The sequence below is a fragment of the Natronolimnobius baerhuensis genome, assembly GCF_002177135.1.
Lineage (GTDB): Archaea > Halobacteriota > Halobacteria > Halobacteriales > Natrialbaceae > Natronolimnobius > Natronolimnobius baerhuensis.
In genome coordinates this window covers 452,659-564,006 of sequence record NZ_MWPH01000001.1, presented here as the reverse complement: position 1 = coordinate 564,006, position 111,348 = coordinate 452,659, and the positions used below count along the sequence as shown (strand labels likewise).

General features: G+C 61.8%; 112 protein-coding genes, 1 rRNA gene and 1 pseudogene (2 of these 114 cut by a window edge). 44 read left to right on the top strand and 70 right to left on the bottom strand.

All coding sequences use genetic code 11. The annotated features are described in order from the left end of the window. A protein-coding gene (locus tag B2G88_RS02820; protein ID WP_087713908.1) for a hypothetical protein crosses the window boundary here: on the top strand, positions 1 to 184 show its 3' portion. 137 nt of this gene lie to the left of the window's left edge; 184 of the gene's 321 nt are visible here — the last part of the coding sequence; its start codon lies off the left edge, out of view; it ends in the stop codon at positions 182 to 184. 19 nt (positions 185 to 203) lie between these two features. Here the strand turns inward: B2G88_RS02820 and B2G88_RS02815 are convergent, their stop codons facing one another. The 4 genes from B2G88_RS02815 to B2G88_RS02800 form a co-directional block, all read right to left on the bottom strand. Then, positions 204 to 1,394 (bottom strand): threonine synthase, encoded by a 1,191-nt coding sequence (locus tag B2G88_RS02815; RefSeq protein ID WP_087714282.1) that lies wholly within the window; start codon positions 1,392 to 1,394, stop codon positions 204 to 206. 144 nt (positions 1,395 to 1,538) lie between these two features. Continuing rightward, positions 1,539 to 2,237 (bottom strand): DUF4013 domain-containing protein, encoded by a 699-nt coding sequence (locus B2G88_RS02810; protein WP_087713907.1) that lies wholly within the window; start codon positions 2,235 to 2,237, stop codon positions 1,539 to 1,541. A 201-nt stretch (positions 2,238 to 2,438) separates the two neighbouring features. Then, positions 2,439 to 2,615 (bottom strand): 50S ribosomal protein L37e, encoded by a 177-nt coding sequence (locus B2G88_RS02805; RefSeq protein WP_087713906.1) that lies wholly within the window; start codon positions 2,613 to 2,615, stop codon positions 2,439 to 2,441. Continuing rightward, positions 2,612 to 2,857 carry an LSM domain-containing protein gene (locus B2G88_RS02800; protein WP_054863879.1) on the bottom strand — a complete coding sequence of 82 codons (246 nt, stop codon included), beginning with the start codon at positions 2,855 to 2,857 and terminating at the stop codon, positions 2,612 to 2,614. The genes B2G88_RS02805 and B2G88_RS02800 overlap by 4 nt, the downstream gene beginning before the upstream one ends. 151 nt (positions 2,858 to 3,008) lie before the next feature. Here B2G88_RS02800 and B2G88_RS02795 point away from each other — a divergent pair, with 151 nt between their 5' ends. Together B2G88_RS02795 and B2G88_RS02790 are read left to right on the top strand one after the other, a co-directional pair. Beyond that, a complete protein-coding gene (locus B2G88_RS02795; protein ID WP_054863880.1) occupies positions 3,009 to 3,344 on the top strand; it encodes a hypothetical protein in 336 nt (111 codons plus the stop codon). Between the two features lie 140 nt (positions 3,345 to 3,484). After that, positions 3,485 to 4,447, top strand: a complete 963-nt coding sequence (locus B2G88_RS02790) for a zinc-dependent metalloprotease (RefSeq protein ID WP_087713905.1) — start codon at positions 3,485 to 3,487, stop codon at positions 4,445 to 4,447. 16 nt (positions 4,448 to 4,463) lie between these two features. On the opposite strand, the gene B2G88_RS02785 is transcribed toward B2G88_RS02790, so the two are convergent. The 3 genes from B2G88_RS02785 to B2G88_RS02775 form a co-directional block, all read right to left on the bottom strand. Further along, positions 4,464 to 4,763, bottom strand: a complete 300-nt coding sequence (locus B2G88_RS02785) for a hypothetical protein (protein ID WP_054863881.1) — start codon at positions 4,761 to 4,763, stop codon at positions 4,464 to 4,466. Next, the gene (locus tag B2G88_RS02780; RefSeq protein WP_054863882.1) at positions 4,760 to 5,173 is read right to left on the bottom strand and encodes a nuclear transport factor 2 family protein; all 414 of its coding nucleotides are present in this window, start codon (positions 5,171 to 5,173) and stop codon (positions 4,760 to 4,762) included. The genes B2G88_RS02785 and B2G88_RS02780 overlap by 4 nt, the downstream gene beginning before the upstream one ends. Before the next feature lie 74 nt (positions 5,174 to 5,247). Further along, positions 5,248 to 5,802 (bottom strand): helix-hairpin-helix domain-containing protein, encoded by a 555-nt coding sequence (locus B2G88_RS02775; protein ID WP_054863883.1) that lies wholly within the window; start codon positions 5,800 to 5,802, stop codon positions 5,248 to 5,250. A 127-nt stretch (positions 5,803 to 5,929) separates the two neighbouring features. Here B2G88_RS02775 and B2G88_RS02770 point away from each other — a divergent pair, with 127 nt between their 5' ends. Continuing rightward, positions 5,930 to 6,169, top strand: a complete 240-nt coding sequence (locus B2G88_RS02770; RefSeq protein ID WP_054863884.1) for a hypothetical protein — start codon at positions 5,930 to 5,932, stop codon at positions 6,167 to 6,169. Positions 6,170 to 6,180: 11 nt separating this feature from the next. Here the strand turns inward: B2G88_RS02770 and B2G88_RS02765 are convergent, their stop codons facing one another. Then, positions 6,181 to 6,756: an SPW repeat protein gene (locus tag B2G88_RS02765; RefSeq protein ID WP_054863885.1), complete on the bottom strand. Its 576-nt coding sequence runs from the start codon at positions 6,754 to 6,756 to the stop codon at positions 6,181 to 6,183. 205 nt (positions 6,757 to 6,961) lie between these two features. On the opposite strand from B2G88_RS02765, the gene B2G88_RS02760 reads away from it, so the two are divergent. Further along, entirely contained in the window at positions 6,962 to 9,688 is a 2,727-nt protein-coding gene (locus B2G88_RS02760) for an AAA domain-containing protein (RefSeq protein ID WP_087713904.1), read from the top strand. A gap of 124 nt (positions 9,689 to 9,812) precedes the next feature. On the opposite strand, the gene B2G88_RS02755 is transcribed toward B2G88_RS02760, so the two are convergent. From B2G88_RS02755 to B2G88_RS02735, 5 genes are all read right to left on the bottom strand, one after another. Beyond that, positions 9,813 to 10,289 (bottom strand): hypothetical protein, encoded by a 477-nt coding sequence (locus B2G88_RS02755; RefSeq protein ID WP_140408811.1) that lies wholly within the window; start codon positions 10,287 to 10,289, stop codon positions 9,813 to 9,815. A gap of 342 nt (positions 10,290 to 10,631) precedes the next feature. Then, entirely contained in the window at positions 10,632 to 11,618 is a 987-nt protein-coding gene (locus B2G88_RS02750) for an AIR synthase family protein (RefSeq protein WP_087713903.1), read from the bottom strand. 194 nt (positions 11,619 to 11,812) lie between these two features. Beyond that, positions 11,813 to 12,460: a class I SAM-dependent methyltransferase gene (locus B2G88_RS02745; RefSeq protein WP_054863887.1), complete on the bottom strand. Its 648-nt coding sequence runs from the start codon at positions 12,458 to 12,460 to the stop codon at positions 11,813 to 11,815. Further along, entirely contained in the window at positions 12,457 to 12,639 is a 183-nt protein-coding gene (locus B2G88_RS02740; protein ID WP_054863888.1) for a hypothetical protein, read from the bottom strand. Before B2G88_RS02740 ends, B2G88_RS02745 begins: the two co-directional genes overlap by 4 nt. Before the next feature lie 69 nt (positions 12,640 to 12,708). Continuing rightward, the gene (locus B2G88_RS02735; protein ID WP_087713902.1) at positions 12,709 to 15,495 is read right to left on the bottom strand and encodes an ATP-dependent helicase; all 2,787 of its coding nucleotides are present in this window, start codon (positions 15,493 to 15,495) and stop codon (positions 12,709 to 12,711) included. A gap of 123 nt (positions 15,496 to 15,618) precedes the next feature. On the opposite strand from B2G88_RS02735, the gene B2G88_RS02730 reads away from it, so the two are divergent. Continuing rightward, positions 15,619 to 16,353, top strand: coding sequence for an MBL fold metallo-hydrolase (locus tag B2G88_RS02730; RefSeq protein WP_054863889.1), 735 nt, complete (start codon positions 15,619 to 15,621; stop codon positions 16,351 to 16,353). 30 nt (positions 16,354 to 16,383) lie between these two features. Here the strand turns inward: B2G88_RS02730 and B2G88_RS02725 are convergent, their stop codons facing one another. Next, positions 16,384 to 17,340, bottom strand: a complete 957-nt coding sequence (locus tag B2G88_RS02725; protein ID WP_054863890.1) for a formyltransferase family protein — start codon at positions 17,338 to 17,340, stop codon at positions 16,384 to 16,386. A 278-nt stretch (positions 17,341 to 17,618) separates the two neighbouring features. On the opposite strand from B2G88_RS02725, the gene B2G88_RS02720 reads away from it, so the two are divergent. Together B2G88_RS02720 and B2G88_RS02715 are read left to right on the top strand one after the other, a co-directional pair. Further along, positions 17,619 to 20,858: an efflux RND transporter permease subunit gene (locus B2G88_RS02720; protein WP_087713901.1), complete on the top strand. Its 3,240-nt coding sequence runs from the start codon at positions 17,619 to 17,621 to the stop codon at positions 20,856 to 20,858. After that, positions 20,855 to 21,619 (top strand): TrmB family transcriptional regulator, encoded by a 765-nt coding sequence (locus tag B2G88_RS02715; RefSeq protein WP_054863891.1) that lies wholly within the window; start codon positions 20,855 to 20,857, stop codon positions 21,617 to 21,619. Before B2G88_RS02720 ends, B2G88_RS02715 begins: the two co-directional genes overlap by 4 nt. Before the next feature lie 8 nt (positions 21,620 to 21,627). Here B2G88_RS02715 and B2G88_RS02710 read toward each other — a convergent pair whose 3' ends face one another. Continuing rightward, the gene (locus B2G88_RS02710; protein ID WP_087713900.1) at positions 21,628 to 21,936 is read right to left on the bottom strand and encodes a hypothetical protein; all 309 of its coding nucleotides are present in this window, start codon (positions 21,934 to 21,936) and stop codon (positions 21,628 to 21,630) included. Between the two features lie 74 nt (positions 21,937 to 22,010). Further along, positions 22,011 to 22,415, bottom strand: coding sequence for a cytidine deaminase (cdd, locus tag B2G88_RS02705; protein ID WP_054863892.1), 405 nt, complete (start codon positions 22,413 to 22,415; stop codon positions 22,011 to 22,013). A 92-nt stretch (positions 22,416 to 22,507) separates the two neighbouring features. Between cdd and arsN2 the strand changes: the two genes are divergently transcribed. Then, on the top strand, positions 22,508 to 22,951 hold the full coding sequence (gene arsN2 / locus B2G88_RS02700; RefSeq protein WP_054863893.1) for an arsenic resistance N-acetyltransferase ArsN2: 444 nt from the start codon (positions 22,508 to 22,510) through the stop codon (positions 22,949 to 22,951). Positions 22,952 to 22,956: 5 nt separating this feature from the next. Here the strand turns inward: arsN2 and B2G88_RS02695 are convergent, their stop codons facing one another. From B2G88_RS02695 to B2G88_RS02685, 3 genes are all read right to left on the bottom strand, one after another. After that, the gene (locus B2G88_RS02695) at positions 22,957 to 24,369 is read right to left on the bottom strand and encodes a phosphohexomutase domain-containing protein (protein WP_087713899.1); all 1,413 of its coding nucleotides are present in this window, start codon (positions 24,367 to 24,369) and stop codon (positions 22,957 to 22,959) included. Positions 24,370 to 24,456: 87 nt separating this feature from the next. Then, positions 24,457 to 24,996 (bottom strand): cyclic pyranopterin monophosphate synthase MoaC, encoded by a 540-nt coding sequence (gene moaC, locus B2G88_RS02690; RefSeq protein ID WP_087713898.1) that lies wholly within the window; start codon positions 24,994 to 24,996, stop codon positions 24,457 to 24,459. Then, positions 24,989 to 26,422 (bottom strand): NAD(P)H-hydrate dehydratase, encoded by a 1,434-nt coding sequence (locus B2G88_RS02685; RefSeq protein ID WP_087713897.1) that lies wholly within the window; start codon positions 26,420 to 26,422, stop codon positions 24,989 to 24,991. Before B2G88_RS02685 ends, moaC begins: the two co-directional genes overlap by 8 nt. 74 nt (positions 26,423 to 26,496) lie before the next feature. Between B2G88_RS02685 and B2G88_RS02680 the strand changes: the two genes are divergently transcribed. Beyond that, positions 26,497 to 26,994: a hypothetical protein gene (locus B2G88_RS02680; RefSeq protein WP_087713896.1), complete on the top strand. Its 498-nt coding sequence runs from the start codon at positions 26,497 to 26,499 to the stop codon at positions 26,992 to 26,994. Positions 26,995 to 27,033: 39 nt separating this feature from the next. Here the strand turns inward: B2G88_RS02680 and B2G88_RS02675 are convergent, their stop codons facing one another. Further along, positions 27,034 to 27,312, bottom strand: a complete 279-nt coding sequence (locus tag B2G88_RS02675; RefSeq protein ID WP_087713895.1) for an acylphosphatase — start codon at positions 27,310 to 27,312, stop codon at positions 27,034 to 27,036. A 96-nt stretch (positions 27,313 to 27,408) separates the two neighbouring features. On the opposite strand from B2G88_RS02675, the gene B2G88_RS02670 reads away from it, so the two are divergent. Beyond that, positions 27,409 to 27,654: a hypothetical protein gene (locus B2G88_RS02670; protein WP_054864029.1), complete on the top strand. Its 246-nt coding sequence runs from the start codon at positions 27,409 to 27,411 to the stop codon at positions 27,652 to 27,654. A gap of 46 nt (positions 27,655 to 27,700) precedes the next feature. Here the strand turns inward: B2G88_RS02670 and B2G88_RS02665 are convergent, their stop codons facing one another. From B2G88_RS02665 to B2G88_RS02655, 3 genes are all read right to left on the bottom strand, one after another. Continuing rightward, positions 27,701 to 28,090 carry an SHOCT domain-containing protein gene (locus tag B2G88_RS02665; protein ID WP_054864030.1) on the bottom strand — a complete coding sequence of 130 codons (390 nt, stop codon included), beginning with the start codon at positions 28,088 to 28,090 and terminating at the stop codon, positions 27,701 to 27,703. A gap of 94 nt (positions 28,091 to 28,184) precedes the next feature. Then, positions 28,185 to 28,514, bottom strand: coding sequence for a hypothetical protein (locus tag B2G88_RS02660; protein WP_054864031.1), 330 nt, complete (start codon positions 28,512 to 28,514; stop codon positions 28,185 to 28,187). Between the two features lie 69 nt (positions 28,515 to 28,583). Next, positions 28,584 to 29,471 (bottom strand): DNA-3-methyladenine glycosylase family protein, encoded by an 888-nt coding sequence (locus tag B2G88_RS02655; RefSeq protein WP_087713894.1) that lies wholly within the window; start codon positions 29,469 to 29,471, stop codon positions 28,584 to 28,586. Between the two features lie 192 nt (positions 29,472 to 29,663). Between B2G88_RS02655 and B2G88_RS02650 the strand changes: the two genes are divergently transcribed. Next, complete coding sequence (locus tag B2G88_RS02650; RefSeq protein ID WP_054864032.1) at positions 29,664 to 30,164, top strand: DUF555 domain-containing protein; 501 nt, start codon at positions 29,664 to 29,666, stop codon at positions 30,162 to 30,164. 167 nt (positions 30,165 to 30,331) lie between these two features. Here the strand turns inward: B2G88_RS02650 and B2G88_RS02645 are convergent, their stop codons facing one another. The 3 genes from B2G88_RS02645 to B2G88_RS02635 form a co-directional block, all read right to left on the bottom strand. Continuing rightward, positions 30,332 to 30,568 (bottom strand): UPF0058 family protein, encoded by a 237-nt coding sequence (locus B2G88_RS02645; RefSeq protein WP_054864036.1) that lies wholly within the window; start codon positions 30,566 to 30,568, stop codon positions 30,332 to 30,334. Positions 30,569 to 30,895: 327 nt separating this feature from the next. Next, positions 30,896 to 31,075 (bottom strand): DUF7836 family putative zinc-binding protein, encoded by a 180-nt coding sequence (locus B2G88_RS19850; RefSeq protein ID WP_054864033.1) that lies wholly within the window; start codon positions 31,073 to 31,075, stop codon positions 30,896 to 30,898. Between the two features lie 110 nt (positions 31,076 to 31,185). Then, on the bottom strand, positions 31,186 to 32,172 hold the full coding sequence (locus tag B2G88_RS02635; protein ID WP_087713893.1) for a transcription initiation factor IIB: 987 nt from the start codon (positions 32,170 to 32,172) through the stop codon (positions 31,186 to 31,188). A gap of 370 nt (positions 32,173 to 32,542) precedes the next feature. On the opposite strand from B2G88_RS02635, the gene B2G88_RS02630 reads away from it, so the two are divergent. Both B2G88_RS02630 and B2G88_RS02625 read left to right on the top strand, forming a co-directional pair. Continuing rightward, on the top strand, positions 32,543 to 33,247 hold the full coding sequence (locus B2G88_RS02630; RefSeq protein WP_087713892.1) for an MBL fold metallo-hydrolase: 705 nt from the start codon (positions 32,543 to 32,545) through the stop codon (positions 33,245 to 33,247). Between the two features lie 75 nt (positions 33,248 to 33,322). Next, positions 33,323 to 34,285 (top strand): MFS transporter, encoded by a 963-nt coding sequence (locus tag B2G88_RS02625; protein WP_054864034.1) that lies wholly within the window; start codon positions 33,323 to 33,325, stop codon positions 34,283 to 34,285. A gap of 62 nt (positions 34,286 to 34,347) precedes the next feature. On the opposite strand, the gene B2G88_RS02620 is transcribed toward B2G88_RS02625, so the two are convergent. After that, positions 34,348 to 35,439 carry a DNA topoisomerase IV subunit A gene (locus tag B2G88_RS02620; protein WP_087713891.1) on the bottom strand — a complete coding sequence of 364 codons (1,092 nt, stop codon included), beginning with the start codon at positions 35,437 to 35,439 and terminating at the stop codon, positions 34,348 to 34,350. After that, positions 35,436 to 37,898 (bottom strand): DNA topoisomerase VI subunit B, encoded by a 2,463-nt coding sequence (locus B2G88_RS02615; RefSeq protein ID WP_087713890.1) that lies wholly within the window; start codon positions 37,896 to 37,898, stop codon positions 35,436 to 35,438. The genes B2G88_RS02620 and B2G88_RS02615 overlap by 4 nt, the downstream gene beginning before the upstream one ends. A gap of 240 nt (positions 37,899 to 38,138) precedes the next feature. On the opposite strand from B2G88_RS02615, the gene B2G88_RS02610 reads away from it, so the two are divergent. After that, on the top strand, positions 38,139 to 38,747 hold the full coding sequence (locus B2G88_RS02610) for a helix-turn-helix domain-containing protein (RefSeq protein WP_054864035.1): 609 nt from the start codon (positions 38,139 to 38,141) through the stop codon (positions 38,745 to 38,747). A 64-nt stretch (positions 38,748 to 38,811) separates the two neighbouring features. Here B2G88_RS02610 and B2G88_RS02605 read toward each other — a convergent pair whose 3' ends face one another. Continuing rightward, positions 38,812 to 39,981 carry a M24 family metallopeptidase gene (locus B2G88_RS02605; protein WP_394335699.1) on the bottom strand — a complete coding sequence of 390 codons (1,170 nt, stop codon included), beginning with the start codon at positions 39,979 to 39,981 and terminating at the stop codon, positions 38,812 to 38,814. Between the two features lie 127 nt (positions 39,982 to 40,108). On the opposite strand from B2G88_RS02605, the gene B2G88_RS02600 reads away from it, so the two are divergent. The 4 genes from B2G88_RS02600 to B2G88_RS02585 all read left to right on the top strand — a co-directional run bounded on the left by B2G88_RS02600 (position 40,109) and on the right by B2G88_RS02585 (position 43,182). Further along, entirely contained in the window at positions 40,109 to 40,987 is an 879-nt protein-coding gene (locus B2G88_RS02600; protein ID WP_087713888.1) for a COX15/CtaA family protein, read from the top strand. A gap of 123 nt (positions 40,988 to 41,110) precedes the next feature. Continuing rightward, entirely contained in the window at positions 41,111 to 41,554 is a 444-nt protein-coding gene (locus tag B2G88_RS02595; RefSeq protein WP_087714281.1) for a CopG family ribbon-helix-helix protein, read from the top strand. Positions 41,555 to 41,734: 180 nt separating this feature from the next. After that, positions 41,735 to 42,475, top strand: coding sequence for a helix-turn-helix domain-containing protein (locus tag B2G88_RS02590; protein ID WP_054864162.1), 741 nt, complete (start codon positions 41,735 to 41,737; stop codon positions 42,473 to 42,475). 74 nt (positions 42,476 to 42,549) lie between these two features. Next, entirely contained in the window at positions 42,550 to 43,182 is a 633-nt protein-coding gene (locus B2G88_RS02585) for a uracil-DNA glycosylase family protein (RefSeq protein ID WP_087714280.1), read from the top strand. 1 nt (position 43,183) lies between these two features. Here the strand turns inward: B2G88_RS02585 and B2G88_RS02580 are convergent, their stop codons facing one another. Both B2G88_RS02580 and B2G88_RS02575 read right to left on the bottom strand, forming a co-directional pair. After that, entirely contained in the window at positions 43,184 to 44,605 is a 1,422-nt protein-coding gene (locus tag B2G88_RS02580) for a J domain-containing protein (RefSeq protein ID WP_087713887.1), read from the bottom strand. 133 nt (positions 44,606 to 44,738) lie between these two features. Then, complete coding sequence (locus B2G88_RS02575; RefSeq protein WP_087713886.1) at positions 44,739 to 46,085, bottom strand: DNA polymerase Y family protein; 1,347 nt, start codon at positions 46,083 to 46,085, stop codon at positions 44,739 to 44,741. 104 nt (positions 46,086 to 46,189) lie between these two features. On the opposite strand from B2G88_RS02575, the gene B2G88_RS02570 reads away from it, so the two are divergent. Both B2G88_RS02570 and B2G88_RS02565 read left to right on the top strand, forming a co-directional pair. Next, positions 46,190 to 46,579 (top strand): DUF5518 domain-containing protein, encoded by a 390-nt coding sequence (locus tag B2G88_RS02570; RefSeq protein WP_054864157.1) that lies wholly within the window; start codon positions 46,190 to 46,192, stop codon positions 46,577 to 46,579. 386 nt (positions 46,580 to 46,965) lie between these two features. Next, positions 46,966 to 47,502, top strand: coding sequence for a hypothetical protein (locus B2G88_RS02565; protein WP_054864156.1), 537 nt, complete (start codon positions 46,966 to 46,968; stop codon positions 47,500 to 47,502). A 77-nt stretch (positions 47,503 to 47,579) separates the two neighbouring features. On the opposite strand, the gene B2G88_RS02560 is transcribed toward B2G88_RS02565, so the two are convergent. The 8 genes from B2G88_RS02560 to B2G88_RS02525 form a co-directional block, all read right to left on the bottom strand. Next, the gene (locus tag B2G88_RS02560) at positions 47,580 to 47,909 is read right to left on the bottom strand and encodes a transcription factor S (RefSeq protein WP_054864155.1); all 330 of its coding nucleotides are present in this window, start codon (positions 47,907 to 47,909) and stop codon (positions 47,580 to 47,582) included. Between the two features lie 129 nt (positions 47,910 to 48,038). Then, complete coding sequence (locus B2G88_RS02555) at positions 48,039 to 48,596, bottom strand: hypothetical protein (RefSeq protein ID WP_087713885.1); 558 nt, start codon at positions 48,594 to 48,596, stop codon at positions 48,039 to 48,041. After that, complete coding sequence (locus tag B2G88_RS02550) at positions 48,589 to 49,449, bottom strand: hypothetical protein (RefSeq protein WP_054864153.1); 861 nt, start codon at positions 49,447 to 49,449, stop codon at positions 48,589 to 48,591. Before B2G88_RS02550 ends, B2G88_RS02555 begins: the two co-directional genes overlap by 8 nt. Before the next feature lie 88 nt (positions 49,450 to 49,537). Further along, positions 49,538 to 50,374 carry an RAD55 family ATPase gene (locus tag B2G88_RS02545; RefSeq protein ID WP_087713884.1) on the bottom strand — a complete coding sequence of 279 codons (837 nt, stop codon included), beginning with the start codon at positions 50,372 to 50,374 and terminating at the stop codon, positions 49,538 to 49,540. A gap of 78 nt (positions 50,375 to 50,452) precedes the next feature. Next, on the bottom strand, positions 50,453 to 51,439 hold the full coding sequence (locus tag B2G88_RS02540) for a beta-ribofuranosylaminobenzene 5'-phosphate synthase family protein (RefSeq protein ID WP_087713883.1): 987 nt from the start codon (positions 51,437 to 51,439) through the stop codon (positions 50,453 to 50,455). A gap of 77 nt (positions 51,440 to 51,516) precedes the next feature. Further along, positions 51,517 to 54,195, bottom strand: coding sequence for a leucine--tRNA ligase (gene leuS / locus B2G88_RS02535; RefSeq protein ID WP_087713882.1), 2,679 nt, complete (start codon positions 54,193 to 54,195; stop codon positions 51,517 to 51,519). Between the two features lie 96 nt (positions 54,196 to 54,291). After that, entirely contained in the window at positions 54,292 to 55,803 is a 1,512-nt protein-coding gene (locus tag B2G88_RS02530; protein ID WP_087713881.1) for an LVIVD repeat-containing protein, read from the bottom strand. A gap of 73 nt (positions 55,804 to 55,876) precedes the next feature. Next, positions 55,877 to 56,854, bottom strand: a complete 978-nt coding sequence (locus B2G88_RS02525; RefSeq protein ID WP_054863646.1) for an ROK family protein — start codon at positions 56,852 to 56,854, stop codon at positions 55,877 to 55,879. 222 nt (positions 56,855 to 57,076) lie between these two features. Between B2G88_RS02525 and B2G88_RS02520 the strand changes: the two genes are divergently transcribed. Continuing rightward, complete coding sequence (locus B2G88_RS02520; RefSeq protein ID WP_087713880.1) at positions 57,077 to 57,688, top strand: hypothetical protein; 612 nt, start codon at positions 57,077 to 57,079, stop codon at positions 57,686 to 57,688. A 39-nt stretch (positions 57,689 to 57,727) separates the two neighbouring features. Here B2G88_RS02520 and B2G88_RS02515 read toward each other — a convergent pair whose 3' ends face one another. Further along, positions 57,728 to 58,285 carry a metal-dependent hydrolase gene (locus B2G88_RS02515; RefSeq protein WP_087713879.1) on the bottom strand — a complete coding sequence of 186 codons (558 nt, stop codon included), beginning with the start codon at positions 58,283 to 58,285 and terminating at the stop codon, positions 57,728 to 57,730. A gap of 285 nt (positions 58,286 to 58,570) precedes the next feature. Between B2G88_RS02515 and aglF the strand changes: the two genes are divergently transcribed. Both aglF and B2G88_RS02505 read left to right on the top strand, forming a co-directional pair. Beyond that, a complete protein-coding gene (gene aglF, locus B2G88_RS02510) occupies positions 58,571 to 59,320 on the top strand; it encodes a UTP--glucose-1-phosphate uridylyltransferase AglF (RefSeq protein ID WP_054863648.1) in 750 nt (249 codons plus the stop codon). 79 nt (positions 59,321 to 59,399) lie between these two features. Next, positions 59,400 to 60,584 (top strand): MFS transporter, encoded by a 1,185-nt coding sequence (locus tag B2G88_RS02505; protein WP_087713878.1) that lies wholly within the window; start codon positions 59,400 to 59,402, stop codon positions 60,582 to 60,584. Between the two features lie 140 nt (positions 60,585 to 60,724). Here the strand turns inward: B2G88_RS02505 and glmS are convergent, their stop codons facing one another. Further along, entirely contained in the window at positions 60,725 to 62,512 is a 1,788-nt protein-coding gene (gene glmS, locus B2G88_RS02500) for a glutamine--fructose-6-phosphate transaminase (isomerizing) (protein ID WP_054863650.1), read from the bottom strand. Next, on the bottom strand, positions 62,512 to 63,699 hold the full coding sequence (locus tag B2G88_RS02495; RefSeq protein ID WP_087713877.1) for a sugar phosphate nucleotidyltransferase: 1,188 nt from the start codon (positions 63,697 to 63,699) through the stop codon (positions 62,512 to 62,514). Before B2G88_RS02495 ends, glmS begins: the two co-directional genes overlap by 1 nt. 224 nt (positions 63,700 to 63,923) lie before the next feature. Between B2G88_RS02495 and B2G88_RS02490 the strand changes: the two genes are divergently transcribed. Then, on the top strand, positions 63,924 to 64,421 hold the full coding sequence (locus B2G88_RS02490; protein ID WP_087713876.1) for a hypothetical protein: 498 nt from the start codon (positions 63,924 to 63,926) through the stop codon (positions 64,419 to 64,421). Positions 64,422 to 64,432: 11 nt separating this feature from the next. On the opposite strand, the gene nikR is transcribed toward B2G88_RS02490, so the two are convergent. Further along, the gene (gene nikR / locus B2G88_RS02485; RefSeq protein ID WP_054863652.1) at positions 64,433 to 64,864 is read right to left on the bottom strand and encodes a nickel-responsive transcriptional regulator NikR; all 432 of its coding nucleotides are present in this window, start codon (positions 64,862 to 64,864) and stop codon (positions 64,433 to 64,435) included. A 181-nt stretch (positions 64,865 to 65,045) separates the two neighbouring features. Between nikR and B2G88_RS02480 the strand changes: the two genes are divergently transcribed. The 3 genes from B2G88_RS02480 (at position 65,046) to B2G88_RS02470 (ending at position 69,276) form a co-directional block, all read left to right on the top strand. Then, positions 65,046 to 65,840 carry a creatininase family protein gene (locus tag B2G88_RS02480; protein WP_054863667.1) on the top strand — a complete coding sequence of 265 codons (795 nt, stop codon included), beginning with the start codon at positions 65,046 to 65,048 and terminating at the stop codon, positions 65,838 to 65,840. Between the two features lie 108 nt (positions 65,841 to 65,948). Beyond that, complete coding sequence (locus tag B2G88_RS02475; protein ID WP_087713875.1) at positions 65,949 to 68,753, top strand: PAS domain-containing protein; 2,805 nt, start codon at positions 65,949 to 65,951, stop codon at positions 68,751 to 68,753. 61 nt (positions 68,754 to 68,814) lie between these two features. Then, positions 68,815 to 69,276: a hypothetical protein gene (locus tag B2G88_RS02470; protein WP_087713874.1), complete on the top strand. Its 462-nt coding sequence runs from the start codon at positions 68,815 to 68,817 to the stop codon at positions 69,274 to 69,276. Here B2G88_RS02470 and B2G88_RS02465 read toward each other — a convergent pair. Beyond that, complete coding sequence (locus tag B2G88_RS02465; RefSeq protein WP_054863668.1) at positions 69,261 to 69,935, bottom strand: O-methyltransferase; 675 nt, start codon at positions 69,933 to 69,935, stop codon at positions 69,261 to 69,263. The genes B2G88_RS02470 and B2G88_RS02465 overlap by 16 nt on opposite strands. A gap of 90 nt (positions 69,936 to 70,025) precedes the next feature. On the opposite strand from B2G88_RS02465, the gene B2G88_RS02460 reads away from it, so the two are divergent. Further along, positions 70,026 to 70,493, top strand: a complete 468-nt coding sequence (locus B2G88_RS02460) for a dCTP deaminase/dUTPase family protein (protein WP_087713873.1) — start codon at positions 70,026 to 70,028, stop codon at positions 70,491 to 70,493. Between the two features lie 240 nt (positions 70,494 to 70,733). Here the strand turns inward: B2G88_RS02460 and B2G88_RS02455 are convergent, their stop codons facing one another. The 8 genes from B2G88_RS02455 to B2G88_RS02415 form a co-directional block, all read right to left on the bottom strand. Next, positions 70,734 to 71,588 (bottom strand): carbon-nitrogen family hydrolase, encoded by an 855-nt coding sequence (locus B2G88_RS02455; RefSeq protein WP_087714279.1) that lies wholly within the window; start codon positions 71,586 to 71,588, stop codon positions 70,734 to 70,736. Between the two features lie 9 nt (positions 71,589 to 71,597). Further along, positions 71,598 to 72,029, bottom strand: a complete 432-nt coding sequence (locus B2G88_RS02450) for an SRPBCC family protein (RefSeq protein WP_087713872.1) — start codon at positions 72,027 to 72,029, stop codon at positions 71,598 to 71,600. Between the two features lie 60 nt (positions 72,030 to 72,089). After that, a complete protein-coding gene (locus tag B2G88_RS02445; protein WP_054863657.1) occupies positions 72,090 to 72,314 on the bottom strand; it encodes a DUF7123 family protein in 225 nt (74 codons plus the stop codon). Between the two features lie 108 nt (positions 72,315 to 72,422). Beyond that, positions 72,423 to 72,608 (bottom strand): DUF7525 family protein, encoded by a 186-nt coding sequence (locus B2G88_RS02440; protein ID WP_054863658.1) that lies wholly within the window; start codon positions 72,606 to 72,608, stop codon positions 72,423 to 72,425. A gap of 75 nt (positions 72,609 to 72,683) precedes the next feature. Continuing rightward, complete coding sequence (locus tag B2G88_RS02435) at positions 72,684 to 73,715, bottom strand: phosphate signaling complex PhoU family protein (RefSeq protein WP_054863659.1); 1,032 nt, start codon at positions 73,713 to 73,715, stop codon at positions 72,684 to 72,686. Between the two features lie 146 nt (positions 73,716 to 73,861). After that, positions 73,862 to 75,007: an ATP-NAD kinase family protein gene (locus tag B2G88_RS02430; RefSeq protein WP_087713871.1), complete on the bottom strand. Its 1,146-nt coding sequence runs from the start codon at positions 75,005 to 75,007 to the stop codon at positions 73,862 to 73,864. Between the two features lie 275 nt (positions 75,008 to 75,282). Continuing rightward, complete coding sequence (locus B2G88_RS02425; protein WP_054863660.1) at positions 75,283 to 76,563, bottom strand: RNA-guided endonuclease InsQ/TnpB family protein; 1,281 nt, start codon at positions 76,561 to 76,563, stop codon at positions 75,283 to 75,285. Between the two features lie 177 nt (positions 76,564 to 76,740). Next, on the bottom strand, positions 76,741 to 77,424 hold the full coding sequence (locus B2G88_RS02415; protein WP_087713870.1) for a competence/damage-inducible protein A: 684 nt from the start codon (positions 77,422 to 77,424) through the stop codon (positions 76,741 to 76,743). 103 nt (positions 77,425 to 77,527) lie between these two features. Here B2G88_RS02415 and B2G88_RS02410 point away from each other — a divergent pair, with 103 nt between their 5' ends. Continuing rightward, a complete protein-coding gene (locus tag B2G88_RS02410) occupies positions 77,528 to 78,664 on the top strand; it encodes an NAD-binding protein (protein WP_054863661.1) in 1,137 nt (378 codons plus the stop codon). Here B2G88_RS02410 and B2G88_RS02405 read toward each other — a convergent pair. Then, positions 78,661 to 79,257, bottom strand: coding sequence for an HdeD family acid-resistance protein (locus B2G88_RS02405; RefSeq protein WP_054863662.1), 597 nt, complete (start codon positions 79,255 to 79,257; stop codon positions 78,661 to 78,663). The two genes, B2G88_RS02410 and B2G88_RS02405, sit on opposite strands and share 4 nt — an antisense overlap. Positions 79,258 to 79,561: 304 nt before the next feature. On the opposite strand from B2G88_RS02405, the gene B2G88_RS02400 reads away from it, so the two are divergent. From B2G88_RS02400 to queC, 4 genes are all read left to right on the top strand, one after another. After that, entirely contained in the window at positions 79,562 to 79,918 is a 357-nt protein-coding gene (locus B2G88_RS02400; RefSeq protein ID WP_054863663.1) for a winged helix-turn-helix domain-containing protein, read from the top strand. Between the two features lie 298 nt (positions 79,919 to 80,216). Then, positions 80,217 to 80,699: a 6-pyruvoyl trahydropterin synthase family protein gene (locus B2G88_RS02395; RefSeq protein WP_054863664.1), complete on the top strand. Its 483-nt coding sequence runs from the start codon at positions 80,217 to 80,219 to the stop codon at positions 80,697 to 80,699. Continuing rightward, entirely contained in the window at positions 80,700 to 81,518 is an 819-nt protein-coding gene (locus B2G88_RS02390) for a 7-carboxy-7-deazaguanine synthase QueE (protein WP_054863665.1), read from the top strand. It begins immediately after the preceding gene. 31 nt (positions 81,519 to 81,549) lie between these two features. Then, the gene (gene queC / locus B2G88_RS02385) at positions 81,550 to 82,293 is read left to right on the top strand and encodes a 7-cyano-7-deazaguanine synthase QueC (protein WP_054863666.1); all 744 of its coding nucleotides are present in this window, start codon (positions 81,550 to 81,552) and stop codon (positions 82,291 to 82,293) included. 9 nt (positions 82,294 to 82,302) lie between these two features. On the opposite strand, the gene B2G88_RS02380 is transcribed toward queC, so the two are convergent. Next, positions 82,303 to 83,307, bottom strand: a complete 1,005-nt coding sequence (locus tag B2G88_RS02380) for a zinc-binding dehydrogenase (protein ID WP_087713869.1) — start codon at positions 83,305 to 83,307, stop codon at positions 82,303 to 82,305. Positions 83,308 to 83,462: 155 nt separating this feature from the next. On the opposite strand from B2G88_RS02380, the gene B2G88_RS02375 reads away from it, so the two are divergent. Continuing rightward, the gene (locus tag B2G88_RS02375; RefSeq protein ID WP_054864195.1) at positions 83,463 to 83,933 is read left to right on the top strand and encodes a hypothetical protein; all 471 of its coding nucleotides are present in this window, start codon (positions 83,463 to 83,465) and stop codon (positions 83,931 to 83,933) included. A gap of 6 nt (positions 83,934 to 83,939) precedes the next feature. Here B2G88_RS02375 and B2G88_RS02370 read toward each other — a convergent pair whose 3' ends face one another. Both B2G88_RS02370 and B2G88_RS02365 read right to left on the bottom strand, forming a co-directional pair. Next, entirely contained in the window at positions 83,940 to 85,166 is a 1,227-nt protein-coding gene (locus B2G88_RS02370) for an iron-containing alcohol dehydrogenase family protein (RefSeq protein ID WP_087713868.1), read from the bottom strand. A 70-nt stretch (positions 85,167 to 85,236) separates the two neighbouring features. Beyond that, positions 85,237 to 85,755, bottom strand: a complete 519-nt coding sequence (locus B2G88_RS02365; RefSeq protein ID WP_054864194.1) for a GNAT family N-acetyltransferase — start codon at positions 85,753 to 85,755, stop codon at positions 85,237 to 85,239. 138 nt (positions 85,756 to 85,893) lie between these two features. Between B2G88_RS02365 and B2G88_RS02360 the strand changes: the two genes are divergently transcribed. The 3 genes from B2G88_RS02360 to B2G88_RS02350 are packed head-to-tail and all read left to right on the top strand — an operon-like array spanning position 85,894 to position 89,840. Continuing rightward, positions 85,894 to 87,198, top strand: a complete 1,305-nt coding sequence (locus tag B2G88_RS02360; protein ID WP_087713867.1) for a Single-stranded DNA binding protein — start codon at positions 85,894 to 85,896, stop codon at positions 87,196 to 87,198. Next, a complete protein-coding gene (locus B2G88_RS02355; RefSeq protein ID WP_087713866.1) occupies positions 87,195 to 89,006 on the top strand; it encodes a hypothetical protein in 1,812 nt (603 codons plus the stop codon). The genes B2G88_RS02360 and B2G88_RS02355 overlap by 4 nt, the downstream gene beginning before the upstream one ends. Positions 89,007 to 89,015: 9 nt before the next feature. Then, positions 89,016 to 89,840, top strand: coding sequence for a metallophosphoesterase (locus B2G88_RS02350; RefSeq protein WP_087713865.1), 825 nt, complete (start codon positions 89,016 to 89,018; stop codon positions 89,838 to 89,840). A gap of 169 nt (positions 89,841 to 90,009) precedes the next feature. On the opposite strand, the gene B2G88_RS02345 is transcribed toward B2G88_RS02350, so the two are convergent. Continuing rightward, complete coding sequence (locus B2G88_RS02345; protein WP_054864133.1) at positions 90,010 to 91,404, bottom strand: sodium-dependent transporter; 1,395 nt, start codon at positions 91,402 to 91,404, stop codon at positions 90,010 to 90,012. Between the two features lie 160 nt (positions 91,405 to 91,564). Between B2G88_RS02345 and B2G88_RS02340 the strand changes: the two genes are divergently transcribed. Continuing rightward, entirely contained in the window at positions 91,565 to 93,109 is a 1,545-nt protein-coding gene (locus B2G88_RS02340) for an acyl-CoA carboxylase subunit beta (RefSeq protein WP_087713864.1), read from the top strand. Positions 93,110 to 93,118: 9 nt separating this feature from the next. Then, the gene (locus B2G88_RS02335) at positions 93,119 to 93,460 is read left to right on the top strand and encodes a hypothetical protein (RefSeq protein ID WP_054864134.1); all 342 of its coding nucleotides are present in this window, start codon (positions 93,119 to 93,121) and stop codon (positions 93,458 to 93,460) included. Positions 93,461 to 93,544: 84 nt separating this feature from the next. Here the strand turns inward: B2G88_RS02335 and rrf are convergent. Then, positions 93,545 to 93,666, bottom strand: a 5S ribosomal RNA gene (gene rrf, locus B2G88_RS02330). A gap of 241 nt (positions 93,667 to 93,907) precedes the next feature. Here rrf and B2G88_RS02325 point away from each other — a divergent pair. Further along, positions 93,908 to 95,740, top strand: a complete 1,833-nt coding sequence (locus tag B2G88_RS02325; protein ID WP_054864135.1) for an acetyl-CoA carboxylase biotin carboxylase subunit — start codon at positions 93,908 to 93,910, stop codon at positions 95,738 to 95,740. A gap of 269 nt (positions 95,741 to 96,009) precedes the next feature. Here B2G88_RS02325 and B2G88_RS02320 read toward each other — a convergent pair whose 3' ends face one another. Continuing rightward, a complete protein-coding gene (locus tag B2G88_RS02320; RefSeq protein WP_087713863.1) occupies positions 96,010 to 97,122 on the bottom strand; it encodes a TIGR04053 family radical SAM/SPASM domain-containing protein in 1,113 nt (370 codons plus the stop codon). 214 nt (positions 97,123 to 97,336) lie between these two features. Here B2G88_RS02320 and B2G88_RS02315 point away from each other — a divergent pair, with 214 nt between their 5' ends. After that, positions 97,337 to 97,801, top strand: coding sequence for a type IV pilin (locus B2G88_RS02315; RefSeq protein ID WP_087713862.1), 465 nt, complete (start codon positions 97,337 to 97,339; stop codon positions 97,799 to 97,801). Positions 97,802 to 97,842: 41 nt separating this feature from the next. Here B2G88_RS02315 and B2G88_RS02310 read toward each other — a convergent pair. The 6 genes and pseudogenes from B2G88_RS02310 to B2G88_RS02285 form a co-directional block, all read right to left on the bottom strand. Next, positions 97,843 to 98,103 (bottom strand): annotated as a pseudogene (locus tag B2G88_RS02310) (pterin cluster protein); the annotation flags it as partial. Between the two features lie 83 nt (positions 98,104 to 98,186). Next, the gene (locus B2G88_RS02305) at positions 98,187 to 99,200 is read right to left on the bottom strand and encodes an ABC transporter permease (protein WP_087713861.1); all 1,014 of its coding nucleotides are present in this window, start codon (positions 99,198 to 99,200) and stop codon (positions 98,187 to 98,189) included. After that, a complete protein-coding gene (locus B2G88_RS02300; protein WP_087714278.1) occupies positions 99,197 to 100,273 on the bottom strand; it encodes an ABC transporter permease in 1,077 nt (358 codons plus the stop codon). The genes B2G88_RS02305 and B2G88_RS02300 overlap by 4 nt, the downstream gene beginning before the upstream one ends. Positions 100,274 to 100,326: 53 nt before the next feature. Next, entirely contained in the window at positions 100,327 to 101,952 is a 1,626-nt protein-coding gene (locus B2G88_RS02295) for an ABC transporter ATP-binding protein (protein WP_087714277.1), read from the bottom strand. Between the two features lie 60 nt (positions 101,953 to 102,012). Further along, the gene (locus B2G88_RS02290) at positions 102,013 to 103,143 is read right to left on the bottom strand and encodes a BMP family lipoprotein (protein WP_087713860.1); all 1,131 of its coding nucleotides are present in this window, start codon (positions 103,141 to 103,143) and stop codon (positions 102,013 to 102,015) included. 288 nt (positions 103,144 to 103,431) lie between these two features. Continuing rightward, on the bottom strand, positions 103,432 to 103,680 hold the full coding sequence (locus B2G88_RS02285; RefSeq protein WP_054862212.1) for a hypothetical protein: 249 nt from the start codon (positions 103,678 to 103,680) through the stop codon (positions 103,432 to 103,434). Positions 103,681 to 103,972: 292 nt separating this feature from the next. Between B2G88_RS02285 and B2G88_RS02280 the strand changes: the two genes are divergently transcribed. Next, positions 103,973 to 105,199, top strand: coding sequence for an HD domain-containing protein (locus B2G88_RS02280; RefSeq protein ID WP_054862160.1), 1,227 nt, complete (start codon positions 103,973 to 103,975; stop codon positions 105,197 to 105,199). A gap of 17 nt (positions 105,200 to 105,216) precedes the next feature. On the opposite strand, the gene ligA is transcribed toward B2G88_RS02280, so the two are convergent. Together ligA and B2G88_RS02270 are read right to left on the bottom strand one after the other, a co-directional pair. Then, positions 105,217 to 106,923: an ATP-dependent DNA ligase LigA gene (gene ligA / locus B2G88_RS02275; protein ID WP_087713859.1), complete on the bottom strand. Its 1,707-nt coding sequence runs from the start codon at positions 106,921 to 106,923 to the stop codon at positions 105,217 to 105,219. 70 nt (positions 106,924 to 106,993) lie between these two features. Beyond that, positions 106,994 to 107,557, bottom strand: coding sequence for a hypothetical protein (locus B2G88_RS02270; RefSeq protein ID WP_087713858.1), 564 nt, complete (start codon positions 107,555 to 107,557; stop codon positions 106,994 to 106,996). A 159-nt stretch (positions 107,558 to 107,716) separates the two neighbouring features. Between B2G88_RS02270 and B2G88_RS02265 the strand changes: the two genes are divergently transcribed. After that, a complete protein-coding gene (locus B2G88_RS02265; RefSeq protein WP_087713857.1) occupies positions 107,717 to 109,273 on the top strand; it encodes a hypothetical protein in 1,557 nt (518 codons plus the stop codon). 5 nt (positions 109,274 to 109,278) lie between these two features. On the opposite strand, the gene B2G88_RS02260 is transcribed toward B2G88_RS02265, so the two are convergent. The 3 genes from B2G88_RS02260 to B2G88_RS02250 form a co-directional block, all read right to left on the bottom strand. Beyond that, positions 109,279 to 109,662: a hypothetical protein gene (locus tag B2G88_RS02260; protein ID WP_054862162.1), complete on the bottom strand. Its 384-nt coding sequence runs from the start codon at positions 109,660 to 109,662 to the stop codon at positions 109,279 to 109,281. A gap of 117 nt (positions 109,663 to 109,779) precedes the next feature. Further along, complete coding sequence (locus B2G88_RS02255) at positions 109,780 to 110,223, bottom strand: hypothetical protein (protein WP_054862163.1); 444 nt, start codon at positions 110,221 to 110,223, stop codon at positions 109,780 to 109,782. Beyond that, positions 110,223 to 111,348: the 3' portion of a coiled-coil domain-containing protein gene (locus tag B2G88_RS02250; RefSeq protein WP_087713856.1), read on the bottom strand. It continues 608 nt past the right edge of the window; the window shows 1,126 of its 1,734 coding nt (coding positions 609-1,734); its start codon lies beyond the right edge, outside the window; the stop codon is at positions 110,223 to 110,225. The genes B2G88_RS02255 and B2G88_RS02250 overlap by 1 nt, the downstream gene beginning before the upstream one ends.

The following is a 111,348-nucleotide window of genomic DNA, read 5'->3' as shown; positions in this document are numbered from 1 at the left end:
ACTCGGCGAGCCACCGTCGGCCGTGCGATTCGGCCTGTTCAAGGCCGTGATTCTCGGCGTCTTTTACGCAGGCTCGCTCGCCGTGCCCGACCCTCGAATTCGGCTGCTTATCCCGGCCGGAATCGCGATGGTTGGTGCCTATGCGGTGTTCAATAACCTTCGAGCGATTTGGTCCGTACGGTAGCTGCGTCGACCAGCAGCGATCAGATTCCCTGACCCATCAGGTGACTGCGCAGTACGTCCGCCTCCTTGTTCCCGGTGCCCGTGTTGCAGATGACGACCGTCTCGTCCCCGTCGAAGGCACCTTGCTCGGCCAGTTCCCACGCGCCGCTGGCTGCCGCGGCCGAACTCGGGGCCATCTCGATGCCCGCGTGCTGGGCGACCTGGACGCCGGACTCGAGAATGCTGGGGTCGTCGCTCGTGACGGCACCGCCACCGCTCTCGCGGATCGCCTCGAGCGCCTGCGGGCCGCCTGCGGGGTCCGGAACCTCGAGTGTGCCACAGATCGTGTCCGGCGTTTCCTCGGGCTGGTGGGCGTCCTGGCCCGCCTCGTGGGCCTCGACGATGGGCGCACAGCCGCTGGGTTGGACCGCGTACAGCGGCGGCAGGTCGTCGATCAGCCCGAGTTCGCGAAACTCCGTTGCACCCTTGTAGAGGCCCGTGAGGCCGACGCCGCTGCCCGTCGGATAACAGATCGCGTCGGGCACCTCCCACTCGAGTTGTTCGATCAGTTCGTACAGCAGCGTCTTCGCGCCCTCGTGGCGATAGGGCGTCTCGAACGCCTGCAGCGAGTACCAGTCGTCGTGTTCGTCGAGGACCTCCGCGGCCGCCTCGAGCGCGTCGCCGTAGCGCCCGCCGACGACGTTCATGTCGCCGCCGTGGACGTTGACCATCGCCTTGGTCGTAAAGCCCGAGCGCGAGGGAAGATAGACGTGTGACTCGAGGCCCGCGCGGCCCGCGTAGGCGGCTGCGGACTGCCCCCCGTCGCCGGTCGAGGCGAGTGCCACGTCGGTCGCGCCGTGCTGGCTCGCGGCCGTGAGGGCGACGCTTTGCCCACGGTCTGCGACCGAGCCCGTCGGATTCCGTCCCTCGTCTTTGATGTAGACGCGCTCAACGCCCAACTCCTCGGCCAGCGCCGGGCACTCGACCAGCGCCGTTGCTCCTTCGTTTGTCGAGACCGCACTCTCGCGAGTGAACGGCAGCAGTTCCTCGTAGCGCCACTGGGTGTCGAACGGTCTCGAGGCGAGCGTCTCGCGGTCCAAGTCGATTGCGTCGTAGTCATAGCGCGCCTCGAGTCGTCCCCCACAGTCCGGACACGCGTGCGATTCGTCGGCGTCGACGGTCGTCTCGCAGTCGACACACTCGAGGCCGACGAACGCGTCGGTCGTCTCCAGTTCCATATCGGTGTGTTTGCGGCCCGAGACTAATGGCTGTCCATCGGTCGGCTGGTGATACTGTCGGACAGAAGTCAGTGAGAAGTCGGTCGCGATTCGCGACCGATCTTCAAATAGTTCTGTCCAACAGTATGAAAAACCGGTTCAAACAGCGGGTCGTTCGCCCGTCGATTCGGTGCCATCCTGTTCGAGCGTGACGGGGTGGAGTTCGCCCCAGGTGCGCCCGATCACGGAGTACGCGGCGACCAGCGCGTAGAACGAGACGAGCGCACCCAGTACCGGCCCGAGGAAGGGGATCGGCGCGAGAACGCCAGAGACGAACCCGCCGACGATCACGATTCCGAGGGCGATCAGCCAGGCGCTCGCGTAGGTTCCGGTTCGAAGCGTTGGGCGCAGTGCCTCGAGATCGATTCCCGCGCCGAGTCGTCGCTCGGCGGCGAAGTTCGCGATTCCTGCTGGCGCGACGTACATCGCCGCGATGGCGACGGCGAGCGTCAGGAGGGCGCTGATGGTCAGCGCGCCGATGCCGAGGACGCCGGGTTCGCCACCCGTTGCGAGCAGAATTCCGCCGACGAGTACCGTCCCGACGACGGCCGGAACAAGCGCGTACGCGAGCAAAATGAGGCCCACTTTCGCGCCGTCGACCAACATCTCGCCCCAGTCTTCGAACGTCGGAGCCTCCTCGTCGCCATGTGCGGTTCGGTCGACGACGCGGACAATGTAGCCCCAGACGAGAAACAGGGGGAGCAACAAGAAGCTAAACAAGAGAAAGATTCCGCCGAGTATAGTCGTCTTCCAGGCGTCGTCACTGTTGTTCAGGTAGGAAAGTGCGTCAGTTAGCATGGGTATCCCTCGACCGCCTGCCTCGGTGCAGCGTGGTCGCTACTAATTAGGCTCGAGACGGGCATAAACGTTTGTTACGCCCGAAATCAAGTATCTCAGCCGATCTGGCGGCTTCAGTCGGTCGCGGTCTCGAGGGAATCGAGACACGCATCGCTCAGGGTACTGAAAGTGAAGAAGAACGGGTATCGAGATCGGCGCGAATTAATTGTCGCCGGTTTTCGACTGCCACTCGTAGTCGCGGCGTTTGGCGGACGTGCCAAAGCCACAGGACGAGCAGACTTTCTTCTTCGTGTGGTATGACTTCTCTCCGCAGCGACGGCACTTCGTGTGGGTCGTCGTGTTCTTCTTTCCTTGGCTTGGGGTTCCTGCACCAGTCATGGAGTGATCGAAACGACGTTATCGCCGCGTATAATGGTTGTGTCTTCACTCGACGCATCGTCGTCGGTCGGTTCAGACCCCGAGACGGCGTCCGTCGTCGCAATCGTCACATCCTCGAGTACGAGGTTCATATGCTGGTCGTAGCCAGCGAGGTCGCCATCGTACTCGTCGCCACTTTTGAGTCGTACTGTGACCCGGTCGCCGAGTGACGCCTCGAGGACGTCCAGCGGTCGTCCACTCATACGAAAGACCGCAGGTGATGAACACTTAATCGTACCGGTCCTCCGTGCACAGCGTGCGGGGTCAGGGGATGCCTACTGAGGCCCGAACAACGACTATCAAGATATCGGAGTCAACCAAACGGATAAGTAGGCCGTCGTTGACCGTCCCACTATGGGAGATAAAAACTTCACCCTCATCGAGTTGCATCTGGACGGGAATCCGCAGTTCGGCCCGCGAACGATCAGCGACGCGCTGCCGTTCGGTGGCACTGCTGATACTGCCGACGAAGACGCAGTCGACGACCTCGAGACGGAGCCAGAAACCGACACCGACCTCGAGTCGGAGTTCGAGGAGGACGACGGCTCGAGCGGGAAGGGCGCACTCGGTGCTGTCGTCGCGCTTGCCGTCCTCGTCGTTGCCGGCGTTGCCGTCAAGAAGTTCCGCGGCGGCGACGATGAGGCCGACCTCGAGGCCGAAGACGAACAGCCAGACGTTATCGTCAACTAACCCTCGAGCGCGCTGCGAGCGCGGTCGACTCGGCACGGAATAGAGCGGCCTTCCGCGCAATCGAGTTGCCAGTTCGTTGTCTGTGAGTGGAGTGCTGGCCGGGCCGAACCCTTTTGCGTTCGCTTACCGTACCTAGGGCCGTGAATCTCTATCGTAGCGTCCGGGCCGTTGCCGACGCGTCCGGCGACGATGCAATCGACTGGGAGTCGGCCGCCGACGCAGCCAAGGCGGCGACCGAGCCTGGCTCGATTGCGCTAACGGCGGACGAACGCGAGGCGTACGCACGTGACGTTCGAGACGCCCGTGCCGGCGTCCGTGAGGTTTCCGGACTCGAGTTTGACGTTCCCGAGACTGTCGAGATCCAGAACCGCCATCACTGGATCGACGCCAACGTCGCGACCTTCGAACGCATTATGCGCACGCTCGAGACCCACGCCGGGACTGGTGCGTTTCCGGGCGTCGCCCGAACCGTCAATACGGGCACGATGACGGTGCTGCTTGCCTTCCTCGGACGAAACGTCCTCGGTCAGTACGACCCGCTCTTGCTTGCTGACTCGCCACAGGAAGATCACGCGCTGTATTTCGTCCAGCCAAACATCCTCAATGCGGCTGACACGCTCGCGGTCGATGCCGACCGCTTCCGGCGCTGGATCGCGTTCCACGAAGTCACCCACGCCGCCGAGTTCGGGGCCGCACCGTGGCTCTCCGAGCATCTCGAGCAGCGCATGGAGGCGGGTATCGCGACGCTTTCACAGGGGTCGTTCGACCGTGATGCGTTCCGCGAACTCGACGCGGCGATGACCGTCGTCGAAGGCTATGCTGAACTGCTGATGGATCACGCCTTCGACGGCGAGTACGAAGACCTGCGGCGAAAACTCGACGAGCGCCGACAGGGTCGTGGCCCGCTCCAGCAGTTGTTCCGTCGCCTGCTCGGGCTCGGTCTCAAGCGCCGCCAGTACGAACGCGGGAAGGACTTCTTCGAACACATCGCCGCCGCTCGCGACCTCGAGACGGCCTCGCTGGTCTGGGAGGGCCCGGAGTACCTGCCGAGTCACGATGAACTCGACGCGCCGGAGACGTGGATTCGACGCGTCGAGCGCTGAAGTCCGTCTGACCTCGCTATCCCATGATCCGGGACAGGTACCACAGCAACGCGCCACCGAGAAGGAAACTGCCGAGCGTGACCGCGCCGATCACCTCGAGCGGAGCGCCGCCCTGAATCGCCATGAGGCCACCGGAGAGCCCGACGAGAGCGACGAATCCGGCACCGAGTTGTCGTCGGCCCGCGACGTCGGGATCGCGTGCGCTCGTGCCGTGACGGCCTCGTCCCCGGCGGTTCCGTCCGCGGCGACCGTGCTCTCGAGTGTCCTGCTCACGGTCGCGTTTGTGCCCATACGTCCGCCCGCGGTCGTCGCTCATACCGCCTCCGCGGTGCTGACGTGCATCGAGACAAAGCGCCAGTCTGGGTCTGAATCAGTCGCGTCCTCGCTCGAGTCGGCCGGAACAAGCGTCCCACTCCAGCGCGTTTCGAAGCGCTTGCGGTCGCCGCGTTCGGTGTCCGTCCAGGCCATCGTCACTTCGTCTGCGAACGTCGCCGCTCCCTCGTACTCGCTGACGACCAGATTGGTACTCTCGAGTGACCACGCATCGGTCGTTTCGGTCTGTTCTCGAAGCGCCTCGGCGACCGCCTCGTAGCCAGACAGCGCCTCGCTGATGCCAAACTTGACTGTCGTCGCTCCCTCGACCTCGAGGAAATACGCCTCGAGCGCCTCGCCGGCCCGGAGCGCGTCGTAGTACTCGCGGACGACGGTTGCTGGGGACTCACTCATTGGTGTCTTCGTCGGATGCGAGTCGTATAGACCCACCGGACGCAATCGCAGGCGAGTTGCAGGCACGTCGCAGGTCACATGAAGCCGCGGTCGACTTCATCCGTCTCGATCAAGTCTTCGAGTTCCGCGTTCAGCAGGTCGTCGGCCTCCTCGAACCGGTCGGCCAACGCCTCGAGTTCGTCGGGGCGGTCATACTGGTCGTACTCCATCGGCCCGAACGCCGGACTCTCGAGAGCGTCCATCACGTCGTCGAACAGATCCTGTGGCCGCGTCGGTGCATCCGCGTGGGTCTCGAGAACTGTCTGGAGGCGCTTCGAGACGGAGTGGGCATGGTCTTCGTCCTCGGGTGGCGACTGGACGGCAAAGCGGCCCCCCGACTCTTGCTGGTCGGGAAGAAACGAGCCGATTTCGTCGTCGAGATTGCGGGCGACGTGCGTGCCGACGCCGCGCACCTCGTAGGGGTTTTTGGCGTACGTTTTCAGGAAAAAGACCCCAGCGCGAGGATGTGCGAGATACATGTCTTCGCCGACACCACCGGCTCGGTCACCGGCAACTGCCCGCCAGTCTTCGGCGTCGACACCTCGGTCAGTAACGTCCTCAAGTATGTCCTGCCACTCGCGAATCCGCATAGGCGGCGGTTGGAACGCAGTCGGAATGAACGTATCGGTCGGGGTGAAAACGGAGGTGCCCAGTCAGGGCACGAACCAAAAGGAATACGACGGGTGACCCGACAGGACGCATATCCCTCGATTCGCCATGTCTACCCGCCAATCCGTCCCGATTTCCGAACTGTTTCGTGCGACGCCAGCGACGAGTTGCTTGCTGACGATTGGGCCACTGGTGCTTGCAGTCGGACAGTTACTCAACAGTTACGTCAACGGCGTATCACCGGTCGTCTCACTCAGTTTCGCTCTCGGTGTCCTCGGCTTTGCCGTCGTCGCGTTGCGTCATCACGCAGCGGAGTATCGGCTTCGAACGCTCGAGGCAGAGATCTGAGGACGGGTTGTTTAGCCACTGTCAAGGTCTGCATCAGTGATGGCTCGCGCTTCGCGGGCTTCGTAGGCGTTGTACCCGGAGAGCCCGGCGATGAGCAGGCCGGTGACGAGCGTACTCCAGAACATGCCACCGATCATCTCGAACAGCGCCGCCGAGATAATGAGCCAGATGCCGAGGACGGCGACCAGCGAGGCGACGCCGACGCTCAACGGAATATCGTTCGCAAGGCGGTAGTAGTTGTATCCCGCAGCGACGAACACGACTGCGCCGACGAGGACGTTGTTCCCAAGCGTCGCACCGCTTACCTCATAGAGCAACACGGAGAGTGCAACCCACGCGCCCAGAACAGCGACGAGCGCGCTGACGAGAGAGGTGTTCCGACGCCGCTCCTCCGAGGCGATCAGCGTCCCGTCGTCGCCCGGATCGCGTTCGTCCATCTGCGGGTTGTCGCCGACGCCGGTTTCCGAGTCGACATCCGAGACCATCGCCTCCTCGGCAGGGTCTCTCGGCGTGTCTGCCCGCTCGTCGTGTCTCGGATCAGAGTCGGATTCCGTCTCCCGATGACGGTCGTCTGTCGGGTCACTCATAGACGGCGCTTGCCCTCGAGTTCTCAAAAGCGAGGGCGACCGTTTCGGTCACCGACTGGGCGAGAACGGGAGTAAGACGGGATTACGTTCGTGAACGGTTATGGCTGGGTGCTGGGAAGACGCGTCGAGCCGCCGAAACACTCGCCTGCCGACGAGAGTCACCGACTAGTAGCGTTTTTGCTGGCTCGGTTCGTGAGCCATAGTCGTGCACATACGCGGAACCGTCGCGGGCGACGTCGAGGTGCGGTCGGTGTCGACAAGCTACGGCGAGAGCGATCTGGCCGAGGTACCGCTGCAGATCGACACGGTCGCAACCGACATCGAGTCGATTCATGCCTCGAGGCCGGCCCCAGCCGACGGCGAGGACCACGAGCCGACCACAGTCACGTGCTGGAACAAGTGGACCGAGTCGGCCGACCTGCTCGAGGCCGGGATGGAACTGCTGGTTACGGACGTCGCAGAAGACGAGTATCAGGGCGAACAGCGATACAAGACGACGGGAGAGTCGTACGTCGTCGTCGAGCCGAGCTTTCTCGTCAACGTGACCTCGATCCGCAACTGGGTGGAGTGTCCGCGCCTGTACTACCTGAACAAGCTCTCGGGCGTCCCCCTGAACTATCCGGTCGTGAAAGGGACGCTCGTCCACGAGGTCTTCGGCGACTTGCTCCGCGGGCGCGACCTCGAGGAGTCCATCGATGCGCGCGTCGAGGAACGCGGCCTGCAACTCGGCTTACTCGGTGAGTCTCCCGAAGCCGTCGCCGAGGACGTTCGCGAGAACGCCGGCGCAATCGAGGGCTGGCTCGAGCAGGGTCGCCTCACCGAAGATGATTCCTGGCGCTCCGAGCAACTGCTCATCAGCGAGACGTTCGGCATCCGCGGGCGGGCTGACGCCATCCGGCGGGGCGCGCCAGTCGAACTCAAGACTGGCAAGAACCTCAAGAAAGAGCCCCGGTTCAAGGACAAGGTGCAGGCCGCCTGCTACGCGCTTTTGCTCGAGGAACGCGGCGGCGACGTGGATACGGGAACGCTCCTCTATACGAAAAACTCCGCGCTGGATCGCAACGAGGAGACTGGCGATCTCACGCCGGCGAAGGACTTCTCGATGGGCGATGGCCTCCTGAAGTTCGTCGTTCGTCTGCGAAACGAACTCGCCGCGATGGAGATGACCGAGGGCGTTCCCACGGGCTATGAAGGCTCAGCCAAATGCGAGTACTGCTTCGAGCAGGACACCTGCATGGTCGTCTCCGGTCGCCTCGACCAGGAGTCCAAAGCCGGCCAGATCGGCACGCCACTCCCTGAGGCGGAACGCGAGTACTTCGACCGATTCTATCGCGCCATCGAGGAGGAACGCCGCGAAGTCCATCGCGAGTACGCCAAACTCTGGGAGCAAGACGCCCAGGAACGCGCCGACGACGACCGCGCGCTGATCGACCTCGAGTTCACCGAGATGCGCGAACTCGAGGGCGGACGCTGGGAACTGCACGCGACGCGCACGAGCGGCGCGACCTCGAAGCTCCGCGAGGGCGACCTCGTGCTGGCGAGCGACGGCCACCCGGTTCGGGGCAACTCCGAGCTTGCGATGATCGAGCGACTGGATGATGAGGTCGTACTGACGGCCGACGAACCGGTCGAAGTCTCGAGACTGGACGTCTACCCCTCCGAACTCACCACGGATCGGCTGCTCGCCGCGCTCCACGATGCGCTGTTGAAGGGCAACGAGCGCCGGAAAGACGTGCTGTTCGGTCGCGCTGATCCCGAATTCGGTGAAATCGAGGAGACATTCATCGACAACAACGCACGCCAGAACGAGGCCGTGACGAAGGCTGTCGGCGCGAACGACTGCGCGCTGATCCACGGCCCGCCCGGCACCGGGAAGACCTACACCATCGCTCGAGCCATCCGCGCGATGGTCGAACGCGGCGAGCGCGTTCTCCTCTCAGCGTTTACCAATCGGGCCGTCGATAACGCACTCGAGGCGGTCCTCGAGCAACTCGGTGATAGCCTCGAGTCGGACCGCGTCGTCCGTGTTGGCTCCGAAAGCGGCGTTCGCGACGACATGGCACCCTATCGTCTGGAGCGGTCGGGCGAGCCCGAAGACCGTCTTGCCGAACTCGAGAACGCGCAGGTGGTCGCGGCGACGACGGCGACCTGTGGCTCTCGCGTGATGAAAGAGCAGGCCTTCGACGTGGCGCTGGTTGATGAGGCCGCCCAACTGACCGAACCCGGCACGCACGCGGCGATCAACCTCGCCGAGCGGTTCGTTCTGGTCGGCGACCACGAGCAACTGCCGCCCGTCGTCCGCGCCGAAAACGAACTGACGGAGTCGCTGTTCGAACGGCTCATCGATCTCCACCCCGAGGCGGGCGTCATGCTCGACCGCCAGTACCGCATGAACCAGCGCATTCAGGCATTCGCCTCGAGCGAGTTCTACGACGGCCAGTTGCGCCCGGCCGAACCCGAGGTTGCAGCCCGGACGCTCGACGACCTCGAGGGGGTCGCTCGAGACACGCTTCCTGACTCCCTGCACGATCCAGTCACGTTCGTCGACGTTGAGGGTGACGGAAGTCGCTACACGGACAGCGAGGAGGCCGCCCGCATCGCCGAGTTGATCGAGACCTACGAATCGGCTGGCCTCGAGCGTACGGATATCGGGGTCATTGCCCCGTTCCGCGCTCAGGTGTCCGAAATCTCGAAACACGTGCCCGAGGACGTGGCAGTCGACACCGTTGATCGGTTCCAGGGCTCGAGCCAAGAGGTCATCATCGTCTCCTTTACCGCGACCGACAGGCTCGAGGGGCCGATCTTCGAGGACTACCGCCGGATTAACGTCGCGCTGACGCGCCCAAAGCGCGCGCTCGTCCTCGTCGGTGATGCGACCGCGCTCGAGAGTGAGCCGGTTTATGAACGGATGCTCGAGTGGGCACAGGGATAACAGTAGTGTAGCAGGGTTTCGTTAGTCAGAGTGCGTCGTGAAACTCCTGTTCAGTATAAGTGACCAATGTAACGAACATGGGGTAGAATCCACGAAAACAAACTGCTGAATCCTTCGCAAGGAATCAATCTTCAGAATATAATAATATATTCACCTTCAGTATGTTTGATTTATATTCAATATATGTCCCTTTTGCTTCGTCAGAATCTGAGACGTGATCGGGGAGTTGTTCACGAGCCTCGCGGGCCTCCTGTGCTTTTTCTCCTGTTCTCGGGTGTGTGGTTGCAAGGGCCGCTTCTCCGTATAGTTCCTCCTCGGGTTCGGAATCAGTTCCGAAGAGCATATCAAGAGCATCGTTGATCAGTTCGACATCCTCTATACGTTCGTCGTCGGAGGAAATCGGCTCAACGTCATTTGGAGTTGACTCAACAACTTCAATCGTCACGGAAACTCCTAAACTCGAATCCGGGTTTTCCCACGGATCACCATCGTATTCGTCCTCATCGTATTCGTCCTCGTCACGGTCAACGGCAAACGTGCACCCTGCGGTACCCATTCCACAGGCCACTCCGCATATCCCAAGAAGCGTTCTGCGTTTCATACTGTGATGTGTCTGATATGTAGACAAATGTCTTGTGGGCTCTTTTGCCCGACCCTTATACAAACGTAATATCTCGTTCGTGTCTGCGGCAAAGACTGATGGTCAGTACATCGGTATCGAGTACCATAACGTTCATCAATAGCTATCGTTCATTACCGAACGAATGCAACCAGTGGGGAGGGAATCACGTGGTGCAATCGAGCTGTGCGCTCGCCGTCCACAGCCGGGGACGCTCGAGACACACGAACCACAAACCGAGACGAAGCGATTTTATCAGCCGTCGGCACTGCCACAGCCGGTCGACTTGCTGGCTCGTGGCTCGAGAGCGATTCGCTGACGCGATCAGGCGTCGGCGTCGCTGTCAGCCGACTCCCAAAGCGGGTACAAATCGTCCTCGAGCGAGCCAGTCAGTGGCTCGCCCTCGAGTAACACGTCCGACCCGCCAGCCGTCGCGATGCCGATATCGGCGGCTGCGATCCCGGCGTTTGCGAGATCTGCGAGACAGTCCTCGACGGCGTCGGCTGGCACGGCCGCGAGCAAGGCTCCGGAGCCGAAAATCTGCAGTGGATCCACGTCGGCCGCCTCGCAGAGTCGCCGGGTTTCCTCGCGGACCGGAACCGCATCACGGTCGACCTCGAGGCGGACATCCGAGGCGCGAGCGAGTTCCCGTAATCCGGCCACGACGCCGCCTTCGGTCGGGTCGTGCATCGCCGTCGCGTACTCGCGGACGACGCGGGCATCGGGGACGATAGAGAGGTCCTCGAGAAACGCTTCGGCGCGCTCGCGCAGATCGTCGTCGATCTCGAACTCATCGCCGAAATCGGACGCGAGAATCGCCGTGCCCTCGATCCCCGCTGCTTTCGTCAGAATGACTCGGTCGCCGGGTTCTGCGCCGCCGGTCGGGATCACTGTCTCGGTTGCGCCCATCGCCGTCAGCGAGAGCAGCGGGCGCTCGAGTTGGTCGACGTACTCGGAGTGGCCACCGACAATCGACGCGCCGACCTCGTTCGCGGCGGCGTCGAGATCGGCCGTGATGGTCTCGAGGTCGGCGCTCTCGTCGGGGAGCAAGATGACGGCGGTCAGCCAGCGCGGGTCGGCCCCGGCCGCGGCGACGTCGTTACAGGCAATGGCGACGCCGAGGGTGCCGACCTTCGAGGCAGCAAGCGAGATTGGGTCGGAACTCACGACGAGATTGCCACCCGGCCAGTCGATGGCCGCAGCGTCCTCGCCGTGGGCCGGCCCCTGGATGATCGTCTCGTCTGCGTCGGCGTTTCCCGTCCGATTGAAGACGTGTGTGAGCAACTTCTCCGGCGGTACCTTCCCGGGCATATCACGAACTGGAACGATTGGAGGTTTGTACCTGTCGGCGTCGACTCGAGGACGTCGATGATCGTGGCTGGTGCAAACCTACTGCTGGCACTGTTCCCGACCAATGCTGCTGACTGCTGTGTGCTGAATAGACGCCCGGTTCTCACATGCGACCTCGGCTAGCAGAGACAGTCAGTCGGTGTCACAGAGCGGGTCTATGCACGCGACTCGTGATGGGCAACGACGACTTCGACCGGGACGATGACCGCCCACTCGATCCGGGTTTGCACAACCCCGAATCCGGCGGTAGTAAGGACGGCACTGACATCGAGCGGGCGACTATCGACCAGCGTCGGAAAAGCGTCGTTGAGTCGCGTATAGAGCAGCGAGACGATATCGCTCGCCGCTGTCGTGGGGCTGATGACACAGATTCGACCGCTCGGTCTGAGCACACGATGGATTTCGGCGAGGACGGCCGTCCGGTGGTCGTCGTCGAACAGTTCGAGCGCGAAACTCACGAGGACAGCATCGAAACTGTCGGCATCGAACGGCAACGACAGTGCATCGCCGCAGACAACCGCGGATGGATCCTCGTCGTCAAGCCGATCCTGTGCGAGTTGGCACATCTGCTCTGCAACGTCGATCCCGATAACGTGGCCGTCAGATGCGACAGCATTCTGCAGTGTGGCAATCCCGCGACCGGTCCCACAGCCGATGTCGAGAACGCGGTCGTCGGGAGAGACGCCGAACCACTCGATTCCGCGTCTCCGAAGACGACCCTGGAACGGATCAACGAGGACGTCATAGTACGGACTGAGCGCGTTATACCACGCTTTGCTGTGATGTGTCTGTTCCCGTCTCACGGTTCTGTGCGCTCTTCCGAACTGCGGGAGAACCGCTTGAAAAGGGAAGCGATACCGAGTAGTATCCCGACAAAAACGACCCCTCCTGCAAGCAGAATAAAGAGGATGAGGGTGATCGGAAGGGCAACGTTGGCAATCGGCAACATCATCACCGACCGGGGACATACAATTCCTGACATTAGTGATTTGTTCGCAGGGAACTATATTTAAAAATTAGTGTCAGAAAGGCCTCGTGGAGATTTCGATCCCTACTCTGATTCAGAGGCAAGTCCCTGCATCGACTCCGTGCCGATCTCCTCGAGGACGTGCTCGTGAAACGCCTGTAAGGCCGCGCTCTCGTCTTCGGCGAGCACGACGTCACTCGCGGAGAGCGTCGCGAGGCCAAACGCACGCGGTGTTGGCGAGTCGACGAGGTGGCGTTCGACTGCGAGGTCGCCCGACTCAATCGCGTCGACGACGGCCTCGAGTTCGTCGACGGCGAGTTTGTCCTCGAGGATTTCGCGATAGGTCTCTTCGATGACGGCGAAGTTCTCGAGGTCCTCCGCGAATCCGAGGAGCATCTCGCTCGAGACCTGCTGCTCGCTGGCGGATTTCTCGTAGCCCTTGTAGCGTTTGAGGATCATCAGCGAGCGGGTTGCGTTGATCCGGAAATACCGTTGCAGCAGGTCAGTATCAGAAATCGCTACGCGCAGGTCATCCCGGACCTGGTCGGCGGAGAGATCGTCGATAATGCCCTCGAGGTCGACTTTTCGATTTAGGGGCATCGAGAGCACGAAGCCGTTGTCCGCGACGGCGACGCGGACGTTGGCCGTCGCCTCTTGGGCGCAGCGATACGCCAGCAGGCGCGAGAAGCCGTCGTTGAATCTGCGGCCGTACGCGGAGTGGACGTAGTAGTGGCGTTCGTACTCCTCGCGGTCGCGGTCGACCTCGATGGCGAGTCGGTCGGGCGTGCTGACGCTTTCCGGGCCGGCGTACTGGAGTTGGTGGTCGAACAGCCGTGCGATGGCGCGGACGCTGTTGTCGTCTAACGGGAACTCCCGGAGCCACGCGCGAACGCGCGCCGGTCCGCCCTCCTCGTAGTGGTCGAGCAGTTGTCCCTGAAAGTCGACGATTTCCCGACCCAGATCGTACGATAGCGGCAGGCGTTCGGAGTACCACGACGGCACCGTCGGCCGCGAGTGCGTGCGGTCGACATAGACCTTCGACCCCCGGCGGTAGCGAAACTCGAAGTGGTCGCCGCCGAGGACGAACACGTCGCCTTTCTCGAGCGTGTCCAGATAGTTCTCGTCGAGTTGGCCGACCCACTCGTCGCTGGCACGGGTGTAGACGTCGCAGGTAAAAGAGTCCGGAATCGTCCCGATGTTGGTCATGTAGATCACCCGCGCGAGTCGGCCGCGCTTGCCGATCAGCGGTTTGCCCACCGGATACTCCTCGTAGTGGTGCTCGCCGTCGGGTGGGTCGTTCTCGTCGCGCCAGATTTTCGCGTAGACGTTCTTGTCCTCGAGACCGGCGTACTCAGCGGTGAGGTACCGACAGAGCGACTCCCACTCCGCCTCGGAGTAGGCGCGGTAGGGATACGCGCGACGCAGTACGTTTTTCACGTCCGATTCCGGGCGAATCTCGGCGATTGCCATCCCGTAGACCTGCTGGGACGCCACGTCCTGTGCGTTTTCGGGGATCGAAACCGAGTCGACGAAGCCCTCCTCGGCCTTTTTGAGCATGACGGCACACTCGAGCAGTTCGTCTCGGTCCAGTGCGATTACTCGCCCGGTGACGGTTTGGCCGACGCGGTGGCCGGCGCGGCCGACCCGCTGGAGCAGCGAGGCGACGGATTTGGGCGAGCCGACCTGCACCACGAGGTCGACGTGGGGCATGTCGATGCCCAACTCGAGGCTCGTCGAGGTGGTCACCACGTCGAGCGTGCCGTCTTTGAGCCGCCCCTCGATGTTGTGGCGGACCTCCTTCGAGAGACTGCCGTGGTGACAGCCAGAGTTCTCTTCGTCGTAGGCGTCGAAGTTCTCGCGGAGGGTGTGCAGGACGCGTTCTGCGCCCGAGCGGGTGTTCGTAAAGACGAGCGTGTTGGTATGGTCCTGAATGTGCTCGTGGAGCATCGCATAGAAGCGCTCCTGGACGACCTCGCGGGACGTATTGATCAGGTCGTCCGCGGGACACTCGAGTTCGATGTCGAACTCACGGGCGAAGCGGGCGTCGACGATGTCGTACGGGCGGTGGTCGCCACCCGACTCTTCCTGTCCGACGAGGAACTCCGCAACCTGCGACAACGGATCAATCGTCGCCGAACAGCCAATTCGCGTAATGTCGTGCTCGACCATCGCCTCGAGTCGCTCGAGGCTCACGGACAGATGCGTCCCCCGTTTGCTCGCGGCCAGCGAGTGGATCTCATCGACGATGACGTACTCGATGGTCCGCAGCTTTTCGCGAAACTTCGGCGAGTTGAGCAAGATGGCGAGCGTCTCGGGCGTCGTATTCAGGATGTGGGGCGTCTCCTCGAGCATCTTCTGGCGCTCGCTCGAGGGCGTATCGCCGTGGCGGATGGCGTGGCGAATCTCGCCCATCGGTTCGTCGCGGTCGGCAGCGAGCGATTCGATGCCATCGAGTGGGACCTCGAGATTCCGGTGGATGTCGTTTGCGAGCGACTTGAGGGGAGAGATATACAGACAGTAGACGGAATTCTCGAGGCCGCCGGTCTCCTCGGTCTCGGCTGTGGATTCGCGGTCGCGTCTGTAGAGTTCGTTGATGATCGCACAGAAACTGGCTTGCGTTTTGCCCGATCCGGTCGGCGCACAGATCAACGTGTTCTGTTCGTCGTGGATCTTCGGAATCGCACCGCGCTGTGGCGGCGTAAAAAAGCCCTCGTTCTCGGGAACGAATTCGCCGAATTCCTCGAGCCACCACTCCTGGACTGCGGGCTCGAGCAGGTCGAAGACATTGCCGTCGGAAATCGTCGCCGCGTTGGGATCGAACGGCAATTCCTCGTCGGCGACCGGCAACTCGAGATCCGCAGATCCGCTCATTGCCGACGACTCGGGGACGGGTATGTAAGAGGGTTTGGCCAGCGCAGTGAAAGTGAAACGATGGGGGCGACAGTCACAGCGGCCAGCGCAACCCTTTTGCTCGGGCCGGGCACACGCTCTCGCATGCAGGTTACGTTTTTGGGCACCGGAAGCGCAATGCCGACGGGCGAGCGCTTCCAGACGGGAGTGCTCCTACAGGCGGATGGTCGAACACTGCTCGTCGATTGCGGGTCGGGCGTTCTTCACCGCCTCCAGCAATCCGGCGTCGGCTACGAGAACGTTTCGACGGTGCTGTTGACACACCACCATCTCGACCACATCGCCGATCTGTTGCCGCTGATGAAAGCCCGCTGGCTCGCCGGCGAGGAACACCTCGAGATTGTCGGCCCGCAGGGGACGAAAGGGCTGGTCGACGACCTGCTCTCAGTCCACGAGTATATGGACGGGCGACTCGAGTTGCAGATCCGCGAAGTCCATCAGGGCGAGTTTTCGGTCGCCGGCTTCGACGTCTCGGCGTATGAAACTCGCCACTCGCTGCCGTGTCTGGCCTACCGCTTCGGCGATCTGTTTACGTTCAGCAGCGACACCGAGGCGTTTGACGGACTGGCGAACTTCGCTGAAGGTTCGGCGGTGCTTGCTCATGACTGTTCGTTCCCCGACGACGTCGACGTCTCGATTCATCCCACGCCGGAAACACTCGGAACGGCGCTCGCCGGCCACGATATCGGCCGTATCTATCTGACGCATCTCTATCCGCACACCGACGGCCGCCACGAGGAAATGCTCGAGTCGATTGCCAGACAGTACGACGGCGATGTCCGGTTTGCGGAGGATCTGCTGACGATTACGATTGAGTGAGTTGCCGGGCAACAGGGCAATTTCGGCGGGTCACCGCCGGGAATCGGACGGCTCCGACACAGGAGTCGTCTCCGCATCCACTGGTCGCGTGTCCTCGCTTTCATCGAGAGTCTGCACTCGCTGTCGGTACTGGCGTTTCAATCGCCCACGGAGATTGCGCGCCAGAATACGGGCCGCGAAGCCGAGAGAGCGGCGCTGATTCCGAGAATAAAACGCACCGAGTTCCGACTCTGGAACGGTCGTCGGCTCGAACGACGGATCACTGAGGTTCTCGAGGCCGTCAGCAAGCAGGTCGATCTGAAGCGTTGCGGTCCGGTCGAAGACGTCCCACATCGTGTCACAGTCGTCGATTGGAACGTCGTCAACGGCGACGATTTCGCCGCCATCAATTGAGTCGGTCAATCGTTGCAACGTGGCACCTGCGACTGACCGTCCGTCGTAGAAAATTGCCGGCGGACCCAATCCGCGAAAGCGACGGATATCGGCCGGGTGAAAGCTCAGGACGCCGTAGTCGGGTGCCTCGAGAATGTCGCCGCGGATGAGCCCAAAGCCGAATCGGATAACGACATCACAACGGTGTTCGACTTGGGAGACGACGGACTCTGGAAACTCCGCCCACGACCCTGTGAGGTCTGGACGACACTGAACGTGAGCGGTCCCAGTCAGGGCCGAGACATCCTCGAGTGCACGACGGTGCCAGAGCGGTGCTGTCTCACCGACAAGTCTCGCGAGGTTTCGCTCGGCGAGAACGAACGTCCAGGCACGTTCACGATGGATTTCGGTCAGAAACTGCCTGACGTCCTCGAGACCGATTCGGTCGCGCGTATTCCAGTCATCGATGACACACGCCGCGTTGCGCTCGTTGCTGACGACCAGTGTGACCTCAAGATCAGTCCGCTCATAAAGTCTCTTGAGGGCGCGGACTTGCCACTCGTAGAGATAGGGTTCGGTGAGAAGGCCGACTGTCTGCGGTTCTGCTGAACCCATATGCCATCGGTCGAATTACAGGCGTTTAGTTAGGTGTTAGCTTGTCGAAATAACCACGACAGTACCTGAGTTGTAGGGCAGATATAACAGATTAGGAAGAGTATACGAGCTAGCACCTATATTTCCTATAGAGGGGCGAATAACAATTATATCCCGATATCAGAAGTCGTGACTTTCACATAAATATCAACAACCAAATACGTATAAGCAGTGCCGTTTGTAGGATTATAACAACAGATGTCTTGCCAACGCCATGGTCACTCGAAGGAGGCGATGGAATGAGTCTCCCACACCGCTTTGCCGCCGTCGTGACCGACCACTCACGGATCGTGTTCGTTGCGCTTCTCTTGTTGACCGCGCTCGTTGGCGCAGGAATGCCGATGGTCGACGACGATTCCTCGCTCGATCAATTTGAAACCGACTCGCCGGAGGCACAGGCGATGGACGACATCGACGACCGATTCGGGACTGACGACAATACGACAGCCGTCCAGTTGATCACCAGAGGCGACGGCGAGAACGTCCTTGAGCGAGAGTCACTGCTCAGTTCACTCGAGTTCCAACAGGAGATACAAGCCAACGAGTCGATGAACGCGACGCTTGCCGACGATGATCCGATCACCGGCGTCGAGAATCTCGTCGCGATCACGGCTAACGCAACCGAGCAGGGCGAGGAACTCGAGGAGCGCGGCGAAGAACTCGGCGAGCGCGAGGCCGAACTCGAGGCCAGAAGCGCCCAACTCGAGGCCGGAATCAACGAGTCTCGCGACCTCCAGCGCGAGTACGAGGAACTGAGCGACGAGTACGACGAGGACGCACCGGAGTACCAGGAAGGAGCCGCAGAAATCGAGGAAGGCTACGACGACCTCCTTGCGGAGATTACAGCGGAGGCTGCCCTCGACGACGAACAAGCCGAGACGTACGAAGAATTCGCCGGACAGGCACGCATGCTCGAGTCAGATCTGTACGAACTCGAGCAAAGTGTCGACGACCCCGACCAACTCGAAGAGAGCGAGGAGTACCAGGAGCTGCAGGAGGGCTTCGATGACGTCTACGCTGGCGCGACGATGGGCGTCCTCGAAGACGAGTACGCACAACTCGAGGACGATTTCGACGCGTTCGAAGCGGACCAGGAGGCACTCGAGGAGGACGACGAACGAATGTCGCTCGACGAACAGATCGAGACGCTCGAAACGATTGATGAGGAGACGTTCGAGCAGGCACTCGAGGACACCCTCTCGGACGGCGATAACGGCGAGGATGGGCCGGGACTGGCCTTCATGCCCTCGGAGTACGAGCCGGGGTCGACTGAGGCCGAGGCCCGAATGACCTCGATCATGCAGGACACCGGTGGCGACGACCTCGAGATGGGCGCAGCCGATGGCGGCAACGGCGTAATCGACGCCCAGCAAGATCTCGGAACGCTCGCGTCGGCACACGAGCACGACCACGTCGTCTTCGGCGTGGGGATAATCACCGACGAGATTGATCGCTCGATGGTCGATAGCCTCTCGATTGTCGGGCCGCTTGCGCTGGCGTTCGTCGCTGCGGCGCTGTTTGTCGCCTATCGCGATCCGCTCGATATCGTGCTCGGTCTCGTCGGCATCGTCGCGGTGCTCGTCTGGACGTTCGGCTTCATGGGTTGGGCGGGAATCTCGTTCAACCAGATGTTCGTCGCGGTTCCGGTGTTACTGATCGGGCTCTCGATAGATTATGCGATACACGTCTTCATGCGCCATCGTGAGCAACGAGAGGCCTCACGCGCATCAGCCGAGGCGGACCGGGAGACGGAGTCGGGAGCGGGCGTCAACACCGTCCGCGGCTCCATGTCTATCGCGCTCGCCGGCGTCGGCGTTGCACTCCTCTGGGTGACCGCAACCACAGCAATCGGCTTCCTCGCGAACCTCATCAGCCCAATCGGCCCGATTCAGGAGTTCGGCGTCGTCAGTTCCGTCGGGATCGTCTCGGCCCTGATCGTCTTCGGCGGACTCATTCCGGCCGCGAAAGTCGAAATCGACTCCTGGCTCGAGTCACGCGGCTTCGACCGACATAAACGCGCGTTCGGAACCGGCGGCAGTCGCTTTAGCAGCCTGCTTTCAGTTGGCTCCGTCGCCGCACGTCGCATCCCGCTGGTCCTGTTGGTCGCCGTCCTGTTGCTCACCGCCGGCGGCGTCTACGGCGCGAGTCAGGTCGATACGAGCTTCGAAGAGGAGGATTTCCTCGCGGAGAGTCCGCCCGAGTGGACCCAGAACCTGCCCGGTTCGATGGCACCCGGCGAGTACCAGGCCGCCGATAATCTCGACTACATCAACGAGAACTTCCAGCGTGACGACGTCCAGGCACAGATTCTGGTCGAAGGCAACGTTGCGAATGGGGACGTTCTGGAACGCCTCGAGGCCGCAGAGAACGAGGCCAGTGAGAGTCCCGTGACGTACACGCTACCGACTGGCGATGCGGATGTCGAGAGTCCGCTCTCGGTGATGGAAGAGACCGCGGCACAGAACGAGTCATTCAACGAGTCGTTCCAGGCGGCGGATACGACTGACGACGGCATTCCTGATGAGGACGTGTCGGCGCTGTTCGACGAACTGTTCGAGATCGACGACGACGCTGCGAGCACCGTTATTCATCGGACCGACGACGGCGAGTACGACTCGGTTCGACTCATCGTCGCCACCGAAGGCGATGCGGCGTTCGCGGACACGACCGACGAGATGCGAACGATTGCAGGCACGATTGACGATGATGGAATCGGCGACGACCGCGCCGTGGCGAGCGACGATGAAGCGGATAACGAATCGGCTGCGGCTGCGGTCGACTACGGTGGCGTCAGCGCCATCGCTACCGGCGACCCCATCGTCAACTACATCGTCGAACAGGATCTGCTCGATACGGTCCTTCAGAGTCTGCTCATCACGCTCGTCGCCGTCTTTACGTTCCTCTCTGCGGCGTACTGGCTGACCGGCAACAGCGCAACGCTCGGGGCAGTCACCCTGTTGCCCGTCGCGTTCGCGACGAGCTGGATTCTCGGCACGATGTACCTCATCGGGATGCCGTTTAACGTCCTGACAGGGATGATCACCAGCCTCACCATCGGCCTCGGGGTCGCCTACAGCATCCACATCAGCGCCCGCTACACCCTCGAGTTGGACAGACAGGGCAACGTCTGGGACGCGATGAACACAACGGTCACCGGCACCGGCGGTGCCCTCCTCGGAAGTGCGGCGACGACAGTCGGTGGCTTCGGCACGCTGGCGTTTGCGATCTTGCCCGTGCTCCGACAGTTTGGCATCATCACCGGGCTGACGATCATCTACGCGTTCCTGGCGAGCGTCGTTGTCTTACCAACGCTGCTCGTGCTCTGGACACGCTACTTCGGTCCAGACGTTTCGTTTGATCGTCACTCGACACAACAGCGAGCGCCCGCCGCAAGCGACGGCGGCAGAGTAGCCGACGACGGAGAGACGACTGAGACGGACACACAATCAGCCGACGAAAACGGTGGTGACAGCGAATGAGCGTCGACGAAACCGAAGCCATCGACGCCTTCGAACGCCTCGGTCTCACCAGCTACGAGGCGAAAGTCTTCATCGCACTCCACCAACTCGGCTCCGGCACCGCTCGAGACGTCGACCGAGTTGCCGATGTTCCGCGCTCGCAGGTCTACAGCGTCGCCGAGAGCTTAGAAGAGCGCGGTCTCCTCGAGGTTCAACAGTCGAGTCCGATCCGGTACCGACCGGTCAGTCTCGAGGAGGCAGAACGAACGCTCCAGAATCGCTTCGAACAGGAACGAGAACGAGCGTTCGCGTACGTCGACGAGGTCAAACAGGACTCTACGGGCGAGGAAACGCAAGAGGACATCTGGACCGTTCGCGGCCGGGATCGGGTCGACGACCGCGTACTGGATCTGCTTTCGCGGGCGGACGACCGGATCGTCTTCGGGACGCGCTTGCCGGAGTTCATTACGGAGCCACTTGAACGCGCACTCGAGACGCAAGCAGCCGAGGGCGTCTCCGTGCTCGTCGTGAGCCGCGACGAGACGATCCGGGCGCAGTTCGATGACCTCGAGGGCGTTGCAGTCGACTCGCCGCCAAAATCTCGGACGGGGGATCAGCGCTCGGGCCGGATCATTATCATCGACGACGATACCATCCTGTTGAGCGTGGTCGATGACGACGGCTGTGAGACGGCGATCTGGAGTGCCGGATCGCTGTTTGCCTCGGTGCTGGTACAACTGATCGAGGCGAGTGAGGAAGTTCACGATCCCTCGAGTGGGTAAGCTTCCCCTCAGTATCTGCCTGTGCCGTCTTCGGCAGGTGCAAACGGAATTGACGGGAGCGGAGCGCGATTGAACGCGGCGGCACCGCAGTAGAGGGCGAGTAACACGAACGGGGCAGCAAAAATCGCGCCCTCGGTACCTTGTTCGATGACGGTCTGGACGCCGATCCAGAGTGATACCAGCGAAAACCCGAGCAATGCCAGTGTACCGACTACGTCGAAGATAGCGTCCCGCGTCGCACGCCGAACGACGGTGTAGAGTTCCGCGTCGTCCATGTCCGAAAGCGGCGTTCGCTGCGTCTCGTCTGGCGGGGACATACCTGTACTGTGACAGTCTGTTTCCAAAGTGATTTCGATCAGACAACGAATCGTCAACGGTCACTCGAGACGGCCTACTCGAGCGTCTCCTGACTGATCGTATTCGGCAACAGTTCGCCGAGCGTATATTCCGTCGGCTCTGCGCCCTCGCCTTCGTCACAGAGCACGCGGAGGTCGTCGTCACAGAACTCCGTGAGCGTCTGGCGACACATGCCACAGGGCGTGACGCCATCATGGCGACTCGAGCTAACGGCAAGCCGCGAAAACTCGCGGTGGCCCTCCTTCACCGCCTCCGCGATGGCGACCTCCTCGGCGTGGAGACTGTTGCTGTAGTTCGCGTTCTCGAGGTTACAGCCGACGAACACCTCGCCGTCTGCGGTCTCGAGTGCCGCACCGACGCGGTACTCGGAGTAGGGGACGTGCGCCTGGGACTGGATATCGCGAGCGGCCTCGATGAGGTCGGCGTCAGAACGTGCCATAGCATCTGCTTGCTCGAGCGCGGGCAAGAAAGCACCGTCCGGCTCCGGGCGGTGGGCAACGTATTAGCATCGTCTCGTCGAATCGTCGCCACATGAGCGACGCGAAGATCACCCTCGAACAAGCGGATTCGGAGGCACTCTCGTACGTCGAGCGGCTGCTGGACGCGAACGGATTGCCTTCAGTAGACGTTCAAGCGAAAAACGAGTGTTTCTACGTCGCCTCGGTTCGGGGTGAGCGTGTCGGCATCGGTGGTCTCGAGCGCTACGGCGCCGACGCACTGCTTCGCTCGCTCGTGATCGAACAGTCGGCGCGGGGGAACGGCTACGGCGCGGCGCTCTGTGACGCACTCGAGGCGCGAGCCGCGAAGATGGGTCTCGAGAGGCTGTTCCTGCTCACGACGACCGCGGAATCGTTCTTCGCGTCTCGAGGGTACGACGAACGCGAGCGACGGGCCGCTCCGGAGTCGATTCGGACGACAACCGAGTTCGCTGAACTGTGTCCAGCCTCGGCAACGTGTCTGGCAAAATCGCTGTAGCGCCGTTACTCGGACACGTCGGCGACCGTCGACTCGACCACGTCGCTTGCCTCATCCACCAAGTCGTCCACCTCGTCGCTTTCGGCGTAGATGCGAACGTAGGGTTCGGTCCCGCTCGGGCGCACCAGTATCCAGGAGGCGTCGTCGAACTCGAGGCGCACGCCGTAGTCGGTGTCGACCGTCGTGTCGGAAAACGTCTCCGGGAGTGCGGTCTCGAGCGTCTCCATCACGTCCGATTTGGCGTCGTCTGGACAGTCGACGCTGATCTTTCGGTACGGGCGTTCGGTGACTGGCTCGCGGAGGGCAGCCGTATCGCCTGTGTCGGCGACGAGCGTGGCGACCGCGGCGGCGCTGACGACGCCGTCGATCCAGCCGCCGAAAGCCGTGTGGATGTGTTTCCACGGCTCGGCCGCAAAGACGACCTCGGTGTCGTCGTCTCCCTGTGCTCGCTCTCGAGCAATGCCCTCGTGGAGCGCGCCGAGGCGGACCCGTTCGACCCGGCCGCCAGCCTCGCGCACCCGTTCGTCGATCCGCGCGGAGGCGTTCGGTGTTGTGACGACGACGGGGTCGGCCGCCTCGCTCGTGGCGACGTAGTGTTCGGCGACGACCGCGAGAATCGTATCCTCGTGGATCACCTCGCCGTCAGGGCCGAGGACGACCAGCCGGTCTGCGTCGCCGTCGTGGGCGAGCCCGAGGTCAAATCGCGGTTCCGAATCGGACACCGCGTGCGGGTCTTGCTCCTCAAGAAACGCCGAAAACTCGCGAAGCGTCTTCGGGGTCGGCTTGCTCTCTCGAGCCGGGAAGTGGCCGTCGACGGTCGCGTTGAGGGCGACAACCTCAGCGCCGAGGCGTTCCAGCACGTGGGGTGTCGCAACCGACCCCATCCCGTTGCCGCAGTCGACGGCAATCGAGAAGCCTGCGAGTGGCTCGCTGGCGTCTGTCCCATCGACGAGTTCGTCTCCGATGTAGTCGATAACCAGTTTTCGATACGTCTCGAGGACGTCCATTCGACTCGAGTCGCCCCAGTCGTCCCACGAGACGGCGTCGGTGTCGTCGCTGGCGATTGATTCTTCGATTGCTCGCTCGGCGTCGCGGTCGTACTCGACGCCGTCGGCGAACAGTTTGATCCCGTTGTCTTCCGGCGGGTTGTGACTCGCGGTGAGCATCACCCCGCGGCGACCGCGAGAGGCGAACGCGAGCGTCGGCGTCGGCACCTGCCCGATGCGGACGACGGACGCCCCGGCGCTCTCGAGGCCGGCTTCCATCGCGGCGGCAAGCGCCGGCCCGGTTTCGCGGCCGTCGCGGCCGACGACGAACGTTTCGCCCGGTTCGCCGGCGGCCTGCCCGACCTCGAGCGCCAACGCCGGCGTGATTTCCGTCACTGGACCGCGAATACCAGCGGTCCCGAACAGTGTCATATACTGAGGTTCTGCGAGGAGATACTTATACTGTGTCGAAGACGAAACGCGCTGTGATCGGATCAAGAAGACAACGCACCGTCTCGATTACTGCTGGTGCTTTTCCTTTGCGAGCACTCGCACATTCTCGATGCCAGTCTCGGGGTACTGCCCGTCTGCATCCTTCTCGATGGCTTTGACCATATCCCAGACGACGTTTAAGCCGGTCGTGACGCCCTCGAGCGCCTCCATCTCACAGCCCGTCTTGCCGGTCGTCTCGACGGCGACCTCGCAGACGACTCGGTCCGCCTCGAGATCGAAGTCGGTGTCGACGTTCGTGACCGGAATCTGGTGACACATTGGGATCGTCTCCCAGGTGTGTTTGACGGCCTGAATTGCGCCGATTCGGGCGGTTGCGAGCACGTCGCCCTTGCCAATTTGGTCGTCGCGGATGGCCTCGATAGTCGAGGGCTGCAGTCGAATTTCGCCCGCGGCGACGGCACGGCGTTTGCTGTCAGGTTTGTCGCCGACGTCGACCATCTGTACGTCGCCCTCATCTGTGGTGTGCGTAAGGTCTCGAGCGTCGCCGTCGTGATCGTGTCGCGGATCGGGATTCGAGCCCGCAGCGGGCGTGGGATCGTCAGACATTGAGCGCACCTTCGTCCCACAGCACAGTAGGGATTTCCGTAAGCAGTTCCGAGGCGAGAAAGCCGTGCTCGGCGCGCTCGGCGAGTCGCTCGCCGGCCAGTCCGTTGACGTGAGCGGCTGCCGCCGCGGCGTCGAGGGGCTCGGCGTGTTCGACCAGCGCGGCGACGATGCCCGCGAGCGTATCCCCGGTGCCGCCGACTTTCATGCCGACGGTTCCAGAGCGACTGACTCGAGTTCGCTCGCCGTCGGTGATCACGTCCTTGGCTCCCTTCGCGAGGACGACGTGTCCGAGGTCGGCCGCGAAGGATTTGATGTCGTCGGCGACGGCCTCGAGATCGTCCGCGTCGGGGCCGCCCATCCCCGCGAGTTCGCCTCGATTCGGCGTACAGATCAGCGTCGCGTCTGTCTCGAGGTCGGGCACAACCTGGAGCGCGTCGGCGTCGACGACTGCGGTGCCTGTATAGGATGAGAGGAACTGCTTGGCAGCCTCGAGCGTCTCGTCTGCAGTGCCCAGTCCCGGGCCGATGACGACCGGCGACTCGTAGTTTTCGACGGTCTCGAGGAGGTCCGTGGCTTGCTCGGGTGTGAGCACGTCTTCCTCGTAGGGCTGAACGATGAGATCCTCGCTGTACCCCTGGATTTCGCCGGCGACGGTGTCGGGGGCGGCGACGAACGCGAGTTCGGTGCCAGCGCGGAGGGTAGCCTGGGCGGCGAGTGCCGGCGCGCCGGTGTAGGGACCGCCGCCGATGATATTCGGACGCCCGTCGCGGCCGTCGGGGCGAGCGAGGTCGATGTCTCCGGGGCCGACGAAGCGCTCGGCCGCGGCGGGGATACCGATATCCGCGACGGTGACCGGGCACTCGAGGTTGGCGAGTCCCGGCTTCGTGTCGTGGAACGTGACGACGTGGTCCGCCTCGACCCGGTTCTCGGCGTGATCGCCCCCGTCAGCGTCGAAGCCCGTGGGAACGTCGACCGCGAGCACCGTCGCGTCGGTTGCGTTGATCGCCTGCGCGGCGGTCGCGACGGGCTCTCTGAGGTCGCCGCTGATTCCCGTCCCGAGCATGGCGTCGACGACGAGGTCACAGTCTGGCAGGTCGAACTGGCTCGAGTCGCGCACCTCGCGCGTGTCGTAGCCGGCTTGCTCGAGGGCATCCCAGTTCTCGCGGGCGATGTCGGTGCCGATGGTTGCAGCGCGTCCGAGCAAGACGGTGGTCACATCGTACGCCTCGAGAAAGCGGGCGGCGACGAACGCGTCTCCGCCGTTGTTTCCGCGGCCGGCGACGAGTGCGACGCTTGCGCCCGGGTCCGCGAGGTCGCGAACCGCGCGGGCGACGGCGTTGCCGCTCGACTCCATCAATTGCTTTCGGGGCACGCCGAGTGCCGCTGCGTTCTCGTCGACGGCGGCCATCCGCTCGCCTGTGATCATACGCTCGATTTCGGCGGGCCACCCGTTCAATATTGCGACGACATGCTCAAGCCGTCCCAGCACCCAACAGGACCGTGAACGTCTTCTGGCTCGACGAGGACCCGCGCCTCGCCGCGCGGTATCACTGCGACCAGCACGTCAACAAACTGCTGCTCGAGGCCGCGCAAGTGCTGTGTACGGCGGCTCGCGAAAACGGCCTCGAGCGCGAGTTCCTGTACCAGCCGACGCATATCGCGCATCCGGTAACGCAGTGGGCGACCGAATCGCGGGCGAACTGGCTCCGCCTGCGCACACACGCCGAGGCGCTCAACGCGGAGTTCGTCGAGCGCTACGAGAAAGACGAGGACCACGCGAGTTGGCAGGTTATCGACCGGATCGATCCCGACGCAATCGACTTCCCTGCGAGCGAGCCAACGCCACGTCCACAGGCCATGCCCGACGAGTACACAGATCCCGACGACCCAGTAAGCGCGTATCGGGCCTACTACGCCGGCGAAAAGGCCGAGTGGGCCGAGTGGAATTACACCGACGAGCCGCCATGGCTCGAGGAGTATCTGCTCGCACTCGAGTGAGCCAACGGTCGCCACCCTCGAGCCGACCGCCGTAACGTCTCAGTACCGAATTTCAAAGCCGTTGACGCCCTGCGGTTTGTCGTACTCGACTGCGACATCGTCGACATCGGCTGCGGGACTGCCCTCCTGACAGAACTCGAGCATCGCCTCGACTGCGTCCTCACTTCCTTCGAAGACGGCCTCGACGCGCCCGTCTGAGAGATTTTTTACCCAGCCGTCGACGCCTTTGTCTTGGGCCGTGTCGCGTGTCGTTGCACGGTAGTAAACGCCCTGTACTGTCCCCGAGACGAAAACGTGTGCGCGGGTTCGGTCTGCCATACGCGAACGCTTGGTCGCGAGCGACAAAAATCCAGTTCGTTGCCACTCGTTGCGAGCGGGGCCGGCGCTTAACTGCAACCACGGCGTATGGCCGCTATGGGACCGCTCGACCGCGTCGAAGACGAGTACGTCGACGTCTCGAGTCGCCGGGCGACCGTCCGGGAACTGCTCGAGTTAGCCGCGGGTGCGCTGGTGTTCGTCCTCGTCGCGAGCGCCCTCGCGTACTATCTGCTCGGCCACACAGTTGCACTCGTCGTCGCCGCTGCTCTCGTCCTGATCTTCGGCGTGATGCTCATTTCGCAGACGTACTGGGCGATCACCGGGCGGTCAGATTACGAGTGACAGTCGATAGGAGCGCGTTCTCGATTCAGTCTCGAGCCTGAAACCGCTAGTTCAGATCGTATTCTTCGTCAGATTCCTGAGTGGACTGGTCGGTCTCGTTCGTACGACCCATCTCAATGCCCTCCGTATCGACCAGTTGGTCAACTTTCCGTTCAAACTCGGTTTCATCGATTTCGCCCGCTGCGTATCGTTCTTTGAGCGTCTCTAATGCCCCCATCGAGTTATCCGCTGACTCGTGGCTATCGCGGTGTGACTCGTCGGGAGAACCAACGACAAATTCTCTGGAAATCGCCATGAGTGGTAAGAGTAGCAACCAGCCAACGATGAACACGACAAGCGCTGCTTGAAACCCAACGAAAATACCGGTTAACAGCCCGAGTGGAAGCGTTAGAACTGCGAGTGTCGCAATGAGTGTGTCCCACACCCGTTCTTCCATTGGTGAAAACAGATCATCAGGTGTATTTAGTCATTTCGATGACCTCTTGAAGAATTCTCGTATAAAGGGTCTTCTGTGGTCTCGAGATCAGCAATCATGATTCGGCGGATTGTTCGTAGCGTCGTGCGCCGATAACCATGCGACCGGCCAGCAGTAGTGTGCCGACGATGAGCAGCGGACCGCTGAGTGCGGCCAGTTCGCCACCCAACGGTTCGGTGTAACTGACGAGCGCGACGAAGACCAACAGTCCGGCAACGTAGAGGGCGTTCGTGCCGATGAACGCGGCCAGTCCCTCTTCGTCGGTCACCCGCTCAGGATCGTAGCCAGCGATGAGTTCGACGCGGCCGAAGTGTTTGATGAGAATTCCGAGGCCGCCGACGAATATGGCAGCGGCGACGAGCGAAATTACTCCACCGAGTTCCATACACTATCTTGCCAACGCAGTCACAAAATCATTGTTCGCTGTGTCTGAACGAGATACTCCAACTGAACCTCATTCGCCCGATCCAGTCCGGAGGTGGTGGAAAATATACGTCTGGGCGTACCCTGCATATTCGCTTCCCAGTCGGTCACGAATCGCTCTCGAGGTCGTGGCATAGGAGCCACCGTCGCAGTCGGGGTAGTACTCCTCGATGGCGGATTTGATCCACGTATCGAGCGGGACGGCCTCGTCGAAGTCGAGCGCGAAGAGCAACACGCAGTCTGCGACCTTGTCGCCGACGCCGACGAACTGACAGAGATACTCCCGCGCCGCTTCGTACTCGAGATTTCGTGCTTCAGCTGGATGTGCCTCTCCGTTGGCAACCATTTCGGCCGTACGAACGACGTAGGGCGCGCGGTAACCGAGTCCTAACTCGCGAAGTTCGTCCTCGGTCGCCGTCGCGAGTTGTTCCGGTGTCGGGAACGCGTGGTACGTTTCGCCATCAAACTCGAGTGCGGTGCCGTACTCGCGGGCCAGCGTCGACACCATCGTATGAATGCGACTGACGCGCATCTGGGCCGAACAGATGAACGAAATCAGCGTGCCAAACGGTGGGTCAGCGACCAGTCGCATACCGCGGTGAGCGTCGTAGGCCTCGCGCAGGAGCGGATCGTCGGGTGCTGTGGCGACGATTGCCTCGAGGTCGTCATCCAGTCGGAGGAGTCGCCGAACTTGCGTCTCGGCATCCGTCCATGACTGCCACTCGAGGCAGTCCTCGAGCGTGCGGACGCGAATCACCTCGTCGTCGACAACAGTGTGATACCAGGTTCCTGGGTCGGGTTCGCTCTGGTACATCTCGCCATCAGCGCGCCGCCAGAGGTAGCTTTGCCCGCTCTCGAGGGTACGATAGAGGTCGAGTCCGCCCGAGAGGGAGGCGAGCGGAATCGTTCCCGTTTCCATTCGTTGCTAGCTTTGTCGGTGCGGGCTTGGACCTTTCGAAGCCAGTGCCCGTCTCACAAACCCGGCCGAAGTCAGCGAAACCGTTTTTCAGTCTCATATGCCCCACTGTTGCAGTCATTTCCAGCGAGAAACGGTCACCGTCGATAACTCGTTGGGCGAACCTTGATACTGTAGGCCACACAATGTCTAGGTATGAACTGCAGGGTTGTCGTCGAGGCTGCCGTGCCGGTGTTCGACGTTGAGACGGAAGACGAGGCGATCCGGATCGCCATCTCGAAGACAGGCGAGATGCTGAACCCTGACTTAAATTACGTCGAAATCAACATGGGCGAGCGGACCTCCCCATCGGGAGAGGAACTGCCGCCTGCGTTTATCGCGGCCGACGAAGCCCTCGTCGCCCTCGAGTTGGAGATGACCGTCTTCAACGTCGAGCGCGAGGAACACGCCTCACGAATCGCACGCAAAGAGATCGGCCAACTCCTCGAGAACATCCCACTCGAGGTGATCGTTGTCGATGTCATTGAGGACGAAGACGATGAGGAGTCCACAGCGGATGAGGAAGACGACGATGAGTTAGACGACCTTGACCTGGGTGAGGACTCACTCGAGACAGACGAGGGAGATGACGCGTCGACCCAATCGGAGTCGACAGACGATGACGTGTTACCTGAGTTCGAAGATCTCGTCGAATAAGGTGCTGTCCATTGATAGTGGATCAGTGACTCGAGAGTCCCCACCGTTACTGCGGACGTACTAATCGTACCAGTGCTGTGTAAGTATGTGTGTCCTGACTGGCAGCAGCTACTCTGGCAGTCTTGCCAGTTTGTCACTGTTGGCTGCCGGAGATTCGTCTCGAAGGATTAGTCCGCGGTCGCCGCGATGGCTTCCTGCTCGTCTTCGCCCATGTTCGTCGTGATTCCGTTGGCGAGTGCAAAAACAGCGGCTTTGTGATCCGTTTTCGATTTGTGAATTGATGTTGGCCGAATGCCTCGAGATTCGTACTCCTCGAGATCGATCTGACAGTTGTCCCACTCTGCACACTGGTTCGATACCTCCGCGAGAAGACCGTGAAGGTGGATGAGCTCCTGCTTCTTCATAACCATCCTGTTCTACCCACTGCAGGGTTATATTATTATCTTGAGTCGCGTTACCACACGCCCTCTATTCGTGAGAGTGAATATCACGATCAATACTGTGTTGAAGCTGCCGATTAGCCGCATAAAACTGGCAACAACCCATGTTTGGACTGGGATTTAATTACTGTCTACTTTGATATGTTTTGGTGGCCGATGCTGTTCCATCGGGACGCGAATACGACCTGCTCTCGACACGCACAGTCTATCGTCGATGCCGCCAGTAGGCACTGGTTAGTCCGATTCATCGAGACAACGAAGGGATAGTTATGACCCGTACTCGAGGATGGGTTACCCGAGTTGATTCAGCGTTTGGAGGTCACGATCAGTTCGCATAAACTCGGAAGTCCGTCGTGTTGCATGACAGTTCGGACAGTGAAACATCGACGTTGAGTCAGGAAGTTCGCGCGGTGCGGACTGCCAGTCTTTGGTACATTCAGGACACAGCAGCTGCACAGTCGTCTGGTCCATGCTATGGTGTTACACACCAACTGTGAAAAACTTTGTCGCATCACACGCCACCACGCTGGAGGCGTTCAATCTGAAATTACCGACCCGAACCGGCGAGCGAGACTCCCGTGTTAGGCAGGCGCGGCCGAATCCGACGCCTCGAGGAGTTCTTTGTACCGGTTTCGGATCGTCACTTCGGAGATGCTTGCGACTTCGCTGACCTCGTTTTGGGTGACTTTCTCGTTCGTGAGCAGCGCCGCAGCGTAGACACCAGCAGCGGCGAGGCCGACTGGCGACTTACCGCTGTGGACGCCCGCCGCGCGTGCGGAGTCGAGCAGCTCGCGGGCCATCCGCTCGGTCTCATCGGAGAGATCGAGGTCGCTGACGAACCGTGGAACGTAGCTCTCTGGGTCAGCCGGCTGGACCTCGAGGCCGAGTTCGCGGATGATGTAGCGATACGTACGCGTCAGTTCCATCTTCTCGACGCGGCTGACAGCCGAGATTTCGTCGAGGCTGCGTGGCGTCCCTGCCTGTCGTGCAGAGGCGTACAGCGAGGCCGTCGCGACACCTTCAATCGAGCGACCCGGGAGGAGGTCCTCCTCGAGTGCGCGTCGGTAGATGACGCTTGCCGTTTCGCGGACGTTCTCCGGCAGTCCGAGCGCACTCGCCATGCGGTCGATTTCGCCGAGTGCCTGTTTCAGGTTGCGCTCCTTGGAGTCACGCGTGCGGAAGCGCTCGTTCCAGGTGCGAAGGCGTTGCATCTTCTGGCGCTGACGACTCGAGAGGGACTTGCCGTAGGCGTCTTTGTCCTGCCAGCCGATGTTCGTCGACAGGCCCTGGTCGTGCATCATGTTCGTCGTTGGGGCGCCGACGCGGCTTTTCTTGTCTTTCTCTGCGGAGTCGAATGCGCGCCACTCAGGGCCGCGGTCGATTCCGTCTTCTTCGACGACGAGGCCACAGTCGTCACAGACGGTCTCGGCGTGTTCGGCGTCCGAGATGAGACGACCACCACATTCGGGACACTGCTCTTGTTCCTCAGAGCGTGCTGTCTCCTCAGTTTCCTCGTCGCGTTCCACCTCTTGCTCGCTCGTATAGGCTCGGATGTTTGTATCAGTCATGGTGTATCGGGTTGGTTACTCGGGGCTCCCGGGTGGGGTAACCAGAAGAAACCCGGACGCCTCGGTTAACATATAGTAATACCGGAACGCATATAAATGCTTCGCCTACTTTATAAACTGACTGCCCAGTGTCCATATATATGTTTTGGTTATACAATCACTGATAATGCAGAACTGGCTACGTACAATACCTAATTGATCGGTGAACGAGCTCCGGGCTGAAATGCGGACATCGAACACTATAGTAGCCACTGACAGTCAGTGCACACCCAATCGAACGACGGCTATGCGATTGGTGTGTAAACAGTTTCAGTTGTTACTATAATGCAGACCTCGAACACTTTTCGACCCGGCCAGAGAAAGACGCTGTATGACCGTCCGTTTTGGCGCAATTACAATTGACTGGTTCGGCCTCGCATCGGTTCGACTCGAGGGACAGACCGGCGCTGTCATCTACATTGACCCTGGGCCGACCGAATACGGCATCCTCGAGGATCAGACCCCTCGGGACGGCGATCTCATTCTCGTCTCACACGATCATCACTACGATCCGGACGCAATTCGGCGGGTCGCACACGAGAACGCATTCGTCGTCGTCCACGAGTCGGTCGACGCCGAGATGATCGACGGGCCAGTCGACCAGCCCGAACAGTTGCCATACGAGGTCGAACGTGTTCGAGCCGACGAATCGTTCGTGCTTGGGCCACTGGATCTGTTTACGACGCCGGCGTACAACGACCCGGCAGGCCCACACACCGATGCTGACGGGAACCCATATCACGCCGAGGGCGCGGGCTGTGGCTTCGGTGTCACTATCGACGGCGTCACTGCGTTCTGGCCTGGCGATACCGACGCCCTGCCGGTTCACGAGGAACTGGCAGTCGACCTCTTCTTGCCCCCAATTGGCGGCACGTACACCATGGACCGCCACGACGCTGCCGACCTCGCCGCTGCGATGGTTCCGGATCTCGTCCTCCCCCTCCACTACGATACGTTCGAGGAAATTGCCGCCGATGCGGACGCATTCGTCGTCGACGTCGCCCGACGTGGCATCCCCGTCGTCCTCGAGGGGTAATCAGTTACCCCGCTGGACGTACTCGACGTGTTATATTTCCAAAGAGTTAGTGGTCCCACCCTCGAATAGAGACGTATGCGAACCGAGCGTCGGGGACACGGTGGTGAGACAGATGCGTGCTCGAGGTGTGACGTCAGTCTCGAGCCGTCGATGAACTTCTGTCCGGCGTGTGGAACTCCGAATCGAGCCCAGAACCCATCCGCCGAAACGGAGCGTGACACTACCGCAAGTCACGCATCGCCGTCAGCCGACGCGCGACGCCAGCAACTCGAGGACAAAATCGCGATGGCGACGAGCGACGGCTGGAAACTCGAGTACGATTTCGGTGACCGAGCGGTCATGAGTCGCCGGTCGGCCGGCACCTTTGATGCTCATGTCCTGGTTGGTTTGGGCACGCTCTGGTGGACAATGGGACTTGGAAACGTCCTCTATGGCATTTACGCGTACTCCGAAAAACCCGAACGCATGGTGCTTTATCCCGACGCAGCCAGCGATCCCACTCTCGAGAACGAGACAGAATGGTCTGCGTTGTCACACATCCTCGCGCGGATGACGACTGGTGCCTGCTGGCTGCTTGGAATACTGGTCCTGGTCCTCAGCGCCATGACTCTCGGCACTGCGCCATGGTTCGTCACCGGCCTTCTCCTAGCCATTGCGGCGCTCTTTGGACTCGTCGGGGCCAGCGTCTTGCCCTCGGTCAACAGCCGACTCTCGAGGCGTCACTCCGTCCTGACGAACGGACGTACCCGCTCCGTCGATGAGCAACGCGTCAACTCTTACACAGAGCCCTGTATGACCTGTGGCGAACCAATTGGTCACGGCCTCGAGCGGCGCTATCGCTCGGAGTTTTGTCTGTTCGGCGTCCCGATCACCGGCTCGAGCGGGACAAATTACTACTGTCAGCGCTGTGCGAGCGCCGACCAGCCGATTACCGATACCGAACCAGAGTCACACCCATCCACGACGGCTGGGTCGACTCGAGACGGCAATCACCGGTCGTGTCACGACGATGTCGAAACTGATGCTGCACTCGAGTAGACGGCTGTGAAATCCTCGAGCAGCTCTGTCACCATCTCCCTGAACCGCGGTTCGATGGCCGTCTAGATGACGCCCATCTCACTGAGCCGTTCTGGGAGATACGTATCCGTCACGAAATCAAGCCCATGCGATGCCAGTGACTGCTGTTCGGACTTCTTCTCAATCTCGAGTTGCAACTCGATCTGTTCTTCCCAGTAGTCCGTCTGGAAGCGCGGGTCCTCGAGTTCGCTCTCGAGTGCGTTCTTGTCCGAGTCCGAGAGTGGGTCGGTCGGAAGGTCGTACTCGACGATATCGGCGGGCTGGATGCCGATGAACTTCGCTTCGGGCGTCGCGAGGTACTCCGAGAGATGTGCCGACTTGATCGAGCCGTAGGCGACCGAGCCGTAGATGCGGTACGACCACGGGTCGCCGTCTGTAAAGACCACGACGGGGAGACCGAGTTCGTCGTGGAATCGCTTGGTCAGCCGGCGCGTCGCGCGGGCGGGCTGACCGCCGAGGTGGACGACAATGGCGTTGTGCTCTTCGTCGAAGCCGTTCTCGACGAGTCGGTCACGCATCCCACCGGTCTCGACACACAGGACGAAATCGGCGTCGTTGTCGAGGAACTGGATCATATCCGGGTTGTTCGGAATCTGATACCCGCCCTGCCCGACGTCCAGTTGGCAGTGGATGTCGCGGTCGCCACGGTTCGTCTGCTCACGAATATGGATTGGCCCCATCACCTTCGCGCCCGACTCCTCGGGGCGCATGTGGAAGTCCTCGCGAGTGACGCCGGAGACGATCTCTAAGTCCTCGATCATGCCGTTGGACTCGTCCTGACTCGTAAACTGGGCCTCGTTGTTATCCCAACTCTCTGAAAGGTAGTAGAGTTCACGCAGGGTCGAGGACCGATCTTCCTCGAGTTGTTCGGCGAGGAACTCGATGGTGTAGACTGCCTTGAGGAGCTTTCGTGCCCCCTTGACGGAGTTTGCCGAGCGCGTCGACTCGCGGTCGCCGTACACCCAGACGTTCGAGTCCTCGTCATATTCGATGTTGTTCTTCGTCCGCGTCGGCACGGACATATGTGGAATCTCGCCCAGTTCGAACTGGTCGTAAAACTGCGCTGCGAGATCGAGTAACTGTTCTCTGGCCTGTTGTTCGTTGTCCGCGCTCATTGTTTGACGGTAAGTTTCTCGCTTTCGACACCCTTGATATCCAGATCGAACGCCGCGTCATCTGAGACCGTATACTCGAGTGCGGCCTCGTCGTCGCTTGCGACCTCGACGCCCCACTTGACGAACCACTCGCCATCCATTTCGACGACGGTGGCGTCATCGGGCAGGGCGCTCGGTTCGGCTGAGACGATGTCCGTAATCTCGAGCGATTCGTTCGTTCCCGAGTTGTTCTCGACCACAATCGAGACGGCCTGTGTGGTGCCGTTCTGTTCGACCTCGCGTTCGACGAGGACGTTGTTCATGATTCGGGCGATAGCGTCGTCGATGTTTGGCTCTTCTTTGCCGGTCACTTCGGCAACCTTGGTTGCCATTTCGGGGAGAATCTTCCCGAGGACGTTCTGTTTCTTCCGGCGTTTCTGCATCGAGCGGCGCTTGTTGAGGAAGCTCTTGAGTTCGCGTGCGGCCTCACGGATCGCGAGTTCGATCTCGTCTTCGATTTCCGGAACGTTCGCGACGGCGTCTTTGGACTCGCTTGTGAAGGGAACGTTCGTCGAGGCGACGTGAATCATGATCACCGCAGGGCCGTTTGGCACGCCGGAGCCACCGGGCTGGTCGAGTCCGTAATTTCGCCAGCCGATACTTTTGACCACGTCAGTCGTCGCACACGCACCGCGCTGGTAGACCAGTGGCACGCGGTTTGCAAATCGGAGCACGTCGGCGCTCCCTTCGGCCTCGAGGTCGCCGCCGTAGGCGATGCCGGCTTCGACGACGAACGGATCGCCGCCGTGGACTTCGGCATCGCGCGTGGCGGAGGCGTAAAAGTCGGCGTCGAACTCCTTCTGGAGTCCAGCCTCGATCAGATCCGCAGAGATGGGGGCAAGACACCGGGTCGGCGGTGCCATGATATCCGTCGCCCGCATCCCGTCGACGAGGTCGCTCGTCGCGTCGCGGTCGCCGTCGAGTTCACGCACGAGTGGTGGATCATCGGGGACGGTCGCCATCACGTCCCAGATTGCTTCGACGATGTTCTCACGGGCGGTGTCACCGAAGGTGACCTCGTCGTACTCCTCGGTGAGGTCTGCAGCGCGGTCGACGTACTCCCACAGGCCGTCGTGCGTGATCCGGTGTCGAACGTCGTCCTCGGCTGCATCGACGAGCGTCCCAGCCAGTCGCTGGGCGAACGCCTGGATAATCTCGTCGTCCTTGCGCGTACTCGTTGCGTCGTCTGCGAGTTCGTAACAATCGGTAACGAGCCTCGAGTCAGCCGTCCCGTCATCCGATGCTGGCTCGGCCGCATCGTCTGGCAACTCATCGATCAGCGCGAGCCAGACCGCGTCGACGGCGTTGTCGCGGACGGTCTCGCCGAACGTCGTTCCGTACTCGTCTTCGACCGCCTCAGCGGTGTCTTCGACGATCTCGAGCAGTTCGTGGTGGGCGATCCGGTCGGTGCTGTCGACCTCGTCTGCGATAGTTTCGGCGAACGCTGCCGTCGCGTCCGCCCCTTTGTTTACCGTTGCCTCGGAGACCGCGCTCTCGAGGTCGATGTCCTCGTGGGCTGCGGGTGGCTGCCAGCGCATCTCGCGGCCGTAGTGGCGGTCACGGAACTCGTCGATAACCGAGTCGGCCGTTTTCTTGCCGACACGGGTAAACTCCTCCTGAAGGAAGCCCGAGACAGTCTGAGAGTCCGTCGCCCCGAGCATCTTCATCACGGTCCCGAGTTCGACGCCGTGGGGGTGGGGTCGGATTTCCTCGGTCTCCTCGGGCAACTGGTCGGTTGCGCGCTCGAATTTGAAATGGGCTGTGGGTTCGCGCAACTCGAGGCGGGCGTGGGGGTTGACGACCGCCGTGTGCTTGATGTAGTCGTGGAGTTGCTGGCGAGCGCGCATGTTTGCCTCCATCTCGAGTTCGATGCGCGTGCCGTGTGGCCGATCCCACGTGGTCGTCTCCTCGACGCTGATTTCGGGTTCGTTGTCGTCGGTATCGACGATTAGTTCGAAGTACTGTGCCTCGCTCGAGCCCTCTGTTCGACTCGTGATCTTGGCGGGTTTGCCACTCGTCAGTTGCGAGTAGAGGACGGCAGCGGAGATACCGATTCCTTGCTGACCGCGAGATTGTTCGCGGGCGTGGAATCGAGAGCCATAGAGCAGTTTCCCGAATACTTTCGGCAGCGAGTCTTTCGTCAGCCCGGGACCGTTGTCCTCGACGATCAGCCGGTAGTAGTCACCTGCTTCTTGAATTTCAACATAGATATCGGGCAGAATTCCTGACTCCTCGGCGGCGTCCAGGGCGTTGTCGACGGCCTCTTTGACGGCCGTCACAAGGCCTCGAGCGCCGCTGTCGAAGCCGAGCATGTGCTTGTTCTTCTCGAAGAACTCGGCGATGGAGATCGCTTGCTGGTTCTCGGCCAGCTCCTCGGCGATCCCCTCCTCTTCACCGAGTGTCGACTGGAACGACGTCATCGTATCCCTGTACTAGCGGGGGGGCTAAAAGATGTGCGCTACCGAAGTGAAAGTGAACACCTCGGCTCACCTCGAGCATACTAGCCACTGACAGTCAGTGCACACCTGATCGCCAGCCATGTCGGCGATCAGTGTGTCACTCGTTGCAGTTGCGACTATATTGCGTGGACAGTCGAATGGGAATAGTCACTGCACAAAGGTTTAACGTCACTCGAGACTTTGTCCTACTCGAGAGGACACATGGACCCAAACGACACTGACGAGCACGAGGAAACGGACGGAGACGGCCGATCACTCGAGGACGGGGCCATTGATCCCGACGATCTCGTCGATGGCAGTGGTCGAAACACGGTCGACGAGGTCGACCAACGAATCGTCGATCTGCTCTCGTGGATCCTCGATACGGAGACGCGAGCGAAGATTTACGTCCACCTGCTCGCACATCCCGGCAGCACGAGCGAGGAGGTCGCAAAGGGGACGGGACTGTATCCAAGCACCGTCCGCGAGGCGCTCGCAGAACTCCACGAGGAAGATCGGGTCGTCCGTGAAAAGCGAGCAAGCGAGGGCGCGGGGAACAACCCCTACGAGTACACGGCGATTCAGCCGAGCGAACTCGTCGGCGGCGTCGTCGATCAGGTCCAGCAGGAACTCAACACCATCTTCACGCTGGATCGCGTGCTCGACCGCGACGAGACGGTCGAGTCCGACCCCGCTTTCGGCGATGACACCGACCCCGTGACGATTACTGTCGACGACACGGACCCGCTCGAGGACGACGAGTCTGCCGATTCCGGCCTCGAGTCCGACGCTGACCTCGAATCTGACTCCGACGACCCGACCGACTCCTGATCGAACCCCTCACTGTCGCCGTCACCCGTCGCGCCGGTACAAAACAGACTGACAGCCCAGCCGATTACTCTTCGCCGAGCGTCAGCACGTCCGGCCGCTCGAGTGCGACCTCGTCGCCGAAGTCCCACTCCTCGAGTTCGAGCGGTTCGACTGTCGTCGTTTCCCAGCCGCCAGTCGTCGTCAGCGCCTCTATTTCCTCGTCAGTGACGAGCGCGGTATCCTCGCTTTTTGCACCCTGTACCGTCGGATTCCAGGCGTAGGCCATCGGCGTCTTGACCGGCGCGTCATTGTCCGGCGTCGCGATCCACTCGCGGCCTGCGAAGCCAGCGGCACCGCCCTGATGGTGGTATTCCCATTCGCCCTCGAAGCCGACCGCAGCGTAGGCGTCCTGGACGGCGCTGAATACGTCGCCCGCGGTCCCGTCAGCCGCTGCAGTGGCTTGTGTCGCCGCAAGCGCCGTTGTCTCAACCTGCGTGGCAGCGCGATGGCGTGCCTCGAGCCAGTCGGGGGCGTCGAACGCTACTGTGCGCGTACAACTCGCGTGCAGGCCGTACTTTTCGGCGGTCACTGAGACGAGCGCGTAGTCGCCGAGTTCGGTCTGTGTCGGCGTGTAGTGGCGATACTGCGTCGCGCGCTCACTGCCGCCGACCAGTCGCACCGGCGCTTCGATGTTTCGTGCCGAGAGAGCCACCTGCAGCGCCGAGGCGACCTCGAGTTCGCTGTCTTCGGGTCGGAGTTCACGACAGACGGATTCGACCGCAGCGGCCGTTTCGACGCTCAGTTCGCGGTAGCGCTCGCGGTCGCGGTCGGTCAGCGGCTGGCGCACCGTCGCCGGGTCGATGCGCTCGAGGCCGGGCACCTCGATGTCGGCTGCAGCCTGTTCGTCGTCCGCGACCTGCTCGGCGATGGCGCGCTCGAGCGACGTCGCGTACCAGTCGAACTGCTCGAGGGTGAACTCATCGCCGAGGTCTGGCAGTTCCTCGGCTTCGATTCGTGGGGCTTCGATGGTGTCGGTGACGACGTGTACGTCGCCATCGTAGCCAACGGCCGCGATGCCGGCATCGGCTTCGCGGTCGATGACGCTGTTGCCACCCGTCAGCCACGCAAAGGAGTTAGGCCGGGCGAACCAGACAGAATCGAGATCATGGGACTCGAGGACGGCCTCGAGTCGCTCGCGTTTGACGTTGTCCATGTCAGGTGCTGGCGTGGGGAGTCCTTGAATGCGACGGACCATGGCTGCGATGGACTGTCTGAAAAATCGTTCAAAAGACTCGTGAACGTGCGGACTGCTGGCTCTCAGTCGGTGGGAATCAACACGGGAAGCCTAAATACGGCTGGTCCTAACTCCGGGCTGAACGACCGTGTCGTCCGATAGCTCCCCTTCGCGTCCGACACTTCGATCAGTGACCGACCGGTTTGGCTACCCGCATTTCCTCGCGGCAACACTCGTGTTGGTCGCGGCAACCATCCTCTTAGGCGTTGCCGCGAAAGCAACCGGCTCGGGACTTGCCTGCGAGGCGAACTGGCCACAGTGTGATGCCGGCCCGTTCAATCTATTCCCGGCGAACCTCCCGAGTTTCTACGAGTGGATTCACCGATTCGTCGCGATGTTCGCTGGCTTTGCGATTATCGGCTCGGCGGTCGCCGCCTGGCGACTCCCCGACATCGACACTCGAGTCGCATCGCTGGTTGTCCTCGGAATGGTCCTCACGCCGATTCAGGTGTACCTGGGTCGTGAAACCGTGTTAGTATACGAGATGGACATCCTCTCGTTGCACTTCTGGACTGCAATCCTGATCTTCGGCCTGTTCGTCGTCGCAACGGTGCTCGTCTGGCGATCTGCGCTCGGTGCTGAGACGGTGACTGCCGCCTTTGGACTCGGTCTCCTCTCGGTTCCCCTGCATATCGCGTTGAGTCCGACCGACCTTGGAGTCGTCTCAGAGTACTCGCCGACCGTTCAGTTGCTCCAGTACGGTGTCACGCTTGCGCTGATCGCCGCCGTCATCGTCGCCATCATGGTCGGCCGCTGGCGCTTCGATGACCGCCCGCTACTTGCCATAGCCGGCGTGACAGCCGTATTGGGACTCGCAGTCTCGTATCTCGGCCGACAGCTCGTGATGAACAACATTTCGGCACTCGACCAGCTCTACATCGGACTCGCCGTCGTGCTCTTTTTCATCTTCTGTGCTGGCGGCTACTACAGTCACACGCGGGCAACGCGCACCGATTCTGCCCATTGAGGCTGGCTCTCATTGCTGTCTCCCAGTCGTGTCCACCCAGCAGTGACTCGCCCACTCGAGGCCGACCAGATCGAACGCGCGGGCAACCGCGACGCTTTTTCGCTGCCAGCCCAACGACGATGTATGCGAACGAGCCTCAATATCCCCGAGGAGATGATCGCCGAATTCGATCAGACCTGGCAGGCAGAAGGGCTTGATTCCCGATCTCGAGCACTCCGCGAGGCAATTCAGGAGTACGTCGAATCACACCATAGCCTCGAGCAGGCCCACGGGACGGTGGCGGCGACACTCGTCTTCGATTACGTCCATGACGAGATTATCGAGACACTCCACGAAATCCAACACGAGTATCAGGCTGTTATCGACACGACCTGTCACGTCCACCACGGTGAATGGTGTCTCGAGTCCGTGTTTTGTCACGGCGATGCAGCCGAGATTCGGTCGTTGGTCTATCAGTTGAAGGATTTCGACGCTGTCGGACGGGTTTCAGTGACGCTGTTGCGCGTTGAGTCGGAACACACAGCCCAGGATGACAGTCATCATTCCAGCCACGACGGTAATAAATGACTTCGATATCGAACCCGCCGATTCTTATAAGAACCGGAGAATATACGACTGAGCGCCCCCCATGTTTGTCCATTGTTGCAATTCAGTCCTCCATAGGCCGATCCAATCGGTACCAACTTGCAACCGACCGGACCATGCGGCAGTTCCACGCAGTCGACGTCCCCAGTTTGCCCCCAATCAATGAGTGTTATCGCGACAGTTTCCATCCCTGCGACAGCGTTTCCCCTTGGCTCGATGCTCGACTCAGACCTCGATGTCACCGTGACCGTCGAAACGACAGTCCCGACGAGCGAGGGAATCATCCCCTATCTCTGGGTTCCACTCGAGGCACTCGAGTCAGTTCACGAGCGACTCGAGAACGAATCACTGGTCGATGCGGTCGCCATCATCGATAGACTCGAGGACAACGCCCTGCTCAAGATCGATTGGAACGAGCAGGTCAATGGCATTCTCGAGGCGATTCGTCAGAACGAGGCGATTGTCACGAGCGCCGTTGGCACAGCCTCGACGTGGACGTTCCGGCTTCGGTTCCCGACCTACGACGCGCTCTCGTCGTTCTATACGACCTGTACGAACCAGAATATCTCGGTCGAACTTGTCCAACTACACGAGGCTGTGACGCAGGAGAATCAACGCCGCTTTGGGCTGACAACGCCACAGCGAACGCTCATTGTCGCCGCCTACGAGGCAGGCTATTTCGACGTGCCACGGGAGACGACACTCGTCGATCTCGGCGAGCGACTCGAGATTTCGGATTCTGCGGTCTCACAGCGACTCAGACGAGGGCTCGCAGCACTCATCGACTCGACGCTTGCGGCCGGCTCACGGTCGACGGCCGAGACAGCATTCGCAAACGGTGGCCTGGATGATGAGTACGGGCCGACATCCGAGTACACTCGGGCAGATGACTCGTCCCAGTAGCGGGACAGACGACCTGTTGGGACGGGCCAGCCCCAACCGCGGTCGTTATTGTGACGGCCCTCGTTATCCCGCTCGTGAAGAACGTCACCGATAGAACGAGCAACCCGTTCGGACTCCGCCCGCCGTTTGACCGGACCGCCCCGGACGCGCGCACGGCCGTGTTTGGCTACGGTGACGCGAACGCCGACTTCCACCTTATCGGCGACCATCCAGGGGCGCATGGCGGCAAGCGATCCGGCATCCCGTTTACCGACACCGACGCCGGCCTCGCGATTCAGGACATCTTTCGCGACCTCGAGTTCGTCTCCGGACCGACAGACGAGCCTCGCTTCGAGAACCTCTTTGGCAGCTACATCCACATGTGCTGTCTGCCGGACGGCCACCAGCCGACACAGCGAGAGTACGACGACTTAGAGCGCTTTTTTGACGCCGAACTGCGGGCGATCAACGCCCACATTCTGCTCCCGGTCGGCACGGCCGCGACGGATCACATCCTCGAGACGTACACGACCCAGCGCCGGCGATTCGACCTCGAGACGGACGACCTCCACGCGCGGGAAATCCGCGGTCGTGGCTTCATGGTCGTCCCGATTCGCGAGCCAGACGAGTGGGAGTCCGGCGACCGTGAGCGACTCGTAGAGCGACTCGAGGCCATTCTAGCAAGTGATTACCGGCAGACAAAGGGTGTAGCGACGACGGTTGGCTGAACTACCGACCGAATCGCTTTCTGATCGTCGCCCGCAGCGGCAAGCCGAGTGCGCCTGCAAGTGGCAAGACGACGAACGCGAGGAGTTCAGCCGGGAGCAGGCCGTAGCCAGCCAGCCCAGCGCCGATACCGATGATCGGCGCGAGGACGGGAACGACGTACAGATACGACGGTTTCCAGCCGGGCCGCAGCCGAGTGTGGTGAACGACGACGCCGAACAGGAACGGCATGAGCACCGCACCAGCGAGTAGCGGGCCACCGACGAGCGTCGTCGAAATCGAGAGCGCAATCGCCAGGAAGATCGTCTCGTCGATTGTAATCGTCTCCCAGGGATCGTCGTGACGCCACAGGCGATTGACGAGGACCAATACGAGCGCAGCAACGACGACTCCTGCGAGCGCGCCGTACCACTCGAGTGCCGGCAACGGTGGGGCGACAAGTTCGAGGCGGGTAACGAACATCGCCGGATTTTCGATGCCGTGGCGTCCCTCGACGAGCAGTGTCCAGATCGCCTCGACGTCGGTCCCCATCGCAGCGACGTCGGCGAAAACTCCTTCGAGTGCGCTGTCGTTCTCGAGGATGAAGTGAGCGAGACCGAGTGCGTAGATGAGGACAGAGAGCCAAATGAGCGGCAAGGAGAAGTTCTGGCGACGCCACCAGCGAGTGAGTGGGTTATCCGACAGCCGAGTCTGGCTTTCGTCCGCTGTTGCGTTCTCAGTTGCCGTCGCCGTGTTCGCGGTTGCGCTCGCGTCTCCGGTGTTCGAGTGTGTCTGCTGTCCCGATCCACTCTGATGCGAGCCAGTCGCACCTCCAGTACTCGTGTTCGTCCTCGAGTGTGTGCTCGCACTGGCTCCTGTCCCCGTACTCGCATCTTGATCCGTTGAACTCGAGCGTGAGCGAGACTGCGTCCGTGATCCCGATCCGCTGGCGCTCGTGCCGGCAGTTGCAGACGTTGTCCCAGTCGTTCCCGATGCCGACGAGCCAGCGTGAGAGCGCGAACTCGAGTCCGAATTCGAACCGGAACGCGAGCGCGACCGGGATCGAGACGACTGCGAGCGCGAACTGCTTGCTGTCGAACCGTTTTGACTCGAGCTTGAGGTGGAAGTGGACGTGCGCGTTCGTGAGCCGCTCGAGGACGTCGACGAATCGCTGTCACTATCGGAGTTCCAGACGTCCGGCGAGGGGATGCCGCTCGTTCGTTTCGCGACGTAGTCTTTGTGTCCAAGTCGGTCGTAGGCCTGACGCTCGACCGGATCGCCAAGAATCTCGTTGGCTTTTTTGACGGCGGTAAACTGCGCTCGCGCGCGATCATCGTCGTTGACGTCCGGATGGTAGACACGAACCTTCTCGCGGTAGGCGTCTTTGATCTCATCCTGGGAGGCATCGGATGAGATCTCGAGAAGGTCATAGAAGTCCTCTGTCATGAGAGATCGAAGCGATATCAGTTGCTACTGCTTGTGAACGAAGGGGGATCATTTCAGTGTTCTGTTCGAATCGATTGCTGTCACGAACCACCGAATGAGGGACGGACCGCCAGTGAACGGCCCGGACGACGTATCACTCGCGGGAAAAGTCGGTAAGCGAGGATTGGCCCTCGCTGATCCCGTCTGAGTCTGCGTCGGACTCGTCAGGGTCCGGCTCTGACTCGAGGTCGTCACTCGCTGCTGCGTGTGACCCAGACTCTCTGTCAGCCTCAGTCGGTGACTCGGCTGGACTCGCACTCGAGTCAGCACTGTCCCAGCCGTCCAGACTGGCCTGATCAGCCGCGGAGAACTCGAGGTTGGCGACACGGACGCCGAGTTTTCTCACGGCGTCACTTTCGAACTCGGCGAACAGGTCGCGAGCGATGCGTTCGACCAGTTCGGGGTCGTCAACAGGGCCAGAAAGGGATTGCTCGCGGGTATTAACCTCGAACGGCGGCAGGACGGCTTTGACGCCGACAGTCCGGTACAGCGCGCCCTCGCGCGTCGCGCGGTCGGCAACGGCTGCGGCGAGCGTGTCGATCTGGTCGTACTTCGGCTCGGAGTCGGCAACTGGCTCGGCGAACGCGGATTCGCGCGAGAAGCTCTTGGGATCGCCTTTGGGTTCGACGCGTCGGTCGTCGTCGCCGCGGGCGCGGTCGTAGAGCTCTCGGCCGCGCTCGCCGAAGCGCTCAGCCAGCGGCTCGGGATCGGTTGCCGCGACGTCGCCTGCCGTCTCGAGGCCCATGTCCCGAAGTTCGCGGGCAGTCACAGGGCCGACGCCGTGGAGCAGGTCGACCTCGAGCGGAGCCAGGAACTCACGGACCTCGCCGGGTTCGATAACGGTGAGACCGTCAGGTTTGTCGAAGTCGCTGGCAATTTTCGCGGCGCTCATGGTGGGTGCAACGCCGACGCTGACGGTGACGCCGACCTCGCGGCGGATGCGGTCTTTGATGTGACGAGCGAAGCCGTCGGCGACCTCCCAGGCGGTGCGGTCGGTGACATCTAAGTAGGCCTCGTCGATGCTAACCTCGCGAACGATATCGGCGCAGTCGTGCAGGATTTCCCGGACGTCGTCAGCGACGGACTCGTAAAAGTCCATATCGACCGGGCGGTAGTGGCCAGTGTCCTCGCGCGTGAGGTCTGGATCGTGGTCGTCGGCGTCCGGATCGAGGGCCGCACGGCGAGGGAGTCGCTCGAGCGCACTCGAGATGGCCTGGGCGCTTTCGACGCCGAACTCGCGGGCCTCGTAGCTGGCGGTGGCGACCGCGCCGATGGTCTCACCGGGTTCGTAGCCCATGCCGACGACGACGGGGTCGTCCTCCAGTTCGGGCTCGCGCAGTCGCTCACAGGAGGCATAGAAGCAGTCGGCGTCGACGTGACAGACGATTCGGTCCTCGTCGTCTTCGTGGTCGACGCCCGGCAGCCGTGGCCCGTCGGGCATTCAGTTGGACCTTCGTCCGCGTCGTTGTGAACGTTGTGCCACGCTGGCGAGCCAATTTGTGTTAGTAGGGAAGGCTTTTGGCCACAGGCTTGGAACCGGGGCTTATGCCTACTGACTCGGCGAACACGCCACCGCCAGTCGACTCCTACGAGGAGCCCCAGGACCACACAAAGACGCTGATGAACGCCGCAGCGGGCGGCGGTGCCGGTATCGTCTTCTCGTTTATCCCCGGCTCACCGCTGCTTGGGGGCGCAATCGCTGGCTATCTCGAGGGTGGCGAGACGACGGATGGGCTCTGGGTCGGGCTGTTCGCCGGCCTGATCATGCTCATTCCGGTCACGTTTTTCGGGATGGTCGCGTTCACCTTTTTTGCTGGCGGCCCGGGAGTGCTCGGGACGTTTTTGCTGGTCATGTTCCTGATTGGGATGCTCTACGCGCTCGGATTGAGCATCTTCGGCGCGGTTATCGGCGTCTACCTCAAAAACGAACTCTGAGCTAGTACCGTTCCAACCGTCGACTGATAGAGTAGCCACTGACAGTCAGTGCACACCCAATCGCACGACGGCCGCGCGGTTCTCACTCACTTCGTTCGTTCCGAACCGCGGATTGGTGTGTCTACAGTTTCAGTTGTTACTATCGATAAAATCAGCTAACGGCCTTCGATTCACCTCTCAGTTCAAGCGTGGACCGCCACTAGTGGTAGTTCAAGTCTCGACTTACGAGTTTATCCCTGTAATACCAAAGATTAGCACTAACATCTACCATGAACGGAATCAAGAGTTAGCGGATATATTTAGCACCAACTGCCAGAAAGATCACCAACCGTAGATTTTACACGGGCCAAAAACTCTAAAAAGAGAAGCCTTTCAAAATACACTGAATGAATTTTGAAACTGAAGCGTACATCGATGAGTACGTCATTGATGGGAGAAACACTGGTGTCTTCGCCGGAGACGACACTAGCATCACGTACACCCCGGAACACTCGGATATGTCGTCCTCAGTCTCCATCCCAACCGATGAAATCACTAGCGTTACTTTCAGGCGCAACACATCCTTTCTCCGTAACCAGTTTCTTGGATGGTTCTTCGCTGCCGTCACTCTTGTACTCATCTTGATCGTCTCTCTGTTCACGGTCGGCGCTATCACTGGGGGGTCGATAAGTCAACGCATGATGTTGATGATATTATTTATGTTTCTGATGGTTCTCGGTGGGATTTCTACCACGTATGAATACTTCAACGGTGAAGAATACGACGTTATTATCGCTTCCATTAGAAGCGATGACGGCGAATCCCAGGTCTTCACTGGGAGGATGAAAAACACGGACTTCGTTGAAGCGTGCGGTGAACTCATCGAATCAGATATCGAAACGCAAAACCTGAATAAGAAACTCAGAAGCGAACTCGATGACTAACAATGTTACAAAAACGTGTTGGTGTTGGTAGTTTGATCGAAGGATACGAGACTCGTCCGTTCACGGTTGACGCGACACTAGTTATAGCCGCGCCAGCGATGGCCACATTCGGTGCACTTAAAGAAGCGCGTCGGCGGCTCATCGGCTGAGGCAGTCTGTTTGAGGGTGTACCACGCTTCCTGCGTCTCACACTTATCACAGATCACGTCGGTTGCTTTCGGTTTCCCCTCGAAATTCGCGTTCTCGTCCGACTCGATGATTTCCTCGCCCGTCTGTGACTCCGTCGAAACGAACTCATCCTCGAGATCACGATCTCGTTCGCTCGAGGAGCCACACTCGTCGTTCGTACAGATCATGCGGTCGCCCTTGGCTTTCATCATCGAACCGCAATCGTCGCAAAACTGCATGACGAGGCCTACGAAACCGAGTGCAAAAACACTCCCGCTCCTGCAGTCTCATACGGACACTTGTAGTTCGTTCCCGGTGATCGCTTGGATGGGTCAGCAATCATCGGTAAAACACTACACGGATCCGTATCAGTACTCTCGCTCGAGGTCTTCGTTCTCGAGGACAACGGGGCAGTCTGCGACGCGAAACGTCTCGAGTGAGGGAACATCCAGAATGTCGGTGCCGTCGTGGCCACACGCGAGTTCGGGTGGCTCGGCGAAGTGTGGACACTGGTGGCAGTAACTGTGTTTGTCGATTTCGCGGACCTCGCGGTCGGCCTCGAGAAACGAGTCGGGTGGCTGGTCGTTCTCGAGGCGGTCCCAGAGCTGGTCGCTGTCGATTTCGGCGACCTGCTCTTGCTCGAAGAGTTCGTCGAACGCACTCTCGCCGGCGTCGGTCGACCGTTCGTCGACAGCCGACGCAATGTCACTCAACGGACCCTGCCGGTCGCGTCTGAACTCTTGTTGTGGTCCCTGGGTGTCATCGGCGTCATCGGCGTCGGCTCGAGGAATATCGGGAAGCGCCTCGTCGACTGCAGCCGCCTCATCTGTCCCGGAGTCGCCCGGAAGCGACGCGACGTGATCCGCAAACGGCGCGGACTCCGTGTTGGCTCTCTCGTCGTCCGTATCGCTTCTGTCCTCAGTCATCGCTTCCGGTCACCTCGGAGGAGGGTCTCGAGTTCCGGTCGCGTGTGGTTTCAGCATCGGATTCGAGTTCCTCGAACACCTCGTCACTCGTCGGTTGGGTTTCGCGTCTGGCTTGCCCCTCGAGGGCGGGTGGCTCGCCGGTCTCGAGAATATGCGAGCCGAAAAACGAGGTTCGTTCGGTGACGTCGGCAAACGAACTTGCACAGTGTGGGCATTCGGGCGCAGTGAGAAGTGCAATATCGACGCTTGCATCGCAGTCCTCGCAGGCTGCGGCCCGAATTCCGAGTTGGTTCGCAGCCAGTTGCAAGCGTTCGACTGCAGCGCGGCGGCGCTCGCGTTCGGCAACAGCATTCCAGCGATCCCGGAGATCGACGACAGCCGTTGCGAGGACGGTCGAGCGCTCCTCGAGGTCGTCAGTCTGGTCAAACAGGTAATCGAGCACGTCCTCGAAGTTCTCGAAGCCAGCGCTCACGTGGTCCTCAAGGTCTGTGAGGTCTGTACGCATCGACGCGATGTCGTCTTCGTACTCGGCGTGGTCGTGGTCTGCAGGCGCTTTCGCGTCCGCTTCGCGTTTAACCTGAATCACGCGCGAGCGAACGTCCTCGAGCAACTCGTGAAACTCCTCGTGATGGCTCTCGAGGTCGGCTTCGACCTGCTCCTCAAGGTCCTCGAGTTCGCGCTGGTCGACAGGAACGGACTCATCGTCGGTCGCGATAGCGTGTGCTGCGGTGACTACGCGACGACAGATTTCCTCGCGCGATTCATCGCGCTGTTCGGCCGTTTCCGCCACCCACGCATCGACCTCGGCCGGTAGCGCGAACGAGACGCCCCCATCGTCGTTCTCGCTCGCCATTTATCGTAGTTACTGGCGGTCGGTGTATAAGGGTTGCTGCCCACTGCAATCGGACGTAATACGGATGCTAAGTCCGTCAAGCCGAAGATTATCGTATTTTTCGAACAGTACTAATGTCGAAACCATCATCACCGATTTCGGTCTCGAAACGAACGATGTCTTCATCCTCGAGTCGTGAGAGGACCCCCCGGAACTGTTCGACGACGAGGGTGCGTGCACGCTCTGAGCCGCCGCTTTCCCACTCGAATAGCAGTGTGCCGTCGGTTGCCTCCTTGAGTCGGCCGAATTCGGTTGCCTCGAGGACGTCCGAGTTGACCAGCAACAAGATGACACTGCCCCAGCGACGGGACGCGCGGGCCAGTCCCTTCAGGAGGACCGTCAGATCGGCCCAATCAAAGCGCTCGTCGGCCGCAGCAACCAGATCCGTAATGGAATCGACGACGACGAGGCTGCCCGCAGCCTGTGCCGAGAGATAGTCCGCAAAGGCCTCGAGAATGTCGCCGCGTTCGGTCTGTGAGCCAAGTTCGGTAATGGTGGCTGTCCGTTCGGCGTACCACTCCGTCGGCACCGGCGTCAACTGAAAGTACTCCTCGGCCAGTTCGACGAACTCGACTGCTCCCATCCCGTCGATGACGAGGTCGTCGTTCATCACGAACGACATCTCCCGTGTGACTGCCCGCTGATCGTCGGTAAAGGAGACGTAGTGAACCGACTCGGGGAGGACCGCACTCGACTCGAGGCTGCCGTAGTGGAGGTCGAACTGGTCGGCTTCCTGAATTGCGAGGCCGTTCATCACGGCACTCGTATAGCAGAACTCTCGGGCCCCCGCCCCGGAGTCGCCAGCGGCCAGGACGACGCTGCCGGTCGGGGCCCCGCCCCCGATGAGTCGGTCGAGTCGTGAGACGCCAAGCGGCATCCGCTCCATACGCGTCCGTGGGTGGCATGCGGTATAGATGTTCGTGATCCGACGGTCGGCGCTCGGCTACGACTACCCCACTACCAGCTATGGCTCGGCGTCGCCGCCACGAATTGTCGCACCACTCGTCGCAGCCTGCGAGAGCAATACCTCGCCCTCGAGTCCACGAGCCGACAGTGCGTCCTCGGCCGCGCTCACTGCCTCATCGCCGTGGTTGCGGTCGGTCACGCCGTAAACGACCGGTCCCCACGAGGACTGGCCGATTCCCGAGAGCACAGGGCAGTCCTCGAGCGCCTCGACGAGTTCGCCTGCGGGCGGGCGGAACACGCCACCCTGGGCGTCGGCGTACCACGCGCCGTTCTTGCGGCCGATTTCGGCGATGGCTTCCCCGAAGGCCTCGAGTCGGCCGGCCGCGGCTGCTGGCAGCAGTTTTCGGGTGACGACGCCGGCGAGTTCGTCCGCGACGGCAGGGTCTGCGCGTTCGACGACCGCACGCATACTCTCGTCTTCGCTCTCGCCGCTGCGACCGGGAGCAACGTCGGGGACGACGACGAGAAATCGCCAATCGTCGGGCAGGTCGTGGCGGGCGACGACCGGCGGAACCGTCCAGTCGCCTTCATCAGGCGGGCGTGTCGTGAATCGAGCGGTCGGATGGCCCGCGTCGACCACGAAGCCGCCGTCCTCGAACGTCGCGACGCCGATACCGCTTCGTCCACCGCGTCCCATCGCAGGGGCGTGGTCACGAATATCGGGTTCGAGATCGTGTGCAACTGCCGTCGCCGCAAACACCGCGAGCGCGAGTTGCGTGCCGCTGCCGAGCCCGACGTGACGCGGCAGTCGCTCCTCGAGCGTGATCGAGACGCCCGGAACCTCGAGAATGTCACAGGCCCGCGTTGCGTACTCGCGCCCGAGCGAGTCGACACAGTCGACGGTTTCGGCGGGAGACGCGGTGACGGTGACGCGTGGCTCTGCCAGGCCGATTCCAACGCCCCCATAGAGGCGCTGACGGGCCAGCGAGAGGTTCTGAAAGCCAACGTGGAGGCGCGCGCCTGCGCTGACGGTCACGGTCGGCATAACATCTGTCTCGCTGTAGGAACGCCCATGAAAAGGGGGTTTCGACGCTGGCAACGACTGTCGGTAGCCGCCAGCCCTCACTCGATCCGAATCGCCGGTTTGCCGGGTCGGGCGGTCGTCTCGCGGTCATCCCCAAGATCGACCGCGCCCGCGCGGCGAATCGTCACGTCCGCCTCGAACTCGTCCGTCACGAGCCAGGCGGCCTGCTCGAGCAACAGGCGCTCGCGCTCTGGCTCGAGCATCGCGTCAACGCCGTGGCCGTGTGCGTCGGCTCGCTGCTCGAGGAAGGCACTGATTCGATCAGCGTCGATGTCCGCGTCCGTCTCATCGCGGAGGCGCTCGGCGAGTGACTCGAGTTCGGCCTCGGTCGGGGGTCCGTCACCGGCGTCGCCAGCCTGTGCCGCCGCGCGATACGTCCACGTCGGCGCGACAATCAGGTCGATCCGCTCGGGTTCGTCAATCGAGGCAACATCGACAATATCGCGGACGTCCGCGAGCGTTCGCTCGACCAGTCGCCGCTCGAGGCGGTGGTCTTCGATCTCACTCTCTGGTTCGGGCCAGTCGGCGTCGACGACGAGACCATCACCGCGGAGTTTGTTCCAGCACTCCTCGCCCAGATGCGGTGCCATCGGCGAAATCAACGCCGCGAGGGTCAATAGCCCGCGGCGGTAGGTCTCGTCGTGGGGCCGGTCGTAGGCTCGATAGCGTCGAAGCAGTTGGGCCAGTTCTCGAATTTCGGTTGCGGCGCGATGGAACCGAAACCGCTCGTACTCCTCGGTGACGGCGATGATCGTCCGGTCGATCTCGCCAGCAAGATAGTCGTCGTGAGGCGTTCGCTCGAGGCGGGTATCGCCTTCTTCGACGAACGCAGTCGCCATCCCGTAGAGGTCCTGTTGGAGGTCGTAGGCCCCGCGAACATTGTTTGCCGTCCACTCGAAGTCCTGTTCGGGGTGGGCCGCCGAGAGGACGAACAGTCGGGTCGTCTCCGCACCGTACTCCTGTGGCGCGACGACGTTGCCTTTCGAACTCGACATCTTTTCGCCGTCGTACAGCACCGTCCCCTGGCTGATGAGTTCCTGGACCGGCTCGCGACACTCGAGCAGCCCGAGATCGGACAGCGCACGGGCGAAAAAGCGGATGTAGAGCAGGTGGAGGATGGCGTGTTCGTCGCCGCCGACGTAGACGTCGATGGGCATCCACTCGGCTGCCTTTTCGGGGTCGAACGGGCCGTCGTCGTAGTCCGGCGAGAGGAATCGCAGGTAGTACCACGACGAATCGACGAAGGTGTCCATCGTATCCGTCTCGCGGCGGGCCGGGCCGCCGCAGTCGGGACACTCGGTCTCGCGGAACGACTCGTGTTCCGCGAGCGGGTTCCCCGTCGTCCGAACGAACTCCGGCAGTTCGACAGGCAGGTCCTCGTCCGGAACGAGGACGTGCCCACAGTCATCACAGTGAACGACCGGAATCGGCGTCCCCCAGTAGCGCTGCCGGGAGATCAGCCAATCGCGCAGTCGGTAGGTCACGTCCGCCTCGAGGGCGTCGTGGTCCTCAACCAGCCGCTCGCGAGCCGCCTCGCTCTCGAGGCCCGAATACTCGCCGCTATCCTCGAGAATGCCCTCGCCGGTGTAGGCTGCGGACTCGAGGTCGACGTCGGTCGCCCCTGCTGTCGGCGTAACGACGCCTGTAACGGGGAGGTCGTGCTCGGCGGCGAAGGCGTGATCGCGCTCGTTGTGTGCGGGAACGCCCATTACCGCGCCGGTGCCGACATCCTCGAGGACGTAGCCCGCGACGTACACCGGCAGTTCCTCGCCGGTCAGCGGGTGAATCGCCGTCGCGTCGGTTTCGACACCCGAGAGGCCAACGTCGCCGGGGTCTTGCTCGCGGACGGTATCGACGTACTCTGCGACGCGGTCGTCGGTTTCGGCGAGGTCGCGCGCGAACTCGTGGCCGGGCGAGACCGCGAGGAAGGTCGCGCCGTAGATGGTGTCCGGGCGCGTGCTGAACACGTCGACGGCGGTGGTCTCTGTCTTCCCCTCAGCGACTCCGAACGTGATTCGGGTCCCCTCCTGTCGGCCGATCCAGTTACGCTGAATCTCGCGGACGCCGTCGGGCCAGCCCTCGAGGTCGTCGAGTCCGTCGACGAGTTCCTCGGCGTAGTCGGTAATCGTAAAGAACCACTGATCGAGTTCCCGCCGAGTGACGGGCGTTTCACAGCGCCAGCAGACGTGTCCGTCTGCATCCTCTGTGACCTGTGCGTCAGCCAGCACCGTCTCGCAGTCGGGACACCAGTTAACCGAGGCGGCCTCGTACTCGACGAGTCCCGCCTCGTAGAATCGCTTGAACAGCCACTGATTCCATTGATAGTAGTCTGGCTCACAGGTCGTGATCTCTCGCGACCAGTCGTACCCGAAGCCCATCGTCTCGAGTTCTTCACGCATCCGGCGGATACAGGCCTGTGTCCACGAGTTCGGATCGCTCGCGCGCTCGTAGGCGGCGTTTTCGGCTGGAAGGCCAAACGCGTCCCATCCCATCGGATGGAGCACGTCATCGCCTTGCATTCGTCGGTAGCGCGCGTAGGCGTCCGTAATTGCGTAGTTGCGGACGTGACCCATATGCAGCGTCCCCGACGTGTAGGGAAACATACCGAGGACGTAGGTCGGATCGACGGCGTCGTCCTCGAGGTGATACACCTCGTCGCGCTCCCAGACGTATTGCCAAAACTCCTGGACCTGCTCGTGATCGTAGTGACTCGTCATTGGGACACCGTTCGTTGGTGTTCACTCGGCGTGCCGGGCATATCATTGTTCGGCCACGCGAGCGCCGGCGCACTCGAGAAAGCTACCCGAGACAGTTCACTCGTCGCGGTCGCTGCGTCGTCGAAGCACCTCGAGCGCGGCGAGTCCACCCGCAGCGCCGACCCCGATGGTAAAGCCGGCGACGGAATCCGAGCCGTTGTCGCCGTTCTCACTGTCACTCTCATCGCCGTTGCCTCCGTCGTCAGCGTTGGTCTCCGCGTCATCGCTACCGCCGCTTTCCCCGTTCTCGTCGTCCGGCGCTTCGACGTCGAACGCGAGATCGTCGGGATCGGTGAGTGAGGGCTGGTCGGCCCGTTCACCGGCCTCGATTGGGAACGTATAGAGCGCGCCTTCCGTCGGCGCGTTCGGGATGAGTTCGGTACTGCTCGCGACGAACGTCTCGCCGGACTCGGCGACTCGAGCGGTCCAGAAGCCCGCGGTTTCGGGGTCGCGCCATGAGGCGATTTCCTCGGGCTCGCTCGGGTCGCTCACGTCGTGAATCGTCACGCCACCCTGATACCACGAGGCGTAGAGTTCGCCGTCGCGCAGTTCGAAGTTGTGTGCCGTTGTCCAGAGCCCGCCGTTGGAGCGCTCGTTGAGCGCTCGAGGCGCGTCGATTGTCGCCTGGTGGACGGGATCGGCAGGGTCGCTTACGTCGTAGAGATCGATCCCACCGGGACCGTCAGGATCTCCCTGGCCCGTCGCCCAGGCCTCGCGGCCGACCCCGAGGAGATCGCCCGTGTCGTCGACCGCTGAGTAGTGGTCGTTGCCTGGCAGTCCCATCTGTGCCTCGTTGTCGTCCTCGACAGCCAGTTCGTCCTCAAGCGTTGTCTCTGTGACGTGGGAGATGTACGCCGGATCGCTGGGGTCGCTGACGTCGAGCAGGTAGGTTCCGGCGTTCCAGTGGGCGAGGTAGGCGATGTCGTCGTGGACGTACACGTCGTGGAGGTACCGTACGAGCCAGTCGACATCCTGCCAGTCCGGTTCGTGTTCGACCAATGACCACCGACCTATCTCTTCGATTTCGTCGCCGCCCAGGTCGTAGATGACGAGCGGATTCTCGAGTTCGCCGTTGCCGACGACGTAGAGCGTTTCGTCCTCGAGGTAGCAGTTGTGGATGTGGTAGCCGGTTTCGTACGGCTCGCCGAGCAGTTCCGGTTCGGCAGGGTCGCTGACGTCGTATACTGCAAAGCCGTGAAAGAGAAAGTCGTTCGCCTGATTTGCCGGGCCAGCAACAGCGAGCAGGTCGCCGTCGACTTTCACGTCAAGAATTTCGTTGAATCTCCGTTCATCGAACTCGAGGCCGCGCTCTTCGGCCAGGAGTTCGGGTTCGCTCGGATCGTTAATATCGACGGTCGCAAAGCCGGTAGTGGCCGCGACGTAGACGATGTCGCCGTCGTCGCCAACGACGGCTTCCGCCGCGTTATCGATGTCGACGCGGCCGAGCGGTTCGTACGAAGACTGTGTTGTCGTGGGCTGTGCTCGGCTGTGGCCGGCGAGCAGTCCAGTCCCCGCGAACGCGATTCCCAGGCCCGCGCCGCCAGTCCGAAGGAGGGCTCGTCGTCGCATATCTCTCAATACGTCGCCGAAGACACATAACCTCACCTCACGCGGTTCGAGACTCGCAATTGCGAATTGCCGTTCAGTTCTGGAATCGCCGCTGGTCGCCGGTCCCTTCGGTCATCGCACTCGCGAGTGCGCCCTCGAGTACCACGTCGTCGCCCATATCCGTCACGCGGATTTCGGGGACGTTGCTCAGGACCATGTCAGCGACACGCTCGCGAATCGGGTCGATCACGAGGTCCTCATTGTGCAGCGAGACGGCACCGCCGAAGGAGATCACGAGCGGGGCAAAGGAGTGGATCACGTTCGCGACGCCGATGGCGTTCCAGTGGGCGAGTTGGTCAATCGTGTAGTCTGCCAGTTCGTCCTCGCCTGCGAGTTCGAAGACGTCTTTAGCGGTAAAGTCGGGATCCTCGAGCGGGAGCGAGGTCGTAATGGTTGGGTCGTCTTCGGCGAGTAGGCGAGTGTAGTCGGGGATGCCGTTGCCCGAACAGTACGCCTCCCAGTGGCCGTCGATGCCACAGCCACAGGTGAGTCGCCCACGCGGGTCGACGACGCAGTGGCCGACCTCGCCCGCGTTGCCGTCCCAGCCGGCCAAAATTTCACCGTCACAGCAGACGCCGGCACCGATCCCCGAGGAGATGGTGATGTAGACCATGTCGTCGGGGTTGCGGTCGGCGTGGAACCGTTCGCCGATGACGCCCGCGTTCGTATCGTTGTGCAGGTAGACTTCGTCGCTGTCGATCAGTTCACCAATCGGGCCGGTGAGCGGGATTCGGTCAATCGAGTCGGGGAGGTTCGCCGGGTCGACCACAGTACCTTCGGCGAGGTCGAACGGCCCAATCGAGCCGATACCGGCCGACTCGACGGCTTCGGGATCAATGTCGCCGTCGATACAGGCCTCTCGCACTGTCTGGAGCACGCCTTCCGTGACGTCGATGCCGGTCGGTCCCCGCGGTGTGGCGTTTTTACTCACACCGATTGTCGTCCCGTCGCCTTTGGCGACGGCGGCCCGCACGTTCGTCGCGCCGAGGTCGACGCCCGCATAGTAGACCATCGTACTCTACAGACGACCGTCGCCGTACTTAACTACACATATTGTACTCGCCGACGAGTTGTCTTCTCGAGTGGTCGGTGTCAGGTACCCTCCGCTTGCTGCGGGTTCGCTACATAAACGCGGGTACGTTGCGTGTGCCTCGAGAACAATCGAAGCGAAATAACCGATACCAAACGACAGTCAACAGTACTTTTACATCTGACTGTCAACGTTCGAATCAATATGCACCGCCGAACTGTTCTCGCTGGCGGGAGTCTTTTCGTTGGATCTGCGGTTGCCGGGTGTCTTGACGTAATTCGTTCCGAGGAGACACAGCGACGCGCCGCGGCATGTTCGCACGCTCCTGACGACGCGAGTGACTCCTCCTACGAGACTACGATGCTTGCTCACACTGGTGTTTCATTTTCTACGGCTGAGTCGGCCGCCGATTCGACTGGGTCAACAGACGAGACATCGTTCGTCTGTGCGCGATCAGCCGACGAGGCAGAAACAGTGTTTGGACTGGACCAACTCGAGGAAGATGACGAAGGCCATGCGTCGATCATCACGTTCGTCAGTGAGACCGATTACGAGACGGCAGTCATGCTCGGCTGGCAGGTGACGACGCGGAGTCTGGGGTATCAGGTCGACGTAGCTGGTATCGAACAAATGGACGAGTCAATTCATGCCTACACCTGTACGTATCATGATGGCAGCTCAGACTTGAACGCAGAGACACCGTACACCGCGTTGATTCGTGTCGACGCCCCACAGCAGCCCCAGCAGGCGACACTCACCCATCGACACGGCAATTTCTCCGGCGACCATCAGGAGACGACGTACAACGCACCATAACTGATCTGTGTCAGCACAGCGTGTCGTTCCCGGTTCGTCTCAGGCGTCCGACCGACCCGGAAGCACCCGCCCAACCGCCGAGCGAACGAGCTCGAGGCCGGGGTACCCATCGCGTCGCCACGCCACGAGCGCGAGCGCGGCGAGGACGAACTCGAGGAGGAAGTACGGATCGGACAGCGACGCGAGGAACAGCCCCACGACGGTCGGTGGGCCGCTCTCGTAGGCCTCAACGGGCACAAGCGGCCAGAGCAGCATGTTGGGGTCGGCTGCGCCCCAGAGTGCGGGGATGACGTCGACGACGGCGTGTGAGAGCGCGCCGAGGACGAACGCGAAGCCGAGTTCCGTCCGGTCGTAGCGGCGAGCGAGCGCGAGAACGACGAGGGAGACGGGAATCAAGACTAACAACGAGTGCGCGAGGGTTCGGCCGGTTGGCAGGACGCCGACGTACCACGCGAGCGGCTTGTCGACGAGGTCCGGAAACTGCGTGCCGACCAGGAGTGCACAGAGGGCGAGTGCCGTCGGCGGCCGGTCGAATCGCGCCCGCGTCGCGAGCGTATAGAGGAGATAGCCGACTGCAGCGTGTCCGAGTGGCCACATGGTGGCGGGATTGAAGGAACGAGGCGGTATAACTGCCGTGATTTGCTCGTCAGAAGCGAGTCGCGGGCGGCTCACGCCGCTCGTTTCTCGAGGGTAGGTGATCGCTCGAGTCCAGACTCAGAGGAATTCTCGTAGCGATTCATAGATTCGTATACTGAAGCCGATTCACGGCCCCGTCACCTCCCGGTAGACACAGCCGGCTGGCGACGAAAACCCCTCTCAGTCACCGTCTTTGGATCCTCCCAATCAGAAGATACTTGTCTGCGCATTTGGGATATTCTGGGCATGCAAGCTGTCGTTCTTGCCGCCGGCAAGGGGACGCGTCTGCGGCCGCTGACCGATGACAAGCCAAAGGGGATGGTCGAGGTCGACGGAGAGCCAATTCTCACTCACTGTTTCGATCAACTCGTCGAACTCGGTGCGACCGAGCTAATCGTCGTCGTTGGCTATCTCAAAGAGCGGATTATCGACCACTACGGCGATGAATACCGTGACGTCCCCATCACCTACGCCCACCAGCGCGAACAGCAGGGCCTCGCTCACGCCCTGTTGACCGTCGAGGAGCACGTCGAGGATGACTTCATGCTGATTCTGGGCGACAACATCTTCGAGGCCAACCTCGAGGATGTCGTGCGCCGCCAGCGCGAGGACCGCGCGGACGCCGCCTTCCTCGTCGAAGAGGTCCCCTGGGAGGAAGCCTCGAGATACGGCGTCTGCGATACGAACAAGTACGGCGAGATCACCGATGTCGTCGAGAAACCCGACGAGCCGCCGTCGAACCTCGTCATGACCGGCTTCTATACATTTACGCCCGCGATCTTCCACGCCTGTCACCTCGTCCAGCCCTCCAATCGCGGCGAGTACGAGATCAGCGAAGCCATCGACCTGCTGATCCAGTCCGGGCGCACCATCGACGCCATCGGCCTCGAGGGCTGGCGAATCGACGTTGGCTATCCCGAAGACCGCGAGGAAGCCGAAACCCGGATTCAGGATGGTGTGGACGGCGATCCCGACCTCGAGCAGACCTCGTCCTGACTGACACGCACTGGCACTGTAACCGGCGAGACAGTCTCGTATCCGAACGTTTTCGCCGACTGAACCCAAACGAGCAGTCGTGTCTTCGTCCTCCAGAGAGCAACCGGATAGTCGGCGCAGTTGGCTGGTTGCCATCGTCGGTTCCATCGCGATGGTGTTTACGTTCGGCACGCCGCTTTCCTACGGCGTGTTTCACCAGCCATTTAGCGAGGCGTTCGGCATTTCGCCGGTTGCGATGTCGACCGTTTTCTCGGTGATGCTGTTTGCCTTTTTCATCGGCTCGGGCCTGATCGGCATCGCCTCGACACGAGTCGCCGCTCGCGCCGTTCTTCTCGCGTGTGCGGGGGCGACCGCCGCCATCGCGCCCGCACTCTACGTCACGGAGTCGTATCTCGGACTCGTCGCCGTGTTCGCCGTGCTCGGGCTTGCACTGGGGACCGTCTTCGTCTTGCTTGCCTCGGTCGTTCCGCGCTGGTTCGACGAGCGCCGCGGCGTCGCAACCGGCCTGATATTCGTCGGCAACGGCCTGGGACTGACCGTCTTGCCACCGATCTGGCAGCGCGCAATCGAGACCGTCGGCGTGCGGCAGGGCTTTCTCGTCGTCATGGGGATAACCGCCGCTGCGTTCGCCCTCGCCGGCCTCGTCTGTCGACGCCCGCGATGGGCCGACCAGACGTCAGAGTCGTTCCTCGGCGTCCTCGAGTGGGTCCGCGGACTCGCCGGCAGCCGAACCTTCCAGTTGCTGTTCGTTGGGATGAGTCTGGCGTTCGCGTGGTACCAGTTGCTCGCCGCCTACGCCATCGACTACTTCGCAGCGCGCGGGATGACCGAAGCGGCCGCATCCGTCGCGTTCGGACTCATCGGCGGCGTCAGCATCATCTCCCGAATCGGTGGCGGCTACGTCGCAGATATCGTCGGCTCGAGGCGGGCGTTTCTGGCGTCGCTCGCCTGTGCGGGAATCGGCGTCTGCGTGCTGTTTTTGCCCGGTTGGCTGGCCCTTGGGGTAGCGATTATCATCATTGGCCTCGGACTGGGCGGGAGTGCCACGCTGTACATTCCGGTGTTGATGGAGATTTTCGATCCGAAGCGGGATACGGCGATCATCGGGATTTTCAACGTCGCTGGTGGGCTGGGTGCACTGGCGATGCCGCCGCTTGGAACCGGGAGCGTCGCCTACACCGGCAGTTACACCGTTGCGCTGGCGCTGACCGTCGTCGTCGTCGCCGTTGGCTTCTGGCTGGTCGCACTCGGGACGCGGATCTGAGAGGGGTTCTCGTCGCCAGCCGGCTGTGTCTACCGGGACGTGACGGGGCCGTGAATCGGTTTCAGTATGGGAATCTATGAATCGCTACGAGAATTCCTCTGAGTACGCTTCTCAGCTGAAAACTCACTCTGCCGACCGTCTCACTCGACGGTCACACTCTTTGCCAGATTGCGCGGCTTGTCGATTGAGCGTCCCAGTTCGTTTGCAACCCAGTAGGAAAGCAACTGCAACTGGACGTTCGCGAGAATCGGCGTCAGTCGGCGGCCGGCCGCTGGCACCTCGAGAACGTGCGTCGCGTACTGCTCGACCAGTTCCGGCTGGTCGGTGACGGCGATCACTGGCGCGCCGCGGGCTTCGACCTCTTTGACGTTGCCGAGCGTCTTGGCTGCGTTCGGCCCCGTGATCAGCGCGAATACGGGCGTCTCCTCGGTCACGAGCGCCAGCGGCCCGTGTTTCAACTCGCCGGCGGCAAAGCCCTCCGCGTGTTTGTACGTGATCTCTTTCATCTTGAGCGCGCCCTCGAGCGCGACGGGCGCGTTGTAGCCCCGGCCGATGAAGAAGTACGCGTCGGCGTCGACATACGTACTCGCAATCTCACGCACTGCCGACTCGTCTAACACCTGCTGGAGCTGGTCAGGGAGTCGGCGGAGTCGCCTGATGAGTTCGGACGAGTGCGTCTCGGAGAGGACGCCCGAGAGCATCGCGAGGGCGGCTTGCTGGCTCACGAACGTTTTGGTCGCGGCGACGCCGATCTCCGGGCCGGCACGGATGTACATGACATAGTTGCACTCGCGGGCGGCCGAACTGCCGACGACGTTGGTCAGCGCGAGCGTGGTCGCGCCGGCTTGGTTCGCTCCACGCAGTGCCGACATCGTATCTGCCGTCTCGCCGCTTTGGGTGACGCCGACGACGAGCGTCTCGTCGGTAATCGGAATCGAGCGCGCGTCGTACTCGCTCGCGAGGAAACACTGGGCCGGAATGCCCTGCTCGCGAAGTAATCGCGCGCCATACAGCGCCGCGTGATAGGAGGTTCCGCAGGCGACGAACTGGACCGGTCCCCGCCGCTCGAGGTCGGCGAGTTCATCGACGGTAATCGTCCGCTCGAGTTCGGAGACGCGCTCGCGGAGACACTGGCGAAGCGCCAGTGGCTGCTCGTTGATCTCTTTGAGCATGTAGTGGTCATACCCCGACTTGCCGGCGTCTTCGGGATCCCACGCGACGGTGTCGACTGCCATCTCGACGACCGCTCCCTCGCGATCCGTGACGACGATTTCGTCCGGCGTCATGCGAGCGAACTGCCCGTCCTCGAGGTAGATGACGCGATCCGTATACTCGAGAAATGCGGGGACGTCGCTGCCTAGATAGTGGCCGTCGTCGCCGAGTCCAAGCACCAGTGGCGACTCATGGCGAGCCGCATAGATCGTCTCTGAGTCCTGAAACACGGCTGCGACGGCGTAACTACCCTCGAGGCGGCTGACTGCCTCTCGAAACGCCTGTTCGGGGTTGGCTCCGTCTGCGAGTGCATCCTCGATGAGATGCGGAATGACCTCGGTGTCCGTCTCGCTCTGAAACGTGTGGCCGTCGTCCTCAAGTGTCGTCCGAATGTCCTGGTAGTTCTCGATAATGCCGTTGTGAACGACCGCAACCTGATCTGTACAATCAGTGTGGGGATGGGCGTTTTCGTCTGAGGGTGGCCCGTGGGTACTCCAGCGCGTGTGGCCGATTCCCGCGAGTCCGTCGATGCCCGTTTCGGGCAGTGCATCCTCGAGTGCCGAGACCTCGCCTTCGCGTTTTTCGACCGAGAGCGAGTCGTTGGCAATCGCGACGCCTGCAGAGTCGTAGCCCCGGTACTCGAGGTTCGACAGCCCCGACATGAGCACCTCGAGAACGTCGTTCTCAGAGCCGGTGTAGCCGATAATTCCACACATTAGGATCGAACCTCTGTGTCTTCGGCGATGGTTCCGTGGACGGTGGCTCCGGCTTCGACGGAGACATCCGGGCCGATGACGGCCCCTGGCACGTACGTGCTTCCACCTCGGTCCATGACACGATCACCGAGCAGCGCACACAGTCGCTCACCCTCGAAGATGCGGTCGCCAACGCGAACGTCGCCGGGGCCGCCCGGAATCGCCGTGCCGTTGCCAATCGTGACGCCAACGCCGGTCACGCAGTCGATAACCGTCGCGTTGGCACCGATTCGCGTATCCGAGTCGATCACGCTTCGTTCGACGACCGCGTTCGAGCCGACGGTCGCATTCTCGCCGAGACAGGTAAACGGCCCGACGACGGCACCCGCCCCAACCTCGCAGTCGGGGGCGATAACAACCGGATCGCGAATCACGGCCGACTCGTGAACCGTTGCCGTCTCAGCGACCGGCGCGGCTCGCTTCTCGTCGACGACACCGCTCTCGAGCAGTTCGAAGGAGACGTCGAGCAGATCCCACGGGTAGGTCGCATCGACCCACACACCGTCTGAAACCGTTCCTCGCACGGGTTCGCCGTGGTCGAGGAGTTCGGCGATGCCGTCGGTCAACGACTGTTCGCCCGCTCGAGACTCGGCGTCGCGAATCGCCTCGAAAATCTCGGATTCGAAGACGTAGACGCCCGCGTTGAGTCGATAGCTCCGGTCGTCGTCCGGGTTTTCGACGACTGCGGTAACCGTCTCGTCCTCGAGGACGACGCCGCCGTAGGGGTCGAGGTCCATCCGGTTGAGGACGCCGAGTGTCGCGACCGCATTGTCGCCGTCGTGGGCCTCGAGGACGTCTTCGATGATCGCACTCTCGACGAACTGGTCGCCGTTGACGACGAGCATCGGTCCCTCAACGGTTCCATCCGCAGCCAGCAGGGCGTGGCCGCTGCCGAACTGGTGGTCCTGTGTGACGTAGGTCAGCGGAATGTTGCGGTAGGTCGACCCGAAGTGTGACTGCACGCGTTGGCGTTTGTAGCCGACGACAACGGTGATGTCCGTCACGCCCGCCTCGATCAACTGATCAAAGACGTGCTCGAGGATCGGCGTCGTTGCAGCCGGTAACAGCGGCTTTGGCCGATAGTGCGTGAGCGGGCGAAGGCGAGACCCCTCGCCTCCCGCAAGAACGACAGCAGAGATCGAATCCATATACGAATTGAGAGGTGACAAACCCTTAGAACCACTGGTTCAACGGAATTTCGATATGTCTCGAGAAAATTCCACTCAGAATAGTTTGCATTATTACGGGTCTGTTTTGGCGGGGACTGCGCTGCGTTGCCAGCACTGGGGCTGCCCCGAGTGCTCGAGCGGACAGGTACAATGATTCTTGACCTAGCCGAACGGTTATTGCCAGCGTCCGACATGCTGTCTGTATGAGTCGTCTGCCCTCTCCGTTCACTCTCGATGGTCTCGAGGCGGCGCTGGCCCTAGGAGTCGTCAGTATTGCGGTGGTGTTTCTCGTCCAGCCCTCGGGACGTATCGGATGGACACTCAGCGAACTTCTCGTCCCCGTTGTGGTCATCGGGACTCCAGGAGTGTTCGCGCTATGGGTTCTGGTCGGTGTGCTGGCACATGGCTATCGACTCGGCTCGTCACTGGTGACCGACACAAATCGACGGCGTGCGGGTGACGCAACGACGCTTGCGCTCCTCACGTCACTTGTCTTCGGTGTACTTTCGCTCACGACACTCTGGCTGGTCGTGGGCAGTATCTACATTCTCGCCGCCGGGATTGGCGGTGTCTTTCTCGCACCGGTGTTCGCAGTGTTCATCGGTGCCCTACTTGCAGTTCTCGTCCTCCTTCGACAGGGACTCAGCCGCGTTGTCGACAGCCAGTCACTCTCAGCGAGTCGCTGGTCGGTTCGCACGTAACAGTCCGTCGATCAGGAGTGTTCCTGTGAAATCGGATCGAAATCATCGACCGGAATCACAGAGTAATCAACCGTCAGCGCATCCTGTGTTGCACGGATTTTCCCGACAAACGTCGAGATATCCTCGAGTTCGCCCTCGAGGACGAACAGTTCCATGCAGTAGTGGTCGCCAACGTGGCTGTGGAAGTTCGAGGCGACGAGGTTTTCGTGTTCGTGACGCAGGTGCATCATCCGCTCTTCGACGCTCGTGGTCTCGTAGTCGAACAAAATCGTGACGAGTCCCATGAGGTCGCGCTCCTCGAGTCGCGTATCTTCGAACTCGCCGAGGAGATTCCGAGAGGCCTCTCGGACGACTTCGCTACGGCCGGTGTAGCCATGCTCGTCGGCGAACTGGTCGAGTCGCTCGAGAAGTTCGTCGGGCATCGAGACGCTTACAACTGCCATATAATAACTCGACCGCCGTTGAGTATTAAGGTTTATCATCGTCAGCACTCGCTGTCGTCAGTAAACACGCGATAGTGGCAATTACAACGAATGACACACTGACTTGCAGTGGCCACTCCACCTCGTCGGTCCAGCCAGCAGCGACCCCGACTGTTTTGCGAGTTCAGGGAGAGAACAGTGTATGTACCTTCCCGAGCAGGCGTGGCCGGATTTGACCGAGTACGTCGAAACCGAATCGCTTGCGGTCATCCCAATTGGCTCGACCGAACAACACGGCCCGCACCTTCCAGAAGGAACTGATCACCTGATCGCCGAAGCGCTGGCTCGAGCAGCCACAGACCGGACTGACGTGCTCTGTACGCCGCCACTCCGGATCGGCGTCAGTTCTCACCACCGACAGTTTCCCGGCACGATGTGGGTCGAGCCGCCGGTGTTTCGCGACTTCGTCGAGAGCGTCTCGCGGAACCTTACCTATCACGGCATCGACCGCATCGTCTACGTCAACGCCCACGGCGGCAACGTCGCCCATCTCCGCGAGGTTGGCAAACGGCTCCACGATGATGAGACTGCCTACGCCCTCGAGTGGATGTGGGACGAGTCGATTCCCGACCTACTCGAGGAAGTCTTCGAGACGCCCGGTCCCCACGGCGGTCCCAAGGAGACAGCGATGATCATGCACATCGCTGAAGAACTTGTCCATGAGGATCGGCTCGAGGCGGCTCGTGATGGCGGAGCCGTCTTCGATTTCGACGCTGAACGCGTCCACGGCTCGACGACGTTCTACGACACGATTGACAACAGTCAAAACGGCGTTTTCGGCGATCAAACGGAGGCCACGGCCGAAATCGGCGAGGAACTGTTCGAGGCCGCGACAGACCAACTCGTTGCGCTGCTCGAGTGGCTCGATGCTCAACCCCTCGAGGCACTCATGCCACAGCCTCGAGTGACGAGCCACGACGACGGACACGCTAGATAGTCGGCGACGTAATCGGCGCGTGAGTGTGTTCTCTCTCCGTTGCCCTCGAAAATAACACTGATACGTGCGAACGCGGGACTTATGCGTTCGACCACCGTTTCCCCTGCAATGAGCGAACGGGCAGAATCGACCGACTCGACATTCTGGACTGCCGGGGAGGACCATGGTGGACTCGCTGGCTACCGAGCGCTCGTCGAGTTGGTTGATGGCGGCGTCGTTCAATGCAGTGCTGATGGCCGCCTGGTCGCGCTCGACGAGACCTTTCTCGAGTTGACGACCGACGCTCGTGAGCGCCTGCTGGGAGAACCGGTCAGTGCCGTCTTCGACTCTCGACGCGATGGTGAAGCCGGCAGCGACTCCACAGTTTCCCACTCGAGCGAGTTCCCGTCTGACTTTCTCGCCGACGACACAACCGACACGGAACCGATTCCGATCGATGTTCGGACGGCTGACGGAGACCGGATTCCGTGTACCATCCGGCTGAAACGCTTTTCTGCTGCGGACGACGATGACCCGAACTATTTCGTCGGCATCGTCGATCCAGTCGAATCAGCGCACACCGACGAACAGCCGGACCAGTCGCTGGCTATTGCCCAGTCACCCCTCTCGTCCGTTCTCGAGGAAGCCGATGTCGGCGTCTTCGTGCTCGATTCGAACGTCGACATCGCCTGGATCAACGAGACGGCAGAACGCTACTTCGGCCTCGAGCGGTCAGCCGTTATCGGCCGGGACAAACGCGCTGTTATCGCAGCGCAACTCGAGGACCGGATCGCCGACTTTTCGACGTTTCGAGACACTGTCACCGCGACCTACGACGATAACACCTACGTCGAACAGTTCGAGTGCCGGGTCCTCCCCGGTGACGACCGAGAGCCACGCTGGCTCGAGCACCGGAGCCACCCGATTGAGTCCGGCCCGTACGCGGGCGGGCGAATCGAACTCTACTACGACGTGACCGACCGCCGTCGCCGGACCTACCAGTTGCGCCGGCTCAACGAGGCCGTCACCGACTGGCTCGAGGCGACTTCTGAGGTGGATGCAGCCGAACGCGCCTGTCACAGCCTGCGAGACGTCCTTGATCTCGAGGTCAACGGTGTCTTTCGCTACGACCCAGACGCTCAGGCGCTGTCTCCGATTGCAATCTCGGAGCCGGGGAAAGCACTGTTCGACGAGCCGCCGACGTTCGAACGCGGCGAGGGAATCGCCTGGCGCGTCTACGAAAGCGGAACACCGGAAATCTACGATGACGTCAGATCTGATCCGGACGTCTACAATCTCGAGACACGGATCCGAAGCGAGATTATCCTCCCAATCGGTGAGTACGGCATCATCATCGCCGGCTCGGAACAGCCGGGTGCGTTCGACCGCGGCGATCTCTCGTTGCTCAAAATCGCCGCCTCGAGCCTCGAGTCGACGTTTAACCGCATCGAAAACGAACGCCAACTCGAGCGCGAACGCGGCCAGATGGAGAAACTCCTCCGAACTGCGCCAGTCGCAATCGCCGTGACGGACGCCGATGGCGAGATTGTACGGGCGAATCGACACGCCACGGATCTGCCTGGCTTTCCGACACAACAGGCCGTCAACAGTGAGGAGACGCCGACGCTGTACGATGCAGACGGCGACCCGCTCCCGCCTGAGCGCACGCCGGCGGCTCGCGCACTGGCACGCGGCGAGCCAGTCATCGACGTCGAAATCGCAGCCGAGGACGCAACTGGCGAGCGGACGTGGTTCATCGTCAACGCCGCGCCCATCTTCGACGCCGAGGGGGCCGTCGAACGCGTGATTACCGTCGGCGAAGACATCACGAAACTCAAAACACACCAGCGGCAACTCGAGCGCCGAAAGAGCGAACTCGAGACTGAACTGAGCGAGATTCTGGGTCGTATCTCGGATGCGTTTTACGCACTTGATGAGGACTGTCGGTTCACCCACGTCAACGACCGAGCTGGGGCGCTGTTACAGCGCTCGCCGGACGAACTGCGTGGTCGCCATCTCAGTGAGGTCTACGACGAATCGTCGGATACCGAGAGCGACGCCGACCGCATTCAACAACAGTTCCACGATGCGTTGACGTCCCAGGAACGGGTAAGCTTCGAATCGTACGATGCGACGGCAGACGCCTGGCTCGAGTTCAACGCGTATCCCTCTGAAACCGGCCTCTCGGTCTACTTTCGGGACGTCACTGAGCGGAAAACATACGAACGCCAACTCGAGGCCTCGAACGAGCGCTTAGAGCAGTTTGCCTACGCCGCCAGTCACGACTTACAAGAGCCGTTACGGATGGTCTCGAGCTACCTGCGCTTGATCGAGCAGCGCTACGGCGATGATCTCGATGCGGACGGCGTGGAGTTCCTCGAGTATGCAACCGACGGCGCAGATCGAATGCGTGCGATGATCGACGGACTACTTACCTACTCGCGCGTCGAAACGCAGGGTAATTCACTCGAGCCGGTCGACCTCGAGCAGGTACTTGCAGACGTCAGAGAAGACATGCAGTTCCGAATTGCTGAAACCAATGCCGAGGTGAGAACGAGTTCGTTGCCGACAGTCCGTGGCGACTCGGATCAGCTTCGGCAGGTGTTTCAGAACTTGCTGTCGAACGCAATCGAATACAGCGGCGACGAGCCGCCAAAAATCGACATCTCGAGTGAGCGCGTTGGCTCGGAGTGGCACCTCGCTGTTACTGACCACGGAATCGGTATCGAGAGCGACGATACAGAGCGCGTATTCGAGGTGTTCCAGCGACTGCATAGTCGAGACACACACGATGGGACAGGGATCGGACTCGCGGTCTGCAAGCGGATTGTCGAACGTCATGGGGGTGAGATCGGGATCGATACCGAACCCGGCGTGGGGACGACGATTTCGTTGACGCTGCCTGCAGTCGAGAGCGACGCAGGCCAGGAGTAGCGGCGGGATTGGATGCCACCAACAGCTATATACTCCCCCAGGGACACCTCTCGCCAAGGCAGTGACCGCCGTGATCCAGTCAATCGTCCGTTCGGATCGACTTCTACTCGCCGTCTCGTTCGCCTGTTTCGCCGTTGCCGGCGTCGCAACCGGTACCGCCGAGGCGCTCTCCCCAGGACAGACAGTAACAGCGACGGCGCTTGCCGTCATCGCCGTCTACTGTCTCGCTCAATACGCGAACCGAGTCTCTCGCCGGACACTCGCACACCTCTCGGTTGCGTTCTGGGTCGGCTTTCTCGGCATCTCCGGACTCCACCTCATCGGCCTCGAGGCAGTCGGGAGCGCCATGCCCGGTTCGAGCGCCGTGCTTGTCGCCTCGTTGACGGCGATCACCTGGGCAACCTTCCTGACCGCCTGCGGGGCAACGACGTTCCTCGGGTTCCGTGAATACGGTGCCTCGAGTGGGCATGCAGCCGAAGAACAGGTACTCGAGGGCGACACCTCGGATTACTCGACGCGATAACTCACGGCGATTCCTTCTCCCACTGGGAGCACGACCGTCTCGAAGGCCGGATCTTCGGTGACGCGCTCGAGATAGTCGGCGATCCCGCGCGTGTATTTGTTCGCATCGTCAGCGACCGTCTCATCGCCCTCCGCGAGTGCGAGCAGTTTGTCGAACTCGAGCGGCCCGGCAGCGATTGCGTTATCCGCGACGACGACGCCGCCAACAGGGACCTTCTCGCGGACGGCGTCGAACGCCTCGACGTAGCGGTGTTTCTGGTGGTCGATCAACACCGTCTCGAAGGGGCCGTCGTAGCGCTCGATTGCCTCGAGTGCGTCACCCAGTTCGTACTGCGCGATGTCGTCGTAGCCACCCTCGGCCATGTACTCGCGGGCCATCTCGAGTTCGTCTTCGTCGACTTCGGTGAGGACGATCTCGCCGTCGTCAGGAAGCGCGCCTGCGAACCAGTACGCCGAGTAGCCATAGCCGGAACCGAACTCGAACACGCGCTCGGCGTTGCTGAGTCGGGCGAGTAATCGAAGGACGCCACCGACCTCAGGGCCGACGTGGGGAAAGCCCTCCTGTTCGGCGTAGGCGTCCATCTCCGCGAGCGTCTCGTCGGTGTCCGGACCAACTGTACGAACGAAGCGAGTGATCTCGTCGCTGAGTACCTCGACCATACGGCTCCCTTCGACGCCGATCACATAGAACTGCGGGACGAGGAACGTCGAGGCCACTTTTTTGCCGCTCGAACCCATCAGTTCTCCCAAATGTCTGCTGATGATCCATCCGCGAACGCAGATCGAAATCCAATCGCAGAGGTCGTCGATAACCTGATCTATGAACCGACGCAGGTCCACGAGCACGGGATCGATCTAACGGCGAGTGCGATCTACGAAGTCGCCGCACCGGGGCGACTCGACTTCGGCGGCGACGAACTCGTAGACGCCGACTTAGAGCCGGTCGAGACCGAACTCCACAACCCTGACGACGAGTTCGGCTGGTGGTCACTCGAGGGTGGCCAGTACGTGATCCAGCACAACGAGTTTCTGACGGACCCCGACATGGCGCTATTGCTCCAGCCGCGAAACGAACTCCTCGCGCGCGGTGGCTCCCATCCGTCGGTACAGGTCGGCTCGCACCTGCCGCTGGTGCCACTGACCGTTCCAGACGGTGGCCTCGAGATCAAAGAGAACGCGCGGGTGTCGACGCTGGTGGCACTGGGTCGGACAGAGTAACACGAAAGGGGTGGACGAGGCCGAGGTGAGTGGCGGAGTGGGTGCGGACACGGCTGAACACTCGTTCCCGGGACGAGCGTTCGCGGTGGCCGGAGACGCGCTTTGTTGCCGGCGAGACGTGAAAAGCGCCTTGTACCGGCGTCTGTACACACACGCTACCCAACTAAAAAGTCAGCGGTCGCCTGATGCGATTGCTGGCAGTACAGTCAGGTCCGTTCACATGAGGCGCTCGCAGTTTCCTCACAAGCGTCGGTCCCGAAGGGCTGGAAACTCCTCGCGAACGTCTGTGACTGTTTCGGGCTCGATATCGGCAGTGACGAGCGCGGGGTCGTCACCGCTCGAGGCGAGTGTCACGCCCCAGGGATCGGAGACGGTTGACCGACCGAGCAGCGTCGTGTCGCCGTCGTCTGTCGAAAACGTTCCCGACCCGTTGATCGTCGCGACGTAGCATTGGTTTTCGATTGCCCGCGCTCTCGAGAGCGTCTCCCAGTGTTCGATGCGCGGATAGGGCCACGCGCTCGGGACGAGTATGAGTTCGGCACCGGCGTCGACCAGTCGACGATAGAGTTCCGGAAAGCGAAGGTCGTAGCAAGTCGTTACACCGACCGTGACGCCACCAATTGTTGCCGTCTCAAGGCGCTCACCGGGAACGAGCAGGTCCGATTCGGCGGAGTCGTAGCCAAAGAGATGGTGTTTGCGGTAGACGAGTTGTCGCGTGCCATCGGCATCAAAGAGCACAGCAGTGTTCGCGAGGCCTTCGGAGGCTGGCGTTGGAACGCTCTCGGTCGCCGCGAGGTCTTCGACGACGGTACCCGCAAGAAGCGCCACGTCGTGCGCGTCGGCAGCCTCTTGCAGACGCGTCAGCGTCTCGCCCTCGAGCGGTTCAGCACTCGCGTCGTACTGGTCGAACGCGAAGTAGCCGACCGTGAACAACTCCGGCAGCGCAACGAGATCGACGCCGCGGGTTGCCGCCTCGGCAATCGCCTCGAGCGCCCGCTCGAGGGTTCGCTCCTCAGCCCCAGCCTCGACCTGTAGCTGGGCGAGTCCAATCGTCAGTGTGGCGTCCGTTTGGGTCGGATCTGTGGTTGGGGGCATCGTCAGCACCTACGTCGTCTGGACCTCCCGCTCGAGCGCTCGGCGCAGGTTCTCGAGTTCGTCGTCGAGATTGCGCTTGAAGTACTTCTCGACCCCGGGGAGTTTTCCGTCGACGATGAAGCGATTCTCGAGGCGCGTGCCCGTTTCTGTCGGCACGATTGTGTGCTCGCCGGTCACCTGCATGGCCGTTGCCTTGCCGACGAATTTGACGTATTCAGGCTCGGTTCGCGTGACGTCTTCAGTTTCGACGGTGACCGTCCGTCGGACCAATGGGATCGGCAGTTCAACGTCCCAGGTAACCTTCCGTCCAGCCGAGTCCGTGACGCGATAGTCTTGGACGACGCTAATCGCTCGAGCGCGATTTTCGGGGTCCGCGATAAACTCCCAGACGCGCTCGGGCGACGCCGACAACTCGAACGAACGCTCGACCCGTACAGTCATGGGGCTAACTCGGAGATTCTCGGGTAAAAAGGCCGTGGACCGTTGCCGCTCGAGGACCGATCAACTAACGGTGACTTTCCACGTCGTCGACCGGGCGCGTCCCCATTTTTCAATATCGACGTCCTCGGATTTCTCCGCAAGATGGGGCAGTCGTGCTCCAACCTGTTTCGACGAAAGTCCAATCGCCGCCGCGATATTCTTCGCCCGGAAGTACTGTTCGCCTCGGGCGGCACTCTCACGGAGGTGCGAAAGGATCCGCTTTTCTTCGTCGGAATAGTCAGTCATCGTCCGTACCGAATGATACGCACTCGTCGGTCTTAACAGTATTGCGTGACTGCATGAGACGGTCTGACGTCCCATCGCATCTCAGCGGTGCCTCGAGAACAACTCCGGTTAGCCCCAGAGGTGAATCGCAACGATTGCGATTGCGCTAAAGACCATTGCCGCGCCAAAGCCTGCTGCACCCTCGAGATCCGAAGCTCCAGTGATCATCAACACTGCCCCAACTGCGACGACGGCCGCACAAGCAAGGGCGACGCCGACCCCTTTGTCCGTCCCTGCGTTCGTTTCGGTAGCCATACTCGAGGGTTGTGAGTGGTGTCTCTTAAACGCACTTATTCAGGCGAAGCGACTGGACCACCTGCTCGAGGCAACTCAGTTGATCGTCGTGTGCTCGGACTCTTCGTTCAGCGCCAGATTCGCCGCGATTTCAGCGTTTCGCATCGCGTACTGGGCTGTCTGCTCGAGGCTGACGAGGACTTCTCGAACGCGAAGCAGGTCTTCGTTTGGCATCTCGGGGAGGCCATTGAGGATTTCGTCTTCGCGCTCGGTAATTTCGTGGAACAGTCCGCGGACGTGATTCGATTTATCGTAATCACGTTCGACGGCCGCTTCGACCGAAACGGTCGTAATTTCGTCGACCAGTTCGTTCATCTCGCGAATATCGCGCATCACGGAACTGTCGACGTCGATATCGTGATCCTCGGCTTCGATGACGATTTCGGCGATGTCCTCGCCGTTGTCCGCAGTCAACTCGAGGTTCTTCGCGATTGAACGGTAGCCAATCAGTGGGAAGCCGCTATCGAGACCGACAGCCCGCGCGAGATTCGGGTTCTGGTAGGCCGTAAAGATCAGGCGCAACAGGAGGACGAAGATCTTGTTCGCCTGTCGCTCGCGGTTGAGCGCTCGCTGTGCGAGGTCAGGATTGCCGTGAGCAAGGGCCTTGATTCCCTCGCCACGCATCGTCTGGCCGGTTCGCTCGAGGCGCTCGAGAAGGTTATCGAGGGTGAAGTCCTCGGGGTCGACCGAACAGCGGATAGCGATGCTTTCGGGTGTTTCCTCAATCACACCGAGGCCCATTAGTTGGGTCTCGGCCCGGTAGACGGCGTTGATGTGTTCGGATGAGAGGGCACCCTCTTTGCGTTCGATCCGGATGACGCGTCGGCCGAGGACGTACTGGGCGACGATTGCCCGCTCGACCGCATCGGCACTGAGATCGTCGGCGTGGATGATCGCTTCCGTTTCCTCAGAGCTGGCGGATTCGGGCATGACCGTCAGCGTTCCCTTGCCACTGGTTCGCAGCGAGACTTCATCGCCTTTCTCGACATCGTGCTCGGATGCCCACTCGGCGGGGAGCGTCATCGCAAGCGTGGACGGACCGAGGCGCTGCACTTTCCGGGTTTCCATACGCTTCCGTATGCGACACCCGACCTTAATCTTGACTATATGGCCATTATTTCTCGGGGCCGTCGTAATATGCTTGAATCCAATCCGCTCATACCGGAATACCTTATATAATCTCTGTGAACAGGTGTCGAACCAGTCGATTCGATTCAGACGACCTGAATAAGCCGTGTCGTGAACCGGCCCGTCCGGACGCGAATCCAACCCCGAAGCTCATCATCAATCGTCGCATCGTCCGTATCGACGTGCAAGGCATCGATGCCGTCGAGTTTCGTCTCCGAGGCGACGACCTGGATGTCGTCAGCCTGCTCGAGGACGGCTGGCGAAAGTTGGTGGTTGCCACGCCCGAAGATGAACCCCTGCCCGCCGATTGGCGAGACGACGACCGTTACGTCTGCGTCTCGGTCGGCGAGCACCTCGAGAATGTCTGCTTCGGCGGCGTCACGAGCGAGCACGTCGCCGTCGTGCCAGATGTCGATCCCGAGCGGAGAGGGCTCGATCTCGAGTTCGGATTCGATTGCGCCGACGGTGCTTCCGGGGCCGAAGATGTAGATCCGATCGGAGTCGATTTCACGGGCGAACCCCGAGGCGAGCGAGTCGACGCTCCCGCTTGCGAGTTGCTTGCTCGACTGGAGTGCAGGGGCGACGGGAACGGGGACAATCGCCCGGAGTTCACTTCGGACCTCACCCTCGCGATAGGCATCCTCGTCGATGTCATTGACTTCGCGGAACTCGATACGCTCGAACTCGGCGGCGACCCGCCCGGCATCGGCCGGCGTGACGGCGAACACAGACGAGTAGATTTTGACGCCCGCTGGCACGCCCAGCATCGGCGTTCGCTCGTGTTCGTTCTCGTCGCCTGTGTGCTCGCCTTCGACCGCCTCGAGCACGCCTGCAACGTCGACTGCCGTCCCGTCGCCGCCGACGAACAGGACGAGATCGACGCCAGCCTCGAGGAAGGCGCGAACGGCTGCTCGTGTGTCTTCGGCGGTGGTTTCCGCGCCGTCGCTCGTCGACGCTGACTCCTCGCGAGTAGCAGCGTCGCCAGCAGCTGTGACGACTTTCGGCTCGAAACCCGCGTCTCGAGCCGCCTCCTCGCCCATGGTGTCAGCCGCAGTGTAGAGCGTACAGTCGGGTGCGTGACGACGGAGTGACTCGAGTGCGTCACGGGCTCGAGCCGGTGCGCGTGGCTGTGCACCGCGTTCGCGTGCTTCCTCGAGTTTGCCGTCGGTTCCTTTCAGGCCGACGCGACCGCCCATGCCCGCGATTGGATTGACGACGACGCCCACGTCCATACACTGTCTCGGGGAGCATGCCCAAAAGGTGCCCCGGTGTCCGCCAGCAGTTACAGCCATGTTTCTGAACAATTAAGAGGTCCCGGGACGGACCGCCGGGTATGACCGAACTACCACACGCCGTACTCGAGACGACACTGCCAATGGACATCGCCGGCTGGGGAACCCTGGCACTGAGCCTGCTCGTCGCAGTCGTCTGGCTCGTCTACCTCTACCGTTGACATCCTCCCCGCGCTGAAGCGCGAGGATTCCCGACCGCATTGGGATATTGTGGTTTACGACGTGACCCGTTCTTGAGGCGCGAATGCGCCAGTTTCCTTGTCAAACAGGTACGTCGATGGCTGTGCCAACCAGCCGTTACTCCTATCTCCCCCATCGAAGGCAAGATTCGGAGATACTTTTTGTCGAATGTTCTCAGCACCGTTCACATCAGCGTTCGCCACCGTCCCGCAGTCATCGCACACGTACAACCCGCGTTCAACACGGTTCGCGTCACGCTTTCGTCCACAGCACGAACACGACTTTGACGTATCACGCTCAGATACCTCCTCAACCGTGATGCCTTCCATCTTGGCCTTATATTCGAGCAGATTGGTGAACCGGTCGAATGCCCACGAGTGCAAGTCAAGGTTGCCGTGTGTGCCCCAGTTCTTCGACTTGCCGTTTTCCTCGTCCTCGCGGACACCGGAGAGATCGCCCACCACGATGGTTCCCACTCCCTCGTCCACACATCGTTCAACGATGTGTTTTGAGAGTGTGTGGAAGTAGTGTGTGCGACGCTCCGATTTCTTGTGGCTCAATCGCGTGGCTTGCTTGGAGTCGGAGTCGTCACACTGAGCGAGTCGCTTGCTGAAGTAGTAGTCGTCTTGCTTCAGGGAGTTGAGTGGGTACAGTTCACTGTGGCCGTCCTCGTAGGCGAGCGCGGCGAAGTTGTTGATACCGAGATCAACACCGACGGTCTTCTCGCCGCGAGAGTCGGCCACCTCAATCTCGACGTTGCACACGAAGTGCAACTCCCACTCCTCGCCAGTCCAGACGGCCCGCACTTGCTGGACGTTCTCCACGGCAGAGAGGTCAACATCGGGCTGCGTCTGGTACTCACAGAGGATGAAGTCCGACCAGTAGTCCTTGAGGTTTGAGCCTTGGGAGAGTCGAACACGGTTGTACTGGGTGTCGAGTTTGAAGCCAGCGGCTTTGAACGTGACCGTGCTTCGTGGGTGGTCGTCACCGTGTTTGCGGTAGCCGGGCGAGTTTGCTCGTGTGTCTCCGTTGCGTCGTTTGCCGTACCAGCCGTTGAACGCCTCAGCGAGTTCTTGAAGGACTCGCTGACTTGACTGAGAATGCAGGTCATCGTAGCGTTCGTGACTCTTGAGGTAGGCGGTGAGTTCGTCGTGTTCTGGGATATAGTCGATTTCATCCCAGACTCGACTGCACGTCCACCGTCCGACGTTCCAGAGTTTACTGGCAGCGAACCCGAGCGAATCGAGGTCGTCAGACACCTGTGGCTGGTTCCTGATGGAAGCAGTGTAGGTGCGCGTAACGACCTGTTTCGCCATACGTAATCTATGTTGGCAAACCTACTTGAAGGCATGGATTATCCAGCGTGGAATATCCTGCCGTGGCATGAACGGTGGTTTGTGAAGGGGAGTGTCGGATTCATCCCCGCCCTGAAGGGACGGGGCTTTCTCCTTGACTCTCCGTAAGACCTGCTCTCACCCGACTCGAGCCGCCTCTCACGCCGTCTCGACGTGCTCGCGAAGCCATGCGGCTGCAGCCTCGGCTATCTCCTCGTCGGTGCTTTCGACCGTGAGTCGAACAGACTCGCCGGGATAGCTCCCGACAGAGACATCGAACCGGTCCTGAACCTCTGCAAGACGGTCGAGTAGTGCACTTTCGGGTTCGTCAGCGACGACTTCCACCAAATGAGTCGTCGTCCCCGAAAACTCCGATTTGATCGACTCGAACATCGCCCGCATCTCCGTCGGAACACCAGGAAGGACGTACACGCCCTCGAGCGTTGCGCCCGGTGCGACGCCAACGTCATTGTGCAGGGCTCGCGCGCCCTCCGGGAGTGCCGCTGTGCCCTCCGTCAATTCCGCACGCGAGTAGCCATCTTCCTCGAGCCAGGCGAGCGCTTCCTCGTGCTCCTCGAGTGAGCGCCCAAGTGCGGCGGCGATGCCCGCCATGGTCACGTCGTCGTGAGTTGGCCCGAGTCCGCCCGTGACGATGACAGCGTCGTACTCGGCGCGATACTCGTTGACGACGCGGGCGATAGCTGCGATACGATCAGGCACGGTCGTGACCCGCTCGACAGTGGCTCCACGGTCGGCGAGGCGTTCACAGAGCCAGGTGGCGTTCGTGTCCGTGGTGCGCCCGGCAAGCAGTTCGTCTCCGACGGTGACGACCGCGACGTTCATAGACTGGCGTTAGGGCGTGAGCCTCAAAACGATATCTACAGCAGTAACCAGACTCGAGCGTTCGTCACTCGTCTTTCTTTAGTCCAGACGTGGTCGCTCGAGTATGGCTCACGTCAGCGGCCCTCGCGGCCGAACCGTCCACCTCGCTGTGGTCCTCGTCACCGCTGTTGCGTTCGTCTCCATCGCGACAGGACTCGCAGCGATGGTCACCGATCCGACGCTCGAGACTGGCTTCCACACGCCGACACTCGCGACTGCGACCGGTTTTAGCGGCGTCCTCGTCGGCTTTGCGCTCCTCGGTGCGAGCTGGGGAATGCGCCGTGGCTTTCGGGTTGCCTACCTCGCTGCAATCGTCCTTGTCGTTCTCGCGGCGACACACGGCATCGTCCAGACGCGGCTCCTGTCGATTCCACTCGTTGTGTTCTCTCTCGTCGTCACCGGGTTGCTCGTCCGCTGGCGCACTGAAACGCCGTTTACGCGCTCGGTTACACTGACGGAGTCACAGATCGGTGCGGTGCTTGCGGTCGGCAGCGTGGTCTGTTACGGAACCATTGGCTCATACGTCCTCAGAGCTGATTTCGAGGGTGTCGACTCGCTCATCGACGGCCTGTACTTTACGCTCGTCACGGCGAGCACCGTTGGCTACGGCGACATCCACGCGAGTACCGAGGTCGGACGGCTGTTTGCCATTTCGCTCGTATTGCTCGGCCCCGCAAGCGTCGCCGCGATTGCCGGCTCGCTTATCGGCCCCTCAATCCAGTCGTACTTTACGCGCGCCGGTGCTCGAGCCGCAAACGTTGAACGTCCGTCAAATGGCGAGCAGTTCCTCCTGATCGGCACGTCCACACCCGGAGACCAACTCGTCTCCTCGCTCTCGAGGCAGGCGTCTCTCACTGTTGTCACCGCGGACGAGGACTGGGCAACCCAACTCGAGGCCGATGGCATCGACGTGACCGTCGGCGACCCAACGGACGAGGGGGTCCTCGAGCAAGCGAGACCGACCGACTTAACCGCAATTGTGGTTGCGACTGACGCCGAGGAGACGCCGTACACTGTTCTCGCTGCTCGGCGACTCGACTCGAGTGTGCGTCTCGTTGCGCTCGTCGACGGCAAGCGAGAGCAAGACGTTGCGGAGTTAGGCGCGGACGTGACTATCGATCCGGCACACGTTCTCGAGTGGACGACGACCGCTGCAGCGCTCGGGACGGCGTTCGAGTCGGTCGATAAAAGAGGTGATTAGGCACGTCGTGGTTCGGCTGCTGGTGGCGTCACGTCGTCTTCGTCCATGTCGCGGCCGCTGTAGGCGACGGCGACCATGGAGATGCCGGTCATGACCAGTGCAACACCGACGACAGCGCCGATGAGCCAGGTTGCATCGACGGGGAAGCCCGACCAGAGGAACGCCGCCAGCACGAGCGAGACGGCTCCGCTTGCGGCAATCCAGCCGCGACCAGATTCGCCAGCCATCCGGAGGCTCATCCAGAGTTCCGTTGCGCCATCGACGATCAGGTACGCGATGACGAGGATGGTCAGACTCACGAGTCCGATCACGGGGTTTGCAAGCAGAATCACTCCCGCAGCGACTGAGATGGCCGCGAGTGCAAGTTGCCAGAGCCGTCCAGTCCAGTCACCAACCGTAAAGACGTGACCAGCGTGGATGAGGCCGCCGACGACGAGCGCTGCCCCGAGGATATACGTGAGTGCGATGCCAGTCGCAAACGGAACGACGAGCGCGAGCACGCCAGCAAGTGCGATGAGTCCGCCCGCGAGTGCGAGCGTTCGCCAGCCGTTTTGGATCTCTCCGGTTTCGGTTGTCGTGGGTACTGTGTCCATGATACCACCAAGTATACTATTGGACGTGTGAGTACATATACAATTCTCGCGATTTGACAGTCTGTCTACTGAACCAACCAGTCAGCCGAACCTGAAACAACATATACTCGAGTCCGTACTGGACTCAAACGCTGGCTAGCGGTTTCGGAAACGCGGGCGAAAACAGGGGGTGGATTGGCGGATACGACAACGGAAGAACAGATTCGGGACGCCGGTGGACTATGCAGCGACAGCGAAGGTCGGTATAAAGAAACACTCGATATAACCATAAGATTCAATTCATGGAATTAGATATTATTCACTTATGTCTTCGCACCGGACGGAACAAACTGAACCAAATTCACCGACGGTCCTTTCGGCACTCGGGAACAAATACAGCGCCGAAATTCTCTGTGCGGCCGGGACACCGAAATCAGCACAGACACTGAGTGAGGATATCGAAATCCCAATCGCGACCTGCTATCGCCGCATCGAGGAACTTGTGGATGCAGGGCTGTTGACCTGTGAAGGCCGACAACTCTCGGAAAAAGGCCGCCGAACGAACATCTATCGGCGAACCGTCGACGAACTCGAGGTTGACTTCTCCTCGGATCGGCCGGCGTTCTCGCAGAAACGCCGGACCGAGGCGAAAAACCAGATCCAGGACAAACTCGGGGAGTGACCGCGTCGAGAACAGCTCAGAAACGTTCTGGTGTGGGATGGGGGGCAGTTGCTGTTGGAGATCGGTGTGGGTGGGACCACAACGGCGCGTTGCGGTGACAATCGGAAACGGACTGGCAACTGTAGGAGATTGGCCCGGTGACGGGCCGGTTACGAGCGAGTTGACCGCTCGAGAGCCTGATTTTCAACACGCGAGTACTAAACGACACAGCGAGCACGCCGTGCGTTCGAATGCAAGTCGCAGTCGACCGACTCGCGGTAACGGTCATCCTTAAGTATTCTCAAGAGAATACCCGAGTATGACTCACTCGCTGGACTCCGCCAAACGTGCTGACGGCGCTGAGGCAACCGACACGCAGATCGTCGGCACCGAACGTGTCCTTCACGTTGGACGAGATCGTCCAATCCGTATCAGCACGGGCCATCGGCTGCTCCATCACGACGGCAAGTGTTCTCGACCACACGGTCACAACTACGAGGTCACCGTCGCGCTTGCCGGCGAACTTACCGCAGAGGGATGGATCGCCGACAAAGGAGATATTACCACAGTAATCGACGAGTGGGATCACATGTTCTTACTCGAGGCCGGTGATCCGCTGATCGAGGCGTTCGAAGCGGCCGGCGACGCGGACAGTCTCATCGTCCTTGAGCAGCCGCCGACGGCCGAAGTGATGAGCGTCGTCTTGGAGCGGAAACTCGAGGCTGCACTTCCCGAGACGGTCACCGACGTTGCTGTGCAGGTTACTGAAACGAGCGAACTCTGCGGAGGGAGCGGATTCTGAATGCCGGTCTCCGACTCGGCCGACGGGCACGTGGATGACGGCGACCAGGCGGCAGCCGACATCGACGGCCCCGCCCTCCCCATCAACGAACTGTTCACCTCGCTGCAGGGCGAAGGGACGCTCGCCGGCGTCCCGTCCGTCTTCGTCCGCACGAGCGGCTGTAACCTCCGTTGTTGGTTCTGTGACTCCTATCACACCTCCTGGGAACCGACTCACGCCTGGCTAGGACTCGAGGAGATCATCGCCGAAATCGAGTCCTTCGACGCCGACCACGTCGTCCTCACCGGCGGCGAACCGCTGTTGCACGAGGAAAGTGTCGCCCTGCTCGAGGCCCTCGACGACCGGGGCTATCACACGACCGTCGAGACAAACGGCACGATTGATCGCGACGCACCCATCGATCTCGCCTCAATCAGCCCCAAACTCGAGAGCAGTACGCCGACGCCAGCGCGCGCTCCGGACGGCGGGGGTGCGAGCGCAAACGGGAGCAAGAACGAGGGCGAGTGGGAACAGCGACACGAAGCCAACCGGATCGACCTCGAGGCACTCGCGGCGCTCGTCGAGGCGACCGACTTTCAGTTGAAGTTCGTCGTCACAGACGAGAGCGACATGGACGAAATCCTCGAGTTACTTGCAGATCTCCGCGACGCTGCCGACGTTCCCGTTCCCGACCAGAACGTTCTCCTGATGCCCGAGGGCGCAACTCGCGAGCGCCTCGCAGAGACACGCAATCGAACCGCCGACCTCGCCCTCGAGTACGGCTTTCGCTATACGCCGCGCCTGCACGTCGATCTCTGGAACGACGCGCCCGAGACGTAGACTGTTGAGACGACTACTGACCTACCCGACCATGACCACCGACTCCGACACCACCGACGACACCGAATCGTCCGCCGACCACCCCCGCGCCGTCGTCCTCCTCTCAGGCGGCATGGACAGCGCCACCGCCGCCTTCGAGGCCCACGAGCGCGGCTACGAGGTGTACGCCCTGCATACGTCCTACGGCCAACGCACCGAGGATCGCGAACTCGAGTGTGCGCGCCAACTCGCCGATGACGTCGATGCTGCGGACTTCCTCCAAATCGAAACCGGCCACCTCGCAGCTATCGGGGCCTCGAGTCTGACCGACGACGAACTGGACGTTTCGGACGCGGATATGGAGAGCGACGAGATTCCCACCTCGTACGTCCCGTTCAGAAACGCGAACCTGCTCGCGATGGCAGTCTCCTACGCCGAGGCCAACGACTGCGAGGCGGTGTTTATCGGCGCACACAGCGAGGACTTTTCGGGGTATCCGGACTGCCGGCCCGCCTTCTTTGAGGCGTTCGAGACCGTCGTCGACGTGGGGACGAAACCCGAGACCGACATCGCAATCGAAGCCCCGTTCGTCGAGTGGTCGAAGACCGATATCGCGGAGCGCGGCGTCGACCTCGAGGTGCCCTACGAGCATACCTGGAGTTGTTACCGCGAGAACGAGCCAGCCTGTGGCACCTGTGATGCCTGTGCGTTCCGCCTGCAGGCGTTTCAGCACATCGGCGTGCGAGATCCAATCGAGTACGCACAGCGTCCGTCGTACGTCGACGACCCCGCGTAGGTGCATGGGCTACTCAGCGACCAGCAACAGCTTCCCGACGAAATCGCCCTCCTCCGCGCGACGGTGGGCGTCTGCGACCTCCTCGAATGCGTACCGGTCGTCGATGTGGGGCTCGAGCGCACCGTTGTCGACCAGTGTTGCGATGGTCTCGAGTTCGTCGCCGATGCGTTCTTGCCGGTCGCCCAGTAGTACCGGGAGGATCACGAGCACGACGCCCAACTCGAGCGAGTTGGCGTGCATCGGTGCGAGATCTAGGTCTTGGGCAGCGCTGGACTCGGTCGTCACAACGGTCCCGAACGGCCGGACCGCCTCGAATGCGGTCTCGAGGTGGTCGTCGCCGACGGGATCGAAAACAGTATCGAAGCCGCCGCCGGTGGCGTGCTCGGTGACGTACTCCTCGACCGCCGTATCGGTGTAGTCGACGGTCACGTCTGCGCCGAGTTCTGTGGCGAGGTCGCGCTTTGCCTCGCTCGAGGCCGTCGCAGTTACGTCTGCGCCAAACCAGTCGGCGAGTTGAACACCAATGTGGCCGACACCGCCGGTCGCGCCGTAGATGAGCACCTCGTCGCCGATGTCGACCGTCGTCTTGTCGGCGAGCATCTCCCACGCGGTGAGCGCGACGACCGGGAGCGCGGCGCTGTCCGCGAGCGGAATCGAGTCGGGGGCGTGTGCGAACGTGCCCGCGTGGCCGACGACGTAGTCAGCGAGTGCACCCTGTCGACCCGCGCCGCCGGGCATGCCGTAGACCTCGTCGCCCGATTCGAACGCGTCGACGTTCTCGCCGACCGCATCGACCACGCCGGCAACGTCGCAGTGCAGCGTGGCCGGGAACTCGGGCGCGAAGTCGGGAATGTTGCCGCCACGAATCTTGTAATCGACCGGGTTGACGCTCGAGGCCACGACCTCGACGCGGATCTCGTCGGGGCCGGGGTCGGGGACCTCGACAGTACTCGCCTCAAAGACGTCCGGGTCGCCATACTCCTCGATCTGGAAGGCACGCATCTCGGAAGCCATCTCGTCTCACGATGGGGGTTCCGGCGCAGTATAGCCCGTGCTTGCGGCGGCACCTGCTGGTGCTCCGCAGAACCGGCAGCCCGCCATGCCAGCCGAAACCTGTTAGCTTCTGAGAGTAATGTTGACTATCATCGACGGTTATCGTATACGTATCGATGGCTGCCAGCCTCCTCGAGTGGGTTTGCGACGAAGACGGCGACTGGACGACGCCGACGGGTCGCCGAGGCGAACTCGTTGCACTCGTCGTCACGCTCCCCGTTGCGCTCTGGTTCGTCACCGGTCGCGACGGGTTTGCGTGGCCACAGGGCAACACGGCCTGGCTGGCCGCAACCGTCGGTCTCTGGTGTGGCTACGCCTACGCCGTTCACTATCGAGAGCCGATTGTCGAGTACCTTCTGGAGAAAGACATCGGTGGGTTGACGCTGTTCACATTGTTCAGTGGCGGTCTCGGGATTTCCGCACTCGAGTTCCTTCCGGCGACCGGGGCACTCGTCGTTGCACTGCTCGTCGCTGCTGTGACGATTATCGTGATCTCATTGCTCAGACTCGTCTCGCCGCTTCACCGCGGCCTCGAGCCGGCGCGCCGCGGCGTCGAGGTACAGCCACCCGAGCGACTCGAGTCCTGAGGAGTTTCACCACGCTGCCTCGAGTACGGCTTCGATCTCTGCGACCGTCGGCTCGAGGCCTGGCGGCGCGTTTTCCATGAATCGGTCCGCGAGAACGTCCTCGGCAACCGCGGTGAACTCTGCAGGCTGGGGACCGTCGACATTCCGCAGTTGTGACGGCAACTCGAGGCCATCGCGGATCGTCGTCACCGCGTCAACGACGGCAGCGCCCTGATCTGCCGCGTTGTCTACTCCCAGCGCGTTCGCGAGCAGCCCCGCACGGGCGTCGACGCCGTCCTGTTCGAAGAGATACTCGAGGACGTGGGGCGCGACGATTGCGTGCGCTTCGCCCTGTTGTACGTCGTCCGTTCGCGTGAGGGCGTGGCCGAACGCGTGGATAATCGAGAGCGTCGTTCCACCCGGTCGCGAGATACCGTACTGGACGAGCAGAGACCCCTCGAGCAGCGTCTCGACCGTCTCGAGGTCGCGCGTGCCGTCGCCGAAGGCGCGCAGGCCGTCTGCAAATTTCTCGAGGCCGTGTCTGGCCGTCGCGTCGGTGATCGGCGTCCGGTTCGCGGCATAGAGCGTCTCGAGGCCCTTATCGAAGCCGTTCATCGCCGAGCCCGCGAGCACGCCGTCGGGCGTCGTCGCGACGAGCGTCGGATCGGCGAAGACCGCGGTCGGCATCAACCCAGGATCACTGATGCCGCCGCCCTGCTCTGCATCGACCGGACTCGAGTCCGGCGCGGCCGTGACGCCGGCACCCTGCGAGAGGTCGGCTCCGGCGAGCGTCGTCGGAATCGCGACAATCGGAACGAGACCCTCGTCTGGTACGGTAATCGTCCCCGTTTCGGCGAACTCCGCGGCGACGTCTTCGTGGGTACGGTCGTTCGCCGCGAGCACGCTGATCACTTTTGCCACGTCCAGACTGCTGCCCCCGCCGAGGCTCACGAGCGCGTCGGCATTCTCTCGCTCGAGGCGTTCGCGGCCGTCGAACGCCGTTCCGAGCCGTTTCTCGGCCGTCGTCCCATCGAACACGCCCGCAAGTCGGTCGCCGAGGCCCTCACAGACGGGATCGATTACGGCGGGCGTGTTCCCGACCGTCGAGCCACAGACGACCAGCGCGCGCTCGAGGCCGTGGCGCTCGAGTTCGTCTGCGAGATCAGCGACACAGTTCGGGCCGAATCGAATCGTCGCGGGGTCGTACGCGAAGCGACTTGCCAGAGTAGGGTCGCTCGAGTGTGCGGTCTCCATACCCGGGTGTACGTGGTGGACGGTGGTAAAACGAGACACTCTGCCGGTCGCGAAAAAGGGGCGGGCGAACTTAGAGCGGGCGAGCCATCTCGTACTCGCCGCGCTCGCGCAGCGTCGTCTCGAAGCCGGCAGATCGGTAGAGGTTCATCGCGATCCGATTCGTGCGTGCCACGGAGAGCCAGACGTGGGTCAGTCCGTGGGACTGGCCGTGCCCGAGGAGTCCGCGAATGAGGTGGGTGCCGATCCCCGCCGACTGGTAGTCGGGATGGACGAAAATCGCGAGTTCCGACGTGTCGTCGTGGGGAACCAGTGCCGCGTGGCCGACCACGTCGTCGCCGTGACGGGCCACGACGTTTAACCCGTCCTCGAGCAGCAGGCTGACCCATTCACGGATCCGCGGCTCCTGACGCGGCGGAAGTCCCTGTGCGCGCGACTCCTCGTCGAAGCGCGAATACATCGCGACCAGCGGCTCCGAATCGTCGGCATGAGAGTCAATCGTAATCGAGCGGTCCTCGTGGTCGGTGAACCGCCTCGGCGGGCGCGAGAACTGCGTCGGTTGGTCGCAGTCCTGATCGGTAGCGAGGGCCATACTGGACAATCGGCTGCCAGTGACCTAAGACGCCCACACCATTCCCGGTGACTGGGAGCGACGAACGCCGGTTGTCGGCAGATCACGAGGCGTGTCTCGCGGGAACGCTTTTAAATCCACCACACCAATTACGGACGAATGGAACTCGAGAATCATGCCGAGGATCTTGCCTCCGACCTCGGTGTCGACAAAGAGGAGGTCACAGCCGACCTGCAGAACTTAGTGGAGTACAGCGTGCCAATCGACGAGGCCAAACAGAGCCTTCGCCGGAAGTACGGCGACGGAAGTAGTGCCGGTGGCGGCACGCCGTCAGCCAAGGACATCGCCGACATCACGCCCGACGATAGCAGCGTGACTGTTACGGGTGTCGTCCTCTCTGCTGGCAAGCGGTCGATCCGCTACCAGGGCGACGATCACGTCATCGTCGAGGGCCGCCTCGCAGACGAGACCGGCACGGTCGATTACACCTCGTGGGAGGACTTCGGTCTCTCGCCGGGCGACACCATCACCGCGGGCAACGCGAACGTCCGCGAGTGGGACGGCGAACCCGAACTCAACCTCGGCGAGAGCACGTCCATTTCGTTCGATGAGGACGGACTCGAGGTACCCCACGAAATCGGCGGGGAATCCGACCTCGCCGACCTCGAGACGGGCGACCGCGCGGCAACTGTCGAGGTCTCCGTCGTGGAGTGCGAACGCCGGACAATCGATGGCCGCGACGGCGAGACAGATATCCTGAGCGGCGTCTTCGGCGACGAGAGCGGCCGACTGCCCTTTACGAACTGGGACCCTGCTCCGGAGATCGAAGACGGCGGAACGGTCCGCATCGAAAACGCCTACGTCCAGGAGTTCCGCGGCGTCCCCGAAGTCAACGTCTCGGAGTTTTCGACGGTTGCCGCACTCGAGCGCGAGATCGACGTGGGCGCGGACACGACAACGATGGGCGTCGGCGAGGCCGTCCGCACGGGCGGCGTCTACGACGTGGAAGTCGTCGGCAACGTCATCGCCATCCGCGACGGCTCGGGGCTCATCCAGCGCTGTCCCGAGTGCTACCGCGTCATCCAGAAAGGCCAGTGTCGAACCCACGGCAGCGTCGACGGTGTCGACGACCTGCGCGTCAAAGCCATCGTCGACGACGGAACCGGTACCGTCACCGCCGTGTTGGACGACGAGATCACCGAAGACGTCTACGGCGGCACCTTGGACGATGCGCTCGAGGCCGCCCGCGAAGCGATGGACCAGGAAGTCGTCGCCGACACAATTCGTGAGGAAATCGTCGGCCGCGAGTACCGCGTCCGCGGGCACCTCTCGGTCGACGAGTACGGCGCGAATCTCGACGCCGAGTCCTTCGCCGAGAGCGACGACGACCCCGAAACGCGCGCGAGCGCGTTCCTCGAGGAAATCGATGGAACTGCCGCCGAACTCGAGGAGGTGGACGCATGAGCGCCACCGACGAGGACGAGGTAATTCCCGGACGCGAAGTCGCCTACCGGCTCTTTGCGGCCGAGTACGACGACGCCTCCGTTTCGCACACCGAAAGCGACGAAGAGCGCGCGCCGAACTACGTCATCGCCCCGACCGGCGCGCGAGTCAACCGCCTGTTCGCGGTCGGCACGCTGACCGAGATCACCGCGGTTAACGACGAAATGCTTCGCGCACGCGTCGTCGACCCGACGGGCGCGTTCGTCGTCTACGCCGGCCAGTACCAGCCCGACGAACTCGCCACGCTCGAGTCCCTCGAGCCGCCCGCGTTCGTCGCGGTCACCGGCAAGGCCCGGACGTTCCAGCCCGACGATTCGGACCAGGTGTACACCTCGATCCGGCCCGAAAGCATCGCGACGGTCGATGCCGACACCCGCGACCGCTGGGTCGTCAGCGCGGCCGAGCAGACGCTCGAGCGAATCGGGACCTACGCCGCTGCAGCCAACGTAGACGCGGGCGGCGAGGAGCTGAGCGACGCGCTTCTCGAGGCCGACGTCGAACCCGGTCTCGCGGCGGGAATCCCGCTCGCACAGGACGCCTACGGGACGACGCCGTCGTATCTCGCCGCCCTACGCGACTGCGCCGAGGAGGCCGTCGAAGTCGTCGCCGGCGAGCGCGATCAGGTCGGGTCGTTCACCGCCCAGCCGGAGCAGTCAGCGCCCGACTACGACGCCGCGACGTTTGACTCGCTTTCGGCGCTCTCGAGTCTCGACCTCAAGGCGCTCGAGGCGGCGGTTCCGGACGAGCCGTCGGACGCCGCGTCTATCGAGACGTCCGCAGAAACCGAATCTGTTGGCACTGAGTCCATCGACGACTCGTCTGTCGCTGGAACTGCAACCGGATCGACTGAGTCGACCGCTGAACCCGTTGACATCGACGCTGAGTCGGAACTCGAGGAGTCGGAATCAGCGACTGCTGACGCCAGCGACGACCTCGAGAGCGAAGCGGAGACTCCAAGCGAGTCAGCGCCGGACAGCGAATCCGAACCCGACGTGGAACCTGCATCCGACTCCGGCCCCGAAGCGGAACCAGCGTCCGAACCCGAGCCAGAGTCGGACCCTGACGCCGCCGAGACTGAATCAGATCTCGAGAGCGAGTCTGCGTCATCGGCAGCGACAGCCGAGACGGACGAGACAACGGCGACGTTCGACGAGGCGGAGGCCGCCGCAGACGCCGACGACGACCTCGGCGACTTCGATGCCGGTGACACCGGCATGTATGAGATGGACGACGACGAGCGCGAACAACTCGAGGAGCAATTCGGCGCGGAGTTCACGACCGGTTCGGAGGTCGAAGAACCCGGCGAGGCCGGTATTGACGTTGAAGTCGATGCTGAACCCGATGAGCCAGCCGCCGACGATGCTGCGGCAGGCGAACCTGTAGACACTGCTGCAGACGGCGCTGACGATATCGCCGATGCCGACGACGACATTGGAGTTCCGCCAGAGTCAGGCCTCGAGGCCAGCGAGTCCGACGAGTCCGACGCTGACAGCGAGTCTGCCGAGGCGTCGACAACCGAAGACGAAACGGCGGACGATGGCGACGACGCCGATGATGACGAACCCGCCGAGGATGTCGATCTGCAGGACTACGTCATCGACACCATGAGCGACCTCGACGACGGCGACGGAGCCGACCGGTCGGAGCTCGTCGATACCGTTGCGAGCGAGATCAGCGTCTCCGAGGACGAGGTCGAAGACGCGATTCAGGACGCGCTCATGGGTGGGCAGTGTTACGAACCGAACGGCGACTCGCTGAAGCCGATCTAATCGCCGCCGATGACTCGAGGGCGTCGCGTCCGCGTCGAACCCGTCCCCGGCGAGCCAGCCGCGACGGCCACAGTCGACGGTGAGCGCGCGCTGCTCGTCGCGGACTACCACGCCGGCTACGAGGCCGGCCTGCGATACGAGCGCGGCGTCGACGTTCCGAGCAAGGCACCCGAACGTCGAGAGCGACTGCTCGCGCTCTGTGAGCGAACGGCGGCCGACCGACTCGTCGTCCTCGGCGATCTGATGCACTCGATTGGCGACCCCGGCGGGGCCGAACGCGGCGAACTCGAGGTCTTGCTCGAGTCGCTTCCAACGACTATCGACGTCACAGTCGTCAAGGGCAATCACGACGGGAACCTCGAGACGTGGTTCGGAGCCGACGGCGACGCGGAAGTTGGTGATCCCAACGCGAGCGTCAGCGTCGTTCCCGGCGATGGCATCGCCCTTGACGGCATCGGCGTCTGTCACGGCCACACCTGGCCCGCAGCTGACGTTCTCGAGTGCGACGTACTCTGTTGTGGCCACGAACATCCCTGCGTACGCCTCAAGGACGAAGTCGGCGGCAGTCGCGTCGAACGCGCGTGGCTCCGCGGGCGTGTCGATCCGACGCCGTTTCGCGACCACGGCGGCTACGAGGACGTTTCGTGGCTCGCGGACTCGAGTGCGGAACCGCCGCGACTGGTGGTCCTGCCGGCGTTTAACGACCTCGTGGGTGGGACGTGGATCAATCTCGCAGCGCAGTCGTTTCTCTCGCCGTTTTTACCCGATGGAATCGCGGACGGTGAGGCGTATCTCCTCGATGGAACACGGTTGGGGCCGTACGAGTCAGTGTGAGTCACGCTCGGTCGATGTGCCGGTGACGATGCTAGCGGAGCCAGAAACACAGCGGCAGCTAATACAAACTCGAGCGGAGCGGTTTGACTGGCGACGGTTGGGACTCTCGAGCGTTGTATCGGCGCTGAAAAATGATTGATGTGTCGCTGCGTTGGTGGTCTATACTGGGTTAGAGGTTCTCGTCGAGCCAGCCAGCGAAGTCCCCCGTCAAGAAATCGACGTAGTCGACGATGCCGAGTGCCAGCGTGACGATGAGGACGATAATGATCGGGATTCGAACGACCCAGATCCATGCCTGGCCGAGCGAGCCGAGATCGCCAATGCCTTTCGAGAGTTCCTTGACGGCGAAGTTCGGTGCGATCCAGCCAACCAGAATCATCAACACCAGCGCGCCGAACACGAGCAAGATGCCGTCGGCGAACAGGTCCAGCAGGTCAAGGAAGATCAGATCGTAGGTTACCGGCACGCCAAGCAAGTAGATGACACCACCCATCCCGAGGGCTGCCTTCCAGCGCTCGACGTTTTTCTCATCGATTACGTACGCGGTGACGACCTCGAGGAGCGAAATTGCACTCGAGAGTGCGGCGATTGCGACGGTTCCAAAGAAGACAAGCCCAAGGATGTGCCCACCGGAGATGTCAGCGAACGCTTGGGTCATCGAGATGAAGATCGCTCCGGCACCACCCTCACCCGGCTCGGTGATCCCAGCCGAAAAGAAGACCGGGAAGACGACCAGCCCGGTCAAGAATGCGATACCGGTGTCGAACCCGATGATCGTCCCAGCGTCTTTGGTCAGATTTCGATCCTCACCGAGGTAGGACGCGTAGGTGATCATCACACCCATGCCGAGCGAAAGCGTAAAGAACGCCTGTCCAGCCGCTGCTGGCAGCAGTGTCGTCCAGTTATCGGCGATGACGCTGAACTCCGGCGAGAGGTAGTACTCGTAGCCGGCTCCGGAGTCGGGAAGCGTGAACGCCCAGACCGCCATTCCAGCGAGCAGGATGATTATCGCGGGAACCATCGCTTTCGTCGCGACTTCAATACCGCGACGGATCCCGAGCGCGACGATCCCGATTGTCACTGCCATGAAGATCGTGTGGAACACGAACGCGAACAGTCCAGTCGACAGATCTCCGAACATCAACTCTGCTGCGGGTGCTCCCGCCTCAGCTGCAGCCGCTTCGTACCCCTCGAGATGGCCTGCGTAGCTTCCTCGGAAACCCTCGAGGAAGTATCGAATAAACCAGCCAGCGACGACGCTGTAGTACGAGAGGATCACGAACCCAGTGACGATGAAGACGCCGCCGATATACTTCCAGGCGTCCCCACCCAACTGTATCAGTGCGCCGACCGGGTTTCGGTCGGTGTGACGACCGACGACGAACTCGACAAGAATCGCCGGGAAGCCAACGAGTGCGACAAACAGCAAGTACACCACGAGGAATGCTGCACCACCGCCCTCACCAGTGACGAACGGGAATCGCCAGATGTTGCCAAGCCCCACCGCACTCCCGACCGCGGCGAGGATGAAGCCTGTACGTGTTGCCCATGTTTCTCGTGCCATGCTGTGTCACTTTAAAATAGCAGGACTATATAACTTTTCTAAATATGACCTATACTTGTTACTAGATTGGAGAAAGGTCGTGATAGTGTTACGGAATCCTTTTCCAGTTGGTGCTCACACAACGCGGTATGCAACCGACTGGGGTGTTCCAGACGTGACGATGGAAGACCGCATCGACGACCTCGAGGAGCGCCGCGAGGAGGCTCGCCTGGGTGGTGGCGAGGAACGAATCGACAAACAACACGACAAGGGGAAGATGACCGCTCGCGAGCGGATCGACTACTTCCTTGATGAGGGCACGTTTACGGAGTTCGACCAACTCCGGACCCACCAGACGAGCCAGTTCGGAATGGAAGAACAGAAGATTCCGGGCGACGGCGTCGTCACGGGCTACGGGAAGGTCAACGGCCGGACGACGTTCGTCTTCGCACACGACTTTACCGTCTTCGGCGGCTCGCTCGGCGAGGTGTTCGCCGAGAAGATCTGCAAAGTCATGGATATGGCCATGGAAGTCGGTGCGCCCGTGATCGGGCTCAACGACTCCGCAGGCGCACGCATTCAGGAAGGCGTCAAGTCCCTCGCTGGCTTCACCGAAATCTTCAACCGAAATCAGGAAGCCAGTGGCGTTATCCCACAGATTTCGGGGATCATGGGGCCCTGCGCGGGTGGAGCCGTCTACTCGCCGTCGATTACCGACTTCATCTTCATGGTCAAAGACACGAGTCACATGTACATCACCGGCCCCGGCGTTACCAAGACCGTCACCGGCGAGGACGTGACTCACGAGGAACTCGGCGGCGCGATGACTCACGCCGGCAAAACAGGCGTCGCCCAGTTCGCCTGCGACAGCGAAGAGCAGGCACTCGACGATATGAAGCGCCTGCTCTCGTATCTCCCACAGAACAACGTCGAGGACCCGCCACGCGTCGAGCCGTGGGACGACCCCGACCGACGCGACGATGAGCTCAAATCCATCGTCCCCTCGAGTCCGCAGAAGCCCTACAACATGGTCGATGTCGTCGACAGCGTGGTCGACGAGGGCTCCTTTTTCGAAGTCGCAGACAACTTCGCGGCAGAACTCGTCGTCGGCTTCGGCCGCCTCGACGGTCGCTCGGTCGGCATCGTCGCGAACCAGCCTCGAGTCAATGCAGGCACGCTCACGGTCGACTCCTCGATGAAGGGCTCGAGATTCATACGCTTCTGTGACTCCTTTAATATCCCAATCGTGACCTTCGTTGACGTCCCCGGCTACATGCCCGGGACGGATCAGGAACACCGCGGGATCATCCGCCACGGCGCGAAACTGCTCTATGCGTACGCCGAGGCGACCGTCCCGCTGCTGACGGTTATCACGCGCAAAGCCTACGGCGGGGCCTACTGTGTCATGGCCTCGAAGAATCTCGGCGCGGACGTCAACTACGCCTGGCCGACCGCCGAAATCGCGGTGATGGGTCCACAGGGTGCGGTCAACATTCTCTATCGCGACGAACTCGCCGAAGCCGACGACCCCGACGCCCTGCGCGACGAACTCATCGAAGAGTACCGCGAGGAGTTCGCCAACCCCTACACGGCGACGGACAAGGGCTTCTTAGACGACGTGATCGTCCCCACCGAAACCCGCCCGCGACTGATCGCCGACCTCGAGATGCTGGAGACGAAACGCGAATCGAACCCGGACAAGAAACACGGGAACATCCCGCTGTAAGCGAGTTCGATGGCATCACAAAATCAGACGGAGACGACCGACGCCAGCGCGTCCACGGACACACAGGTGTGTGACGGACTCGAGCCGTCGCTCCTGTCCGAGGTCGATATCACGCTGCCTGACGACGCAGACGAGGAAGAGGCGGCGGCAATTGTCGCTGCCGTCGGCGCGCACCTGCACGATCAGGCGCTGGCCGTCGCCGCTGCAGCCGCGAGTGACCAAGAGAGCTGGGATGGCAAACGCTGGGCGTTCAGCGGCCGCGTGCGCGCTCAGCAACAACGACTCGCTCGCGTCCCTCGTGACGCGCCAACGGACGCGTGGTCGGCCGCAGGGCGGACAGATCGGTTCTGACTCTGTTCTACGCACTCGAGGCGATTACACGAGACTCGAGCACAACAGCGCGTCTGCTCGAGGTGTAAAACTGGAATATGAAGAGCAAGGCGGCGAGTCGACGTTCCCAGAGGGTCGCCCACTCCAGTAGTTGCCGACACGCAGGCGAGCTTATCTGCCGTGTTCGGGATGGGTACGGGAGGTACCTCGCCGCTGTGGCCGCCTCAGTGTGGAGTCGCACCCAGTCAAAGACTGACTGCGAGTTCATTTCAATTGTGGCGAGGGACTATTCTAAGGGTTTCGTTTCGAGACGCCTGTGTGATTGCCAGACACAGTAGCGATGGACTGTCAAAACGCGGCCAACAAGACAAATTGATTACAATCGCCGTTCTCGAGGGCCACGCAACGATGAGCACGCTATCCGTTGCGAAAAAGTAAGGTACTCGCCGGGCAACTGTTTGCGCAAGAATGTTCAGGAAGGTCTTGGTGGCGAACCGCGGCGAGATCGCCGTCAGAGTGATGCGGGCATGCGAGGAACTGAACGTCGGAACCGTCGCAATATATTCCGAGGCCGACACAGACGGTGGCCACGTTCGCTACGCCGACGAGGCGTACAACGTCGGGCCGGCCCGAGCGGCTGACTCCTATCTGGATCACGAGGCCGTCATCGAGGCCGCCCGCAAGGCCGACGCCGACGCGATCCACCCCGGCTACGGCTTCCTCGCAGAGAACGCCGAGTTCGCAGCGAAAGTCGAAGCGGCCGAGGGAATCACCTGGATCGGCCCCTCCGCAGCGGCGATGGAGAGCCTCGGCGAGAAGACTAAAGCGCGGACGATCATGGACGACGCCGACGTGCCAATCGTTCCCGGGACGACCGATCCGGTCACCGAACCCGCAGAAGTCGAAGCCTTTGGCGAGGAACACGGCTACCCCATCGCCATCAAGGCCGAAGGCGGTGGCGGCGGCCGCGGGATGAAGGTCGTCCGCGATGAAAGCGAGGTCGAAGACCAACTCGAGAGCGCCAAACGCGAGGGTGAGGCCTACTTCGATAACGACTCGGTCTACCTCGAGCGCTACCTCGAGCACCCGCGTCACATCGAAGTCCAGATTCTGGCCGACGAACACGGCAACGTGCGCCATCTGGGCGAACGGGACTGCTCCCTGCAGCGGCGTCACCAGAAGGTCATCGAGGAGGGCCCCTCGGCGGCGCTAACGGACGAACTGCGCGAGAAAATCGGCGAGGCTGCCCGCCGCGGTGTTTCCGCCGCGGAGTACACCAACGCCGGGACCGTCGAGTTTCTCGTCGAGGAAGAACCCGGCCGCAGCCCCGACGAACCGCTTGGTCCCGACACGAACTTCTACTTCCTCGAGGTCAACACGCGGATTCAGGTCGAACACACCGTCACCGAAGAGATCACGGGCCTCGACATCGTCAAGCGCCAGATTCAGATTGCGGCGGGCGAGGAAGTCGATTTCGCTCAGGACGACGTCGAGTTCGACGGCCACGCCATGGAGTTCCGGATCAACGCCGAAAACGCCGCCGAGGACTTCGCCCCCGCAACGGGCGGCACGCTCGAGGTGTACGATCCACCGGGCGGTATCGGCGTCCGCATGGACGATGCGCTGCGGCAGGGCGACGACCTCGTGACCGACTACGACTCGATGATCGCGAAACTGATCGTCTGGGGCGAGGACCGAAACGACTGCATCGAGCGCTCGCTGCGCGCGCTGCGCGAGTACGATATCGAGGGAATCCCGACGATCATCCCGTTCCATCGCCTAATGCTGACCGACGAGGCGTTCGTCGAGAGCACGCACACGACGAAGTATCTCGACGAGGAACTCGACGAGAGCCGCATCGAAGAGGCCCAGTCGCAGTGGGGCGGCGACATCGGCGATGGCTCGAGCGACGACGAGGAGACCGTCGAGCGCGAGTTCACCGTCGAGGTCAACGGCAAGCGCTTCGAGGTCGAACTCGCAGAACACGGCGCGCCAGCGATTCCGACGGGCGATGTCGACGCCGGAAATCCGTCAGGTCCACCACAGCCCGCAGGCGGCTCGAGCGATGACACAGACCTCAGCGGCGACGGTGAAACGGTCGACGCCGAGATGCAGGGGACGATTCTCGACATCGAAGTCGAGGAAGGTGACGAGGTCGCCGCCGGCGACGTGCTCGTCGTCCTCGAGGCGATGAAGATGGAAAACGACATCGTCGCCTCCCGCGGCGGAACGGTCACCGAGATCGCAATTGAAGAGGACCAGAGCGTCGATATGGGCGACGTGCTCGTCGTCCTCGAGTAGGGACAGCGACTGCCAGCACTGAACATGTGCAGGCAAACACTCACGGTCGGTGTCGCGAAACGGCAACTGCACGCGGACACAGACGGGCCTCGAGGGCTCGCGTCTCGCGTGACCGGATCGACCGTCACGAATAGTTGCGTTGGTTCGATTCCGTCTCGAGCGTCGACGGCCGCCCGACACACGCAGTTCGGCATCGCCGTGCTGGTGGAGCCTGGTCAGCCATCTGTCGGGCAGTCGTCGAACCGCGCTCGAATTGTTTTACTAGAATGTCAGTCGCCGACAGCGTGATCAGAGTGTCCATCCCACGGCAGCGGGCCGTCGTACCCGTCGGGAACGAACGGGCAGAGCGGATCGCTTGCGAGCGGATTTCCAGTCGTCGCGAACGCTCGAGAGCGGCTGCCACCGCAGACGTTCCGATACGGACAGGCACCGCATTTGCCCTCGAGTCGGTCACGGTCCCGAAGCGATTCGAATAGGTCCGAGTGTCGGTAGATGTCGGTAATTGGGTGCTCGAGGACGTTGCCGGCCGATTCGGGCAGGAAACCGGAGGGAAAGACCTCGCCGGTGTGGCTGACGAACGCGAAGCCGTCGCCGGCGATGATGCCGGCTCGGCGGGTGGCGCTTTCTGTGGCTGCTGACGACTCGTCGCCGTTCGTCCGGCGCTGGAGTGCGACACGTCGATACTGTGGCGCTTCCGTCGTCTTGACGCCGAAGGGTTCCTCGGTGCTGACAGCATGGAGCCAGGCCATCACCGCATCGGCCGTTTCGGGATCGATTGGCTCGAGGATGCGCCCGCGGCCGACGGGGACGAGAAAGAAGACACTCCAAAGCACGATACCGATTTCACGGAGCAGGTCGCGGATCGCGGGCAGTTCGTCGACGGTTGCGTCGCAGACGGTCGTGTTGACCTGGACTGGCAGACCGACTGCGCGGGCGTGTTCGACGGCCGCGAGGGTTTCGTCGAAGCTTCCATCCTCGCCGCGAAAGTCGTCGTGACTGTCCGGCGTCGCGCCGTCGAGGCTGACAGCCATCCGGGTGAGGCCGGCGTCCGCGAGCGCCCGAATGCGCTCGGCGGTCAGCGAGCGTGTCCCGCTCGGTGTGATCGTCATCGTGACTCCCAACTTGGTGCCGTAGGCGACCAGTTCCTCGAGGTCGTCGCGGATGAGCGGGTCGCCACCCGAGAGGACGACGAGCTGGCCCTCGCCGAACGCGGCAACGTCCTCGAGCAGGCGTTTTCCCTCGGCGGTCGAGAGTTCGTCGGGATGGCGCAGTTCCTGTGCGTCGGCCCGGCAGTGGTCACAGGCCAGCCCGCAGGCTTGCGTGACTTCCCAGATGAGCACCAGCGGGCGGGCGGTCGTGTCGAGTGACTGACCAGGTCGCATTGGCGGGAGTTGGTGCGAGTCACACGAAAGGTCTGCTCTCGTTCCCAGGGCGATAGAAGACACAGACATGTTCGCCTCGGCCCGAGATGTTCGGGTTGGCGCTGGGGTTTGCCGGTGACTACTGGGTTGCAAGGACGACTATCTCGAGGGTACGACGTTCTTGTGCAGTGATAATCACGGTATAACAACGACCACGGCTGGCGAGTCCCAGCGTATGCGTTCTCCGTGGGGGTCAACACAACGGTTTCGTGACGCTGAGACGGCGGTGACGCCCGTCATCGGCGTCGTCCTGATGGTTGCGATTACGATTATTCTGGCAGGAACGGTTCACGCCGCACTGATCGGCTTCGCCGATGAACCGCCCGAGCCACAGTCGATTGCCGGCTTCGCGTTCGACGAGACCGAGTGCGATGGCGACGGCGTCACCGTGACCCACGTCGCTGGCGATTCGATCCCAGCCGACGAGCTCTCTCTGCACTCACCAGCAAAGAGTACGCCGACGACGTGGGCAGATCCTAAGGGCCACGAAACGACCGGCCTCGAGGATGGCGTCGTCGACGCTGGCTCGAGTCTGACGACCTGTCTCAGTGAGGGAGCGGTCGATGATGAGCCAGTCCGGGTGATCTGGCAGTCACCGACTGACGATCACACGGCTGTACTCGCCGAGTGGGACGGCTAAGAAATTATTGTAAGCCGACAACGCAGCGTCGGTCCGGGGGCTCAACAGCAGAACATGAACGGATAGATGAGTGCAACCCGGTCCCCGTCCTCGAGTACCGTCTCGAATCCGGCGGCGTGTTCGTTGAACCGGCCGTTGAGACAGACGCGGGCGTAGGGTCGGGTTTGCTCGCCTTCCGGATTCTTTCGCCACGTGCCGGGGAGATCGTCCGGCGGCGGCGCCCAGCCATGAGCCGTCGCTTCGGCCTCGGTTTCAGCGATGAGCATCTCTTCGACATCGTACTCGTCGAAGAAGGCCTCGAGCGAGGAAAGGCCGTAGCCGAACGGGTTCGGCTGTACCAAAACAGACTCAGTCGGCCAAAGAAAGGTGTGAGAACTGATTGCCGTTAGTCCTCGCTCTCGTAGGGCTCGCCGACGGACGAGGGCATCCGCGTCTTGCCCCATGCCGAGAGCACGACGATGACGGCGACGTACGGCAGGAGGTTGACCAGCCGTGCGGATACCTCGATGCCGACCGTCTGGAACTGGACGTTCAGCATGTCCAGCCCGCCGAATAGTAACGCAGCCGCGGCCGCCCCAATCGGGTTGTAGTTGCCGAACAGGTAGGCGACGATGGCGATCCAGCCGCGACCCTCGACCATCGTGTCTCCGGTGCCGACGAAGTTCCCCTCATGGGCGAGCAACACGGCCCCGCCCAGTCCAGCCATCATTCCGGAAAAAATCACCGTCGCGTAGCGGACGCGATTGACGTTGACCCCCGCGGTGTCGAGCGCCTCGGGGTTCTCCCCGGCCGCCTGCACCCAGTAGCCATAGCGGGTGCGATAGAGGACGTACCAGGCGGCAACCACGATGACAACGGTCAGGACGACCAGTGGCGACTGGCCGAACGGGAGTGTCCCGACGCTCGAGAGGCCGGGACTGGATTGGCTCCCCCAGATGATTGACGCAGTGAAGGGCGCGAACCCGAGGCCGATGAACCAGACGGCCAGCCCCGCGACGATCTGGTCCGCTTTGTACCGGATCACGAGCACGGCGAAGACGGTCGTCATCACCGCCGTAATCAGCACCGAAATGCCGATCGCGGACCAGACGTGAACCTGCGTCGAGGCCGTACCGCCGATGGCATACATGCTCGCCGCGGCGGTGAACGCCCCGAAGATCATGAACCCCTCGAGGCCGATGTTGAAGACGCCGCTTTTCTCGGCGTAGAGGCCGCCGACGGCCGCGAGCGTGATCGGCGTCGCCATCTCGAGCGAGCGGGTCAAAAACCCGAGCGTGAACAGCCGCTCGAGGGCGACGTCGGTCTGGGTGCCGACGACTGCGAGCGCGATGAGCGTCGCGGCGAGGACGACTGCGCCGAGTCGAACCCGCCGGTGGTTGGCGTAGTCGACGACGCTCATTCGTTTTCACCCCCCAGTCCGGTCCGCCTGGCGATCATCCTGAACAGTTCCGGGACGGCGACGAACAGCACGACGAGGCCGACGATGCCGTCGATCAGTTGCACCGGCACGTCGCTGCTGATCTGGATGTGCGAACCCGCCGACTCGAGGCCGCCAAAGAGCAATCCGGCGGGGACGACACCGATTGGGTTGTTCGCCGCGAGCAGGCTCACAGCGATGGCGTCGAACCCGTAGTTGCCGATGCCCGATGGATCGGTAAAGTAGCCCTGAATCATGATGGCGAAAATCGCGCCCGCCAGTCCGGAGACCATTCCGGAAAGGGTCATCGTCGAGACGATCATCCGCTTGGCGTCGACCCCGGAGTAGGTTGCGGCGGCTTCCTGTGTTCCGCTCGTCACCATGTCGTAGCCGAAACTGGTTCGAGTCATGACGGTCGCAATGAGCGCGACGACGGCCAGCGTCAGCAGAATGCCGACAATCGAGAGGTTCGGATCGTCGAAGACGACCGATGGGAAGCCGACGTTGTCCGGTAGGTGTTCGGTTCGCGTCGCCGTCGCCTGTGGGTCGCCGAACCGGCCGGCGACGAGCCAGCCGACGAAGCCGATGGCGATGAAGTTCAGCATGATCGTCGTGATGATCTCGTTCGCGCCGCCGTAGGCCTTCAACACGCCCGGAAGCGCCGCGTACAGCCCGCCTGCGACAATCGCCGCGACGGTACCAATAAGCATCAGGGCGACCCCACCGCCCGTTCCGTTCGGCAGGAACGGCGCGAGCATGATGATCGAGACGACGGTCGCGAACCCGCCGACGATGAACTGGCCCTGGACGCCGATGTTGAACACGCCCGCGCGGAACGCGATTGCGACTGCGACGCCGGCCAGCACGAACAGCACCGAATAGCGTAGCGTTCGTGCCACGGCCCGTTCGCTGCCGAACGACCCGACGAGCAACTGACTGGCGAACGTCACCGGATTGTATCCCGAAATCGCGACGATTACCAGCCCGATGAGCAGCGCCGATACCGTCGAGCCGATCGCGATTCCGATCCGCTCGAGGACCGTCGCATCGAGCATGCGAGCGGCGGCTCGATCGAGTGTGCCGCGGAGTCGCCCGTCGGATGCTCCGCTCACGTCTGGACACCTCGGTCGGATTCGCTGGATTCCGCCCCGTTGGCGTCGCCTTGTTCGTCTATGGGGGTCTCAGCTTCCCCGGCCGCTGACTCGAGGCGATGACCTGCCATCAATAGCCCAAGTTCCTCCTCGGAGACGGTGTCGGGACCGACGATGTCGATGAACGCGCCCTCGTACATGACCGCGATACGGTCGGCGAGCTTCTGGATCTCCTCGAGTTTCGAGGAGACGACGACGATCGCCAGCCCCTCGTCGCGCAGCTCGATCAGCCGGTTGTGGATGAACTCGATGGAGCCGATGTCGACGCCCCGCGTCGGGTGCGAGGCGACGATCACGTCGGGATCGTGGCCGATCTCGCGACCGACGATGAACTTCTGCTGGTTACCGCCAGAGAGCGACGACGCCGTTGTTTCGGGGTCGGGCGGCTGCACGTCGAACTCCGTAATAACGTCGTTGGCGTGCTCTCGAACCGCCCCCCAATCGAGGAGGCTGCCGTTCGCGTAGGGCTCGATTGTCTGGTTTCCGAGCAGTGCGTTCCGCACGAGCGAGTCGCCCTGAACGAGACCTTCGGTCTGGCGATTCTCGGGGATATAGGCGATCCCGGCCTCGATCCGCCGACGGCGACTCGCGTCCGTGATCTCTCGCCCGCGGAGTCGAACCGCGCCATCGGCGACTGAGCGAAGGCCGGTAATTCCCTCAATGAGTTCGCGCTGTCCGTTCCCTTGCACCCCCGCGATGCCGAGTATCTCGCCCTCTCGAACGGTAAGATCGACCCCGTCGACCTGTTCGCGGCCACGATCGCCGCGCATTCGAAGCCGCTCGACCTCGAGAACGGGTTCTCCGGGTTCGGTCTCGCGCTCGAGGCGATCGAACAGTATCTCTCGGCCGACCATCATCCGCGCCAGATCCTGTTCGGTGGTTTCGGCGGCGTCGACGGTACCGATGGCCTCGCCGTCGCGGAGGACGGTGATGTCCTCGGCGATCGACAGCGCCTCGTCGAGTTTGTGCGAGATGAAAATGAGCGAGTGACCGTTGGCCCTGAGGTCGTCCATGACGTCCATCAGGCTCTCGACCTCCTGGGGCGTAAGCACCGCCGTCGGTTCGTCGAGAATGAGCACTTCCGCGCCCCGATAGAGGCTCTTGACGATCTCGACGCGTTGCTGTGCACCGAGGTCGAGTTCCTCGATTGGCGTCTCGAGATACTGATCCACGTCGAAGTCGTACTGCGAGCAGATCGCTTCGATCTCGTCTCTGGCCGCCGCGCCGTCGATCTGTCCGAACCTGTTTTCGGTCAGCTCGTGGCCCAGAACGATGTTCTGCAGGACCGTCATCGGTTTCACCAGCTGGAAGTGCTGGTGGATCATCCCGATCCCGGCGTCCATCGCGTCTCGTGGCGAGTCGAACTCCCTCTCTTGCCCGTCGACGTAGATTTCGCCCTCGTTCTGGTCATACAGCCCGTAGAGGACGCTCATCAGTGTCGTCTTTCCCGACCCGTTCTCGCCGATCAAGGCGTGGATCGACCCCTTCTCGAGCGTAAAGTCGACGGTGTCGTTCGCGACCACGTCCCCGAACCGTTTGGTGATCCCCTCGAGGCGGACCGCGGGCGGCGCGTCGCGCGTCATCATCTCCCCTCCGTTGAAAATGCGCTCATAATGTGGATGCGAATGGAAACGCGGTGGCCGTTAGCAACTCGTCGGGCCGCAGGTCAGCTCAATCTCGTCCGCAATGATGGCGTCTTTGGCTGCCTCGAGTTCCTCGTCGACGGCGTCGGGGAGTTCGCCCTCGAACGCCTGGCCGACGACGAAGTCGATGCTCTCCTGTTCGATGCTCAGATTTTGCTCGCCGACCTGACTCTCGAAGTCGTCGTTGACGACGGCTTCGGAGACCTGGTAGGTCGCCTCATTAAGCGCTTTCACCGCGGAGCCAAGGATGACGTCCTGGTACTGCTCTTCCTCGACGGACTGGTCAACGTCGACGCCGATCGCGAAGCGATCAGTATCCTGTGCGGCTGCGAACGCACCTGACCCTGCCGCCGAGGCAGCGTGCCAAACGATGTCCGCACCGTCGTCAATTTGGGATTCGGCAACGTTGTTCGCCGAGCCGGTGTCAGAGAAGCTCCCGCCGTATCCGGTCAGCACCTCCGCGTCGTCGTTGACCCACTCGACGCCCTCGATGTAGGACTGCTCGAACGCGTTGATCAGCGGGATGTCCTCGCCGCCGACGAAGCCGACGATCGACTCATCCGGGTCGGTCTCGCTGTCCTCGTGTTCGAACTCTTCGTCGGTCATCACGCCGGCGACGACGCCCGCGAGGAACGACATCTCGTTGTTCATCTCGATCCAGCCCGACACGTTGTCGGCGCCCTCGACGACGTTGTTGATGAGCATCCAGTTCTGGTCCGGATACTGCTCGGCGTTGGTCGCCACCGGATCCGTGTGGTTGTCGCCGACGCAGACGATGAGATCGTAACCGCTCTCGGCGGTGTCGGCCTGTACCGACTCATACTGGGCCTCCTCGGTCTCCTCGATTGTCGTATACTCGAGGTCGAAGTCGTTCGACGCCTCCTCGAGGCCGGACGCGGCGTTGTCGTTGAACGCGTTGTCGTCGAAGCCGGCTGGACTCGAGATGATCGCGACCGTCGTGTCCGCGTCTTCATCGGCCGCATCGTCTGCGTCCCCGTTCGCCTCGTCATCGTCGTTGCCGAGGCAACCGGCGATCGTCGTGCCAGCAAGTACGGCTGCACCCGATGCGAGTACGGTTCGTCGATCGAGCGTCGACGACCCATCCCGCTTTACTCTGTCAGTAGTCAACATCCCACGTCCCGATAACCCACTAGCAGTGATAAATCTATTCTAATAGACATGTTTGGAGAGGGACTGAACTAACTGGCGACAGCCATGAATTATGATGTTAGATACGTAGTGATAAATAATATACCAATGACAAATTCAGGTCTGGAACCATACATTTCGAACGGCCATCCCGTCTCGAGCGTCGAACGGCCGAGCCCGAACTTGTTCGTGAGGGGGTGCGTGATCAATGCCCCTGATGCAGGCGAACGCAGCCGGGGCGTCGATTTGCGTCGCTCACACTCGAGTCACCTATTCGTCTTTCAGTTTGATGAGAGAGTGAATCTCGGTGTACCGGACACTGCCCTCGCCGAGTGACTTCCCATCGAGTTCGAGATACCCCGGCTCGAGGCCAGTGACCTCGCCGGTTCGGTCGGGGTCGGACGCGTCGGTTCGGTCGGCTTCCCAGACTTCGACGACGTCGCCGACTGCAACGTGTTCAGTGACGAGTGCCGTGGCACGATCCTCGGTCGCATCCGGCGGGATTTCAAGCTCAGTCATCGTATCAGCACCGACCACGCCGATGGGGGTAAGTACCGCGGCGTCAGATGACGGGCACTTTTGTATCGACTACTCCTCCCACTGCGTCGAAATATACAACAGCGCAATGAGACAGAGGATAACGATGACGAACAACGCAGCCGTCATCAGCTGTTGTGATGGCATAGCGGGGCTTCGAAGCGGTCGATCAAAGGGCTACCGGTCGCTCAAGGCGACCGAGTTCGTCGCTGTCGTCCGCTGTCGGCCGTTCGGTGAACGACGGTTTTTGTATGATCGGCAGTAAGTACCGATAATGAAGGTCATCAAGGACAGTGTCCACGACCACATCCGGGTTGACGGCGTCGCCCGCGATCTTCTCGATACGCCCGAAGTACAGCGGCTCCGCCGGATCAACCAACTCGGGACGGTCTCGTTCGTCTACCCTTCTGCGAATCACACGCGCTTCGAACACAGCCTCGGCGTCTATCACCTCGCCTGCAAGGCCCTCGAGAACCTCGACATCGACGGCCAGCAGGCCGACCGCGTCCAGGCTGCCGCCTTGCTTCATGACGTTGGCCACGGCCCGTTCAGTCACAACCTCGAGTCGCTGACCTACCGCGAGACGGGTCGCTATCACGACGACGTCCACGACCTGCTCGCAGACGGTGCCGTCGGCGACGTGTTGCGAGCACACGACCTCGAGCCCGAGCGAGTTGCCGGCCTGATCGCAGGCGAGGGACGCTTTGGACAGGTCGTCTCGGGCGAACTCGATGTCGACCGGATGGACTACCTCGTCCGGGACGCCCACCACACTGGCGTTCCCTACGGGACCATCGACCACGAACGACTGTTGCGCGAACTCGCGTTCGTCGACGGCGAGCTCGTCCTGGCCGAGGGCAACGTTCAGGCCGCAGAGAGTCTGCTCGTCGCCCGCGCGCTGATGAATCCGACCGTCTACAGCCACAGCGTCGCCCGGATCAGCAAGGCCATGCTCCGACGCGCAGCCGAACGACTCCTCGAGCAGACTGAAACCGATGCCGGGACGCTCCAGCGAATGGACGACGCCGACCTGCTCGTCGCGCTTCGCTCGAGCGAGCCAACAAGCGAATTCTCCCGCCGATTAGACGAGCGGGACCTGTTCAAACGAGCCGTCTGGGCCGAAATCGACGACGTGCCGGGCGGCGTGATCGAAAGCGACCACGAAGAAGTCAGAGCCTTCGAACGCGAGATTGCAGACGTCGCCGATATCGACCCGAAACACGTCATTATCGACGTTCCACGGCGACCGTCGATGACCGAGTCGACGACGCGCGTGATGGTCAACGGCGAGGTTCGCCCGCTCGGCCAGCAGTCCCCGCTCGTCGCGGCGCTGCGAGCCGCCCAGTACTCCCAGTGGCGACTCGGGGTCTACTGCCCGGACGAGATGCGTGAACCGGTCGGCCACGCGGCGGTCGACGTGCTCGGCCTCGACATCGACGGCGCGCTGGTCAGTGAGGTACGCGACGGCGTCGATACGACGCTCGACCGGTTCATGGAGTAACCGGTCGACCCGATCCGTCACGCCGAACGGAGGGATTCGACCCGCTCGAGCGTCTCGGCGTCACCGGGTTCCTTATCCGACCGAACCGCGAGAAACCGCGGGAATCGCAGCGCATAGCCCGACGAGTACGTCGGCGACGTCTGAATCTCCTCGTAGCCCACCTCGAAGACCACCGCCGGCTCTATGTCGACGACTTGCCCGTCTTCAGCGCCGATATGGGGCTCGAGCAGGTCCGTGAGTTCGGCGAGTTTCTCGTCGGTGATCCCCGTCGCGACCTTGCCGACGGTCTCGAGGGCGTCGCCGTTCCAGACCGAGAGTTCGAACGTCCCGAGGAAGGTCGCGCGGCGGCCTTCGCCCCACTCAGCGCCGGTGACGACGCAGTCGAGCGTTTCGACATCTGGCTTTCGCTTGCGCCAGTTCTTCCCGCGCCGGCCTGGCGAGTACGTCGAGTCGGGGTTCTTGAGCATGATTCCCTCGTGGCCCGACTCGAGTGCGTCGGCATCGATTGCTTCGATTTCGTCGGGGTCATCAGTCGTCCACAGCAGTGACAAGCCTTCGACGTCTGCAGGCTCGACAGCCGCCCCATCGTCTTCGTCGCCTTCCTTGCCAGCCAGCAGCGACTCGAGGCGGTCGTGTCGCGCTGTCAGCGGTTCCGCGAGCAAATCCTCGCCGTCGGCGTGCAGGCAGTCGAAAAAGACCGGGCGAACGGCGACCTCCTCGCGCGCTTTCGCTACGTCGTGTTTCCGCCGGAACCGCTTGAGGACTTCCTGAAACGCCAATGGCTCGCCGTCGTCGTCGACAGCGACGACCTCGCCGTCGAGAATCGCCGGCTCGGAGAGGGTGCGCTCGGCGTACTCGACGACTTCGGGGAGGGCGTCGGTGACTTCCTCCATGTTTCTCGAGAAGACGCTCGTCGTTTCCTCGAGCGGGTCGTAGTGCAGCTGAATCCGTGCGCCGTCATATTTCCATTCGACTGCGGCTTCCTCCCACTCCTCGAGCGCATCCGTGACCGTCCCGGCCTGTGCGAGCATGGCCTGAACGGGACGGCCGATCTCGAGGTCGATGGCGTCTAGCCCCTCGAGTCCCTCGTCGCGGGCGACACAGGCGACGTGGCCGTAATCGTTCGACACCTGCAGGGCGCGTTCGACCCGTTCGCCGGGAACGTCGAACGCCTCGGCGATGGCGTCTCTGACGGTGCCCTCGCCAACGCCAATTCGCATTTCCGAGAGGACGAGGCGGGCGAGATAGCGGGCTTCCTCGCTCGAGCAGCGATTGAACAGGCCAAAGAGGAGGTCCACCTTGTGATCCTGACTGCCCGACCCGTCTGCGGCGGCCAGGTCGATGAGGGTGGTGTTGACCTCGTTGACGGTGAGGTCGTCAGTGTCAGCGCCGCCGGTGAACGCGCTCAGGCCTTGCTGGCCGCCGAAGTCGTAGCTCGCCGCCACGTCGCCGATCTCGCCCAGTTCCGCGAGTCGGTCTTCGACGTCGTCGCTGTCGACGTTCGTCCCCGCCGCACGCGCGATGGCCTCGTAGCACGCGCTCGGTCCGATATCGAGCGTTCGCGACTCCCAGGCCGGAAACACCCGCCCCTGCACGAAGCGGGCGACGACTGCGAGATCAGCCCCGGCATCTTCGAAGAGGTCGGTGACGTGAGCAACGATCTCGAGGTCTGCGGGCTCGGCGTCAATCGCAGCGACACGGTCGGCGAACGTGGCGAACTCCATCACCGACTGCTATCGTCGGGGATGGTAAAACGGTTCTGAGAGCGGGTGGTCGGCTGGCGTGTCTGCGTGTCTACTGTGATTCGGGAGCAGCGTCTCGAGCGCGTTCGTAGATCGCGCCGCTGACACAGCCAAGCGGGAGGGTGAACCACGCGGTCAGGACGACCGCGAAGATGCCAATAAAGGCGGTGAGGACGCCCGCCTCAGTGAGGGCGGCCGAAATCGATGCCGTCCCATCGGCAGCGGCGACGCCGACCAGTATCGCGAAGACGACGGCCAGTGAAGCGAGGTAGGTCAGGATCGTCGCGAGCAAGCCCGCGACAGCGCCGGCGTACGGGATCGACGCGGGAACGACCTGCCAAGTGAGCGCGCCCGCAAGAAACGCCGTCGTGAGAACGAGTGGAATTGCGACGAGTGCGCTGAATCCCCAGAACGGCGCGATTGCCCACGTCTCGAGCGATGGACCGTACTGAGAGAGGCCGAACATCCCGAATGCGAACACTGTCGCAATAGCGACTGCCGCCGATGCACCGGCGTAGCCCGCTCCAATGGCCCGATGGTCTGCCTTCGGCAATCGACCCGGTCCGTAGCGCTTGCAGGCGCGGCTGAGACTCGAGAGTGAGGTTGCTCGACTCATACGGAACTGTTCAATCCGCTGAATAAAATACGTTCGGATGGTTGACTCGAGACCGACAGAACGCGGGTGAGCGTTACGCTCACGGCGAGTGACGAAATCTGACGGCCGGCACACCGAGAGAGTGCTTTCAAGGCGTTCGCGCTCGCACTCGGAGATAGTATGACAGAGGGAGCACTCGCGCCGCGAGTCGCCGACGTCCTCTCGGTCGATGCCGATACGTTCCGAGAGCGGGCCGCAGCCGACGCGGACGTGATCAAAGACGCCATCGAGGACGGGGTGTTCGACAATCCGCAGGCCATCGTCGGCCTCGAGTACGAGTTCTACGCGGTCAAAGACGACGACGCGACGCTGCGGCGGGTGCCGCGTCGCTTGCTCGAACTGATTGGGTTCGAAAAGGAACTGGGGCTCCACAACGCCGAGATGACGACGAGCCCGCAGCCGCTGAACGCCTACGGAATCGCCGCACAGGAGTCAGAGGTCAAAGCCCGCCTCCAGACCGCGCTCAAGGTAACCGAATCCGAGCGGATGCGACTGGTCAGCGACGGCCTCTGGACGATCCCACCGGAAGGAGAGTCCGCGACGACGTATCTCACCGACAGCATCGAGCGGCCAGCGGACGACACCAACGGGAGCGAGCGGTCGATCCGCATCGCGACAAACATGAGCGACTCGGCGCGGTATCACGCGATGGCCAACACGGATCAGGCCCAATCGGCTGGGATGCATATCGAGGCCCCGCACGTCTCGCTCGAGGCCGAGACCGTGATGCCGGAGAGTCTCATCACCTCGATTCAGCCCCACTATCAGGTGGCCCACGCACTCGATCTGCCGACGTACTTCAACTACGCCATCCGCGTTGCTGGCCCACTGCTTGCACTCGGCGTCAATTCCCCGTTCTTCCCCGCGGATCTCTACGACGACGATGCGACGGCCGCGGACATCCTCGCCGATAGCTGGATGGAAAGCCGCATCAGCGTCTTCGAAACCGTCCTGAACGATCCCACGACGGGCGAGGGCAAGGTCCGATTCCCCCACGACCTCGAGTCCGTCCACGAGGCGGTCGACCGCGTCGCCGACGACGATACCATCGTCCCGATGCCCGTCGAGCAGGGCGAGCGCTTCGACGATCAGTTCCCACACTTCCGCGAGAAACACGGCACCTACTGGCGCTGGGTGCGCCCGGTCTTCGGCGGCCCGACTCGCTCGGCGGCGAACGCCCGCATCGAGTTCCGACCGATCCCCGCCCAGCCGACGGTGCGGGACTCGACGGCCTTCCTCGCCGCCTTCGCCGGCCTCCTCGAGAGCCTGACCCGCCTCGAGCATCCGGTCCACGAACTCGATTGGGAACTCGCCCGCGAGAACTTCTACGCGGCCATGCGCGATGGACTCGAGGCCGATCTGACGTGGATTACGAACGACGGCAAGGAGACGACGGATACGCTCGACATCTACGAGGATCTACTCGCACACGCCGAAGACGGGCTGACGAACCGCGGACTGACCGACGAACAGGCCGCGAAGTATCTCTATCCGCTCCGGCGTCGCGTTCGACAGGGCGTCACGCCCGCGAGTTGGAAACGCGAGTGCGTTGAAACGGCGCTGAACGACGGTGCCTCGCTCGAGGAGGCAATCGCGACGATGCAGCGGACCTACGTGGATCGCCAGCGCGAGACGCTGCTCGAGGGTGGGTTCGCGGACTGGATCGTCGACAAATAACGGCGTCAGGGCGCGACGAATGCTTCGCCGTAGATCGGAATCTGGACGGCAAGCAGTGAGATAGCAAGCAGGATAGCAAGGAACGGTCCGGTAGGGGACGAGGACGTGTCCGTCCGGTAAACTGTGTCCCCTGCGATGAGAACGACGAGTAGCTGGAGCGCCATCTCGAGAGACGAGGCAGTCTGGCCGAGTATCCCCGGCCGAAGCGCCAGAATCAGTATCGTTCCAGCACCGATTGTGAGGCCCGCTGCAAGCGCCGTTCGCCTCGAGTCGATTCCCGTTCGGCTGGCAACAACGCCTGTGAGAACGCAGTTGAGTCCGATTCGAAGGCCGACGATCACGGCGATCAGTTCGGGGTTCTGCCAGCCCGGAAGCAGCGCCTCGAGCATTGGTTATGAAATGATATATTCTGGCTGTTGAATACAGAGGATTAGTGCAGCACGACGACTCTGTTTGTTTCACACTGAAAGCGGTGAACTATCCACACACTACACGAGACTGGCTGCCTACACCTGTGACTGCTCTGTCTCCTCCTTCGCGTTCTGCACGATCTCGTCTTCAACAATCTCCGACCCGGAGCGGTCCTTGTCGGATTCCGCGATACCCAATATCGTCTGAATCCGGGGACTAAACCCGGGATCTAGCTTACTGAGTCCCCGTTTGAGCCCATCGGCCACCTCTTCTCCAGTGTCTGTGAGTCGGAAGATGTGCATTCGGTCGTCCTCTTCCAGTTCCGCGAGGTCGAGGTCATCCAGTGACTGCATGATCTCAGTGAAACCCGGGTCGGTCGGCCCCCAACGTTCCCTCGTGAAACTCCAATCATCGTCTTCGAGTGCGTTCACCCGATACTTGTAAAGGACTTTCTGGTACTTCAGTTCCCCATCGATCTCTCCATCGAACTCATCGAGCATGAGGAGGTGGGGATGGTTCTTCCCCTCTTTATCCTTCATTATGCGTACCTCCCGAGAGATGCCTGGATCCGCTGTCGAGTCAACTCACCAGTCTTCGGGAATTCCTCCAGCATCTCTTCGGTGGAGGACGTACAGATGAACTGCTCATCACATGACTGGATGAACTCAAGAAGGCTTTCTTGACCTTCCGAGTCGAGGTTCGAGAAGGGTTCATCGCAGACGATTGTCGACCACTCAGTCGCTCCTGCTTCCCGGACGAAGCGGTTATACACAACTGCAAACGAGATGTTCATGAAGGTGATTTCCGCATCGCTCAGGTCTCCTGCTCGGTCGTACTTTCGAGGCCCCTCAGATCCAGGGATCTCAATGTCCCCATCTTGCGTCATCTGGATCTCCAATCCGATCTCGCCGGCCATCTCCTCGAAAACCTCTTGCCACTCTTCGGAGAACTCATTGATCTCAGCATTGATGCTCTCTTCCCGCATTTCTACCACCTCGTCCTTAGCCTCCTCCAGACGTTCCTGTGAGGACTCTAATTCATCTTCCAGTTCTCCAATCTCGGTTTTTCGCTCCGAGATCTCCTTCTCGGTCTCATTGATGCTCGACTGATAGCGTTCCAGTTGCTTTTTGGTTTCTTCGAGGATAGTGGAGAAGTCGTACTCGTTATTCCGGATGACTCGCTCAATCCGGCCGTCGATATCACCCAATTCGGGTTGCTCCTCCCGAATATTGGCGATCTCTTCGGTGACTTCTTCTAGCTCAGATGTGATTTCTTCCAGTTCTTCCTCAATTTCTCCTAGCTCTTCTTCTGAACGACTAATCTTCTCGTCGATATCCGCCTCTAGGTCGTCGCCACGACTGTCGACGGCACAAAATGGGCAGCGAGACCGCCCCAAGCGACTCTCCGCTAAGTCTGTATCAACGTGGCCGCTACAGGCAGGACAGACGAAGTCGTTGACCGCTTCAGCGATGATGGCGTTCCTCTCCGACTCTCGGTATCGTTCCCACTGCCTCTTATCCTTCCGCTTACTTCTCTGCTTGCGCTGGAGGAAGTCCTGCTTCTTAGACAACTCGGAGAGTGTTTCTTGAAGGTCTTCATCAGACTGTATTGTCTCAATAATGTCTTCAAGTTTCCCGGACTCTGCAAGAGACTTTATTTGTTGG

Coding starts and splice junctions, on each gene's coding strand:
- B2G88_RS02620 (WP_087713891.1), bottom strand. CDS start 35,439: ATGAGCGCGGACAACGAACAACAGGCCAGAGAACAGTTACTCGATCTC.
- B2G88_RS02255 (WP_054862163.1), bottom strand. CDS start 110,223: ATGAAGGATAAAGAGGGGAAGAACCATCCCCACCTCCTCATGCTCGAT.
- B2G88_RS02350 (WP_087713865.1), top strand. CDS start 89,016: ATGACTCGAGGGCGTCGCGTCCGCGTCGAACCCGTCCCCGGCGAGCCA.
- B2G88_RS02660 (WP_054864031.1), bottom strand. CDS start 28,514: ATGGAACTCGGTGGAGTAATTTCGCTCGTCGCCGCTGCCATATTCGTC.
- B2G88_RS02290 (WP_087713860.1), bottom strand. CDS start 103,143: ATGTTGACTACTGACAGAGTAAAGCGGGATGGGTCGTCGACGCTCGAT.
- nikR (WP_054863652.1), bottom strand. CDS start 64,864: ATGGCAGTTGTAAGCGTCTCGATGCCCGACGAACTTCTCGAGCGACTC.
- B2G88_RS02320 (WP_087713863.1), bottom strand. CDS start 97,122: ATGCGACCTGGTCAGTCACTCGACACGACCGCCCGCCCGCTGGTGCTC.
- B2G88_RS02515 (WP_087713879.1), bottom strand. CDS start 58,285: ATGTGGCCACTCGGACACGCTGCAGTCGGCTATCTCCTCTATACGCTC.
- B2G88_RS02530 (WP_087713881.1), bottom strand. CDS start 55,803: ATGCGACGACGAGCCCTCCTTCGGACTGGCGGCGCGGGCCTGGGAATC.
- aglF (WP_054863648.1), top strand. CDS start 58,571: ATGCAAGCTGTCGTTCTTGCCGCCGGCAAGGGGACGCGTCTGCGGCCG.
- B2G88_RS02755 (WP_140408811.1), bottom strand. CDS start 10,289: ATGAAACGCAGAACGCTTCTTGGGATATGCGGAGTGGCCTGTGGAATG.
- B2G88_RS02785 (WP_054863881.1), bottom strand. CDS start 4,763: ATGAGCGACGACCGCGGGCGGACGTATGGGCACAAACGCGACCGTGAG.
- B2G88_RS02280 (WP_054862160.1), top strand. CDS start 103,973: ATGAAGGTCATCAAGGACAGTGTCCACGACCACATCCGGGTTGACGGC.
- B2G88_RS02440 (WP_054863658.1), bottom strand. CDS start 72,608: ATGGCTACCGAAACGAACGCAGGGACGGACAAAGGGGTCGGCGTCGCC.
- B2G88_RS02730 (WP_054863889.1), top strand. CDS start 15,619: ATGCAGGTTACGTTTTTGGGCACCGGAAGCGCAATGCCGACGGGCGAG.
- B2G88_RS02525 (WP_054863646.1), bottom strand. CDS start 56,854: ATGGTCTACTATGCGGGCGTCGACCTCGGCGCGACGAACGTGCGGGCC.
- moaC (WP_087713898.1), bottom strand. CDS start 24,996: ATGTCTGACGATCCCACGCCCGCTGCGGGCTCGAATCCCGATCCGCGA.
- B2G88_RS02775 (WP_054863883.1), bottom strand. CDS start 5,802: ATGCGGATTCGCGAGTGGCAGGACATACTTGAGGACGTTACTGACCGA.
- leuS (WP_087713882.1), bottom strand. CDS start 54,195: ATGACGAGTCACTACGATCACGAGCAGGTCCAGGAGTTTTGGCAATAC.
- cdd (WP_054863892.1), bottom strand. CDS start 22,415: ATGGCACGTTCTGACGCCGACCTCATCGAGGCCGCTCGCGATATCCAG.
- B2G88_RS02710 (WP_087713900.1), bottom strand. CDS start 21,936: ATGTCCCCGCCAGACGAGACGCAGCGAACGCCGCTTTCGGACATGGAC.
- B2G88_RS02380 (WP_087713869.1), bottom strand. CDS start 83,307: ATGGCTTCCGAGATGCGTGCCTTCCAGATCGAGGAGTATGGCGACCCG.
- B2G88_RS02635 (WP_087713893.1), bottom strand. CDS start 32,172: ATGACTGATACAAACATCCGAGCCTATACGAGCGAGCAAGAGGTGGAA.
- B2G88_RS02325 (WP_054864135.1), top strand. CDS start 93,908: ATGTTCAGGAAGGTCTTGGTGGCGAACCGCGGCGAGATCGCCGTCAGA.
- B2G88_RS02300 (WP_087714278.1), bottom strand. CDS start 100,273: ATGCTCGATGCGACGGTCCTCGAGCGGATCGGAATCGCGATCGGCTCG.
- B2G88_RS02780 (WP_054863882.1), bottom strand. CDS start 5,173: ATGAGTGAGTCCCCAGCAACCGTCGTCCGCGAGTACTACGACGCGCTC.
- B2G88_RS02580 (WP_087713887.1), bottom strand. CDS start 44,605: ATGACAGAGGACTTCTATGACCTTCTCGAGATCTCATCCGATGCCTCC.
- B2G88_RS02715 (WP_054863891.1), top strand. CDS start 20,855: ATGAGCGTCGACGAAACCGAAGCCATCGACGCCTTCGAACGCCTCGGT.
- B2G88_RS02260 (WP_054862162.1), bottom strand. CDS start 109,662: ATGCTCGAGGCGCTGCTTCCGGGCTGGCAGAACCCCGAACTGATCGCC.
- B2G88_RS02550 (WP_054864153.1), bottom strand. CDS start 49,449: ATGGCGAGCGAGAACGACGATGGGGGCGTCTCGTTCGCGCTACCGGCC.
- B2G88_RS02675 (WP_087713895.1), bottom strand. CDS start 27,312: ATGGCAGACCGAACCCGCGCACACGTTTTCGTCTCGGGGACAGTACAG.
- B2G88_RS02740 (WP_054863888.1), bottom strand. CDS start 12,639: ATGTCAGGAATTGTATGTCCCCGGTCGGTGATGATGTTGCCGATTGCC.
- B2G88_RS02540 (WP_087713883.1), bottom strand. CDS start 51,439: ATGCCGACCGTGACCGTCAGCGCAGGCGCGCGCCTCCACGTTGGCTTT.
- B2G88_RS02405 (WP_054863662.1), bottom strand. CDS start 79,257: ATGGACACAGTACCCACGACAACCGAAACCGGAGAGATCCAAAACGGC.
- B2G88_RS02340 (WP_087713864.1), top strand. CDS start 91,565: ATGGAAGACCGCATCGACGACCTCGAGGAGCGCCGCGAGGAGGCTCGC.
- B2G88_RS02295 (WP_087714277.1), bottom strand. CDS start 101,952: ATGACGCGCGACGCGCCGCCCGCGGTCCGCCTCGAGGGGATCACCAAA.
- B2G88_RS02725 (WP_054863890.1), bottom strand. CDS start 17,340: ATGGGTTCAGCAGAACCGCAGACAGTCGGCCTTCTCACCGAACCCTAT.
- B2G88_RS02800 (WP_054863879.1), bottom strand. CDS start 2,857: ATGAGTGGACGACCGCTGGACGTCCTCGAGGCGTCACTCGGCGACCGG.
- B2G88_RS02560 (WP_054864155.1), bottom strand. CDS start 47,909: ATGCAGTTTTGCGACGATTGCGGTTCGATGATGAAAGCCAAGGGCGAC.
- B2G88_RS02375 (WP_054864195.1), top strand. CDS start 83,463: ATGGCTGCCAGCCTCCTCGAGTGGGTTTGCGACGAAGACGGCGACTGG.
- B2G88_RS02595 (WP_087714281.1), top strand. CDS start 41,111: ATGCGAACGAGCCTCAATATCCCCGAGGAGATGATCGCCGAATTCGAT.
- B2G88_RS02450 (WP_087713872.1), bottom strand. CDS start 72,029: ATGACTGTACGGGTCGAGCGTTCGTTCGAGTTGTCGGCGTCGCCCGAG.
- ligA (WP_087713859.1), bottom strand. CDS start 106,923: ATGGAGTTCGCCACGTTCGCCGACCGTGTCGCTGCGATTGACGCCGAG.
- B2G88_RS02625 (WP_054864034.1), top strand. CDS start 33,323: ATGCGAACCGAGCGTCGGGGACACGGTGGTGAGACAGATGCGTGCTCG.
- B2G88_RS02465 (WP_054863668.1), bottom strand. CDS start 69,935: ATGGTCGAGGTACTCAGCGACGAGATCACTCGCTTCGTTCGTACAGTT.
- B2G88_RS02685 (WP_087713897.1), bottom strand. CDS start 26,422: ATGATCACAGGCGAGCGGATGGCCGCCGTCGACGAGAACGCAGCGGCA.
- B2G88_RS02360 (WP_087713867.1), top strand. CDS start 85,894: ATGGAACTCGAGAATCATGCCGAGGATCTTGCCTCCGACCTCGGTGTC.
- B2G88_RS02810 (WP_087713907.1), bottom strand. CDS start 2,237: ATGCTAACTGACGCACTTTCCTACCTGAACAACAGTGACGACGCCTGG.
- B2G88_RS02665 (WP_054864030.1), bottom strand. CDS start 28,090: ATGGAAGAACGGGTGTGGGACACACTCATTGCGACACTCGCAGTTCTA.
- B2G88_RS02645 (WP_054864036.1), bottom strand. CDS start 30,568: ATGAAGAAGCAGGAGCTCATCCACCTTCACGGTCTTCTCGCGGAGGTA.
- B2G88_RS02370 (WP_087713868.1), bottom strand. CDS start 85,166: ATGGAGACCGCACACTCGAGCGACCCTACTCTGGCAAGTCGCTTCGCG.
- B2G88_RS02630 (WP_087713892.1), top strand. CDS start 32,543: ATGACCGTCCGTTTTGGCGCAATTACAATTGACTGGTTCGGCCTCGCA.
- B2G88_RS02345 (WP_054864133.1), bottom strand. CDS start 91,404: ATGGCACGAGAAACATGGGCAACACGTACAGGCTTCATCCTCGCCGCG.
- B2G88_RS02765 (WP_054863885.1), bottom strand. CDS start 6,756: ATGAGTGACCCGACAGACGACCGTCATCGGGAGACGGAATCCGACTCT.
- B2G88_RS02270 (WP_087713858.1), bottom strand. CDS start 107,557: ATGAGTCGAGCAACCTCACTCTCGAGTCTCAGCCGCGCCTGCAAGCGC.
- B2G88_RS02475 (WP_087713875.1), top strand. CDS start 65,949: ATGAGCGAACGGGCAGAATCGACCGACTCGACATTCTGGACTGCCGGG.
- B2G88_RS02480 (WP_054863667.1), top strand. CDS start 65,046: ATGTACCTTCCCGAGCAGGCGTGGCCGGATTTGACCGAGTACGTCGAA.
- B2G88_RS02495 (WP_087713877.1), bottom strand. CDS start 63,699: ATGGATTCGATCTCTGCTGTCGTTCTTGCGGGAGGCGAGGGGTCTCGC.
- B2G88_RS02695 (WP_087713899.1), bottom strand. CDS start 24,369: ATGACACTGTTCGGGACCGCTGGTATTCGCGGTCCAGTGACGGAAATC.
- B2G88_RS02805 (WP_087713906.1), bottom strand. CDS start 2,615: ATGACTGGTGCAGGAACCCCAAGCCAAGGAAAGAAGAACACGACGACC.
- B2G88_RS02305 (WP_087713861.1), bottom strand. CDS start 99,200: ATGAGCGTCGTCGACTACGCCAACCACCGGCGGGTTCGACTCGGCGCA.
- B2G88_RS02650 (WP_054864032.1), top strand. CDS start 29,664: ATGAACTGCAGGGTTGTCGTCGAGGCTGCCGTGCCGGTGTTCGACGTT.
- B2G88_RS02265 (WP_087713857.1), top strand. CDS start 107,717: ATGACAGAGGGAGCACTCGCGCCGCGAGTCGCCGACGTCCTCTCGGTC.
- B2G88_RS02460 (WP_087713873.1), top strand. CDS start 70,026: ATGTCTGCTGATGATCCATCCGCGAACGCAGATCGAAATCCAATCGCA.
- B2G88_RS02425 (WP_054863660.1), bottom strand. CDS start 76,563: ATGGCGAAACAGGTCGTTACGCGCACCTACACTGCTTCCATCAGGAAC.
- B2G88_RS02720 (WP_087713901.1), top strand. CDS start 17,619: ATGAGTCTCCCACACCGCTTTGCCGCCGTCGTGACCGACCACTCACGG.
- B2G88_RS02430 (WP_087713871.1), bottom strand. CDS start 75,007: ATGGACGTGGGCGTCGTCGTCAATCCAATCGCGGGCATGGGCGGTCGC.
- B2G88_RS02750 (WP_087713903.1), bottom strand. CDS start 11,618: ATGCCCGGGAAGGTACCGCCGGAGAAGTTGCTCACACACGTCTTCAAT.
- B2G88_RS02565 (WP_054864156.1), top strand. CDS start 46,966: ATGAATTTTGAAACTGAAGCGTACATCGATGAGTACGTCATTGATGGG.
- B2G88_RS02655 (WP_087713894.1), bottom strand. CDS start 29,471: ATGGAAACGGGAACGATTCCGCTCGCCTCCCTCTCGGGCGGACTCGAC.
- B2G88_RS02570 (WP_054864157.1), top strand. CDS start 46,190: ATGCCTACTGACTCGGCGAACACGCCACCGCCAGTCGACTCCTACGAG.
- B2G88_RS02315 (WP_087713862.1), top strand. CDS start 97,337: ATGCGTTCTCCGTGGGGGTCAACACAACGGTTTCGTGACGCTGAGACG.
- B2G88_RS02610 (WP_054864035.1), top strand. CDS start 38,139: ATGGACCCAAACGACACTGACGAGCACGAGGAAACGGACGGAGACGGC.
- B2G88_RS02435 (WP_054863659.1), bottom strand. CDS start 73,715: ATGGAAACCCGGAAAGTGCAGCGCCTCGGTCCGTCCACGCTTGCGATG.
- B2G88_RS02555 (WP_087713885.1), bottom strand. CDS start 48,596: ATGACTGAGGACAGAAGCGATACGGACGACGAGAGAGCCAACACGGAG.
- B2G88_RS02285 (WP_054862212.1), bottom strand. CDS start 103,680: ATGACTGAGCTTGAAATCCCGCCGGATGCGACCGAGGATCGTGCCACG.
- B2G88_RS02410 (WP_054863661.1), top strand. CDS start 77,528: ATGGCTCACGTCAGCGGCCCTCGCGGCCGAACCGTCCACCTCGCTGTG.
- queC (WP_054863666.1), top strand. CDS start 81,550: ATGACCACCGACTCCGACACCACCGACGACACCGAATCGTCCGCCGAC.
- B2G88_RS02390 (WP_054863665.1), top strand. CDS start 80,700: ATGCCGGTCTCCGACTCGGCCGACGGGCACGTGGATGACGGCGACCAG.
- B2G88_RS02795 (WP_054863880.1), top strand. CDS start 3,009: ATGGGAGATAAAAACTTCACCCTCATCGAGTTGCATCTGGACGGGAAT.
- B2G88_RS02400 (WP_054863663.1), top strand. CDS start 79,562: ATGTCTTCGCACCGGACGGAACAAACTGAACCAAATTCACCGACGGTC.
- arsN2 (WP_054863893.1), top strand. CDS start 22,508: ATGAGCGACGCGAAGATCACCCTCGAACAAGCGGATTCGGAGGCACTC.
- B2G88_RS02545 (WP_087713884.1), bottom strand. CDS start 50,374: ATGGAGCGGATGCCGCTTGGCGTCTCACGACTCGACCGACTCATCGGG.
- B2G88_RS02735 (WP_087713902.1), bottom strand. CDS start 15,495: ATGAGCGGATCTGCGGATCTCGAGTTGCCGGTCGCCGACGAGGAATTG.
- B2G88_RS02365 (WP_054864194.1), bottom strand. CDS start 85,755: ATGGCCCTCGCTACCGATCAGGACTGCGACCAACCGACGCAGTTCTCG.
- B2G88_RS19850 (WP_054864033.1), bottom strand. CDS start 31,075: ATGGACCAGACGACTGTGCAGCTGCTGTGTCCTGAATGTACCAAAGAC.
- B2G88_RS02520 (WP_087713880.1), top strand. CDS start 57,077: ATGCACCGCCGAACTGTTCTCGCTGGCGGGAGTCTTTTCGTTGGATCT.
- B2G88_RS02490 (WP_087713876.1), top strand. CDS start 63,924: ATGAGTCGTCTGCCCTCTCCGTTCACTCTCGATGGTCTCGAGGCGGCG.
- B2G88_RS02615 (WP_087713890.1), bottom strand. CDS start 37,898: ATGACGTCGTTCCAGTCGACACTCGGTGAAGAGGAGGGGATCGCCGAG.
- B2G88_RS02455 (WP_087714279.1), bottom strand. CDS start 71,588: ATGCCCCCAACCACAGATCCGACCCAAACGGACGCCACACTGACGATT.
- glmS (WP_054863650.1), bottom strand. CDS start 62,512: ATGTGTGGAATTATCGGCTACACCGGCTCTGAGAACGACGTTCTCGAG.
- B2G88_RS02590 (WP_054864162.1), top strand. CDS start 41,735: ATGAGTGTTATCGCGACAGTTTCCATCCCTGCGACAGCGTTTCCCCTT.
- B2G88_RS02575 (WP_087713886.1), bottom strand. CDS start 46,085: ATGCCCGACGGGCCACGGCTGCCGGGCGTCGACCACGAAGACGACGAG.
- B2G88_RS02770 (WP_054863884.1), top strand. CDS start 5,930: ATGTCTACCCGCCAATCCGTCCCGATTTCCGAACTGTTTCGTGCGACG.
- B2G88_RS02445 (WP_054863657.1), bottom strand. CDS start 72,314: ATGACTGACTATTCCGACGAAGAAAAGCGGATCCTTTCGCACCTCCGT.
- B2G88_RS02335 (WP_054864134.1), top strand. CDS start 93,119: ATGGCATCACAAAATCAGACGGAGACGACCGACGCCAGCGCGTCCACG.
- B2G88_RS02670 (WP_054864029.1), top strand. CDS start 27,409: ATGGGACCGCTCGACCGCGTCGAAGACGAGTACGTCGACGTCTCGAGT.
- B2G88_RS02415 (WP_087713870.1), bottom strand. CDS start 77,424: ATGAACGTCGCGGTCGTCACCGTCGGAGACGAACTGCTTGCCGGGCGC.
- B2G88_RS02355 (WP_087713866.1), top strand. CDS start 87,195: ATGAGCGCCACCGACGAGGACGAGGTAATTCCCGGACGCGAAGTCGCC.
- B2G88_RS02605 (WP_394335699.1), bottom strand. CDS start 39,981: ATGGTCCGTCGCATTCAAGGACTCCCCACGCCAGCACCTGACATGGAC.
- B2G88_RS02395 (WP_054863664.1), top strand. CDS start 80,217: ATGACTCACTCGCTGGACTCCGCCAAACGTGCTGACGGCGCTGAGGCA.